Consider the following 112,115-nt stretch of genomic DNA (forward strand, 5'->3'; position numbering starts at 1 on the left):
TCCCGGAAGACGAGTCGAGTAGCGAGACGCCGGAGAGACAGCTTTCGAACGGCGACTGATACGGACCGCTGTCCTGCCGGTCGCCGACCCCGTCCTGGCGATCGGCAGTAACGAGTTACAGCAGTCCGTATCAGTCGTCCCAGGTCTCGATCCGGCCCGCGCGGACGTCCTCCGCACATCCCTCACAGTCGGGATGTCCCGCCTCGTAACAGGCCGGGCGATACTGGTCGTCGAGTTTCGCCGCCCGCTGTTCGGCGTGGCGACGGCAGACGATCTTCGCCCGACCGGCCTCGTCCGAGGGGAGGCTCCGGGCATTTTTCGCGATCGTGTAGGCCTCGCGGGCTTCCTCGAGTTGGTCGCTGGTCGACCCACGAACCTGTTCGTACTGCTCACCGGCCTCCTGGAGCTTCGAGCGCAGGAATCGCTCGATCCGACGACGGTCCGTCATACCCGTTCCGTTGGGTCGCAGACCACATAGTCCCGTCGCTGTGACAGATTCTCGAGGCCAGTCGACGGTCCCGGAACTAATACAGTGTCTGTGGATTCTCTCGAGTCAGCCGACAGAAGACGCCGGCTTCGACGTGGCTGCGTCCTATCGGCCGCCGGTAGTTGCGGAAAGACGTCGTAGAGCGGCGTCGTCCCCGGTGAAACCATTTCCGTGTCCGAACAGTCATAAAGACCAATGGGAGAGGGTTGCAAGAAGAGCAGCGACCGTTGAAAAAGGAGTACAAGGAGAACCCGGATACAGCGCAAGTGACGTTGACACGTAGCGAGCGGAAGCCCATCCCCTTCAGGGGTGGGTGCAAGCGATAGGCACAGAGAATAAGTCCACAGGCGACACTCTAGCCGTGATTCCCACGTTACGATTCTTCGGTCGGCCACCAGACGACAGCGCGACTGCCAACTTTCCATCGCTCACCCAATTTCCTGCAAAGCGTGGTAGATGGCGATGTTGATTTCACTGGAGAAAGGCCGATGGCACGGCCTGTGGACTCGGGTCAGAACGGGCCTGAGAGGGGACACCGCAAGGTGCCTCGCCTTGAGTGGAACGACCACTGCTGGCGACAGCGTGGTCACGCGACCAAAGAGGAGTCCACAAACCGGAGTACCTGTGAGGGGAATCTTGCCTCAGAGTCAGGCACGGCCTGAATCACCCACCGAGGAATCCCACGTCCTTCAGCCGTGGGAGGATGTCAATGCAACCGGAACGGAGCAAAACGACGTCCGATCGTGTTACCGACTCCCGCGTCGGACCCGTAGTTCACTTTCGCTCCGGTGCCGGCAGTTTAAATACTATCGGGCGCGAAACGCGGTATGCCTCCCAGTGAAACGAAAGAGGAGGCGTGACACCATGAGCGACGTACGACAGCACGCGGACGATATACACGACCAGTTCTCGGAGCACATCGACGTCTCCGTCGACGACGTCGAGGAGCGCCTGACCACGCTCGTCGACGAGTACAAGGTGCCGATCGACGAAGCACGCCGAAGCGTTACCAACCACTACTTGGAAGAAGCCGGCCTCGAGCGAGAGGACATCTCGCAGGGCGGCAGCGAAGAGGCAAACGTCGAGGACGTCGACGAGCCCGAACAGTGGATCGACCTCACCGCGAAGGTCATCGAACTCTGGGACCCCCGAAGTGACTCCGTCGCCCAGGTCGGCCTGCTGGGCGACCCCACGGGGACGATCAAGTTCACCAAGTGGGCGAAATCCGACCTGCCTGCCCTCGAGGAGGGCGAGGTCTACCGCCTTCGAAACGTCGTCACCGACGAGTACCAGGGCCGGTACTCGGTCAAACTCAACTCGACGACGGTCATCGAGAAGCTCGACGAAGACTTAGAGGTCGGCGACGACACCAGCCAGATCGAAGGTGCGCTCGTCGACATGCAAAGCGGCAGCGGACTGATCAAGCGCTGTCCGAAGGAGGGCTGTACCCGCGTCCTCCAGAACGGCCGCTGTAACGAACACGGCGAGGTCGAAGGCGAGTTCGACCTCCGGATCAAGGCCGTCGTCGACGACGGAATCGACGCCCACGAGGTCATCTTCGACAAGGAAGCCACCGAGGAACTCACTGGGATGAGTCTCGAGGAGGCAAAGGAGATGGCGATGGACGCCCTGGACACGACCATCGTCGCCGACGAAATCGCGGCCGATATCGTCGGTACCTACTACCGCATCGAGGGGCCGACGTTCGGCCGCTACATCTTAGCCGACGACGTCGAAGAACTCGACGGGCCAGCGGATCCAGAGGAACTGCTGATCAAAGCGAGGTCGATGTAACATGAGTCAGGCAGAACTCACCCGCGAAGTCGCTCGACGCGCCTTCGCCTCCGAATTCAACGATTCGACGTACACCTTCAAAGAGAGCGACGACGAGCGCGCACCGAACTACGCGTTGCTCCCGACCGGCGATCGGGCCAACCGCGTGTTCATCGTCGGGACGCTGACCGAAACGGAAGACGTCGGTGAGGACAGCGAGTACTGGCGTGGCCGCGTCGTCGATCCGACGGGGACCTTCTTCGTCTACGCTGGCCAGTACCAGCCCGAGGCCGCCTCGGTGCTCCGGGACACCGAACCGCCGGCCTACGTCTCTATCGTCGGCAAACCGCGGACGTACGAGACCGACGACGGCACCGTCAACGTCTCCGTCCGACCAGAGTCGATCTCGGTCGTCGACGACGCTACCCGCGACCGCTGGGTCGTCGAAACCGCCGAGCGAACGCTCGAGCGAATCGAGGCCTTCGAGGAGTGGGAAGCCGAACAGGAGGCCCCCGAAAGCGCCTCGACGGCACCGACAAACGAGTACGCCCAGATGGCCCGCGAGCGCTACGACTCGCCGGTCGTCAACTACCGCAACGACGTTATCGCCGCCCTCGAGAGCCTCGAGGACGTCGAAAGCGAGGACGCCGAAGCAACCGTCTAACCGACTCGCCCGGTCCGTTCTTTTTCACAGCCACGGCGGCGAGTGCCAAACACCGAGCGACGCATCGAATACGAGGTGGGTCCCACTGGTGTTGCCAGCACAGCCGTTACCGTGTCGGGTGTCGAACCGAACGGGTGCGATGACCGAGACAGACGACGACCGAGCGCGCCTCGTCGGCACGAACCACGTCGCCCTCGAGGTCGGCGACATCGACACAGCCCTCGAGTTCTACGAGTCACTGTTCGAGTTCGGCCTGCGAAACCGCAGCGACACGAAAGCGTTCGTCGATATGGGCGATCAGTTCGTCGCGCTCGCGGCGACCGACGACGCAGGCGAGACGATCGACGACGCTCGCCACTTCGGACTCGTCGTCGACGACGCCGATCGCGTCGAACGGCGGCTCGCAGACCTCGAGGTCGACCGCCTCGACGTTCCGGGACTCGAATTTCGCGATCCCTGGGGCAACCGCGTCCAGATCGTCGACTACGAGGAGATCCAGTTTACGAAAGCCGATCACGTGCTCGACGGGATGGGACTTGCGGACCTCGAGAAACGCGACGCGGCGGTCGCGGAACTCGAAGAGAAGGGACTGACACCGGATACCGAGTGATGGTGATCGATCCGACAGTCCGCCAGTTACGGACTGCTGTACCGATCGCCCGCCAATCGCCAGGGGGTCGGCGATCGGTGGGCAGTGACGACAGGAGACCGTAACTGTCCCCGACGGTTTCGTTGCAAAACCGCGCGCCACGACACCTCGTCTGACGAACCGTTAAGTGTCATGGTCGACGAATAGACGCTGATGGGCAACAAGAACAAGACGATCTCGTTTCGGGTAAACGAGGACGCGTTCGAGGCGCTCCAGGACATCGCCGAAGAACGTGACATCTCGTTGTCCGCCGTTTTCCGGGACTACGTCGACCAACTCGTCGAACACGACGGACAGGTCGAGGTCGTTCCCGAGGCCGAACTGGCGGCGATGGGGGGCGACAACGAGGGCGAAGACGGCGAGCGGACGTTTCCGCCGACCGTCGAAGTACCCAAGAGCTTCATCCGCGAACACGAACGCCTCGAACTCGAGGCCGACCACCTCCGGGAGCAACTCGACGAGTACAAGGCCTACGTCAACGAGCTACAGGATCGCCTCGAGGACGAAGAAGACGAGGTGCTCTTGCTCGACGATTTAGACGACGGGGACGAATCGTACCAGCTTCGGTAGCGGCGGGTGATACTGCGATAGCGGGCCGTTCTCTCCGTGGTGGTGCGGGCTCGATGCATTCGAGTGCCGCGAGAATACGGGTGTCGACAGCCGATTTCGAGCGTGTCGCAGCGACTAGTGGCGGTCCACGCCTGCACTGCTGGGGCGAATCCTGCGGTGTCGTCCGATTCGACCCAGCAGTCGACGGGTGGAACGGGACTAGCGAGCCAGGTTCTGCTTTTCGCGTCGGATCTCGTCGTACTTCTCGTCGGCACCCTCGACACGTGCAAGTCCTTCAGCAGCCTCGAGCGTCCGGACCGCGTCGTCGAGAAACGAGAGGATATCGCCAGGGTAGGCATAGACCATGTAGTCGTCGGTCATCACGTCGACGATCGCGTCCGGGCCGAGACCCTGTGCCCGGAGCTCGAGCAGATACTGGATGAACTTCCGCTCGGGACAGCCACAGTAGGGGTTGTTATCACAGTCACAGTCGAGAAAGTCCTCCGTGAAATCGAGGACGCGATCGCGGGTGGCGTCGTCGAGCTTCTCCAAGCCCTCTCCCTGGAAGAGCATATCGAGCGTCGCCCCTTTGAACGCGCCCTTCGGGATGTTCGTCTCGAGCTGAGAGCTCAACTGTCGGTGGTTCTTGACGTAGATTTTGTCGGTGATGGCCACGCGTTGGCGGTACTACCGGCGCTGTGCCGAAAAACGTCTCGGTCGTGGATCGAAGGCAGCCACCGACGGACCGAGATGGTACGCCGGTAAATCCCGCGGTACTGTCTCGCATAGACGCGTACTCGAGTCGTAACGTATTTCAGTCCGACCGCCCCTACCAAATGGTGTAAGCGCGTGTCCGGGTTGGGGTAGTGGTTATCCTTCAGCCTTGTGGAGGCTGAGACGCGGGTTCGATTCTCGCACCCGGACTTTCTAACGACGACTTCACGGAGGAGTCGAAAGTCCGACCGAGATCGAACGAGACGAGACACGCGCAGCGAAGCGAGCACGTCTCGGCGTTGTTCGATTCTCGCACCCGGACTTTTTCACGACGAACAAATCCGTGAGCCGAAGGAGTCGTCGGCGAATCGAACATCAGTCTGACCAACGAGTCGCGCTACTCGAGGCGATCGATGATCGTATCGGTCGTCGTGACGTCTGAGAAGATCGTGTCGTGGACGGCAGCGATGGTGTCGGTGATTTCGGCAGGATCGTTGTCACCGATGGGGAACGTACTCGTCGCGTCCGTAACGTAGTGGGAGTTGTAGCCGCGGGCGTCGGCCTCGCGAGCGGTAGTGTCGACACAGATTGCCGACAGGAGGCCGATGCTGACCACGTTTTCGATGCCGTTTCGGACGAGGATGTCGGCGAGACGAGTGTCCTGGAAACAGCTCGGTTTCGTCTTCGTCACGAGGTACTCGTCGTCTCGAACGTCGACGTCGTCGACGATTTCGGTGTATTCCGAACCCAACGCGAACACGGGAGCGTCTCGGTTGGGCTGGACGTGACGGGCGTGAACGACGGTCGCACCGCTTTGACGGGCAGTGTCGAGGAGTCGCTGGCAGTTCTCGAGGACGCGCTCGCCGTCGGGAACGTACCACGGCCGATCTTCGGTGAAATACTCTTTCTGGAGATCGATAACGACGACGGCGGTATTTTCTGCGATCATATATCAGTAATGCATCTAGTCCGTGTTGAATGTTGGCTCCCGTCTGGATAGCGGGAAACACGCCGACGACCGGGCCGAACTGACGCCGCTTACGACCATAGACGACTGAACCGATCGCACAACCGCCGTGCCATCGGGTGGGCATCGGCTCTCAGTGGCTACTATAGTAACAACTGCAACGGTTTACACACTGATCGCCGATCCGTCTGGCGATCAGGTGTGCAATGACTTGCAGTGGCTACTATAGAGACTGAATACCGACGACACCCTCACTCGAATCGATGACAGCGCGTGACGATACAATGACGTGTGCGACCTGCGGAACCGACGTCGACCTCGAGGACGCCCGGCGGACGAAGACGATGGGCGGACTGGATCCGACCAAGTGGCAGACGCTTTGCTGTCCCCACTGTGGCTCGCGGCTGAAGACGGTCTACGTCGGCGAGTGATACGGTTGCTGTACCGATCTCCCGCCGATCACAGACTCCGTTGGCGATCGGCGGAACGTGACGACAACAGACCGTGTGACACATCGTTACCGGGCCGTGTCGGTCAGCCGCTGGATCTCGTCGTCGGACAGCGACAGCCGCGAGGCCGCAACGTTCGCCTCGAGATGTGCGGGATCGGACGTCCCCGGGATCGGACAGGTGACGGGCGAGCGCTCGAGGAGCCACGCCAATGCGACCTGTCGCCGCGTCACGTCGTAGTTGGCCGCAATCGTGTCGATGAGGCCACCGTGGGCCGCGAGGTCGTCGGCGTCGATGGGTGCCCACGGGATGAAGCCGATCCCGTGGTCCTCGCAGGCCTCGAGAACGGCCGCGTTCGATCGGTCACCGACGTTGTACCGGTTCTGGACAGTGGCGACGTCGACGTGTTCGCGGGCCGTCTCGAGTTGATCGACGGAGACGTTACTGAGACCGATCGCGTCGACGAGGCCGTCGTCCTGGAGTTCGGCGAACGTCGCCACGGAGTCCTCGAAGGGGACGTCGGGATCGGGTCGGTGAATCTGATAGAGGTCGATCGTCTCGGTTCGAAGCCGGTCGAGGGAGACGAGTACCTGATTGCGGATGTACTCGGGTTTGCCGTGGGCGATCCAGTCACCCTCGCGGTTGCGCAGGAGGCCGGCCTTGGTCGCGACGAGAACGTCGTCGCGGTCGCCGATCGTCTCGCCGATGAGCCGTTCGCTGACACCGGGGCCATAGGAGTCGGCCGTGTCGACGAAATCGATACCCAGTTCGACCGCTCGCTCGAGTACCTTGCGGGCGTGTTCCTCGTCGTCGGGTGGACCGATGATGGCCCCACCACAGAGGCGCATCGCACCGAACCCCAGTCGGTGGACGGACGTCCCGCCGATCTCGAACGTATCGCTCTCGTTTGTCAGTGTGTCGTCGCTCATAGGCGACGTACTCGAACCGAGCGGATAATCGTTCGCCGTTCAGTGTCTTGTCAGTATAGTAGCCCCCGACGTCGAAAGCGGTTCGGTCGGACGCAGGCTACTAGTTATACTGTTGAACAGTACGATTCGACGATCGGTCGCACGACTGCGGCCGTCCCGACGGTGACGGCCGCGAGTTCGCGACCGACGTCTCACTGACTGCTTTCCGACAGTATTAGGCCGGCTGTTCCGTGGCCCAGTCGACCTGCCAGTGACCGATCATCCGCACCAGCATCGAGGAGGCCGCACCGAGGATCCCGATGGTGATGATGCCGACGATGATCGTCGGATACGAACCGCTCGTGTACGCCGACCACGTCAGGAATCCGAGCCCGGTCCCACCGGCGACCATCTCGGCGGCGATGAGGTTAACCCACGCAAGCCCCATACCGACGATCATTCCGGCGTGGATCGCCGGCAACGCGCTCGGGTAGATGACGTGACGGAACGTCTGGTAGGAGTCGGCACCGAGGGATTGTGCGGCCCGCGAGTACTCGACCTCCACGCCGCGTGCACCCTGAATCGTGTTGAGTAGGATCGGGAAGAAGGCGCCGAGGAAGGTGATGAACATGATCGAGAGCTCTGCGGCGGGCAACACGAGGATCGTAAACGGGATCCACGCGATTGGCGGAATCGGCCGGAGCATCTCGAGTGCGGGAAAGGTCAGGTCAGCAAAGACCGTATACCGGCCGATCAACAGCCCCAGCGGGATCGCGATCACTGCTGCGATGACGAACGAGGCGAGCACGCGAATCGTACTCCGTATCGTCGAGATCCAGAAGTCATCGCGGTAGAGTTCGGCGACGTACGTGTCGACCACTTCGACGGGTGCCGGTAGACCGGCGAGGAGACCGAACCGGCTGGCGACGAACCAGAGGATCGGCACCGAGAGGATCGATCCCACACGGACGAGTCGGCGTCGCGAGTCCATCAGGCACCGTCCTCCTGCTCGAGTGCGCGCTCGGCTTCCTCGCGAATAACCGAGAGCGCGCGTTCCCGCAACTCGGTGAACCGGTCGGTCGTGACGACCTCGGGGTCACGCGGCCGTTCGATATCGACGTCGATGACGTCTTTGACCTGGCCGGGACGGGCGGTCATGACGACTACCCGGTCGGCCAGCAGGATCGCCTCCTCGACGTCGTGGGTGATGAACAACACCGTCCGGTTGTCCCGTTCCCACACCTCGAGGAGCTTCTTCTGCATGATCTCCTTGGTGAGTGCGTCGAGCGCGCTGAAGGGCTCGTCCATCAACATGATGTCGGGATCGTTTGCAAGCAGTCGGGCGAGTTCCGCACGCTGTTGCATCCCGCCGGAGAGTCCCGACGGATAGGCCTCCTCGAAGCCGTCGAGTCCCATCTCGTCGAGGATCGACTCCGCACGACCTTCCTCGATGCTGTCGTGCATGCGCGGACCGAACTCGACGTTCTCTTTGATCGTCTTCCAGGGGAACAAGCGGTTCTCCTGGAAGACCACGCCGCGTTTCGGATCGGGTTTGGAGACCCGGTTGCCATCGACCAAGACTTCACCGTCGGTCGGATCCAGATAGCCGGCGATACACTCGAGGACGGTACTCTTCCCACACCCCGAGGGACCGAGCAACGCGACGAACTCCTCGGCGCCGACGGAAAGGTCCATATCCTGGACCGCGACGACGTGTTCGCCTTCGGGGTCGTAGATCTTGGTCAGGTCGTTGATGTCTATCGCGCCGGTCTTGCCGGTCGTTTCGGGAGTCGGTCCTGCGGTCGTCGAATCGTCAGTCGTCGAGTCGTGTTTGCTCATGGTCGTATAGTAGCTCGGTGGCTGTCGGTGCTATTCGGTCTCCTCCCAGCGAGTGAGGTAGTGGCCGGTTCGGTGGACTGCCGCGGCCGAGGCGTAGCCGAGGACGCCAATCGCGATCATGCCAACCGCGACGACCTCAGTCTGGAGCAGTCGGTAGGCCTGGAAGATGATGTAGCCGATACCGACGCCGCCGGCGATCATCTCGGCAGCGACAACCGTAATCCACGCCAGTCCGACGCCAAGCGAGACGCCGGTAATGATCGACGGCAGTGTCGCGGGGATAATCACGTGGCGAAAGATATCGCGCGATTCGGCACCGAGGCTCGCGGCCGCCTGGACGTACTCCTCTTCGACCGTCTTGACGCCCTCGATGGTGTTGACGAGGATCGGGAAGAACGCCCCGATGAACACCACGAATATCACGCCGCTTCGGAACGTCGGCATCAACAGGAGGGCGATCGGCACCCAGGCGACCGGTGGCACGGGACGAAACACCTCGAGTGCCGGGAACAGTGCGTCCTCCCAGCGACGGCTCGTTCCGATCGTCAGTCCAAGCGGGATGGCGATTCCCATCGCGATCAACACCGCGACGACGACCCGGTACGCGGAGAAGGCAGCGTGTTCGTAGAGCGTCTCCCCGCCCTCAGTCATCGGCGCGCCTGCGAGTGACTCCACCAGCGCAACGAGCGTCGTCTCCGGGCCGACGAACTTATCGAAACCGAGGATTCCGAACCGAACTAACGCCGCCCAGAGAACGAAGAACAACACGATCGACAGCACCTGTCGGACACGCTTTCCCGGCAGCGGGACGGTGTCGCCCTCGAAACGTCGCTGAATCTGGTCGATCGTACTGGCACTCATCGTTCGGCCTCCCGAAGCGGCTCCCAGTCGGCTTCGTTCTCGAGTTCGTCGATCGCTTCCTGCAACGGTTCGGTCCGATACCGTTCCTCGGGCGGAACGTGGGAGATGACCCCCTGGTTCTCGTAGAGGAACTCCGGCGCTTCCGCTTTCATCAGTCGCTCTGCTTCCTCGATCGCCTCGTAGTCGGTGTAAAACAGCATCCGCTCGACGTCGTCGGGGCTTGCGTCAGGACTCTCGTACAGCGTCGCACGCAGCGTTTCGCGTTCGTAATCCCGGAGTTGCCCCTCCTCCTGAATCAGATCGAGCGTCCGCTCGGGCTCGTTGGCCATGATGTGTTTGGCCTCGAGTTCGGCCTTCATCCATCCCTTCGCGGCCTCGGGATGGTTCTCGACCAGCGAGTCGAGCATCAACAGCCCGGCAGCGTCGTACATTCCGTAGTCGGCGCCCGTAAAGAGGAACTCTGCCGCATCCGCCTGGACGACCGACCGCGACACTGTCGGCTCGAAGCCGGCACCGGCGGCGAGGTTCCCTTCGCGGATGTTCGTCGCGATCGTCTCCATGCCCATGTCGGAGATCTCGATCTCGATTCCCTCCTCCTGGACCGCCTCGAGGAGAAATCGGTGCGTACAGGTACCGGTCGTGACACCGACCTCGCGCCCGTCTAGATCTTGTGCATCCTCGATGTCGCTGTCGTTGGCGACGAAGCCGAGATTACACTGCTGGCCCGCCGAGAAGCCGGCGATACCGACCATGTCGATCGGAGTCTCCTCGTTGGCGATCGCAGTGATCGTCGGCATATCGCCGGTGTAGCCGATGTCGTTCTGTTCGGAGATCATCTTGTTCCCGATCACCGCACCCTGCAGGGCGACCTCCCAGCTCGCTACCGAGTACTCATCGGGGAGGTGTTTCTCCGCGAGGTCAGCGTGTCGGATCACGAGTGCCGACCACGACTCGGTGTAAAACGGCTGATAGCCGACAATAAACGCCTGATCGTCGAATCCGGCGAGCGCACCCCCAAGGATTTCACTTTCGGTACAGCCGGCGAGTGCGCTCGCACCGAGCGCACTCGAGGCCTGAAGCAATCGTCGCCTGCTCACCCCCGTTCGATCGTTCGATACCGTCCGTTGTCGTTCGTTCCGTATGTTCGAATCCATGGATCACTCCGTCTCGAGAGCCGGTCGAGGTGTGATTCCAGTCGGTAGGTATCGTCACCTAGTCGAATGGTAACAGTAGGCAACAAATTGTTCTCCACAGATGGGCAGAAAAAGTTGCCTTGCAGACGCAGCCTCTTGATACGCTCGACGCGCGCCGTAGCCGTTTCACGGAGCGGGAAGACGCCGACGTCGAACTCGACACAGGCCGGGAGACGACGAAGAGCCCAGCCAGACTGTCCGAATCGGCCCTCGTGGAGGTTGAGGGGAAGTACGTTCGCCTGCATCCGTCCGTTTCGGGGTGACACGGACAAAACGGCGACGCCGCAGGGGTCGACCTCGAGGCGAGTTATACTGTCGGACAGCACGATACACCGGTCGGCCACACGACTACGGCCGTTGCCGACGGTGACGGCCGCGAATTCGCGACCGACGGCACACTGCCTGCTGTCCGGCAGTATTACCGTCCCAAAATACAGGTACCGACTGGACGAAACACTCCTGTAGTGACAGTGATCGACCAGTACGAGACCTACCGAAAGATCGGGACGCAACTGAACAGCGACATCCTCGAGGCGTACTCCGATCGTGATCTCATCGTCGAGACCGCGAGGGAACTGGGGATCGAGTTCGACGGACTGAATCTGGCCTACGAGTTCGAGTCCCAGATGGCGATCCACTTCGAGTACGCGCTGTATGAGTACCGCCGTGACGAGACCACCGCCGCGGAGCGATACCTCGAGGAGGGACGCTGTGAGAACGACGCCGAACGGGAAATTCTCGAGGCCACCGTCGACGCCGAGCCCTCGCTGTTCGAGATTGAATCCGTCGGCGAGTCGGGGCCGCAACTGACGGTGATCGACCTGCTCTCCGACCGCGACGAACACACGCTGTTGGACGTCAACCTCAGCAAAACCGCGGAGTCGGGAGTCGTACTGTTTTGCAGACCCGTCCGCTACGGCGAGTTGACGACGACCTCCGGGGTCTCGCTGCCGTTCCCCGGCGAGGAGAAAGACCACCTGCTCGCGGAGCACGACCGTCGGATCTCATCGGACGAGCAACGGGCGCTGTCTCGACAGCGATTCGTCGCGTTTCACGACCTGTATCGCGACCACGGCATCCACATCCAGTACCGGTGAGCCACATAACAGATCCGACAGACCGATTCGTACTCGAGATCGGACACGGAACAGTCGCACACGTCATCGATACGGCGGCCGATGCCGACCAGACGGAGTCGAACGCCCGCCTGTCGCTCGGATCGACTGCGCCGGGTAAAAAGATGTGTACGCGGGGAAATCGCAGTTTCCGAGCCCAGCAGGTCTCTTTTTCGACGTTCGTCGACCAGCACGACCTCGAGAAAACGGGATTCGAAGGCGACGCACCGGACGAGATCTGCTCGTATTGCTGGTCGAACACCCGAGACGCGCTCGAGCGTGACTCGGCCGACGAAGAGACGGCCGACCGAATCGGCACCGTCGGCTATCGCCTCCGGTGGAAGCAGAAGGGGCGTGCACGCGAGGAGTGGTACGACGTCGTCGTCAGGCCGGAGACGACGATGGCAGAACTGGATCGTCTCGTCTGTCAGTTCACGACGCTCGATGACCTCCACCTCCGGCTGTACGGTCTCGAGGACGAGTACCTGGATTCCAGCCTGAACGTCCTCCCCGACCACCAGTACGCACAAGCGGGTCACCGGTCGTACACGAAAGCGAGCGAGGTAACGATTGCAGACGTCGCCGAACGGGCCGGCCTCCGGAGGGGAGACAGACTTAGCTTGGTCTACGACTTTGGCACGCCGTCTCGCTACTACTGCATCGTCAAAGAGATCTATGATCCGGATGAGATCGACGAGTTACTCGCCGACAGCGACGTGATCGTGTCGACCGACACGGCGGCGATCGTCAGGGTGAAGCGACCATGACTCGAGAATCAGACGAAAAGCGAGACGAACGGATTCGTAGCGAGATTCTCCCCGATGCAGATACCGCGGACGAGCAGGCGATTAGCTGGTGTTACTATCTCGAACGCAAGATGACCGTTCCGTTTCGGGCGCGGTGTCTCGAGGAGCGAACGATCTCACCGCTACGGGCGGACGAGGAGGTCCGTGTCGTTGGAATGACCGACGAAGTCGTCAGTAGCAGGGAGATGTTCGTCGTAGTCGAGTGGAGAGACAGGGAGTTCGGCGTGCCACTATCGCAACTCGAGGTACTCGACGGAGACGACGAGACTTGCGAAGCGGTCGACGACTGGCACTACTGGAACGGTGACGGCGGTCGACTGGGCTGATACCGTCGGACAGCAGTGGCGTCGTTGCAGTACCCACTCATACGGATTGCTGTAACGATGTACCGTCGCAACCGCCGCCCGGGTCGCGGTTGCGCCGGCAATGACGTACAGTAAACCGTATCAAACAATCAATTGGTATCCCTTCGGCAGTGTACGTGGTACGGTCGTCTAATTCGGTACCGGTGACAGCGTAGACGATACAGCGATCGCCAGTAACACGTTACGACGCTCCGTCTATGAGGGTAGTCCCATGCCAGACCCACACAGGTCAGCAGAGACGACGCCAGTCGTGACACTTGACTCGTTGCCTGACGGCGGTTTCAGCACGTCACAAATCGATTCTCTCAACGATTCGGAGCCGATAGAACTCGCAGCGCCACTCGTCATCGATCTGACCATGTCCCGTATCAGCCACGTCGACCTCGTGTTCGACGATACGCACCACTTCCTGGGGTGGAGCACCACGAAACAACAGTGGGAACGACTGCTCGTCGTGAAGGATACGGACGACGAACTCGTCGTCGAGTCTGCAGTGGCGGTCTCCGACGACGAATCCGGCGAGGCCGTGGTCGAACTCGAGCCGCACGGAGATATCCAGACCGAAAACCTCGTCGACTTCGTCTGGGAGTACGTCGACTGCACATACTCAAACACCGATCACCTGTACAACGCGATGGACGATGCGCTCGAAGAATTGTCCAGGGACGATCAGTGATTCGCCATGACGGTATCGGCTCTCTTGGCTTCGACTCATCGGGTGAGCCGTACCAACTCGGTCGAGTCGGATGCGGTCTGTTGGCTGGGAGCCAACCCCGACGTCACACGTAGCAGGCCGCGACGGAGGGCAGCGCGATCAGTGTGCCAGAACGTGTTCACGCGACTCGAGCGAACTCTCGCAGAAACGTCCAGTTGCTCGTGTCTCGAACGACCGGGACGACGCCCTCGATAACCGATGGCACACACCTGCGAGCACTGCGGCGAGACGTTGGGACCCTGTTTCCACGCCTAACGGACAGTGTATCCGCAACGAACGTTTATCTGTGATCCCGGACCCAACTGCTTCGATGGCAGGGACAAACGAGCCGACCGCAGTTCCAACGACGATCCTGCGAGACACGCGCGAACAACGTCCGTGGACCTTCGAGGAGTATCCGGTCGAGACACGCGACGTAACGCTTTCGACCGGAGACTACGCCGTGCCAGCACACTGTACTCACGATCCGGAAACGGACACGTATTACCCACAGTTCGCCATCGAGCGCAAGTCCGGACCTGACTTTCTCACGGCACTCACCTGGGAACGAGAGCGATTCAAACGTGAACTACAGCGGGCGGCGAAGTGGACGCGGCCCCTCCCGGTCGTTGTGGAGATGTCGTGGGAGACGTTGCTTCGGAATCGCGGATGTATGGCGCGACGAGACGTTCATCCAAATCAAATCGTCGGGACCGTCACGACGTGGGCCGACCACTACAACGTGGCGTTCCATTTTACCGACACTCGTCGACGAGCACAACTGTGTGCGTTTCTCCTCCAGGTTCGTCACAGTCTGCTCCAACGGCTTGACGAGCTCACTCAACGATAGTATCCGCCCCGCTCGGCGGATTGTCTCGGAAAACGTATGCCGCCTCCCGGATTGTGAACTACGCCCGGGAACCTGCTCGCATCGCTCCCAGAACCTCGGTCTAGTTCAAATCCGCACGGATAGATTTCGCTCGCTCACGGATTGTTCGCGAGAGAAATGCCGCCTCCCGGATTTGAACCGGGGACAGCTCATAGAAATAAATGGGCTGAGCCACTCACTCCGTCGCTCATGGGCGCTTCGGAGAACGCCAATGACGAAGAACGAACTCGAACCCATCTCGCCTATTGAGGCGAAGGAGATGTACCTCGACGCGAGGAAGCAAGAAGTATCGCAAAGCACTCTCGACGGCTATCACTATCGGCTCAAGCACTTCATCCGCTGGTGCAAGGAAGTCGAGGGAATCGAGAACATGAATACCCTCTCCGGTCGGGACCTGCAGAGATACAAGACGTGGCGGAGGGACGACGGCGATCTGAAGCCAATCAGCCTTGAGGGACAACTCGACGCCCTACGGATCTTCATCCGCTGGTGCGGGTCCATCGACGCAGTCGAGCAGGACCTTCACGAGAAGTTCGAGGCGCTAATGCCGAAACTCAGCAAGAACGACGAGCAGAGCGAAGCGATCCTCGACGGCGAAGAGGCGGAAACTCTACTCGAATATCAACGTCGCTTCGAGTACGCCTGTCGCGCTCACGTCATCACGGAGATTCTATGGCATACTGGCGTCCGACTCGGGGCACTGCACTCGCTGGACGTTGAGGACTTCGACGAGGAGCATGAACGACTCGAATTTACTCACCGACCTGACGAGGAGACTCCCCTCAAGAACGGACAAGAGGGAGAGCGTATGATCGCCCTCAGCGCCGAGGTTTGCCGAGTCATCGAGGACTGGCGGGACCATCATCGCCATGACGTAGAGGACGAGTATGGCCGTGAGCCACTTCTCACGAGTCGGAACGGGCGCATGAATCGGGCGAGCATTCGAGACGCGATCTATCGGGTCACTCGTCCCTGCTACTACGCCGATGAATGCCCGAAGGGACGCGATCCTGACGAGTGCGAAGCTGGACGATACCCGCACTACTCGAAGTGCCCGGAGAACGTCTCGCCTCACGCCATCCGTCGAGGGTCGATCACTCACTTCCTGACCGAAGACGTGCCTGAGAAGGTCGTCTCGGATCGCATGAACGTTGGTCAGGACGTACTCGATAAGCACTACGACAAGAGAGACGAATCGGTGAAGGTTGAGCAAAGGCGCGACTACATCAACGGAATCTAATCCAACTTCTCGGCATTTCTACTTTCACTTCGGCGGCGTGACCCTTTTAATGGCATAAGGTCAACACACCGTCATGGAGAATATCATTTATCTCGATGAAGACGCCGTCAACGAGGAACTCATCACACGTCACGGCGGCCAGCTCGAAGAGACAATCGAGCGAGTCAACCGAGATGTGAGCCTTGGCGGTGAAGCCGAGGGGCAGGCAGGCGAACCGACCGGACTATTTGCTCGTCTCAAGGGTGCAATCTCTGCAAATTATGAGAGAGGGAAGGAAGAGGAGTTTGTCTATGACCTGACTGACGAAGTAGCGAAGTTTGCGCTTCTGCTGGAGGTCCTCGACGCATCTGGTGCGACAACGATCGACAATCAGTTTACCACAGAAGATCGAAGCGGGCTTGCGTCCGATTCACCGATCATGATTACTGCCCCACTGACTCGCATTCCTATTGGCGAAATTAAAGATAGAGTTGATATTGGTGATGAGGTAGAACTCATGAGTGATGCTCTTGATGATTTCGCGAAGGCTGGTATCGGTGATACAACTGAAATAGAGGAGGCGAAAGACAGTATCGAAGATCTGAGTTATGCTACCAGTGGAATGCGAAAAATGTTCAAATCACTCTCTGATGATGACGACATCTATCGGACCAATACAACTTCGGAAATAGACTTTGTTATGGGATTGACTGATGGGAATTTCAGAAACCCTCCGAGAGATTTCCCGAGCAGAACCAAGCAGTACGCTCTCATAGGCAAAATAATGACAAAGGTTGAACAAGGCGATGATGTTCCATTGATCAACTTCGCAGAACTCGCAGAAATGAACGCAGATAATCCAAGAAATCAGAAGACTGCGGAGATGAAGATGAAAGGGAAAGTAGCGGACATGGCAAACGATATTCTCAAAAGGGACGTTAACATCTCTGAATTTGAATTATCATATCCTGATGTCCAGATACGCCCTCTGGCCATCTATTGATCGCTATTTCTTCTTTTTCTCACGGCTCTCTACCTTGCTCTCAGCGAGCTCACCGATTAGCAAGCGATTCCTATTGATCGACTCACAGACTGGCATGAGCGGCATTCTACTGAGTCTCACTGCGAAAGAGACGATTCGAGCAGACTCAGTGCTCTAACTCGACGCCCTCAGCCGATTCTACACCCCTTAGTCGTCTCCGGTCAGGTGGCCGTCGAAGAGACTTACCGCCGAAACTCGACTGAAAACCACAAGACGGGACCGCTCCCTGTTCATGTCCCATTGACGTGAGGCGGTCGCTATTGGCCGCCTTCGATGAACCCACGCCATTGTTCGAGCGCGTCGGCCTTCTGCGACTCAGGATCGTCGAGGACGCCGAGCCGCTGGAGGTCCTGCATGATGGACTTGTCGTACTGACGTATTTCGCTCAGGAGAGCCGCCTTCTCCTCATAGGACGAGTGTTCGGTCGAGATCGTCTGGACCAGCCCGGAGACGTTCTCGACGTAGGAAGACGCCTTCGAGACGATATGCAGTTTGATGGCGACTCGACGGGCCATCACTCGATCCATGTAGTCGACCTTGCCGGACCTCGCTCGAATCCGGTCTTCAATCGTCGCCGAGACATCCTGAACGAACTCCTTCCCTCCCTCATCGAGTGACTGATGATAGTGGTACGGGTCGGCGTTCAGGGCGTGCTTCTGTGCGTTCTGGTTATGCTCGGGAGCGCCAGCGCCCTCAATCGACCCACCGTGAAGCCGACAGCGGCCCTCCCCGACGTGGTCGGTTCCCCAACCTGCTCGGAGCGAGCAGTAGCCGCTGAACACGGACTCGCCGTCCTCGTTTCTCTCGGTGGATCTCGAGTTGCAGTACTGGTCGGGGTCGATCTTCGGGACCTCTTCGAGCGTTTCTCCGATGAGCTGTTCCTCTTCGACTGGACGGTTCTCGTTACGACTCATGGGTATTGATTTCTATATCGACGGTGGGGCGCACAGACTGGCAGGTTCGCCGGGGAAACTGCGACTGATTGACTGGGCATATTCGACTCTCTCATGGACTAACGAACGACCATCTTCACGAACCCGTAGAGTATCGCTCCTGCTCCTGCGATCATTAGCCCGATACCGAGGGGGATGGTGACGAGCAGAAACGAAAGGACCGTAGCGAGGAACAGACCAACGCCGAACAGGACTGCACCAAGCACCGGGGCGCTCATCCCTTTCAGGAACGGCTCCGACTTGCCTTCCTCGACGATGGCGTCCAAGTCCTCGACTCGTTTCCACTGATGGGGGTGCATCGAGACTCCGACCGCTCGCTCATCACCCTCGACGCACTCGAAGGGCTGAGTGAGAAGGCCGTTCGTCTGCTCCCATCGAGCACCACACTTCTCGCAGTCGATCTCGATACTCGTCAGGACTGGCTTCACTCGCCAGAAGTTATCGACGCTCAGACTCTCCTCCTCGCAAATCGGGCAACCGCCGAACTGCTGATTGGCGTCGTACATGTCAAGGACTCTAAGGTCAGGAACTTGTACCTTGTGCGTTGTTACCACCAAACGCGAGTATCGCCGACGGACTTCCCATTGACGAACTGCGAGGCGTTGAGGCGTTCGACTACTTCCTTCTCGTCGAGGTCGAACTCCTCTGCGACTTCAGCAGTCGAGACGACGGGATTCCCCCAGTTTCCCGTCTCGCGGGTGACGAACTCCTCGACTTCATCGCCGTACTCTTTCGCTCGCAGGTACGCGAGACGGCGGTTGTTTTCGATCATCCGTCAGTCCTCGCGGTTCCGGCGTCCAGCGACGGGAATCTCGGACTCGTCTACGCCGCCGTCATCCGTGTTCATGTACTCGTAGTTCGGGATAGCGCCACTCATCTGGTTCTCTCGACGCTGATTCGCCCGTTCCTGCCGACGACGACTGTCCTCACTCCGCATCTGATTGATTTTCTCGTTGAACGCCATCTGGTCCTCGACTGACGGGCCGTGGTTTGCTCGCTCGACGGTGATTGTATCAGGGTTTTCGACATCACCGCCTTCGACGGGGACTTCCTCGGTGTACGTATCGGGCTTCTTGCGGCGAATCTCAACTGTCTCGTCCCCGTTGGTTCGAGAACGGCCAGCGGAAGGGATCTCGACGTTGACCGTCTCTTCGCCCTCCTCGCCATCGGACTCGACTGAACCACCGTGCGCCTCGACGTATGCCTCGGCCAGCTCGATGATCTGCTGGTCGAGTTCCTTCATCTTCGCTCTCATCTCGGCCCGCAACTCGGCGACCTCTTGATTGCTTGCTCCCATGTCAACAAGGAAGAGGGTCAGGTCTATCAGGTTACCGGGAAAATGGCCCAATTCGGGACCAACAGACTCTCTTGCGTTGGTTCAGGGCATTATCTCGGTACTCATCTCTAATATCGAACTCGTAACCTCGCTCTTCGGAAGCCTACGGCCATGCTTCTGCGAGTAGTGCTTCCTCATCCCGCTTGATTCGAGGAATACTCTGCCGCACTCTGGACACTCGAAGACGGCTGGCCGCCCTTTCGACGCCGAACTCATGCCTTCTCGCTTCGACCTCTCGACCCATAAGGAGCGGCGTGATCGACTGAGCGGCCATAGACGCGGCTCTCAGCGAGTTCTTGCCTTCTCCGATGATTCCTATTGCTCGACTTGTCAGTCTTCTCTCACTCGCGTCTCGCAGACCTCACTGGCAAAGAGGGGAGATAGGGAATCGAGAGCGATCAAATCGAGTGTTATAGCGTCTCACACTCAAAAAATGTCCAAACAAACCCTATGTAGTCGGAATGCTAAATCATAGCATGGGGAATCTCAAGTCCCGGTACACCACCATCAACGTGTACCCCGAAGACCGAGACATCGCTCAGGAAGCAAAGGCCGACGGAGAATCGTGGTCTGATTTCATCCGCCGCGCTGGAGAAGAACTCGAACCCGAGACTGACGACTAACGAATGAATCATCGAACAAAGAACGGGGGCCGGTCCCAACCTGAACCCCCGAACGACCAAGCAATCATGGATTCTACGGTCCAGACGCTCGAAGGATTACCCCTCGAACATGGGCTTCGATCAAGGCCTGAGGATCGTGCCTCAGACGCAGATGGGAACCCGGAGGATTCCAAGTTCCATGAGTAAATTAGCAAGTCAACCCAATAACGCTACCGGGATTTCAGGCAGTCTCGACGCTGTTTACGAGCGAACAGAGGATTGTCTGGAGCGGGCGATAAAGTCATTCGACTCGAAGATCGTTGAAGGCCCACCTGGTGGCGGAAAGACAACCACTGCGTTCAAAATCGCCAGCAGATCGAGTGAGGCGTTCGTATATCTCACTAAACGGGAGGACCTGTATGAACAGGGCGAGAGATTGAGTGACGAGTTCGATCTCTCGCACGAGATCATCCCGAGTCCGCATCGAGACTGCCCTTCCTTCGATGAGGATAGTCCACAGTTCGACCCTGAGGCAAAGTCTCTCTACGATTTTGGGGTCAACGCCGCTCGTATCCATGCTGAACTCGACCTCGACTGCTCTCCGAACTGCGAGTATATGCAGAAGTGGGAGACGTTCGACGACGATCCCGCCGATATCATCATCGGTCACTACAAACATGCATACCTCTCGTCGCTGATTGAGGACCGAATCGTCATTATCGATGAGTTCCCCGGCGGAGCCTTCGAGCGAGAGTTCAATAACGCGGATGCAATGATCTCACGCTTCCTGCGAAGCGTAGACCGAATCCCTTTCGATGATTTTCTGGATCTGATCGAGAACCGTGATGACCTTGATCGAGTCAAGGCGGTCTATGCGTGGTTCCGTCGCAACGGAGTTGGGACCGACGACAGGACGATCATTGAAGCCAACGAGAACGACCGATACCATACACTCGCACCCTTCCTAACGTACACCGTCTTGAATACGATCAAGAACGGCAACGGATTCGAGGTTCCTTGGTTCAACCTGACCGGAATCGAAGCAGGGTTCGAGGAGTCATCGCCGTTTTCTGGGCTCGAAACAGAACGGCTGGCGGCTGTGGATCGGGAACAGCAATCAATTCACGTTTTGACCCCGCCAGATCTGAGCGGTGCTCGCGGTGTTGTCGGACTCGATGGAACGCCTACTCCGATGATGTGGGAGTTGGCTACCGGCGAGGACTTCGACCACTTGAGTGTGCTGGACCGAGAGAAAGAGATGAGCGCCTACGTTCGTGATTTTCTCGGCGTTACAGTCAAGCAGACGAACGAACACCTGAAACCATATCACGGCGGGCATATCACCGAGAACCGCGATGAGGCGATTCTGTACGGTGTCGAAGTCAAGGAAGGACAGAAACCTGCGCTAATTGCACCTGAGAAGGCCCTCGAAGCATACAGAGAGGCGGGTATTCTCGATCGAACGGGATTGTCGATGAACTACGCTCAAGTCCTCAGTTCAAATGACTTCAAAGGAGAACCAGTAGGGGTTATACACGGTGCTCCTCATCCCGGCAACCAGCCCGTCAAGAAATGGGCTGCCTACTTTGGCATACCTGTCGATGGGGAAGGAGAGGGGATGAACAAGACCTACGGAGAGTTCGGGGATGAGATCTACCGTCACTTCGTTCATAATCAGGTGCTTCAGGCGATTCTTCGATTCGGCCGAGGAGAGTCCGATGCTACGGTCTACGTGAATACGGCGGCGATCCCTGACGATTCCATCGAAGTCGATTCGATGGCAAATCCAGAACTGTTTAACAGCCCGAATAAGCGCAAAATCGCGGACCACCTTCGAGACGCTGGTGCTGACGGCGCGACCAAGAAGGATCTCAAGAAGACTGCTGAAATCGAGTCGATGACGACAGTGGAGAACATCCTCTACGACTTCCGTGACAAGGGACTTGTTGAGGATGAAGTTGTCCCCGGACCATATCCGACGGTCTACAGGTGGTCACGATGAGAGAAAAGGGACCCAGAATCCCCATTAAGACCTATATGGGGAAATTGGGTGGCTTTCGTGAGGGGTCCTGTCATGGAGGGGCGACATCATGAGTTCGACCGAGAGCCGCGACAAACTCGAACGGATTAGGAGTGCGAAGAGCGGTGAAGAGGATACAGGTGACGGCCCTGAGATATTCACCTGTCCAGTCGAGGAATGCAGTCGAGTCGTAATCGACAATCCGGGGAATCTTCGGAACCATGTGAGGCAGGAAGTCGATGACGCTCATCGCGGGCTCAAACTCACTTCCTCCCTCGAACTCGTTGAGCGGTACAAGATCGAGAGTGATCTTCGGGAGCAGTACGTCGAGAAAGAGAAGAGTCAGCAGGAGATCGCCGACGAGTGGGGGTGTAGTCGGAGTACGATTCAGCGATGGATGAATCGACACGAGATTTCCCGTCGGAGCGGCATGGGAGGCGGCGCTAATCGGGTCGAGTATGCGTCCTTCTACACGGAAACGCACGAGAACGGCGGATATGAGAAGGTCGGAGCCTACGATCCCGAGAAGGACGGCATGGTCTTCACGACGGTTCACCAGTTAGTTGCCATCGCTCAGGGGGAAGATCCCGAGAAGGTCTTCTCAGACGGGGAGTATCAGTCCCATCACCGTACTGGGATACCGTGGGATAACCGTCCGGAGAATGTGGAACTGCTGACGCGCGAGGAACATCAGCGTGCGCACCGGCTCAACGAGTGGACCGAGGAGGATGGTTTCCCGGTGCTGGTGACTCAGCGGGTACAGTCCGACGCCGAGTATCATGCTCAGTGGGGTCCGGGGATTCGAGAACCTGATTCAGATGAGCGCGAATCTGTCTATGAACTGGGCGATAGTTGGGGGCCAGGTGCGCCGATCAGTGAAGTCTCGTGATTGCATCGCAGCACTCGATATTTGGCACCTGACTTAGCGAGGTAGTATGAACTTCTCTTGAGTTTGTTTTCGCTATCGGCCGTTAGCGGAAACAGGTTCTTAATGCTGGTATGCCACGTGTCCTGTTATGCATGGCAACCCATTGCAACTGGTGCGGCAAGGAAACCGAAGAGATCACACTCGAACTTTCAAACCTTGATGACCGTTGGGTTCGGATGGACCCTAAGGCATCAAGTGAAGGATGGCAAACTAACATCTGTTCGAATTGCAATAAGCGACTCTCTGGCAAGATGGCAGAGGTTCGACGCGCATTCGGTCTGAGTGAGCAGGGGACTGAGGAGGAACTCACACGACAGATGATCACCTTGATTGACATAGTAAACTCAGAGCCACCGGAACGCAACTGGGAAGAAACCTTCCCACGAAACCTCCCTCTTCATAGAACGGGCTGAGAGGCTCATTGAGGCGATTGGTTGGAAAGCAGACCTATCCCGCTACTCGCGAGACAGAAATTGCTCTCACGGCATTCTCGCGCGCCTCACGAGATTCTGACCTTTGATCGAGGACGAAATCTCACTCGAACAGCGAATATGGCCGACTCAGGGTATCGAGTACGTCGAGAACGGGAGACGAGTAGTTACATATGGTCAGGGGGTCAAATGTGAGCGAAGCGCCTGAAGGCGTCGGGGCGCGAGTGGAACCATGGTCAAATCTAATCGGGAGATCAGCGGGAAAATCGCCGTAAGGCGTTGCCTGCGTGCGAATGAGAACCGAGTAGAATCGGGATGCCGCCTCCCGGATTTGAACCGGGGACAGCTCGATCTTCAGTCGAGTGCTCTCCCAGTCTGAGCTAAGGCGGCGCATCTCTTACTCTGTCGATGGGATAAAAAAGGATTTCGAATTGAAACCAGTATGATGATCGACGATGATCAACACCTGTTTGTCGCACCATTACGGCGTTAGGAACACACATCTAGTAGTAAAGCGGCATGTACGATCGACTTTATCGTTCATTGACGGACGTCTGTTGGATATTCAGATATTCAAGACACCCTTTTCCGGGCTGGCGAGTAACATCGTGTTATGGATGGACTTACCTCGAGTCAGGAGAATCAACAACTCTCTGCGGACACCATCCTCGAGTTGCTCGCGAACCGGCGTCGACGGTACCTCCTCTATGCACTCCGGGGCCACGAGGATCCGATCGAACTCTCGACGCTGGCCGAACAGGTTGCCGGCTGGGAACACGACGTCCCACCCGACGAGGTCGCTAAAAACGAGTACAAGAGCGTCTACGTCTCCTCGGTCCAGTGTCACGTCCCGAAACTGGCCGACGCAGGCGTCGTCGACCACGACGAGGACAATCACACCGTCGTCCTTGGGGACAACTTCGACCAGCTCGAGCCCTATCTCCAGGTCGTCGTCAAGGACGAACCGGAGAACTCGATGCTCCATGCCGCCCTCGAAGAAGAATCCGGCGAGGGTCTGCTGGGCCGTGTCCGCGAAAACGTCGCTCGACTCAAACACTGACGGGACGAGCCGTCACCGACGCCGCCAGCAGAAACGCTCGACTCGAGGTCGACGATCGGCGGGACACGACGACAGGAGGCCGTCTGCCGGCCGAGACGACGATCGATCCCAGAATCGCGAGAGCGATTCCAGCACACCGAAACCAGTAGCTATCGACGTAGCCTCGCCTTACCCGCCCGATAGGGACCACCTGAGGGAAGTAACGGGCATCTTTTGACCTCGAACGCCGGCATTCGGATCGAATGGGGTGAGGTGTGGTCGCGGCATACTCTACACTCGAATCGCGTCGAGAGGACAGTCCGATTCCCGTTCGGCCGTCCATAACTATCCAGGGGATTCTCGACGGGCTAGGTGAACGATGCTCGAGTCTCGAGACGAGGTCGTGTTTCGGCCACAACCCGTCCGGGAAGAGTGGGATTCCCAGTCGATGGCAGGGGTTGTCGGCGTCCGGATCGCAGCCGCCGCGGACGACGAACCAACGTCGGAGTGGATCTGGTCCTCGCAGTGGCTGGATCTCGTCGCCAAGCGGTAGTCCCGCCGCCGATGGAGTTGATCGAGCGGCGTACGATTCGTACGTCGCGGTCGGACACGCAAGCGGCCGGCGTGGACGATCAGTCGGCGGTCGTGGCAAGGTCTCTGAGATCCGGATGGCCGGTGACCGTCTCTGTTCGAGCACAGCGCTCGCGGTGAGTCATCCACGACCGATGTCGGACGAGGACGCCGACTGGAATCGACTCGAGGCCGAGCAGTTTTGCGATCGCCAGTCGATGACGGCCGTTGACGAACAGCAGTTCACCGTCGCGGCCGATGTCGACGAGCACTTCATCGGTGACGCCGAGCAGCGAATCGTAACCGAGTTCTCGCTGCGTCAGATAGCCGTCTCGTTTGATTCGTTCGTAGAGGGAATCGATCTTCGCACACCGGTCCAGAATGGCGTCACGAGTCGTCAGACTCCGCCAGGACGGGACACCGTCGTCGGCCAACTCCAGACAGCGCTCGACGAACGGCGTCTCGGTCCAGTCGACGCCGTCGGCGAAGTGCGCTCGCATCGATTCGAAAAAGACGCTTTCGGAGAACCGTTCCGCTCGGTAGAGATCGTATCGCTCCCGATAGTCGTCGGCGGCGATCTCTACGTCGTCGGTTCGGTCCCAGTCGCCGCCGCGAACGGAACCGAGTTGCGCCGCCTTCTCGTGATAGGGGGGATAGGGTCGGCCAGTAAACGACTGAACGGCGCTCGGATCGACCGTCAGCGTCGCGAACGGATCCGGCGGATGATCGAACGGGCCGAAGTCGTCGCTGATCGTTCGTCGGATGTACGCGTTTTTTATCGGCGAGGGCACGTCCACGGGAAGATCGACGTAGAGCCGCTCGAGAGTCCGAAACGGCAGTGACGACCGATCGGCTAGTGCCATACTTCGAGACAATCTGAACCGACACAAAAGGTGACAGAATCGTTCACGATCACTAGCCGAGAACTACCATCAGAACCGAACACTCTCGATTCGGATAGCGTTCCCATAACAATACCGTCTGGGATACTCACACGACACGAATTCATGTCTACCGAAGACCTTACGCGTCGCGAGAAACTCCGGGGATTGTACCTGGTTGCGACCTATCGGCCAATATTGACGGTCTTCCTCGTCCTCTTCAGCGGTCTCGTCGCGGTGCTCGAGGGGATCGGGGTGAGTTTCATCATTCCGATCATCGAGATGGCACAGGGATCGGGCGAGGCTGCAGCGGACGACGAACTCGTCGGTATCTTCCTGACCGCGTTCGAGACTGCGGGCGTTCCGTTCACGCTCGGATACGTCGTGTTAGCCGTCAGCGCAGTGATCACGGTCCGGTACATCTCGTCGTTTCTCGTCAGCTGGATGCGCGTCTGGCTCCGGACGAACTACGTCCGTGATCTTCAGTCACGCGCGTTCGAGAGCGCACTCGACGCCCGAATCGCGTACTTCGACAAGGAAGGATCCGACGACGTGCTCAACGCCATCGTCACCCAGGCAGAGTACGCCGGCAAGGTGATCAGAGACTTCGTTCGCTTTTTCGAGCAGATACTGCTGATCGGCATGTATCTCGCGATCGCGTTCTACATCTCTCCGCTCATGACGGTCGTCGCCGGAGTGGCGATCGCCGTGCTGACGTTCGTTATTCGTCACGTCCTCGAGGGCGGCTACGACGTCGGTGACCAGGTAGCCGACGCGAACGAAGGCATCCAGCAAAACGTCCAGACGGGAACCCAGGGGATTCGAGACGTGAAACTCACGGGGATGAGCGACGACTTGTACGATAAGTTCTCGACGCATATCGATCGATTCACCGACTCCTCGGTCAAACTCGGACGCAACGAAGCCGCGATCGGGAGTGCCTACAACCTCTCGATCGCGATCCTGGTCTTCGGTCTGATCTACGTCTCGATCTCCTTTGCAGACATGTCCCTCGGTGCGCTGGCCGCGTTCCTGTTTATCATGTTCCAGCTCGGGCCGCGTGTTAGCAGCGCAAACGAGTACTTCTACAAAGTCGAAGGCCGCCTCCCACACTTGGTCCGGACACAGCAGTTCATCGAAGAACTCGAGGCGAACCAGGACTTCCAGGGTGGCGATCGGCCGATCCCCGAACCGCCGACGCCGATCGCGTTCGAAGACGTCTCCTTCTCCTACCAAGAAGGCGATCAGGTGCTCGAGGATATCTCGTTTCGCGTCGAAGACGGCGAGTTCGTCGCGTTCGTTGGCCAGTCTGGCGAAGGGAAATCGACGATTGCAGCACTGCTCGCCCGCCTGTACGAGCCCGACGACGGCGAGATCACCGCTGACGGCATCCCGATCGACGAGTTCGACACCGAGGAGTGGCGGTCGCGGATCGCGTTCGTCCGACAGGACCCGTACATCTTCAACAAGACGCTCTTCGAGAACGTCACCGCCGGCAACGGCGACGCCACCCGTGACGAGGTCGAAGAAGCCTGTGAGATCGCCCAGGTCACCGAGTTCCTCGACGAGCTGCCCGACGGCTACGACACGAAACTCGGCGACAACGGCGTTCGCCTTTCCGGCGGCCAACGCCAGCGCGTCGCCCTTGCTCGCGCCCTCCTCGAGGATGCGGACGTGCTGGTACTCGACGAAGCGACGAGTGACCTCGATGCGACTATCGAACGGCGCGTCCAGGACGGCATCGAGTCGATGTCCCAGGAGTACACGATCGTCGCGATCGCTCACCGCCTCTCGACTGTCCGTGACGCCGACCGCATCTATACGCTCGAGGACGGGACCATCGCCGAACGCGGCGAACACGGCCAGTTGCTCGAGTTGGACGGCGCGTACGCGGACCTGTACACGGCACAGTGAACATTGCTGTAACCCACTTTCGTTCGTTCCAGAAATGGGCTCGGGCGGGTTCGAACCGAAATCAGACGTGCTCGCTTTCGCTGCGCGCGACTGATAGGGTTCGAACCGCCCTCGATACATTTCTCTGGCTCACGGATTGTTCGCCAGAGAAATGGGCTCGGGCGGGTTCGAACCACCGACCTCGGCCTTGTAAAGGCCGCGTCATGACCAGCTAGACCACGAGCCCGCATCCGGACCAAAGCCCCCCGTCGGAATAACCTTTACTTTCTCGAGTCACAGTCACCAGTATGGTTCGTGACCGTCTCTGGACGTTCCTGTTGGCTCTCGTCGGCGTCGGCGTGATCGTGCTGTTGGCACTCCAGATCGGTCTCATTACGCCACCGTGGGCCGAGGACAGCGCCGATGTTCGCGTCGTCGACGGCGACACCGGCGACGAGCTCGCGGTCGTCGACGTCGAAGTCGCGGACACGCCAAGCGAGCGGTACACCGGACTGAGTGACCACGAGGACCTCCCCGAAGGAGACGGAATGCTGTTCGTCCACTCCAACGAGGACGAGCGAACGTACGTCATGCGCGAGATGGACTTCGACATCGATATCATCTTCATCGACAGCGATCGCGAGATCACGACGATCGAACACGCCCGCGCGCCAGAACCCGGCGAAGACGGCGAGGACCTCGAGTACACCGGCCAGGCTCAGTACGTCCTCGAGGTGCCGCGGGGCTACGCCAACGAGACTGGGATGGACGTCGGCGACGAGGTCGAAATCGAGTACGAGTAGCCGGCACGGGCGTCAGCGTCGCAAACGCTTATCACCGACGACCCCGGAGCCAGGACAATGGCGGACGTCGACTGGGAAGACGACGATCCCTTCGAAGACCAGCGCGAACACGTCGAGAGTCCGATGCGCCGACTGCTCTTCGAGTACGGTCGGCCGTACTGGTTGCAGGTGTCCGTCGGCCTCGTCTCGAGCGTGTTCGCACGGGCACTCGACCTGTTGCCCGCGCTGTTGCTCGCGGTCGCAATCGACGCCATCTTCGGGGACGCGGCCTTCGCGGAACAGGTGCCGTTAGTGGTCCTGCCGGAGGCCTGGCTGCCGACGACGACCGAGGGACAGTTCTGGTTCATTTCCGTCGCCATCGCTGGGTCGTTCGTCCTCGGAGCGCTGTTCCACTGGCTGCGAAACTGGGGGTTCAACGCCTTCTCCCAGGAGATCCAACACGACGTCCGTACCGCGACCTACGACAAGATGCAGCGCCTGGATATGGAATTTTTCGCGTCGAAACAGACCGGCGAGATGATGTCGGTCCTCTCGAACGACGTCAACCAGCTCGAGCGCTTTCTCAACGAGGGGATGAACTCCGCGACGCGGTTGATCGTGATGGTCGTTGGCATCTCGTTTCTGCTGTTCTGGCTCAACCCACAACTGGCGCTGGTCTCGCTGGCGCCAGTGCCACTGATCGCGGCCTTTACCTACGTCTTCGTCAAGAAGATCCAGCCGAAGTACGCCGCTGTCCGCTCGTCGGTCGGCAACGTGAACTCGCGACTCGAGAACAACCTCGGCGGGATCGGCGTCATCAAGTCCTCGAACACCGAGGAGTACGAGTCCGAACGCGTCGAGGACGTCTCCCGGAACTACTACGACACGAACTGGGAGGCCATCTGGCTTCGGATCCGGTTTTTCCCCAGCCTCCAGCTCATCTCGGGGATCGGCTTCGTGCTGACGTTCGCCGTCGGCGGCTACTGGGTGTTCACCGGGAGCGGACCAGGGCCGTTTACGGGGACGCTTCAGACCGGGACCTTCGTCGCCTTTATCCTCTATACCCAACAGCTGGTCTGGCCGATGGCCCAGTTCGGACAGGTCATCAACATGTACCAGCGCGCGGCCGCCTCGAGCGAGCGGATCTTCGGTCTGATGGACGAGGAAGGACGGATCGAACGCGACGAAGACGCCACCGAACTCGAGGTCACGGAGGGGCGCGTCGAGTACGAGAACGTGAGTTTCGGGTACGAACAGCACGAGACGTCACGCGAGGACGGACACGATTCGCGAGAAGACGACCGGATCATCGACGACGTCTCCTTCGCGGTCGAGGGCGGTGAGACGGTCGCGCTCGTCGGACCGACGGGTGCCGGCAAGTCGACCGTTCTCAAACTCTTGCTCCGGCTGTACGACGTCGACGACGGCGCGATCCGAATCGACGACCAGGACGTCCGCGAGGTGTCGCTGCCGAGCCTCCGCCGCTCGATGGGATACGTCGGCCAGGAGTCGTTTCTCTTCTATGGCACCGTCCAAGAGAACATCGCCTACGGTTCCTTCGACGCCGACCGCGAGGAGATCGTCGCGGCCGCCAAGGCCGCGGAGGCCCACGAGTTCATCGAGAACCTGCCCGACGGGTACGACACGATGGTCGGCGAACGTGGCGTCAAGCTCTCGGGCGGCCAACGACAGCGCGTCGCGATCGCCCGCGCGGTGCTCAAAGATCCCGATATCCTCGTGTTAGACGAGGCGACCAGCGACGTCGACACCGAGACGGAGATGCTCATCCAGCGGTCGATCGACGATCTGACCGAGGATCGAACGACCTTCGCCATCGCACACCGCCTTTCGACGATCAAAGACGCTGATCAGATCCTGGTCCTCGAGGACGGAACGATCGCCGAGCGAGGAACACACGACGAACTACTCGAGACCGACGGTCTCTACGCTCACCTCTGGGGAGTCCAGGCCGGGGAGATCGACGAACTCCCCCAGGAGTTTATCGAACGCGCCCAGCGACGACAGGCGCGGACGGAAGTCGGTGACGACGACGATTGAGACGGTCTCCTGTCGTCACTGGCCGCCGATCGCCGCTCCCGTGTGGCGATCGACGGGGACTCGGGACAGCAGTCCGTACGAGTCGGCCTGTCGAATCGACTCGAGTTGTCAGAACGATTCCTGTCCCTGCTGGTCGTCCTGATCGGGCGCGCCCTCTTCTTGGCGCTGTTCGCCCGCCGCAGGCGGCGTCCGGTCGCTGTAGTTTTTTCGACCGATCGCTTCGTCACTGACCATGTTCATGATCGCCGCTTCGATCTCGCCGTAGTCTCTGTACTCCTCCTCGTTCAGCGGACCGATGAGTTCCTCGAGGGTCGACTCGTCGCCGCTGACTTCGATCGTCACGTCGCCGTAGCGCTCGAACAGTTCGTCCTCGCTCAGCGGATACTCTGCGGACTCGAGTTCGTCGCCCAGTTCGCCGAGTTCGACGCCGAGTTCGCGACTGTCGTCGGTCATAGTCGCGTTTCGCCGAGATGTCGGAAACCGGTTGGCCCTGCGTTCGCCACTCCGGTTGCAGTCACGGCGAGCGGTTCGAAACGACCGCAGGCACGACGGCGAGTCCACCGAGGACGGCAGCCGACGCGACCGAGAGCAAGCCGCCATCGAGAACGACGAGCACGACGAGCAAACCGAGTATCGCTGTCGCCGATTCGGCGTGGTACGTCGCCCCCGGCGACGATGAACGCAGTTCCGGACGGCCGATCGTCCAGACGGCGAGTCCGCCGGCTGCAAGCGCAGCGTACGTAACAGAACGACCACCGGCGCCGCTGACGGCGATCGCGACGACGGCGAGTCCAAGCGCCAGACCGAAGGCGGTCGTCGTTCGATCGATCGGCGACCGCTCGAGGAGCCACTGGACTGCCACGAGATAGCCGACGCCGATGGCGATCCCAGCGACGATATCACCAGGGTAGTGGACGGAAAGGACGACCCGCGAGAGGCTCACCGAGAGAGCAACGACGCCGGCGACCGCGAGTCGTATCCGGCGGGTTCCGACGGGAAGTGTAAGCGCCAGAATCCCGTAGGCGACAGTCGCCCCGAGGGCGTGACCACTCGGAAAACCGTACCCACCGAGCGTGACCGACGAGACGTAGGCCGATTCGAGGACCGACGGCAGAACCGCCGGGGTCGCGGCGACCTGGTCCGGTCGCGGCAACGTAAAGAGATACTTCAGCGCTGTCATCGCGGCGAGACCGCCGACGACGATGCCGACAGGCCAGACGGGATTCCGTTCTGCAGCCCCTCTGGAAGGGGCTGCGACACCACCGCCTCCACCGCGGTCGGTTCGGTGCCACGTAAGGAGCCACGACGCCGCGATCGTGGCACCGATCACGACCCAGACGTCGCCGAGTCGTGTCACGAGTGCGGCCAGCAAAAGCAGCCACTCTGGGATCGAACCGTGGAGAGCCTCGAGGAGGTCGCCGCCGCGATACATGCTCGCTGGTTCCACGCTCTTTCCGATAGCGACCGAACTGGCAGGTGAAAGGCGTTGATACGGCCTAGTCGAGCTCGCTCACCGAATGTTCGTGCTCGTGCCGTGAGATCGTCAGCGAGCCGTATGAGATCTGCGACGCGGCCGAGGACCGACGTGCTCGGGGAGTGAGTTCGATCCGTGAGATCGATGTTTCCCGATCGGTGATCTCCGTTACTGGTCGTCGGCCTCGAGTCGGTCGTGGCGGTCGTCGATCTCATCGAGAATGTCGAGGTTCTTCCGAATCGAGGCGCGGATCGCGTCACTTCGGTTGACGAACTTGCCGTCGTCGCCCACGTGATCGTCTAAATCGTCGAGCAGTTCCTGGGGGATTTCGACGCTGATCTTTGGCATCAGTCTACGTGGTCGTTTGCAGGCGCCTCCCTTATACTACCGGACAGCAGTCAGTGACCCGTCGGGGAATCGCCGTCGTCTACTCGGCGGCAGCCTCTGGTTCGGGATCCGTCCGACCACCACCGCCGCCGCCGAACAGCCGACCGCCGCCGGTGAGCACGTAGAGGACGGCCAGTCCGAGTACGTAGGTTAGCGCGATCGGCGTCGCCAGTAGCAACATCGTCAGGATACCCTTCGGGCTGGCGAAGGCAGCGACGGTGAAGATTCCGACGACGACCGGCCGCCAGCGCTCGAGCATCGACCGGTAGCTGACGATGCCGCCGAGGTGGAACAGCGCCATCGTCACGACGATGTTAAAGAGGAATCCGACGCCTAAGGTCGTGTAGATCACGAGCCACGAGAAGCTGTTGATCCGGTAGGTGACCGCCATCCCGTTCTGGACGGCGTCGGTGATGAGATACGAGATGACCGCGGGCGCGATCCAGTAGAACCCGAGGAACAGGCCGAGTCCGAAGCCGACGAACAACGCGCCACCCCAGACGAGGAACACGCGCGGGTCGCCCCGAACCAGTCCCCGCTCGCGGGCTGCCGGCCACGCCCAGTAACCGATCAGTGGCAGGACGGCGATGAACGCGAGGATCGTACTCACCTTCACCATGAAGATCAGTACCTCGACGGGGTGTAAGGCGATGACGAGCCCGAGTTCGCCGATCAGTTCCGTCGTCACCTCCTCGGTCTGGGCACCCTCTTCGGTGACCTCGTCTAGGACCTCCGGCGGGACGCGGTCGACGAACTGTGCGAGGATGACGCCGAACCCACCCTGGTACAGCGCCAGGAACGAGCCACCGAGGACGGCCATGAAGACGCCGACGATGTAGATCGTCTTCGAGGTGAGGCTGTCGACGATAAAGGCGAGGTCGTAGGCGTAGCCACCGATGTCGTCCTCGGTCGTCTCGTCTTCGGTGAACGGATCGAGCATGCCGGCGGCGGTGCTCGTAAAGACGCTCTCGTCTTCGTCGTCGGCAGCCGCCGCGGTGCCCGAGCCGCCAGTACTGGCCGACCCGCCGTCGCCGTCCTCCTCGGCTTGCTCCTGGAGCGTGTCGAATCGGTCGAGGATCGCTTCGGCCTTCTCCCGATCGTCGTCGTACATCGCCTGCCGGGAGTACTCGAGGGCGTCGTCTTCCTCCATCGCGAGGAAGACCTGGGCGGGCACCTCGGAGATATCCTCGGCCGCCAGCGTGTCGAAATCGACGTCGTCGGGGTCCTCGGCGCTCCGGATATCGCCCTCACGCGGGTAGACCGGCGCCTGAAGCACTCTGATCGTGTAGACGACGAGGACGAGGAAGCCGACGGTGAGACCGACGATGACGCCGACAGCGGCGTCACCCAGCAGGCCGTATTCGGCCGCGATCGACTCGAGGCCGAAGGTCCCGTCGGGTCGGTAGCCGCTGGGAAGCAGCGGATAGACCGCCTCGTCTAAGGTATCGAAGCCGTCCTGGCTGACGAAGGCGGCCGTCAGGAGGGCGACGGCAGCCAGTCCGCCGGTAAACTGGAGAAGCCGTCGTTTCATGAGCCCGGTCCCCGTGTCGAGTTCGGCCGCGCCGCGCCGACGGATGTTGGCGACGACCTTCGCGAGACCGAGACTGAACACGTAGAGAGCCACGAGCGGCAGCGCCCACATGATCAAGGTAAACGGGTCCGGTGGCGAGAACATCGCTCCGAACACCGTGATCGCGACGATCGCGTGGCGCCACTTGTCCCGGAACGTCTCGTAGGAGACGATCTCGGTGTAGGAGAGGACGCTCATGAAAAGCGGCAGTTGTGCGGCGAGACCGAACGAGATCGTCAGTAAGGCGATGAACTCGGTGAACTCGGTGATACCCCAACTCGGGTTGACACCGGCGTCGTGTGCGACGGCCCCGAGGAAGTCGAAGGCGTAGGGGAAGAAGATCCCGTAGGCGTAGAAGACGCCGATCCAAAACAGCGTGATCGAGACGGCCACGAATCCGGCCAGATACCTCCTCGAGACTGGAACCGCCGACTGGACGCCGCGTCGGCGCAACGCGTCCCGCGAGAAGTACAACAACGCCGGAATCGCGACGATGATCCCGACGAACATCCCGATCTTCGCCTGCAAGAGGATGACCTCGAACGGCGTCCGGGTAATGATATCGGTCGCCTGGGCGACCTCCTGGCTCATCTCGGCTTTCGCCGTCGCCTCGAGGAAGTCCCAGATCCAGACTCGAAGGGCGTAAAACGACCCGATGAAGCCGATAACGAAGACGATAAACACCTTCTGAAGATGCGTCTGCACACTCGAGAGCATCGCCCCGATCGTCTCACGACCGGTATTGATGGCTTTGGCCGTATCCTCGTCGACGGCAGAACTCATTTACTGTCTGTGGCTAACTGACATCCAGTTATCAACCTTTCGAGTGCTGCAACGGAAACGGCCCCTTTCCCGACCTTGTCCCTTTCGAACAGTGCGCGTAAGAAAAAGGCCTATAACCGGGGGCCTTTCTATAACTCCATAGATGTCGGACGAGCCGGTGGACCGTGGGGACGCCGAGGATTCCATCGAGAACGTTGGCAACCCACAGGAGCCAGCCGAGGGACGATCGTCGCCCGACGACGGCAGGAGTGACATCGACGCCGAATCGCCGGTCGCGACCGACGGCGGGCGTGACGACGAGGAGCCGCCGGTCGAGACCGACGGCGAAGGCGTCGTCGGGGACCACACCGACCACGGCGGTGACCCCGCCTATCCCGATCCGGACGACGATGTCGGCGGGATCTCGACGCCGCCGGACGACGAGGAGATGCCGCTTGCCGATCACATCGAGGAGATGGTCCTCCGGTTCGCGATCGTCCTTCTCTTTGGCGCGACCGGGACGGCGATCGGCTTGCTGTGGGCCTCGCAGGCGATCGATCTCATCTGGCACGATGTCTTCCCCTACACGGTCGACGAGGTCCCGCCGCCACACGTCTATCACCCACTCGAGCTGTGGCTGACCCGGATCAAGCTCTCGGCGCTGCTGGGGATCATGGTCGCCTTGCCGATGTTCGTCTACCAGTGTTACCGGTTCATGAAACCCGGGCTCTACCCCCACGAGCGCAAGTACTACCTCGCGGCGGTGCCGACGAGCGTCGTCCTCGCCGCGCTCGGGATGTTGTTCTCCTACGCGCTCGTGTTGCCGGTGTTGTTCCAGTACTTCACGTTCTACGCGGAGGGGAGTGCAGACATCGCGTACGCCCTCGGTGAGACGTTCGACCTGATCATCACGCTGACCGGCTTCCTCGCGATCGTCTTCCAGATTCCGCTGTTTATCATGCTCGCGATCATGATGGGTGTGACGACCCGCCGCTGGCTGGCCCAGAAACGGCTGTACTTCTGGGCGGCCTTCGCGGGGCTCTCCTTTATGTTCACGATGGACCCGACCATGATGGCGCCCATCCTCGTCGCGATCACGATGATCCTGCTGTTCGAGGGGACACTGGCCGTCCTGAAGTGGGTCGGACGGGAGTGAGACGCTGATCATCCCGGATCCGATTTCAGCCCCGCGAACCCTATCGCTGGTGAGTCAGTAATACTACCGGACAGCAGTCAGTTTTCGATCGACTCGGGGAGTTCGTCCCGAACAGGTTCGGTCGATAACCACAGCCGTTTTCCGTCTCCTGATATAAATTGGCCGTTGTTGTTATTAAACGGCACACTCGACCGATCCGGTCGTGTTAGTTGACCAACTTCCCAAGACGAGTTACGACAGTATACGTGATTCGTGTAACCGACGACAACAACGATAGCGACGGCACTGTTCGACGATCGACCGACTCCGACGGGACGCAGCGGAGCCCGACGCGGCGAGCATACCTTGGCTCGATTGGCACACTCACAGCCACTGGAACGAGTGCTGGCTGCATCGCGCTGACGACTGGCGACGAAAGCGGCGACACCACCGAGTTCACCGCTGGAACGTTCGCCAACGTCGGCGGCCATTGTCTCGACTGCGTCTCGCCCTCGCCCGGCTGGGCGATCAGCGAGGAACTCGAGGCACGATCCGGCGGCGAGATTCAGATGCAACTGCTCGGCGAGGATCAGATCTGTAACAGTACCACCTGCGGCGGGAAAGCCGGGCGGCAAATAATCGAGGCCGGATACGGCTCGATCGGCAACGGAACGAACTTCTGGCCGGAGAACAACATCTGGCTGCTTCCCTACACGTTCCCGAGCCGAGCGTCCCTGGCGTATACCCTGTTCGACGAGCGAATCTGGGACCAGTACTGGGTCCCGTTTGCACGGCAGTACGGAATCGTCCCGTTTTACGCGTGGACGCCGGAACTCCGAAACCTTCTGCTCTCGTCGGATGCGACCGAGATCGCCGGCGGTCGCGTTCGCACGCCCGACGACCTCGAGGAGATCCGGATCCGCCGCACCGCCTCGCGACCACCGAAAGTCGCCCTCGAGGAGTGGGGGGCGACGCCGCCCGAACTCTCCTGGGGGGACACCGTCCAGGGAATGGACACGGGCGTCGTCCACGGCCTCGAGACGTGGTCCGGCGTCGGTATCGCCGGCGGCATGGACGCCGTGATGGATCAGGTCACGCTCGTCGAGTTCATGTCCGGACAGGGAGTGATGTGGGCCAACACCGACTGGCTGCGGAGCCTCCCTGATGGCCACCGCGAACTGATCGCCGACGTCACCCGCGAACTGACCGAGGAGGCGATCCAACAGGCCGACGAGGTGATCGACGACCGAATCGGACACACGGATCCGCCGGAAGGCACCGCCTACGCGGCGGCCGACATCACCGTCAACGTCCTCGACGACGACGAACTCGAGGCCTGGCGCGAACGCGTCGATCCGATGGAGAACCCCGACCTCTACGAGACCGAACGCAGCCGCGTCGAGGCGATGGACCTGCCGGTCGACGACTTCTACGAGTACGTTCACGGAATCGCCCGTGAACCAGCCGTTCCGGATTCGGCTGCGGACGTGACCGTCGACGCCTGGTGGGGTGAGTACCTTGACCGAATCTAACGCATCCGTCGTCGAGCGGTTCCTGACACGAGCCCGCGAGGACGACCTGGGGACCAGTCTCGAGCGCTACTTCGAGGGCTACATCGCGCTCGTCTTGCTCGCGATCGTTACCGTTCTCGTCTTCGTCGACGTTCTAAACCGGACTCTCCGGGGAACCCAGTTCGTCTGGGGACTCGAAGTCATCGAGGGGCTGTTCATCTGGATCACCTGGCTGAGCGCGGCCTTTGCGGTCCGTCACTCTTCGCACCTGCGATTTACGCTGCTTCGGGAGCGATGGTCGGCCCGGCGTAACTACGTCATGTACTGGGTCGAGTGGCTGCTGTGGTTCGTCGTCGTCGGAACGATCTTCCGGTACTCGCTGCCCGAACTCGAACGCTCCGCCGAGGCCGGTCGCATCGTCGTCGGGACGTCGATCCCCGACACGCTGTTCTATCTCGCCGTCCCCGTCGGAACGGCGCTGATCCTCCTGCGCGTGCTCCAGGAGATCGTTCACGTGACCCGTCGGTACCGCGGCGGCGAGTCGATCTCGCCGGATGCTTCGATCGACCTCGAGGAACGGTCGTTTACCGCTGACACTGACGGCTCCGATGCCGCCGCCGACGCTACCAGCGCGCCCGCCGCCGATACGGGAGGTGAGAGCCGATGATCGCGGTGAGCATGGAACTGGCGCTGATCGCGTTGACGGTCCTTTGTCTCCTGTTGTTTCTCGGCGGCGTGCAGATCTTTCTGGTCTTCGGCCTGTGGGCGATCGGTTTCCACACGATCGTCCCGGGGTTCCCGGCGAGCAACGTCAGCGTCCTCGCGTTCAGCGAACTCGAGAGTTTCACGTACGTCGCGATTCCGCTGTTCGTGCTCGTCGGCGACCTGATCAATCGGGCACGAATTTCAGAGGAGATCATCGAGTTCTCGCGGGCCTGTATCGGCTGGCTCCCGGGCAGCACCGGGAACACTTCGATCGGCTGCTCGGCGGTCTTCTCGGCGATTACGGGCTCGAACGCGGCGACGACCGCCTCGGTCGGAAAGGCGCTTCATCCCATCATGGACGAGGAGGGATACGACGACGACTACGCCGCAGCGACGATCGCTTCCGGTGGTATCGTCGGAACGGTGCTCCCGCCGAGTGTCCTGTTGATCGTCTACGGCGTGATGTACGGTCTCTCGGTCCCCGACCTGTTCATCGCCGGGATCGTTCCGGGCATCGCGATCCTCATCGGCCTGGTCGTCGTCAACACCGCACTCTCTCGGCGCCACGAGTACGGGATGGATAGCTCGAACTTCCAGTTTCAGCCCCGGCGCGTCCTCGAGACGGCCTGGCAGGCGAAGGTCGGTCTCGGAACGATCGTCATCCTGTTGGGCGGGATCTACATCGGTCTCTTCACTCCCTCGGAAGCCGCGGCCGTCGCCGTCTTCTACATCTTGGTGCTCTCGGTCGCGCTTGGGAAGATTACTCGCCTCGAGCAGGTCGTTAGCGCCTGTTTCACGTCGCTGTTGCTGATCGGCGTCATCCTCCCGATCATCGTCGTCGCGGTCGCGATTCAACAGAACCTCTCGTTTCTCGGGATTCAGGAGGCCGTCAGCGAGGCCATCCTCTCGCTTGGATCGCCGTGGCTCGTCGTCCTCGCGATGATGCTCATCATGCTGGCGACCGGATCAGTGCTAGCGTCGGTTCCGAACATCGCACTGACAGTCCCGTTGCTGACGCCAGCAGCGATGGAACTCGGCCTCGATCCGATCACGTGGGCTATCATCTTCATCATCAGCGACGCCATCGGCTTCATCACGCCACCGTACGGACTCAACCTCTACATCATCAGTGGTATCACCGACATCGACTACATGGAGGTAACCTACGAGGCGTTGCCGTATCTCGCGATGCTGATTGGGGTCTGGACGCTGTTTTTCGTCTTCCCTGAACTGAACGTCCTGGCTTGAGGGATGCTCTCCCTGCTTTCATACGGTCTCCTGTAGTCAATTACCGCCGATCGCCAGCACGGGTCGGCAATCGGCGGGGCAGCGGGACAGCAGTCCGTACAAAGCGTCGACGGGGCCGGTCTTACAGATCTTCGACCGAACCGATTATTCCCAACAATTGAATATTCACGTTACGAGTTCATGTATAACGAACCGATGAGTACGTATGCACGGCTCTGAGACTCCCCACCGGCTGGAAGCGACGGAACGGGACGTCTCGCTCCTCGAGGGGGCTGACGAAACGGAACGTCTCGATACACACCGCGCCCTGGCCGCAAACGCCCGGCTGACGGACCGCCAGAGGGCCGAGTAACCAGCCGTGTCCGGCACCGAGTATTCCTCGATACCCGTGACGTGGCTTCGAACGTATTTGTCGTCGACGCGTCGGGTAGCCGGGGTGTTAGCCAGCATCGGACTCCTGCTGGCGACCGTCCACGGCGTCCATATCGTCGTTCACGACAAGCCACTGCTCGCGACCGTCGTGGGTGCCGTCGTGCCCCTGGTGCTCTCGTTGCTGATCGTCTACGCGGGCTACTGGACGGTCCAGCGTGACGTTTCGACAGAGTATGCGCCCCGTCTGGTACAGTGGGCGCTCCTCGGTGGTGTCGGTATGGGCGTCCTCATCGGCACGATCGGCGTCCACCAGTATCTCGCCGGCCACCTCCCGGACGACGCCCTCTTTCAGCTGGCCACGGCTATGACCGGCGGCGTCCTCGGTGGCATTCTCGTCGGCCTGTACGACGTCCGGATCCAGCGACGAACCGATCGCATCGAATCGCTACAGCGAGCGACGGCCGAGTTCGTCGACGCCACGGACAGAGACGACGTCTGTGAGCTGACCGTTCGACTCGCCGCGTCCGAACTCGACATGCCGTTTGCCGGTGCCTGGCTGTACGACGACACCGAAGACGTCCTCGAGCCGATTGCAGTCAGCGATGCCGGAAAGGGGCTGTTCGAGGAGCCACCGACCTACGAACCGGGACAGAGCCTCTCCTGGAAAGTGTTTACCGAGGGCGAACCACGGATCTACGCCGATCTGCACGATCATCCCGACCGATACAACCCGAAGACGATCGTTCGGAGCGAGCTGATCCTTCCGCTTGGCTCACACGGCGTCCTCAACATCGGTTCGACCGAGCCCAACGCGTTCGACGAAACCGACGTCTCGGCTGCCCGGTTGCTCGCGACTGCCTCGAGTGCGGTGCTCGACCGAGCCGAACGCGAACAGCAGCTGCGAGCCAAGCGACAGGAGCTCGAGGCCCAGAACGAACGCCTCGACGAGTTCGCGAGTATCGTCTCTCACGATCTTCGGAATCCACTGACGATCGCACAGGGCTATCTCGAGCAGGCGAGAGCCGACAGCGAGGGCGACGACCGATCGCTCGCTGAAATCGAGGACGCGCTCGAGCGAATGGAGACGTTGATCACCGATATTCTGGCACTCGCCAGGGCCGGCCAGACGATCGAGGAGACCGAGCAGGTGACTCTTCGGGCCGTCGTCACCGACGCGTGGCGGATGATCGACGGCGAATCGGCGACGATCGACATCGACGTCGACGACGTCACCCTCTCGGCCGACCGGAGCCGGCTTCGGCAACTTCTCGAGAACCTCTTCCGTAATGCGGTCGAACACGCCTCGACGGATCGTATCGAGTCCGATGGGACGAACGCGATCGCCGATGGCGATGCCACCGTCTCGATCCGGGTCGGCGCCCTCGAGGATGCTGACGGGTTCTACGTCGAAGACGACGGGCCTGGAATTCCGCCCGCGGATCGCGACCGCGTGCTCTCGGTCGGATACACGACGACCGAAGACGGGACCGGCCTCGGGCTCGCGACGGTACAGCGAATCGCGGCCGGTCACGGCTGGTCGGTCTCCGTCACCGAAAGCAGACGTGGCGGGGCGCGGTTCGAAATCCGCACGGATCCGTGACCACGTCGCGGCAGCTATCGGAACTCCCGGGTCCGCTGGTGGGCGTAGTCGAGTGCGTCCTCGAGCGAGCCGGGGCCGTCGTAGCTGGCCGAAAAGAGGTCCATGAACTGGCGGGCGATGCGATCACAGCGTTCGAACGTGAGTACGGTCCTGACCTGGACCGTCTCCGAGAGCTCGAGGCCGGGATAGGTCGTCGCGGTCAGCGCGTAACCGGGATGGTCCTCGCCGTCGAGCGACGCCGGAGCGACTTTCAGCCGTAGGTCGCCCGACTCGTGGCGGTACGTCCGATACTGCATCTCCCGATCGGTGTGTGCTGGTGTGTAGGTCCGACTCTCTGCTGTGTTCCACGCTGACGGCACGTCGGCGTCCATTATCCACCCATACCGAGGCTATTGCTACGTGCGTATCGAATTGTGCAATATTACCGGACACTAGTCGAAAAATCCTCCATCAGTGAATTCGATCTCCGCGAGAAGGAGCTGATTTGTATGAGCGTTGGAATAACTGAGAAATAACAACCCTATGTCAACCTGGCAGCGGACTGACCGTCGAAATCGGCCACGAATACGCTCGAGCTGTTGTTCGATCCCGAACGTGATCTCGCATGGACCGCTGTCCGTCTCAGCCGTCGATCGACTCTCCAGTGAAGACGTCCTCGACGAGCGGTTCACCGGCTGTGTCGGCTTCGTCACTCTCGGGACTGACGCTGCCGGTTCGGTAGCCATGGAGGTCGAGCGTGACGTGGTCGAATCCCAGCTGAGAGAACGCTTCGCGAACGGTCTCGGCGAACTCGAGTTCGAGTGCACGCTCGAGTTCGTGACTGGCGACCTCGATGCGCGCGAGGCCGTCGTGGTCGCGGACGCGAAACTGATCGAACCCCCACTGGCGGAGCAACGCTTCGGCTCGCTCGATGCGTGTCAAGCGTTCGTCGGTGACCTCGAGGCCGGTCGGAATGCGCGAGGAGAGACAGGCCATCGAGGGCTTGTCCGCGACCGAGAGATCGTAGCGGTCGGCGATCTCACGAACCTCGGCTTTCGTAATGTCGTGGGCCAGAAGTGGTGAATGGATCTCGAGTTCCTCGACGGCCTGCAATCCGGGGCGGTGGCCCGCGCCAGGATCGTCGGCGTTGGTGCCGTCACAGACCGTCTCGATCCCGAACTCGCGGGCCGTCTCGAGCATCTCGCCGAGTCGCATCGTCCGGCAATGGTAGCAACGGTCGTCGTCGTTCTCGACGAAGTCGTCGCTCTCGAGTTCGGAAAACGAGACGATCTCGTGGCGGATACCGATCTCGTCGGCGACCCGTCTGGCGTCCTCGAGTTCGGCCGCGGGGAGGGTCTCGCTCTTTGCGGTACAGGCAACCGCGTCCTCGCCGACGGCGTCGGAGGCGAGTGCGGCGACGACGCTCGAGTCGACTCCGCCGGAGAAGGCGACGAGTACGCCGTCGCGGTTCGCGAGGTCCTCGCGGGCCGCCTCGAGTTTCGCCTCGACCGTTGTCATGGCCCGTCGTTCGCGTCCGACGGGCAAAAACGCGTTGTCGGCGGGACTCGAATGCTGGCCTCTCGCCTCCCGCGTGTGGCTTCGCGACCCGTCCACTGCACGCCGGGCCGTTAAGTTTCCGTTCGTGGTAGCTATCACGAAACCGATGTCTGTCTCCGACCGACTCCAACAGCTGCGTTCGACGAGCGACGCCCGGGAAGGTCCCGAATCGATGGCCGAACAGTCACGAGGGGAACACGCGTTTTACGCCGCCGTCCGCGGCCTGCAGGCAGGGTTCGTCGCGACAATTATTATGACGGCGTTCCGGCTCCCGATCTTGCGGTCGCTGCCGCCGTCGGCGAACTTCTACTCGCAGTACGTCTCCGGCGGCGACCCCGAGGACCATCCGATCGCCGGGCTCGTTTTGCACTTCGTCTACGGGATTCAGGCCGGAGCGATCTTCGGTGCCCTCTTTGCGTTACAAGACGCCGAGCGGTCGATCGAACCCGAGCAACGCGGGCTCGTCTGGGGGTCGGTCTACGGAATGGCGCTCTCGGCGTTTGGCTCCCAGATCATGCTGAAGGAACTGCTCGATATCCGCCTCGAGGCCGACGAACTCGCGCTGTTCCACGCCGGACACCTCGTTTACGGCCTCTCGCTCGGCGCGTGGGTCGGCTCTCGAACCGAGGGTGTCGAGGACCCCGAAACGGAGTACGAGTACGACGACGGAAACTGAGGACGCGGTCGAGTTAGTATTTTTCTCGAAGGGGTTATCAATCGTTAGCAGCCGTATTACAGTTACCCGAGTCCGGTCATAACAACCTGTATACCCCGCGAGAGCCTGATATTCTGATATGGAACTCGGCGTCGTTCTCGGCGTCGTTGCGATCGGATTTATCCACGGCGTCCTCCCAGATCACGGCTGGCCGATCGCGGCGACGTACGCGCTCAACAAGCAGCGGCGGTGGCTCTACGGTTTCCTCGCAGCGCTAATCCTCGGCGTCGGCCACCTCGTCAGCAGCGTCGCACTCGTGCTGGCGTACTTCTGGTTCAGCGCGTTCGCCGACTTCGCCGAGGGGCCGTGGCTCGGCTACGTCGCCGGAACGCTGTTGATCCTGCTGGGGATCCACGAGTACCGCAACGGCGGCCACGGACACGGGTTAGAGGACCACGACCACGGACACGAACAGACGTCCGACTCCGAACGCGGACAGGACGGGTCACACGCCCACCACACTGACGGTGGTTCGAACACGGACCACGATCACAGCCATAGCCACGGCCACGATCACGATCATGATCATGGCCACAGTCACGATCACGATCATGGCCACGACCACGACCACGATCACGACGGTGGTGTCCTCGGACGCATCCGCCGCGCGCTTCCCTTCGGGGGCGGCCATCAGCACCTACGCGAAGAACACGCCGAGCGCGGACTGGCCGCACTCGGGACGACGGCCCTGCTGCTTGGGTTCGCCCACGAGGAACCCGTACAGATCCTGGCGATCTGTACCGGTGCCGGGACGGGGCTCTGTCTCGAGTTGATGTTGATATACTCGCTTGCGGTCATCGTCGCGATCGTTCTCCCGACGCTGCTGTTGATCGCGGGTTACGAACACCACCGCGAACGGATCGAACGGTTCACGCCCTACCTGCCGGCGATCACGGGCGTCGTACTGATCGGGATGGGAGTTGCCTTCATCGTCGGCTTCGTCTGACGTCCGTATCAGTCGCTCAGTTCGTCGACGTCCTCCTCGAGACGGCTCGCATACTCGAGTCGGAGGTCCCGCGCGTCGGCTTTCGTCACGTACTGGCGACCGTCGATTCGCGTCGCGATGGGGTGGTAGTCCTCGACGGAAAAGCCCATCCGGTCGAGATATCGGACGAGGTCGCCGTCCTCGAGGCCGTCGTGCATCGCTGTCTCGGCGAACTCACAGGCCGTCTCGAACGCCGGGAGTCTGACGCCGTCGCCCGTTACGTGGCCAGCGTCGCTGGGATCGCTGTCGCGTTCGATCTCGACGTTGGTGTGGTGGACGCCTTCCATCACCGTCTCGAGTTCGGCCGTCAGCCGGAGCAGTTGGCTCGGCAGGGCCGCGTCGGGCGACCGCCACTCGACGGTCGGCATCGCCTCGCGCAGTCGAATCGGCGTCCAGACGACGTCGTCGGGCGAGAACTGCGCTTCGACCGCGTCCTCGTCGATCCCTGCCTCGAGGGCGGCCGTCTTGAACTCGTCGTAACGGTTCTCGAGACGGCGACGCCACTCGCCGACGGTGTCGACGTAGCGCCAGAGCTGTCCGTGTTTCGGGAACTCTTCGTAGCCCTTCTTCCGATAACAGTACGCTCGGGCGCTGTTGGCGAGTCGCTCGCCGTCGAGGTACGGCGAAGAGTTGACCAGTGCAAGCGCCGAGTCGAGGGCAATCAGCGTGTTGAGTTGGTCGACGACGTTTCGCTTCTCGATGTGGATGTGGGTGCCGGCACAGTACTTCGTGTAGTCGAAGTTCTCGCCGACGACCGCCTTCTGGATACGGCCGCGCTCGCCGGGCCGACGATCGATCGACTCGCAGTTGATCGGTGTCCCGAGCGGAACGAGTCGCCTGTCCGTGTCGGCTGCCGTCGAGAGGACGTCCGCCAGCTGTTCGACGAACGTCGTTCGGAGTTCGTCGATCGTCTCACACGGCGGCGTTTTCAACTCGAACAGCGGTTCGACGAACTCGCGTTCGGTTCGGTCGGAGACGTCCGCCAACGGACCCGGCTCCGTCAACTCGCCGTCGGTATCGATCACCCAGTACTCGACTTCGATGCTCGTTTTCATACTCGAGAGAGAGCGCTGCGCGCTGTGCTATCGATGAGATGATTCGACGACGACGCGTCCGTCGACCGAGCGGAATCGCTCGCCTCGGACGTCGCCGTCGCGGCCCGATACGTATCGTTAGACGGGTTTCGTTGAAGTGACAGTGCCTGCAGCCGCTTGCCGCGGTTCGACCGGTGTTCGGTCCGATTCGGAGTCAGGCGGCACAGACCGGGTCGCGCTCGTATCGGCGGCGCTGCCGATCACCGCTCGTCGACTGCGATTGTCTCGAGGACCGACAGTTCCGTCTCGAGCGCTTCGAGATCGTCGAGCGTGTCCCGTTCCTCGGCGAGTGTCGTCTCGAGCGGTTCGACGACGTCGTCGGCGTAGGCGAGACGACCGGCAAGAGTCAACAACGATTCGTAGGTCCTGATCTCGAGTCGCTCCGCCATGAGCGCGATCTCGAGGGCGCCGGGGACGGCCGGCTCGTCCGTCGCCTGGGTGTGTTGGCGCCACGACTCGATCAGTCCGTCGACCGCTCGGCTCCGGCTCGCTCGCGGACGCCGCTCGAGCGCCTCGAAGACGTCCTCGAGACGGTCGATCTGCTGGTCGGTCTCCTCGCGGTGGGCAGCGAGTCGGTCCCGAAGCTCGGCGGTCGGCGCGTCCGATGCCATCTCCGAGAGGAGTTTGCCGTGGGTGCGTTCGGCGTAGTAGGCATGCTGGAGTCGATCGCCGAACAGGTCTTCGAGAGTTTCGACGTTCATGGCTCGAGATCCTCACGCCAGGCCCGATCGAGCGACTCCCGCGAGGCGTCGTCGACCGGACTCGAGGCCAGCAGCGTCTCGATGGCGTCGCTTTCGGTCAACTCCTCGAGATCCGTCCGGACCTGTCGCTCGTCGTCGTAGTTGTCCCTGAGCGCATCGAGGACCGTTTTTCCGGTGTCGGAAGCGACGGCTGTAGTGTCGTCGTCTGCGAGCCGTTCCGCGATGGCAATCGTCCGCTCGTAGACGGTACACTCGATCGCCTCGAGTTGCAGGACAGTCTCCATGTAGTACAACGGGCGGAGCGCGTCGTCCAGAACGACGTTGTTGAATCGCTCCTTGTCGTCGATCAGTCCGTCGAGGACGGGGACGCGGCGACCGTCGGGAGCCTCGCCGAGAGCGTCGAACGCGCGCTCGATCCGCTCGAGGTGGGTCTCGGTCTCCTCACGGTGAGTATCGATCGTGTACTGGAGCTGTTCGCGACACTCCAGCGTGCGGACGTCGTCTAACGTTTCGATCTCGACGTCGGTCGAGAGGGTCTCGAGTGCCGACTGGAGCGTTCGCTCGATGTAGTACAATCGCTCTAACTGGGCCACGAGCGCGTCGCGTACGGTGGTCGTTGTGGTGCTCATATACGACTGCCACTTAGAACGATTGTTGCATCCGCGTGTGCTCGTCGGTTTCGTGGGGGCTGTCCCCGCGGTCGCTGTACCGCGGTCGTCCGACGGCGTCTCGGCGGACACCGTTCAAGATCGCCAGCTCGAGTTCGTCCTGGGTCTCGTAGGTCTCGTGGCCGGACGTCTCGAGAACCGCCCGTAACGGCTCCGATCGACGCGGATAGCTGATCTCGACGTCGGCGAACTCCGAGAGCACCTCCGCGGTCGTCATCGGGAACGTCGTCTCGTCGAACAGTTGGCTGACGGCCCCGACCTCGAGTGATCTGACCTCGTCGGCGGTGTCGTCGATGTGACTCATCGCGGGTCTCTACCGCCAGCGGGTGAAAAGAGCTACAGCCTGCACTCGACGACCCGTCGGTTCGGATACGCGTTCCAGTTCGTGCGATCGGACATCGCACACCTGCTCGTGGTCACGGCGTTCCGACCGCCTTGTGTCTGCGGGCGAGATAGTAGCCCGCGACGATCGGCTGCAGCGGCGGTATCGAGAGGCTCAAGAACGCGATCCCGAGGTAGACGCCGGGATTCGGTCGCCACGAATTACCGTACGTACAGACGTAGGCCGCGTCCTGGTGGATCGCGATCGGAAACGCACCGAATGCGATCGCGCCGGCGAGACCGACGCCGGCCACGAGCAGCCCTGGAATCGTCAAGACGAGCCCGATCACCGCGATTGCGCCACCGAACAGCGTCGTCGCAAGTGAGACCGCGATCACGAGCCACCAGTCCGACCAGCCCGGCGGCGTCCCGAAGCGTCTGTGTCGTCGCGCGAGGTAGACGACACCGGCAAGCGGGGCGGACACGAGCGTGACAGCCGCATTGAGCCAGGGGTTGGGGTCCCAGTTTCCGCTCGCTTTCGGACGCCGGCGGACCCGTCGCGCGTCGAAGAAGATCGCCACGAGCAACCCCAGTGTCAGGGCCGTGTACCCGAAGGCACCGATGAGAAAGAGGCCGAGTCCCAACCCGGGGATTCCCGGCTCGGTGTCCTGTAACACGCCGACGAATCCGACGCCGACCACCGGCGGAACCAGATACAGCAGCCGCTCGACGAGCCGCGCCCAGTCGATCTCGTCGCCCTGTGTCGTCATCTCGAGAGCGGGTCACTACCGCGGGCGGTCGCCGTCGCAACGACGGTCACAGCGCGTGTTTGTACGCTTCGAGGGTCTCTTCGACGTCGTCTTCGGTGTGGCCGTAGCTGACGAACTGACACTCGAACTGGTTCTGTGAAAGGAACACGCCTTGCTCTTTCATCTGGCCCCAGAAGATCCGCCGCCAGCGGTCAGTCTCGGCGTTTTTCACGTCGGCGCTGTTTCTCGGTGCCTCGCCGTCGCGGGTGAAGATCACCTTGAACATGCTGTCGGTGCCGGCGACGGTGTACTGCGGGGCCTGGTCGGCGACGATATCGGAGAGGCCGTCCCGGAGCTGCTCGCCCAGTCCGTTGACGTGGTCGTAGACGTCGTTTTCCGCGGCGAATTTCAGGGTCTCGAGGCCGGCGGCCATCGTGACGGGGTGGCCGGAGAAGGTGCCGGCCTGGAAGACGGGACCGGAGGGGGCGAACCCCTCGATGATTTCGGCACGACCGCCGATGGCGCCGACGGGGAAGCCGCCGCCGATGATCTTGCCGAACGTCGTCAGATCGGGTGTGACGCCGAACTCGCTTTGGGCACAGCCCAGTCCGCCGACGCGGAAGCCGGTGATCACTTCGTCGAAGATCAGCAGTGAGCCGTGTTCCTCGGTGATCTCCCGCAGGAACTCGTGGTAGCCGTCGTCGGGATGGACGATGCCGTAGTTACCCAGGATGGGTTCGGTGAGGACGGCCGCGATGTCGTCACCGTGTTCCTCGAACACCTCGCGAACGGCATCCTCGTCGTTGAACGGGACCGGAAGCGTATGTTCGGAAAACGACTGTGGAATACCCGCCGAGGAAGGTGCGGGATTCTCGGCGTCGCCCTCGACCAGCGTCGACTCCTGGGCGCCGTGGTAGCCGCCCTGCATCACGACGACCTTGTTCCGGCCGGTGTAGCCGCGAGCCAGTCGAACCGCCGAGGTCGTGGCTTCGGTCCCAGAGTTGACGAAGCGGATCTTCTCGACGCTCGGGACGTGACGGACGACGAACTCCGCGAGGTCGACCTCGATCTCGGTCGGGGTGCCGTACATCGGCCCCTCGCTTGCGTTTTGCTGGATGCCGGCCTGGACGCGTTCGGGAAGATCGTGACCCAACAGGAGGGGGCCAAGTCCCATCACCCAGTCGATGTAGCGGTTGCCGTCGGCGTCGACGACGTGTCCGGCGTCGCCGTTCTGGACGAAGAAGGGATAGGGTTCGATCGCCGCACGCACCGCCGAGTTGACCCCGCCGGGCATCACCGAGAGTGCACGGTCGTACAGATCGCGTGAGTTGTCGTGGTTCATACCCAGCGATTGGGAACGGGACGGGAAAGTAGTACCGAGGTTCGGTCGGATGGAAACGACGTCAACGTGGTCGTCCAGCTCGGCACCACCTCGCCCGCGGTCGAGACGGTCGGTCGCGCTACTGTGGACGTTCCCGCAGGTGAGGGCCGCGACGTCGCGACCGACGGCTCACTGCCTGCTGTCCGACAGTATATCAGCCGTCCCCACTCGGAACACCACAGCGACTGCAGCGAAAGCGACGAGCGCACTGACAGCTGTGAAGCCGGGCATCCCGTCGTCACTGTCGTCCGTTCGGTCCGTACTCGAGTCAGCACTCGTCTTCCGGTCGCTGGCTCCGTCGGACGAATCGGTGGCGTTTTCCAGTTCGTCGGCTCCGTCGGACGGATCGGTGGCGTTTTCCAGTTCACCGGCTCCGTCGGACGGATCGGTGGTGTTCCTCGACTCACTGGCACCGTCTGGCGAACCGATAGAGCTAGATCCGCCTGGCGAGTCGATGGGGCTCGCCGTCTCATCGGTAGCCGACGGGTCGCCGACAGAGAGATCGAGTTCTCTATCGACGCCGGGTTCCCAGACGATCGTTTGGTCGGCCCGGTCACCGTTGACGAGGAACGAAACCGTCTCTCCCTCGGTACTGGAATCGCCGTCGACGACGAGTTTGTCGGCGGCTATAGCTGGGCCGCCGTAGCTGCCGTTCGTCTCGGTGACGATCGTGGCGCGCTCGTCGCCGTCGACCAAGGCGACGATTTCCGTTCCGGCCGGCGCAGGCTCGGAATCGATCTCGACCTCCCCGTGGAGGGAAAGCGGGGCCGGCGGTGGCCCGTCGGCTGCCGTGACGGCGACCCCACTGCTGCCGAGAGCCACCACTGTAGCGGCAATCGTGAGCGCGACGACTGCGCGTCGGATGTGGCTCGAGTTCATCAGTGATATCGATCCAGTCATCGTTCTATCCGGTCGCGTGAGTGTTCGGCGTGGATGAACTGCTGTTGTCCGTCATCGTCTCCTCGCGGTTATCGTAGTGGGCGACGTTCCAGCCGAACTCGACGCTGATGACCGTCTCTACCGCTGTTTCGGCTGCCTTCGAAACCTCATCGCGATGCTCGTCGGGAGCGTTGGCAGCCAGGTCATCCGCCGATGTTTGGACTGCTGTGAGTTGCTCGACGGGCGTCACGCTTTCGTCGGTGCTATCCAGTTCATCGTGAAGTTCGCTGGTAATGACCTCGACCAGCGCGGCACGCGTTTGTTCGTCGTCCAGATCCGACTCGAGGACGTCTTCGACAGTCGTCGCCTCGGTCTCGGCATCGGCATCGGCATCGGCATCGAACCAGTCCGGCGCTTCGAGACCGAGCGTCTCGTAGAGCGCTTTCGCGTCCGGGTCGGACGCCAGGCGAGTCGGTTGCGTGCCGTCCGCTTCGACGAAGACGAAGTAGCTCTCGAACGGACTGAGACGTGGGCTGTCGTCCTGGTCGAAGGTGGCTAGCCCGTCGACGGTCTCCGAATCGTCGAGTTGGCCGTCGGGACTGGCAAACGGCGACTGGAGCAGCGTGGGTTCGAACGTTCCGTCCTCGAAAGCCGACGTCGCCTCGCCGTACTTCGGCGGCGTAACGAGGTTCCACCCCTCTTCGAGTTCGGCCTGACCGGGACTTGCCGGGGTGTCAGGGCTCCGGAACTCGATGCTGAGGTGGACGTCACTCTCGGCGACGACAACGAGTCCGTCGAGTGGGTCGACGGCGTCGTCCGGGCCGCGTTGTTCCCACGTCTGGGTCTCGGTGTCAAAGCCGTAGATAACACCCTCGGCTTCGTCGTCGACGATCTCCGAGACGGTCTGGTCGGTCGGTCCGGGTATTCCGACGGCGTAGGTCTCGCCGGCCTCGAGGGAGAGATCGAGACCGATCTGGGGCGTCTCCCAGCCGCTTACGTTCGCTGGCGTGTCAGTCAGGTACGGCTCGTAGGCGACGCCGTCGGTGACGATGGACTCGTTGGTTGTTTGCTCACCGACGTAGTTCAACTGCGCATCGATCTGTTGGGACGAATCGATGACCTGGTCGGATCCCGAAAAGTCGTTGAGATGGTATCCGGGTGGTCCCGCCCATCCCGAGTCGTAGACACCGGTTCGGGCCTCAATGTCGTTGCCCGTTACTGTCGGAGGCATGTTCACCGACGCATCACGAATTCCGGTCTCCGCGTTCCTGACCACGTTGTCGTCGAGCGACGCGACGCTACCCGACGTGGAGAGCCAGAGACCCCTGCTGACGTTTTCGGCGACGTTACCGTCGGTGTGTCCACCACCGCCGTCTATCAGGTAGCCAGTCGTGGCGTTTCGCACCTCGTTGTCGAGCACGTCGACATCGGAGATCACGTGATCCGTTTCGATCCCTGTCTCGACGGCCGAGATGTCGTTGCCTTCGATGTGATTGTGATCCGACGACCAGTGGGCGAAGACCCCGCTATCGCTGTCGGTAATCGTGTTGTTTTCGATCGTAGTGTGTTCCGCGACGAACTCCGACCAGATCGCCGTCGAGGCGTTCGTCACGTGCAGGTCGGAAAACGTCGTGTTGGCTGCCTGTGTGGCGATAACGCCGGCTTCATCGCCGGCATCAATTTCGAAGCCGGAGATCGTCACGTCGTCAGTGCGACGGACGTAGACGACCGGCTCTTGATCGTCGACCTGGATGTTGTAAATCCACTGTTCGACGGTCTCGTCGGGCAAGACGAGCGTCGGTGAGGCGTTCGCCGCCGCACGAACCGTGAGGCCGTCCATTCCGCCATCACGAACCGTGAGCTGCTCTTCATAGACGCCGTCGTCGACGACGACCTCGTCGTCACCCACTGCGAGGTCGATTCCTCCCTGAATCGTCTCGACGTCGTGGGGGACTTCAAGCGGCGGCTCGTAGATCGCGGTTGGGCCGGTGTTCCCCGACTGGCGCTCGCCGTCGGCGGCGACGAGATCGTGCTCGAGTGCGATCGTGCCGTGGACCGGTTCGTCGGGCACAACTTCGACGGTGACAGTTCCCGTCTCTGGTTCGCTGTAGCCACGGTACGTGCCGAACGCGTTGACCGTGTCGTCGATGTACAGCGTCAGGTTCTCGGCGTCGACCGTCGTATGCTCTTCGTTGACGTCGACGGCGATTTTATCGAGGTCGGCCACGTCGAATTCGACGGAGATCGATTCTCCCGGTGAGACGCGATCAGGCTGTCCCTGTGCGATCGACATCGGTGCGTCCCCGGAAACGTGCTTGATGCTGTTTGCCAGGATTCGGTCGGAGTCATCGCTGTAACCGTATATGTCGCCGAACATCAGGGTTCGACCCATCGAGGCGGCATAAACGTCGTTTCGGAGGTCGTCGACGGCAAGCCCCTGACCGTGGGGCTCGTGGCCTTCCCAGCCGACGTCTGCGAGCACTTCCCCGTTGAACTCCTCGAACCAGGCGTGCTCACCCGTCCCGACAGCGCTGTACAGTTCGACGGTATCTCCCTCCTCGGCGACGCCATCGAAGATCGGATGATCGTTACGGACGTGATAGACGCCCATACTAGAGTCCCATTCGTCCGTAGCGAGGCTCCACCGCTCGTCGACTCGAGTGGGCGTCCCGGTCGCCTGAGACAGTTCGTGGAGGCTATCGGCCCACTCGGCTCCCTCGTCGAGTTGGTCGAGATAGACGACGCCGGTGCTCGGATCGGCAGTTGCCTCGAAAAACTCGGCAGCGAGTTCGTAGTCGTGACCCTCGCCGAACTTCTGGACGACGAACGTATCGTAGTCGTCGATGCTGTCCATCACCTCGTCGGTCGGGACAAACGAGACGTCGTATCTGATCGGCAGGAGGTCGTCGAGTTCCGCTGCGAGCGCGTACCCGTACTCGTTGTCGGGTGTGTCTACGACCCCGACGTTGTACGTGTCTTCGAATATTTCGAGATCGGACACCTCGTATGTGGCCGTCTCACCGAGACCGTCGGCTTCGAACTCGAGCGAGAAGCTACCGGCTTCGTCGGCAGCAATCCACAGGTCTACGACGACGTTCCCGTCGGGATCGTCCATCTCGTAGGGTTCACCGACGTCGATCTCGTCGCCATCGACGTACAGATCGACCGCACTATCGTCGAGATCGCCCTCGACGTCGGCGGTAAGCGTCTCTGCGTGGGCAGTCTCGATCTCGAACGTCGTATTGCCGCCCACGATCGCACCGTGTGGGGCCTCGATCGGCCTCACGTCGACGTGTTCGTCGAGCGTAACGTTGTGGGTAACGTACTCGCCAGTGACGTTTACCGACGCCGACTCGCTCGAGTAGCCAAAGCGGTCAACAGTAATGGCCATCACGTCTTCGGTGCCAGCAACCACGTACTCGCCACGTTCGTCGGTTGTCGTCTCAAAGCCACTCTCGAGCGAAACGGTCGCACCCTCGATCGGATCACCAGTGGCGTCGGTCACGGTTCCGGTGACGCCCTGTTGTGCTGCAACGCGATCGGTTGCAGCTTTCGCGTCGACGACCCCGTGACCGTACCGGATATCCGGTTCATCGGGTTCGTCTGCCGGCTTCCAGGCCGTCGACTCGAGTGCGGAACGGACGTCTTCGGGCGGCGGCGTCTCGTCGGCGGCGGCGGTCATCAGCGCGGTCGTGCCGGCGACGTGTGGTGCTGCCATCGAAGTGCCAGATTTTACCTCGTACTCGCCGTCCGGTGTGGCACTTTTGACGTCGACACCGGGTGCGACGAGGGTCGGAACGACGTACGTCTCCGGCCACTCTTCGGGAGTGTCCGCGCCCCACACGAGCGACGTCTCGATCTCCTCACCTCCCGAAAAGCTCGCGATCGCTGCGTCCTCGTTCGTAGCTCCGACAGTTATCTCGTCGTAACTGTTCCCGGGCGAACTCGACGTTCCGACACCGTCGTTGCCGGTCGAGGCGACGACGGTCGTTCCCGCCGCGTTCGCGTTCTGGCCGGCCTCGATGAAGTCGGCGGCATACTCCTCGAGTCCGAGGCTCATCGTCACGACGTCGGCGTCCTCCTCGACTGCCCACTCGATACCGGCGATCACCTGTGCCATACTCCCAGTACCGCCCGGGATCACGGCACCGTGCAGTAGCGTCGCGTTCGGTGCGACGCCGATGTACTCGCCCGAAGCATTGCCGCCAGTGACCGTCCCACTGACGTGTGTCCCGTGAGAGTGGTCGTCGTGTGGCTCGGAGTCAACGATGCTGCCGTCGTCGTCGAACTCCGCCCAGTTGTCGTCGCTGATCTCGATATCTGGATGCGTGGGGTCGACGCCCGAATCGAGAACCGCGACCGTCGAACCGTCACCCATCGTCCCGTACGTCTCCCAGACGTCCGGTGCGCCGATCTGCTTCGGTCCGTAGATGGCCTCGGTACTGTCGCTCTCGACCGGTTTCGGTGTCTGAACCGCGTAGTTCTTTTCGATCCGTTCGACACCGTCCTGGGACGCGACCGCCTCGAGATCGACCGTCTCGAGATCGACCTCGAGTAGAACGGTATTCGTGATCCAGAACTGGTTTTGGACCTCGAGTCCGTCGGTTTCCTCGGCGTATTCGACGAGCGGCTCTTGACTCGTTTCGGCGTGTGTCTTGAGACTGTCGGCGACGTCCGTCGATTCACTCTGCAAAAGCGGGACGTCGACCGCTTCGACAGAGACGAGTACGTCTACGGTTCCCTGGGTTGTGGGTACATTCTCGTCGATCGTTACATCGGACGACGGTGCTGGGTCGGTCGTCGATGGGTCGTACTCGGCAGTGGCGAGAGTGGATTCATCCGTGTCGTACGGTGTCGGCTCACCGCCGGTCGCGTCGCTTGCAACGACTGGAGCACCCAACGACGTGACCAGTAACACTGCGAACAGTACTGCCAATCCCGTTGTCCAACTGTCTCGTCTCATGGTGAGACGAGTCGATGCGATTTTGCTGTCTTACTGTGATCTGAATAGACCATTCAGACAGAATTTCAGATATGATAATAAATTCTCTTCTGGTAGAGTATTCGAACATATTAGCCATTCGTACCAAATCCTTCTTTATTTTCTTCTAAGTACTATGAAGTTTGTAAATAGCAACAGTCTCGTAATCGATCATGAATCGGACCAGTCACCACTCGTCGTAGCGAAGAGCCGGATTGCTGCTTTTTCGGATCGGGTGCAGCCGAAATACGGGCAGAAAAACCGATCAGAACTGACCGACAGCAGCCCGCGGTTGACACGACTGGGCATCGTCGTCAGCCTGTGAGAGGTCTGCTGTCGTCACTGCCCGCCGATCGCCGACCCCCTCCTGGCGATCGGCGCGACAGCAGTCCGTATCAGTACTCGCCAGCCTTGCGCTCCGACTGACGCTGACGAATCGTCTCGGTCACGTGCTCGTAGTTCGGAACGCTCGAGAGTCGAAGCCCCGCCGTTCGGCTGAACCCACGCGGAATCACGCCGTGGGAGACCGTGATCGTACCGTACCCACGCCCGCGGCTGAAGGCGGTCGTGCTCGTCTGTAGCCCGCGGACGTCTTCCATCCACGTCTCGGTGGTCTTCCTGGCCGAGAACCCCGTCAGGACGACGATCCGCCGATCGGTAACGAAGTACCGAATTCGGTTCCGTCGATACCAGACGTATCCCGCGATCACGAGGCCGCCAACGAGTCCGAGGATCGCGGCCTCGCTACCGATCACGAGGCCAACCAGCACGACCAGCCCAGACCGATGGCGTGTGCGCTCCAGTTCCACCACGTCGGCCGTACGTCGACGAGCACGTCCTCGTCCTCGAGCAGCGGCAGCTCCCGCGGCAGCGTCGACGTCGACGTCGACGAATCCGATCGACAAACGAGAGAACAGACGTGAGATGTGTGTCGGCCGCTGCGTTACTGCTGACGGCCGACGCGATGCGGTCGAGTGTGCCGATCAGACGGCGTCCTGTCCGGTCTTTCCGGTTCGGACCTGGTAGGCGTCCTCGACGGGGATCACGAAGATCTTCCCGTCACCTGGTTCGCCAGTGTTTGCCGCCTCACCGATCGCCTCGACGACCTCGTCGGCGGGGATGTCGGCGACGACGCACTCGATCTTGACTTTCTGGTGGAGGTCGACGGTGTACTCCTCACCGCGCCACTGGCCTTTCTTGGCAGGTTGGGAGCCCCGCCCGGAGACGTTGGTGACAGTCAGCGACGGTGCGCCGATTTCAGCGAGAGCCTGTTTGACTGCGCCGAGGCGGTCGGGGCGGATGATGGCGGTCACCATCTCGATGTCGGTCGCGTTCCCCCCGTCAGTGCGCAGTTTCGCTTCTGAGACCCCGCCGTCGGTCGCCACGTCGGGCTTGCCGAACTCGGGGTAGGTGTCGACGCCGTGTTCGGCGACGTCGAGGCCGTCACGCTCGTGGTCGGGCGTGACTCGAGCCTGACCGAGCGCTTTCAGCCCGCCCCAGACGGCGGCGGTCGCGAGGACGGTCCAGACCGTGATGACGGCGACGCCGGCGATCTGGGGGGCGAACGCGCCCGCCTCGATCGAGAAGATCCCGCCGGCGATCACGCTCTCACCGACTGTCGCCGCGCCGTCGGCGTTCGACCACAGCGGGTAGAGGATCAGCCCGAGCATTCCCGCGGAGCCGTGGACGGGGAAGACCGCACAGACGTCGTCGATCTGCAGGCGGTTCTCGACGAACCGGAAGACGATCGGCAGCTGAGCGCCGGCGATGAATCCGATCGCGAGTGCACCCATCGGCGTGAGCAGGTCAGTCGGACCCGTGACGCCGACGAGGCCGGCGAGCATGCCGTTGGCGACGTAGAGGGTGTCGACTTTCCCGTTTAGGTACAGCGAGACGGTCGCAGCCCCGATCGCGCCGAGTCCCATCCCGAGGGCGGTGACCATCGCGACGCTGCCGACGTAGTCGAAGTCGGCGAGTTCGAACGTACCCGTGTCGATCACCGTCGCGGCGGTGCCGACGTTGAAGCCGAACCAGCCGAAACAGAGAATCAGCGTCCCCAGCACGGCGAAGGTCATCGAGTGGCCGGGGATGACGTTTGGCGACCCGTCGTCGTTGTACTTGTCCATCCGCGCGCCGATGATCCACGCCGCGGTGAGGCCGGCGACGCCACCGACGCCGTGGACGACCATCCCGCCAGCGAAGTCGGCGAACCCTAGCTGGGCGAGGATCGGCTCGCCGCCGGGGCCCGCGTACCAGACCATCGCCGCGACGACCGGGTAGATCACGGCTGCCAGCAGGAACGTGTAGGTGACGTACGCGCGGAGTTTCGCACGGCCGGCGACCGCACCGGAGACGATCGTCGCGGCGGTCATCGCGAACACCGCGCTAAAGAGCCACATCACCCAGTCGAACGATCCCTCACCGAACATGGTCAGCGGGGTCGACTCGCCGCCTCCGAGGATCGCACCGACGTTGTTCGAGATCCCCATCCCGATGACGAAGAACACGCCGATGCCGACCGCCCAGGTCAGCATGTTCTTCGTTAGCTGGTTCGCGACGTTCTTCGAGCGGACCTGACCCGCCTCGAGCATCGCGAAGCCGGCGTGCATGAAGAAAATGAGGAAGGTGACGGTCAGCGCCCACATCAGGTTCATTCCCGTCGCCAGCGACTCTAAGTCACCGGTCGTGACCTCGAGAATCGTCGGATCGATCACGCGATCACCCCACGGAGTGTCGTCACGTTTTCGTGTGCTGATAGACGTTTGTCCATGAATTGGCCGGTTACGATCATGGTTGTCTTTTGGATCACGTCTATTCACGATGAGCTAACCCAATATAAGGATTAGCGTTGGTGTTCGTCCAGTTATTGTGGAGTAATAGGCCCAACCAAACAAGTCTAAAGGTGATTTAATCGATATAAGGTAGTACGACTGTGTGGGTTTCCCGTATCTCGGTTTCGTTTCTGTCTTTGTAATTCGAGAAAAAGAGAGCGGAAAGACGGAGCACGGCAACGGACAGCTATATACCCCTGATCGGCGGCTGATCGGCCAGCCGCGCGGTAGCTGTTAGCACACTATCGGCCGGCGTCCGGGTCGAATGGACGTTTGTCCGAATAGCGAACACTGACGACCGTCTGTCGTCCCGCTTAGTGGCGGTCCACGCCCGATACGGACTGCTGTAACGATGTACACACCGATCGCACTCGAGACGCGATCGGGTGTGTATTGATACTGCCGGACAGCACTATTCGACGATCGGTCGCGCGACTGCGGCCGTCCCAACGGGTGACGGCCGCGAGTTCGCGACCGACGTGTTACTGACTGCTGTCCGGCAGTATGACTGGTGTCCGGTAGTATTACGCTCGAGTCGGGAGTCGCTCCGCGACGTCCTCCGCGAAGTAGGTCAAGATCAGATCGGCCCCCGCCCGCTTGATCGACAGCAGCGACTCGAGTGCGACGGCCTCGAGGTCGAGCCACCCCTTCTCGGCGGCGGCGTGCAACATGGCGTACTCCCCGGAGACGTTGTAGGCGGCGACGGGGTGGTCGAACTCACGTCGAATGTCACGCACGATGTCGAGATACGGCAACGCTGGCTTGACCATCAACACGTCCGCGCCCTGCTCGACGTCGAGGCGGACTTCGCGCAGCGCTTCGCGTGCGTTCGCGGGATCCATCTGGTAGTGGCGGCGGTTCCCGAAGGCGGGGGCGCCGTCGGCGGCATCCCGGAACGGACCGTAGAAGGCACTCTCGTATTTGGCGGCGTAGCTCATGATCGGGACGTGGTCGAACCCCTCCCGGTCGAGTCCCTCGCGGATGGCGCCGACCATTCCGTCCATCATCCCGCTGGGTGCGACCATATCCGCCCCCGCCTCGGCGTGGGAGACGGCGATCCGATCGAGTGTCTCGAGGGTCGTGTCGTTGTCGACGGTCAGCGTCGGCTCGCAAGCGGGGTCGTCGCTGTCGGTGTCGGCGTCGCCGCGCAGTTCCTCCTCGAGTGACCCACAGTGGCCGTGGTCGGTGTACTCACAGAGACAGACGTCGGTGATGACGTAGGCGTCCGTCTCGTCGCTGATCCGTCGCGTCGCCTCCTGGACGACGCCGTCGTCGGCCCAGGCCCGGGTCCCCTCGGGGTCTTTCGACTCGGGAATTCCAAACAGCATCACGGCTTCGACGCCCGTCTCGAGGACTTCCTCGACGCGGGCGACGGCGTCGTCGATCGGGACCCGTTCGTGGCCGGGCATCGACTCGATCGGACGGCGAACGTCGGTCGTCGCGTCGACGAAGACTGGGGCAATGAGATCCGTCGGCTCAAGGCTGGTCTCGCTGACGAGGTCACGGACCCGATCCTGCCGGAGTCGCCGGGGACGGTGGGTGAGATCCATAGTCCACCCTACAGACGGACGGCTCAAAAACGGCGCGCTCTCTCGAGTTCCGACGCCATCTCATACGGCCACTGTACCGATCGTCGCCCCCGTGTGGCGATCGGTGAATCGTGCTGTCCGGCAGTATCTCAATCGTCGTCGGCGACGTCGGTAAACTCGCCGGCGTTCAGTCGATCCATATCCTGACTGGCGTGTTCGCGGACGTCGTCGTTGTCGAACGTCTCGCCGTCGTAGAGGACGCTAACGAGCCAGATCGTGACGATGGCCGCGATCGTCGCGGGAACGGCGGGTTCGACCTGTCCCTCGCCGAAGAACTCGGGTGAACCCAGCCCGAACTCCCAGACGACGAAGACGAGTCCGCCGACGACGAAGCCGGGGAGTCCCGCTTCGCGGACGGTCCCATCCCAGAGCATCATCACTAGCCCCGCAAACAGCACGGACATGATGCCCATCCCGAGCGTGTTGATGACGATGATCTCGATCCCGCTGAACGCGATCAGTGCCGCACCGACGCCGAACCCGACGATCGTTAGCCGCGTCACGAAAACGAGGTGGGCGTTGGACAGTCCCTCGCGGCCGCCCCGGAACGGGATGTAAATATCGTTGATGAAACTCGTCGCGCCCGCGAGCAGGAACGAGTCGGCACCGGTGATGACCGACGAGACGGCAGCAGCTAACAGCAGACCTGCGAAGACGTCGGGGAGGGTGTTCGTGATCGTCCAGGCGAAGGCCATCTCCGATTCGATGTCGGCTCCCTGTGCGTTGGCGACCATCCCAGCCGCTGCAGTGAGGATTCCGTATCCGGTGATGATCGTCCCCGCAAGAAAGGTCCCGAACATCGCGACCTTTCGGCTCCGAGCGGACCACGTGCGCTGGAGCATCTGCTGTTGGGCGCCGGCGACGGTAATGTACATCAGATACCAGGTCCCGATCTGAATGATGCCGACGCCGACCCAGTTCATGTGACCCTGCGGGACGTCGCCGGTCACGGCTCCGACACCGCCGACGTTGGCCACCGCGAGCGGGATCGCGACGAGCATTCCGACGATGATGACGACGCCGTGAAGCGTGTCGGTGTAGGCGACCGTGCTCATCCCTCCGTAGGCGGTGAGCCCGACGAAGATGACGACGCTGATCCAGAAAGCAGTCGAGAGATCGATTCCGGTAGTAACAGCAAGCACGGACGCCATACCGATCGTCTGCCCGGCCGTGAGTGCGATCTGTCCGAGGATAGTAAACAGACCGGCGAAGTACTTCGTGTAGTCGCCGTACACTCGGCCGAGCAACTCGGGGACGCTTACGACCTCGAACGAGTAGATAAAGCCGATAAACAGCGTCATCGTCATCCAGGCCAGTCCCTGGGTCATCGCGTACCACTGCGCGCTGATCCCCTCGACGAACGCCTGCTGGGCGATCCCCATCGTGAGTCCACCGCCCGCAAACGTCGCGAAGTAGGTCATCAGGTAGACGGGCAGACTCAAATTGCGACCGGCCAGGGTGAACTCCACGTACCCCTCGCCAGCACCGCGACCGTACCAGATTCCGACCGCAATCGTCACCGCGAAGTAGCCGGCCATCGTCGCCACGATCGGGTCAGTGAGCGTTTCGATCATGGAATGTATCCCTCGAGTGCGTCGTTCGATCGTCTCACGTAGGTTACACGAACCAGACCATGCCGAATATGTTAGGGACTTGAAATTGCTGGCCGTTCAAATGAAAGGCGTACTCGAGACGGGTTCCGGTATCGATACCGTCCCTCGCCGAAATCGGACGGGAGTGTTGTGATCGAAGTACCGGCGGTCGTGTTGCGGTCGTACTCGCGGTCTGGCTGTCGAACGACCGCGAGATCATCCCGATCGGGAGCGTCGAGGGCTGTCCCTGTGGGAGCACGTCGTTCCGGCGCCTGACGCCACCGTCCGGTTCGGCGTTCCGAGAGTGAGATCCGTGGCTGCGAAAGCCTCAGGCTTTCCGGTTCACGGGTAGTGGCCCTACTGTGTCCACAGCCGAAGAAGCAGTGACGAGTCTCGAGACGCTGGGCATGACCGAGTACGAAGCCCGGTGTTTCGTCGCGCTGACACGGATCTCGGCGGGGACTGCAAAAGAGATCAGTCAGGTCGCCGACGTTCCCCGGTCGCGGGTGTACGACACCATCGAGCGTCTCGAGCGAAAAGGACTGGTAAACGTCCAGCAGTCAGAGCCACGCGAGTACATGGCGGTGTCCGTCGAGACGGCCTGCAGACGGCTCCGCGAGGACTACGACTCGCGGCTCAGCGCCGCCGAGAACGCACTCGAGCAAGTCGAGGAGCCGGAATCGGCGGTCGAAGAGGGGATGTGGGCGATCTCCCAGAGCGAGCACGTCACCGACCGCATCGTCGCCTTTCTCGAGGAGGCCACTGACACGGTCCACTATCTCGTTCCTGCCATCGACGTCTTCGAGGGACAGATCGCCGAGGCCTTGTCGTCGGCTGCCGGTCGGGGCGTCGAAGTATACATCGAAGTTCCGACCGACGACGCCCGTGACGACGTCCTCGAGATGACACCGGACGTCGAGGTCGTCGTCGCGTCGGATCTCCGGCAGACGAGTGAGGTCTACTCGGAACGGCCCGGCCAGCTCCTGATGGTCGATGGGGAGGCGATCGTCGCCGCAGGTGTCGCGGAGAGTGACCTCCCAGGTGTCGTTGACCAGATGGCCGTCTGGACGCACGGCCGTGACCACGGCTTCGCCGTCTGGATGCGCGAACTGCTGGACGATCGCCTCGAGAAAGACAGCAGAGAGTAAACGTTTCGACCGGCAAGAACGTCGTCGCTGATCGTCAGCGAGTGTATATCTTTAAGTATCGTCCACCGTTTAGGACTGTTAGCAATGGCCATTGATCCGCAGTTCGACGAGAACCGAGAGCAAGTCGACGAACACAACGGCCACGCCGTCTGGGGACCCGTCGACGAACCCGAAGAACTCGGCATTCACGGCACCCACGTCGCGGTCGACTTCGATCTCTGTATCGCCGACGGTGCCTGTCTCGAGGACTGTCCCGTCGACGTCTTCGAGTGGGTCGAAACGCCCGACCACCCCGAAAGCGAGGAGAAAGCAGACCCCGCAAACGAGGCCCAGTGTATCGATTGTATGCTCTGTGTGGACGTCTGTCCGGTCGACGCCATCGACGTCGACGCCAGCCGCTCGGCCTAACCGACGGTCGTCGCTTACTCGGCGCGATCGACGTCGACTTTCTCTTTTAGCGTCTCGAGGCCGTCGGCTTCGGCGAGTTCCTGTAACCGCTCGCGGAAGTGTTCTTCACAGAGACCGACTTTGAGCCCGTCCGATTCGGCAGCGAACGCGGCCTCGCGGTCACAGTAGTGACAGTTCATACCCGTCCCTTGGAACCACGATGCATTGAACCCTCCGCTCTCGGCCAGGCTTGTATCAGTGTTAGGAAAGGTCTAACCGTTCGTACTCGCGTCGTGAGAGTCCAGCGACGCCGAGGTCGTGCTCGTGGGCGTCACTGCCGCCGGTCACCAGAAGGTCGTGGCGGTCTACCGCCCGTTCGACGGCGCTCCGGTCGACGTCAGGACGGTCGTAGGGGTAGTGCAGTTCGACGGCCTCGAGGTCGGGGTCGGCCGTCAGTCCGAGCGCTGCGTCGGTGTCGCGATAGCGGAGCGGGTGGGCAAGCGAAACGAGTCGACACGCCGCCGAAAGCGCCGCCAGTCCGCGCTCGAAGGCTGGGACCTCCCGTGCGACGAAACAGGGGTCGCCGTAGCCGATGAGCTGGTCGAACGCGTCCTCGTAGTCGTAGTCGACGCCGGGATGGGCGTCGATCGCCCGAGCGACGTGTGGTCGGCCGAAGCCGTCGTCGACGGTGACGCCGAGATCGATCCCGAGACGCGACTCGACGCAGTCGACGATCGCCTGTCCGCGTTCGATACGATCACGCTGGATGCGTTCGACCAGTCCCTCGAGTTCCGCGGTCGGCTCGACGCCGTACCCGAGTAAGTCGACGCGCTCGCCGTTCGGTGTCTCGACGCGCAGTTCGACCCCGTTGACGATCGTCACGCCGTCGCGCTCGAGGACCGGCTCGTCGACCGGCTGTAACCGATCGTGATCGGTCAGCGCGACGACGGCCACGTCGTTTTGCTGGGCCACGTTCGGCACCTCGTCGAACTCGAGGCTTCCGTCCGAGCGCGTCGTATGGACGTGCAGGTCGGCGTAGGGCATCTACCCGATCCGATGGTCGGCGCTCCTAAAGTCGTTTCCTCGCCTCGCACCACCCGACGAGCATTCCCTACCGTCCCGCCGAACGATCACGAAAACGCACTGTCTGTCCCTCATTCATTAAAGAATATTAGGTATACCCTGTGCCTAAGAAACGTATATGGACAATGTTTATAATTATCGATCACGGAAGATCAGGCGTAATGCTGCCAAACGGCTCCGGCGACTTCGTCGACGACCACGACTACCCCGCCACTACCGAGGAATTGATCGAGGAGTACGGTAATCGAACCCTCGAACTCCCCAACGGCTCCGAAACGGTCGGCGACGTACTCGCCCGACTCGAGTCCGAGACCTTCGAAACACCGGAGGACGCGCGACTCGCTCTCTCGTGTGCCGTCAGCAACAAGGCGATCGGCCGTATCGGTTACAGCGACCGCGATCCCGCGCCGCTGGGCAGTCCGTACGCGCCCGACGCCGTTTCGTTCTAAGCCGACGGCGTCCGACGGCGCCACCGCACTTCGTCGAACCCCGTGGGAAGACGTCGCTGTCGCTCGATGAGAACCGCGCTCGAAGCGACCGCTCACGACGCGTCCAGTGCCGATAGTAGTCGGAAAATATCTCCCGTCTTTTGCGTTCAGTCCAGAACGACCGTTCTCCCGAGTTCAATCCAGAAGCGTCATCGCGTCGCCGAGTTCGAGCGGGACCGAGCCCTTCCGATACCCTTCGACGTGGCCGTTCGGTCGGGCGCGGTAGACGACGGCTGGACGGTGGGGAACGTCGGGCTGTTCGGCCCGGACGGCGTTCCAGGTATCGTCACGGAAACTCGAGCAGTCGACGAAGAGAACGGCACCGCCACCGTGTTCGGCAAGTTGACCGTTGGTCTTGGTCTCGGCGGTCTCGCGGACGGCGGCGACTGGGCCGGCCGCCGATCGGTTCTTCGGCGGCTGAGGTCGGGTCACCTCGACGAGAACGTTGGTCTCGTCGTTTTCGGCCCGAAAGTCCAGCGAGTGGCCGGTCGTGACCTCGATCTCGGGCTCGACGTCGTAGCCGGCATCGGAGAGGATCTTCGCGGCGATGAACTCACCCATCGCGGCGCTCATGCGAACGCGATCGACGTGGTCGCTGGTTCCGAGTTTCCCGGACATGACGTGTCGGTACTCGTCTAAGACACCGGTCTCGAGGAACGACTCGAAAAACCGCGTCGTCTCTCGTCGACCAGCATCGGGGAAGCCGGCGGCGTGTTGTCTGAAAAACGCCCGCGTCGACTCGCGGCCGTCTTTGGACATGAACACGGGGAGGAAAAACCACGAAATGTGGGGGTAGTCGGCCAGCCACGGGTCCTCTTCGTGAAGCGTCGCGAGCAGTTCTCGCTGGGTCCAGCGGGAGACGTGATACGGGACCTCCCGCCAGCCGTATTTGTCGGTTTTCCACAGCGAGGAAGGTGTCTCGGTGTTGCCCATCCAGTAGGCTTCCCGGCCGTTTCGCGCAAAGAGCGCGACGTCGCCGTTTTGCATCTCGAAGCGATGTGTCTCCCAGTCGGCGCCGATATCGAACCGGGGCGTCACCGCGCGGGCCCCGATGTTCGAACGCAGCGGCTGGAGGATTTCGTGTCGGACTTGCTGTTCGCTCCAGGAGGAAGGCGAGTATCGAAAGCGAAGCGGCCGTGCCACGGGCGGATTACGGGGTGTAGGGGCATACGTCTTACGCGTCAGACGGGAATGAACGACCGTTACATTGATGTGCGAGAATCGCCAACATGTGTATACTTACCATGTCGATGGGTGCCTATGACGAAGACGAACACGAGCGACGCGAGCAGCAGGCCTCGAGGGTCGACGCCGACTTCGACGACGAGCGGACGATCTACCACGGCGAGGTCGAGTACGACGCCGGCGAGTCGGCCGAGGAGTTGCTGGATCAGTTCGAGCAGATCAAGTCGGACTAGCGTCGATTGATACGGATTGCTGTAACGATGTACCGGCGCAACCCCAGCCCGGGTCGCGGTTGCGCCGGTAACGACGTACAGTAGTCCGTATGACTGGTGGCTTCACCTTTTGCCGTGTCACTGAAGGATCGTCGAGAGTGACGTGACCGCGACGACTGCGACGACGTGGCCGCCCAGCGCAAACAGCAACAGCGGGTGGTCGACCACGAACGGAACGAACAGGAGCTGTACCGTCGCGAAGGCGACGTTCATCGCGTCGGCTCGGCGGTACCGCCGTGTCGACTGTGGATCGAACTCGTAGACAAGCGCGCGCCAGAGCCCGACGAGACTCGCCCACCAGCAGGTACCGATCCGGTAGACGACGTCCCACAGCACCAGCAGCGCGAGCCAGATCGCGACCGGCGGCGGATCGGCCCCGAATAGGTCAGCCACGAGCGGCTGCTCGCTCCACCCCGGATCGGCAACGAAGAGATAGGTGACCAGCGTGACGAACGCGAGCACGCCGAGGACGACGTCGATACTCGAGCCAAACAGCAGTCGCCGGTAGCCTGCCGGCGTCGGGAGTTCCCGAACGGCACGGCTGAACCGGACCATCAGCCAGCTACCGATCGTCGCGACAACGACGGCGACCGTTCCGGGAAGGACGGCGCCCGGGAGATCGTAGACGATGGCGACAGCGAGGATCGCCGCTTCGAACCCCAGAAACTGGCCGACGACCGCCATTCGAGGCGACACGTCCACGCCAGGTATCGTCCCGACGAGGCTCTCGTACACCCAGGTCTCGCCGTACTCCGGCGACGTCATTCGACGTTCCGCCCCGGCTGTGTCGGCGCTGCGGTTCGATCACCGCGCTTTGACTCGGTATCGAGGGCCCGCCGAACGGCGGTCTCGAACGGCGTCAACTCGAGATCGACGAGCCGTGCCAATCGGTCGTCGGTGACGACGACTGGGTTGCGAACGCCGCCGATCAACGGGTAGGCGAGTTCCTTCGGGACGTCCGTGACGAGCCCGACCCAGTACGCCGAGAGCCGCGGGCTCAACACTGGAACCGGAACGATGAGCGGGCGCCGACCGTTCGCGATTTCGGCCGTTTTCGTCAGCATTTCCCGATACGTAAGCACGTCCGGACCGCCGATCTCGTAGGTTTCACCGGCCGTCTCCGGCCGCTCGAGGACGGCGAGACAGTACGCGACGACGTCGTCGATCGCGATCGGCTGACAGGGCGTGTGGATCCACTGTGGGGTCACCATCACCGGGAGCCGCGTCGCGAGCTGGTGGATCAGCCGAAAGCTCGCGCTACCGTCGCCGACGATGATCGCCGCCCTGAGCACTGTCACCGCGGCGGTTCCGTCGGCGAGTATCGCCTCGACTTCCCGTCGGGAGGCGAGATGGCTCGAGAGTTCGTCCGCGTCGCTGCCGAGGCCGCTGAGGTAGACGATTCGCTCGACGCCGGCGGCGGTCGCCGCCCGCTCGAAATTCCGTGCGGCCCGTCGATCCCGCGCGGCGAAATCCCCGCTCGCGTCCATCGCGTGGATCAGATAGAAGGCGACGTCGACGTCCTCGAGACCCGTCTCGAACCGACCCGGCTCGAGGACGTCACCCTCGACGACGGTGACGTCGCCGGGCGGTTCGTACGCGTCGGCGTCTCTGACGAGGACGGTCACGTCGTGGTCGGTCGACGCGAGTACGGCGTCGACGAGCCGCTTGCCCACGAACCCGGTTGCGCCCGTCACGAGTACGTCCATAGTCGTCTTACGGCTGGGACGGTCTTAACGCTCGCTCGAGTGATACGGACTGCCGTAACTATTTGCCAGGACGGGGTCGGCGATCGGCGGGCAGTGACGACAGGAGACCGTATGATACGGATTGCTGTAACGATTTACCGGCGCAACCGCGACCCGGGCTGCGGTTGCGCCGGTAACGACTTACAGGAGTCCGTATGGGGCTTCGATCAGCCGTCCCAGCCCGGCGTATCGGGTGCGCCGCGGTCGTCCTCGACCGCGCTCGCGACCGCCGGCGAAGGGGCCGTCTCACCCTCGTCCCCGGCGCGTCGGTACCACTCACGGATCGCGGGCCCGACCCACGACTCCGCGCGGTCGTCGCCGGAGCTGTCGGTGTCCGTCGTCTCGAGCGCCCGCGCTTTCCCCCACTCGTAGTGGTGCTCCGAGATGGCGAGCGTGCCGGGACTCGAGCCCGCCGCGATGGCGAGACACTCCGCGCGGTCGGCAGCCGTCAACTCCCCGGTCGCGGCGCGGCCGACGATTCCCTCGAGGTCGTCGGGGCGTGGATGGGCGAACAGCTTCGCGCCAAGGGCCTGTGAGCCGAGCAACAGCCCGTCGAGATCCTCGTCGATTTCGGCCTCGAGCAGTCGCGTGCCACCACCGGCCGATTCGACCCGTTCGCACTCCGTTTCGTGCTCGAGCGCGAGGTTGTGGGCCGGATAGGCGCCACACTCGTCCGGAAAGTGCTCGCCGCCGTGGATGCGACACTGCAGCGACTCGGGGTCGAGAAAGACACAGGACGGGAGCCACACGGACTCCTCGCGACCGAACGGCGCGACCGGCTTCGGCGGCTTCCGGAGGCCGACGAAAAACACCGGTCGGCCGGCGACGGCGGCGACGCTGTGACCGTCGACGGTGACGCTTTCGCGCTCGTCCCGGGCGTGCCAGAACCGCGGCGTCAGTGCCGCGGCCATCCCCGACTCGAGGAAACCACGCACTTCGTCACGGATCAACGGAACGAAGTTGGTGTCGTCGTCAAGCGGCGCTCGCGCGCTCTCACCGTCGAACGGAGTCCGGCGCTGGTGATCGGCATCGGCATCGACGTCGGCGTCGGTCGCGTCCTCGAGCAGCGATCGCCAGTCCATACAACAGCCCGCACAACCTTCGCAGTGCACCTCCATGAACGACCGTATAACGCGGTGCGTTATAACCGGACGGCCGGTATCCGCCGTCGATTGCCACAGCTGTGTCGATGGGGGTCTTCGGGGGAACGACTTTCACCGTTCGGAACCCAGTTTCGCGTATGGCAAACGACTCCTGTGACGGCTGTGGACGTCCGATCTCGGTCGCTGGAGGGATCGCCAACCTCTGGACGTTCGGCGAGGACGACGGCAGCGAGGGGACCGCGATGACCTTAGCGCTCGCAGACGGGACAGACCACATGCTGTGTTACCCCTGTATCGAAGCACTGCCCGACGAGCCGACCGCTGCGGACGTCGAGCGGTTGGAACAGGTCGACGCGGAGACCTCCCGGCTGAGCGCGTAGCCTCACAAAAAATCTCGGGCCGACGCGATCGAACGGCGGTTGCACCTGACCGTATCCGACTGCGAGCACAACCGAACGCCGATCGTCGGGTAGCGCATGAGCGGAACCACGAGCACTGCGGTATCGACAACCGCAAGCGGAAGGGGTGGGATTTGAACGCCACGTGGCCGACTGGCCGCCGCGGGGCAGATGCCACCGCGGTGCTCTACCGCTGAGCGACCCTTCCGTACCCGAGTCCGATGGTGGATTTCGTATTTGTAATCGACCGACTACCGCCGCGTACGGCTGGGTAGCCCCTCCCTACCGGGCCGATACCCGCCGGTGGACGTCTCGAGAGGGAACGTCGTGTTGCACGACGAGCGACGGTTCGTAGCCTTTAGGGAGCGGCCGCGCCGTGCATCGAACGGTGAATCCCGAGCGGATCTTCGAGGAGTTTCCCGCGCCGAGTTACCGCGGGGCCCAGGAACAGGCCCTCCGTGATATTCGCGACGCGTTCGCGGCTGGCAACGACGTCGTGTTGGTCCGGGCGCCGACGGGAAGCGGGAAGTCCCTGTTAGCACGGGCCGTCGCCGGCTGTGCCCGGCGTGTCGACGATGCCGACCCGAGCGACGCCACGGGCGCATACTACACGACGCCGCAGGTGTCGCAACTGGACGACGTCGCGGCCGACGACCTGCTGGCCGATCTGAACGTCATCCGTGGGAAGTCGAACTACTCCTGTATTCTCCCCGACGAGCGTGAGACGCCGGTCAATCAAGCTCCCTGCGTGCGCAAACGTGGCTACGACTGCTCGGTCAAACATCGATGTCCGTACTTCTCCGACCGGGCGATCGCTTCGAACCGATCGATCGCAGCGATGACGCTCGCCTACTTCATGCAAACCGCCGGCAGCGAGGTCTTTCGCAAACGCGACGTCGTCGTCGTCGACGAGGCCCACGGCCTCGCCGAGTGGGCCGAGATGTACGCGACCATTCAGCTTGGTCCGCGGACAGTGCCGTTCTGGGACGACCTCCGCGTCCCCGAGATCGACGACCTCGACCGCGCCGTCCGCTACGCCGAGAACCTCTCCCAGCAGTGTACCCGCCGAAAGGACGAACTACTCACACAGGACTCGCTGACCCCCGCCGAGGTCCGGGAACGAGATCGGCTCCAGGAACTCATCGGCGAACTCGACTGGTTCGTCTCGGACTACCGCGATCCCCAGAGCCCGACGACGTGGCTGGTCGACCAATCCGAGCCCTCCGGGACCACTCGAGAGAACGACGACGAACCGGCCGGTGGGCCGCTGACGATCAAGCCGATGAACCCCGAGAAGTACCTCCAGCACACCGTCTGGGAGCGGGGCAACAAGTTCGCGTTGCTGTCGGCGACGATCCTCAACAAGGCGGCGTTTTGCCGACAGGTCGGGCTCGATCCTGCGGACGTCGCGCTGGTCGACGTCGAACACACGTTTCCGGTCGAGAACCGACCGCTGTACGACGTCACGCAAGGCAAGATGACCTACGAACAGCGATCGGAGACGATGCCGAAGATCGCCCGGACGATCGTCCGGCTCATGCAACGCCACCCCGACGAGAAGGGACTGATTCACGCCCACTCCTATGACATCCAGGAGCGACTGGCCAACCGTCTCACCGATTTCGGCGTCGGCGACCGCGTTCGTACGCACGACCGCGACGGTCGAGACGCCGCCCTCGAGGCCTGGAAAGCGACGGACGAGCCCGACGTTTTCCTCTCGGTGAAGATGGAAGAGGCGCTCGACCTGAAAGGCGATCTCTGTCGGTGGCAGGTGTTGTGCAAGGCGCCGTTTCTCAACACGGGCGACTCGCGAGTGGCCCACCGACTCGAGGAAGGCCAGTGGGCCTGGTACTACCGGACCGCGCTCCGGACCGTCATCCAGGCCTGTGGCCGCGTCGTTCGTGCGCCCGAGGACCACGGCGCGACGTATCTGGCCGACTCGAGCCTACTGGATTGCTTCGAGCGCGCGCGCACTGACATGCCCGACTGGTTCGAAGCACAGGTCGACCGAATGCGTCGGCCCGAGCTCCCCGAGTTCGATCCACACGCAGCGCTTGGCGACGGGGCGCGTTCCCGAGGAAATCGTGGCGCCAGCAGGTCGACGGGTGGCGGGTCCAGAGCCGGCTCGAGGGCCGGACGCGATGGGAGTCGATCGCGGCGCGGTTCGGGTCGCTCGTCGGACTCGAGTCCCGTAGCGGACGTCTGGGATACCGACGGTTAGAAGAGGTGCATCGCTGGCATCGCGACCATCGAGGTCGCCATGAGGATGGCAAACGTCAGCGCGATGAATTTGTTCCGGGTGTTCATACGCGCTCTTTGTACCGGCGATAGTATGAATCTCACGACCGTCGTGTCATACGTCCGGACGGCACGATTCACCGGTCGGTCGCACGACGGCGGCCGTTGCCGACGGTGACGGCCGCGAATTCGCGACCGACGGCTCACTAACTGCTGTCCGGCAGTATCAGTATCGCGATCGCACTCACTCGATTCGAGCGTCGACGACGACGTGGGAGACGCCTGCGCTGTGACTTTTCACTCGCCGCGTCTCGAGGACCTCGAGTGTCCGCTCGGCGTCGTCGACGGCCGACTCGAGGCGCTCGAGCGGTCGCTCCCAGAGCCGTGACTCCGGGGTCGCCTCGTGGTAGTGGACGACGCCACCAGCGGCGAGCGCGTCGAGAGCGTCCGGGAGGAACTCGTGGGCGCCGTCGGCGCGTGTCCCGTGGCCGTCCGCGTCCGTGCCGTCCGCGCTGCCGTAGTAGCCCATGACGATCCGGTCGGCTTCGAGATCACTCACGAGGTCCCGACAGTCGGTCATGTAGGCGTCGACCCGATCGCCGACGTCGTTGAGCACGGCGTTCTCGAGCAGATAGCGGAAGGCGGTCGGGTTGATCTCGGCCGCCGTTACCTGCGCGCCGGCACGAGCCATCGGGAGGGTGAAGTAGCCGATACCGGCGAACATATCGAAGACCCGCTCGTCGGGATCGACGACCTCACCCATCCGTGCGCGTTCGGCCTGGTTCCCCGGTGAGAACATCACCTCGGCGGGATCGAGCCCGTAACGGGTGCCGTGTTCGGTGTGGATCGTCTCGGTGTCCGTCTCGCCGGCGATAAGCCGAGTTCGGGGCTCGCGGTGGGTCCCTGCGTCGCCGTCGTTTTCGATCCCCTCGTCGGCCAGCACGCTGTCGGCCTCGCCGTGTAACTCGAGCAAGGCCTCGCCGAGAGCCGCCTCGTCGGGACAGTCTTCGGGTACTGTCACGAGGATCACCGAGCCGACCACGGCCCACGAACCCGGCGCCGACTCGAGGTCGGCTTCGCTCCAGCCCCGTTCGGCGAGCAGATCCTCGAGGCCAGGGCTCCGGGGTTCGGGATCGACCTGCCGGACGACCCCGAGGACGTCCGTCTCGCTCGGGGGCGCCGTGACGGGGAGTGCGACTCGTCCGTCGTCGTTCTCGCGGACGCGCCGCGAGTCGTCGTAGACACCCTCGTCGCGTAGCGATTCGATGGCTGTCTCCGTGTACGGTTTCTCGACGAGAGCCGCAAGCGGCACGTCGGCGGCCGCTCGCTCGAGGACGTCCGCGGCGGTTTCGTCCGTTCCGTTAGACATCGCTTTCGCCGCGGTCCGCGTAGGGATCGTAGTGACCGCTTTCGTCGGCCTCGTCGCCCGTATCGGGGTCTGGGTCGGGAAGGATGTGTAAGCCGGCGCGACTCTTCAGGACGGGGACCGTCTCGGCGTCGGGATCGAAGTAATCGGGCCGCGCGACGGTTTCGGCCTGGTAGGTCTCGGGATCTAACACCTGCACGGCGTTCTCGTCCTCGACGGTGACGACCGTCGTCTCGACGGCGTCCTCGAGTTCGCCGAGTTTTCGTGCGTCGGGCGCGTTCCCCTCCTCGTAGCTGGCCTCGTAACGTTCGCCGGTCGTCGCGCGGATTCCCTTCAGATTGCCGTGGGCGCTGCGGACGATGACCGGTCCCTTCTCGTCGTCCTCGAGGTCGATGACGTCACCGGGGATGTACGGCGGCAGACGAACGGCGAAGGTGACTCGATAGACCTCGTTGCCGTCTTCGTCTTCGGTGACGAGGGTCTCGGCGTCGTTGACGGACCCGCCGAACTCCTCGACGGTCTTGTTTGCGATCTTCTTGCCGATCTTGTTGGTCGAGACCTTCATGTTCAGCCCCTCGTCGACCTCGCCGATCTCGGTGATGAAGGCGTTGCGGTCGCCCGTCGCTTCCATGTCGGCGACGACGGTGTTTGCGATCTCCTTTGCGCGGTCAATCTCCTCGGTCGTCGGCGTTCGGCCTTCCGCACGGATCTGGACGATGCTTGCGTAGTAGTCGCCGGCGATCCGTCCACAGCGCGAACAGGTCTGGCGGGCGATCTTGACGGGGACCATCACTTCCTCTTCGACGGGCGTCCCGCGGACGACCCCCGTGAAGTAACAGTGCATCCGGATCGTGTTCTCGTCGATCTGTTCGGGTTCGACCTGCCAGGCGACGTCCTCGACGTCGACATGAACGGCAAGCGCTTCGCTTACCTCCTCGATGGCGATGTCGGTGTAATCCTGTGCACCGACGTCGACCCACCGATTACCGCGATAGACGGCACCACACTGGGCACAGACGCGAACGTCGATCCGATCCGGCGCGTCGACGAAGTCGAAGTTCTCGAAGTAACACGAATCGCAGAGTTCGACCTCGGCACCGGGTCGGAGGGGATCCGCTGCCCCCTCCTCGCCGTTCGCGTCGCTCGCCGACCGCTCGGGCATCGGCTCCCCACAGCGGGGACAGAACGCACGCGATTCACTCATTATTCCCACTTGGAACTTAAGCGAGTTAAGCGACGTGTTCCAGCCGCCGACTGGACACGGCCGCTCCCGGTGTGATCCACCACGACGTGTGTCGATGTCCCAGGGGCGAACCGACTCGAGATGATTCATTCGCTCTTCCGTCCCTCCTCGAAAACGTCAGACATCCGTGCAACGGATCGTGTCAGACGTGCTCACGTCTTGGGGTCTCCATGCGAAACGAGGGGCTCGAGATCGGACTCGAGACGAATCGCTCGAGCGACGACAGATCGTGCGGAGCTGTAGCGAACGCTGTCCGTCGGTGCCGGCACATCCACAACCGGATCACGGGTATACCGGGAATTCAATACAGAGGACTGTACAGTCGATGGACGCGTCGGTGACACTTATCCCGCCTCGCCTCCTCATTCTATCTATGAACTGGCAGGCGGACTGGGGACTTCGATTTCGAATGTTCCTGACGATGTTTCTGCTGTTCGCGCTGTACATCGTCTTCGCGGGCGTGATCACCGCGTACATGCAGGGCGATATCTTGCTGTTTGCCGTCCTCTTCGGCGGCATGTCGCTGGTCCAGTACTACTTCAGCGACACGTTGACCCTCAAGAGCATGGGCGCGAAGACGGTTTCGGCCGACGAGTATCCGCAACTTCATGGCTCCGTCGAGCGCCTCTCCCAGCAGGCCGACCTCCCCAAACCGAAAGTCGCGGTCATCGACTCGCAGGTACCCAACGCCTTCGCGACCGGCCGAAACCAGAAAAACGCCGCCGTCGCGGTGACGACGGAGCTCATGCGAACCCTCGATCGGGAAGAACTCGACGGCGTCATCGCCCACGAACTCGCCCACGTCAAGAACAGGGACATGATGGTGATGACGATCGCCTCGTTCCTCTCGACGATCGCTTTCATGGTCGTCCGCTGGGGCGCGTTCTTCGGTGGCGGCCGAAGCCGCGGCGGCAAAGGCGGCGGTGGAATCATGGTCGCCATCCTCGTCTCGCTGGTCGTCTGGATCATCAGCTACATCCTGATCCGTGCGCTCTCACGGTATCGCGAGTACTCCGCCGACCGCGGCGCGGCCGCCATCACCGGCAACCCATCGGCGCTGGCCTCCGCACTCCTGAAGATCTCCGGTCAGATGGACAAGGTACCGAAAGAGGACATGCGCGAGGAAGCCGAGATGAACGCCTTCTTCATCATCCCAATCAAGTCCGGTGTCGTCGGTCGCCTGTTCAGCACCCACCCGCCAACGGAGAAACGCGTCGAACAACTGCGTGAACTCGAGCGGGAACTCGCCGCTTGATACGAACCGACCCATTCTAAGGGATCGGCTTCGTTGCACAGAGTATGGGACTGCTCGACGGTCTCCGCGCCGTTCTCGGCTTACGCGCCGAAACCGATGCCAGACGCGACGCCGATCCCGACGATCTCTTCGGGATGAGCACCGCCTACCTCACGATGGAGGCCGAACTCGGCTACGAGTCGGCCGACGTCGGCGCGCTCTGTTTCTCCGGCGTCGACTCGAGCAGCTTTCGTGACGCCGTCGACGAGGTCGAGGCGATCTTAGCGGCCGGCCGCGAGGAGACCGGTACCGACTTTCGGGTCACCAGCGACGACCACGGCTATCACTGGGTCGTCCTCGAGGATACCGATCCGGAGGACCTGATCACGAGCATGCACTTTGCCGCGGACACGTTCATCGAACACGGGTACGGCTCGCGGCTGCTCGCCGCGCTCTTCGCTTACGAGGACGGCGATGGCGCCTCGCGCCATCGTGGCGGAGGCGGTGGAACCGCCGAAGCAGACGGCACTCCCGTCTACTGGATCTACTCGTTCCGTCGGGGCCGGTTCTACCCCTTCGCCCCCCGCCCCGGACGGGAACGAGACTCGAGTGCGGAGTTCAAACTCGAGGCGGCCTTAGACGGCGAACTCGAGATCGAACGCGAGAAAGAGTACTGGTATCCGCTGTGGCCGAGCTCGAGCGGGACACACCCCTGGGAGTGACCACCAACGGCCGACGGTCGATGTCGACCGTTGTCGGCTCTACACCGGATCACCTCGATACCAAACTATGTTGGCATCACGTGTATGTGTAGGAGGCACATAGAGCGAAGCGTACGGCAGGAAGCCACCAAGCCACATCATCACCAACTGCGCCATACACCAGTTGCCCCCCCTTTTTCCTGCCGACACTTTCAGTCACCATCCAGCCACAAGGCTGTCCGACCGACTGCAGCCGAGGCCGAAGCCGGTGCCGCGTTCGATCTCCCGTGATGCTGTCCGTTGTCGCATCCATTATATCGATCCGTTCGGTAACCTCAGCCAGTGACTGACTGGAATCAGTTCAAAGGCGACCCACGGCACTCTGGAGTGCGTCGTGACCTCGAGGGACCGGATCGCGTCTCGGAGCGCTGGACGGCGGATCTCGTCGGCCCGGCCGGCTCTCCGGTCCTCGATCGTGACACCGTCTTCGTCGGGACGAGCCACGGCAACTGCTATGCGTTCGATCGCGAGACCGGCCGACGGCGCTGGACGTTCGAAACGACGGTTGCGACCGATGAGACGCCGGTCGTCACCCGCGACTCGCTATTTTTGGGGACCGAAGACGGCACCGTCTTCGCACTCGATCCCGCGACCGGCGACCTGCAGTGGGAACGAGCGCTTTCGGACGGTCGCGAGCCCGCCCTCGCGCTGGCCGACGGTCGGCTCTACGTCGGCCACACGGCGGGGGTCTCGACGCTCGAGCCCGCGACGGGCGAAACGATCTGGACTCACGAAACCGACGCGCCAGTCGTCGGCACGCCGGCAGCCGAGCACCCGCGGGACCGCAAGCGCCGCCACGATCGATCTCACAGTCCGGACGAGGACGAACTGGATCTCCTCTCACTCGAGGACGCGCGAATGGACGAGGAGGGAACGGACGACGGGACTCGGGTCTACGTCGGGACCGCCGACGAGACGATCCACGCCCTCGCGGCCGACACCGGGGAGGAGCGCTGGACTGCACCGGTCGGCGGGGCAGTCGTCGACGGCCCGACGATCGTCGACGGGCGCGTCTACGTCGCCGACGACGACGGAACGCTCGTCGCGTTACACGCCGACAACGGACAGTCGTGGTTCACTTACCGGAGTCAGGACGACTTTACGACGGCGCCGACCGTCCTTCCTGACGCAAGCGCGACGTTCGTCGGCGCCGCCGACGGCTACCTCCACGTCACCGACACCACCTTCGGCCGCCGCAAACTGCGGGGCTGGCTGTTCTCGAAGAAAGGCGTCGCCCTCGACGGCGAGGTCCGCTCGAGTCCGGTCGTCGTCGGCGACGTCCTCTGTGTCGGCGACTCGACGGGATCGCTGTACGGCGTCGACGTCTCCGGCGACGCCGAGGACTGCGATCTGCTCTGGCACTTCGGCCTCGAGGATGGGGTGACGGCCACGCCTGCACTCGGCGAGACCGAACTGTTCGTCGGCGGTGGTGACCGTCTCCACTGTCTCGAGTGGACGCTCGAGGAGTCGCGACTCTGATACGATTTCCTGTAAGTCATTGCCGGCGTAACCTCGACCCGGGCGGCGGTTACGCCGGTACATCGGTACAGCAATCCGTATGATACGGTTTCCTGTACTGAATTGTCGACACGCCAAAGCTGGGTCACGGTCCAGCGCTCGGCCTCGTTCGCTACTGGACTCTCGGTTTTCGGGTCGGTCGCCGAACGACTGCTGATAAACGCTCTCACCTACTGTCGGATCAACCCGACGCAGTCCTGCACTTTCACTTTCACTCCCCTGTTAACGAGGCTTTATGGGGGGTCCGGCACAAGGAGTGAATATGCCAGACGCAGACCTCGAGACCCTCCCCGGTGTCGGCCCGGCAACCGCAGACAAACTCCACGATGCAGGCTTCGACTCCTTCCAGAGTCTGGCCGTCGCTTCGCCCTCCGAACTGTCGAACACGGCCGACGTCGGCGAGTCCACCGCCGCGGACATCGTCAACGCAGCCCGTGACGCCGCCGACGTCGGCGGCTTCGAAACCGGCTCGACGGTACTAGAACGACGCAACGAGATCGGCAAACTCTCCTGGCACATCGACGAGGTCGACGACCTCCTCGGTGGCGGGATCGAGACCCAGTCGATCACCGAAGTGTACGGCGAGTTCGGGTCGGGCAAATCGCAGGTCACCCATCAGATGGCCGTCAACGTCCAGCTCCCCAAGGAGGTCGGCGGCCTCCACGGCAGCGCGATGTTCATCGACAGCGAGGATACGTTCCGTCCGGAACGGATCGACGATATGGTCCGTGGCCTGCCGGACGAAGCGATCGACGCGGCCCTCGAGGACCGCGAGATCGAGGGTAGTGCCGACGACGAGGACGCCGTCGACGAACTCGTCGAGGACGTGCTAGACAAGATCCACGTCGCGAAGGCGTTCAACTCCAACCACCAGATGTTGCTGGCCGAGAAGGCCCAGGAACTGGCCAGCGAACACGAGGACTCGGAGTACCCGGTCCGTCTGCTCGCGGTCGACTCGCTGACCGCTCACTTCCGTGCCGAGTACGTCGGCCGTGGCGAACTCGCGGACCGACAACAGAAGCTCAACAAACACCTCCACGACCTGGACAAGGTCGGTAACCTCTACAACACCGCCGTCATCGTCACGAACCAGGTCGCATCGAACCCCGACTCGTTCTTCGGCGACCCGACCCAGCCGATCGGTGGAAACATCCTCGGACACAAGTCTACGTTCCGGATCTATCTGCGAAAGTCCAAAGGCGACAAGCGGATCGTCCGTCTGGTCGACGCGCCGAACCTCGCCGACGGCGAGGCCGTCATGCGGGTTCAGGACGAAGGCCTGAAGCCGGAGTAGCGATCGCTTTTCGTTTTCGATAGGCGGGCCAGGCAGTTCACGACGTACCCGATACGAAGCGTGACAGCGTTGTGACTCGAGTCGAGTCAGAATACGGAAAAGCGACGTTCAGACGGGTCGTTGTAATCGATTACCGTCGATCGCCGGCCCCGTATCTGGCGATCGCCGGAACATAGCTACAACGATCCGTATCAGTCTTCGGTCGTCGTCTTGTCCTTCTCGAGTTCGCCCATGTAGATCTCCGCGCCGTCCTGTGCGACCTTCTCGGCGAGGACGGCACACTTGACCCGCATCGGCGAGATGTCGACGCCGAGCATGTCGATGATGTCGTCGCGGTCCATCTCGAGCAGTTCGTCGACGGTCTTGCCCTGCAGTTCTTTCGAGAGCATACTCGCAGAGGCCTGACTGATCGCACAGCCGTCACCGGAGAAGGCCACCTGCTCGATCGTCTCCTCGTCGTCGTCGAGGACGACGTCCATGCGAATCTCGTCGCCACACATCGGGTTCTCGCCGACGTGGGTAAACGTTGGATCCTCGAGTTTCCCGTAGTTGCGGGGATTCTTGTAGTGATCGAGGATCTGCTGTCTGTACATATCCGAGCCCAGTCCCATTGCTACGTACGAATAGAGAGGAGAGTTGTAAAAGGGTTCCGGGGCGCTGAACCGTCCGTTACCGAAACCGGTTACTGCGGCGAGACTCGCGCGGTTCGTGTTCGGATCCACTCGTGGTGGTCGCTAACAACCCACAGCCAGCGGAGGAAGAAACGAGCCTTCGGCGTCGGTCGTGGTCTCGAGAACGGTTGGTGGCCGGTACTGCTACGTCGACCCCTGGTCGATTGGGGGATTGAGGTAGCAGGCGTCGATGACCACGAGCACGCCGATAGCTGCCGCGACGAACATCGCCTGCACTACCGACACGCTCAGGACGTGTGCCACGACCAGTGCAACCGCGAATACGACCGGGATGATCCCCAACAGGAGATCGTACCGGCTGGCCTTGGCGAGAACACCGACCAGGGACTCGAACGGATCCCGTTCGGGACGGCCGATTGTCGTCTCCTGCATGGTTCTCACCTCGGCGGTCGCTAGTAGACGTTGCCGTATAGGAAAAACCTTTGGTGAGTTTGGTGTTGTTTAGGAGCCAACGTGCGGTCCGGTAGCGTGGCCGTCGAACGGTCGACAGCTACCGCTCGCCGGCGAGTTCGCGGTCGAACTGCGTGAGGTATTCGCGGACGACCGTCGCACGTTCGTCAGCCAAGTCGCGGCCGACGTCGGTGTACATCCGGTTAGGGAGATCGAGGATCTTCTTGTGGAGGTGGTTGTACTGTGTCGCTCCGGCCGCGGTGTCGTCGTCGGCGACGGAGGTTCCGGGATCGTACATCGGCTGTCCCAGCGCCCCGCCGTGGGCGAAGGTCCGTGCGATCCCGACCGCGCCGAGCGCGTCGAGGTTGTCCGCGTCGCTGACGAGTTCGGCCTCGAGAGTCTCGGGTTCGATCGTGTTCGAGTACCGGTGGGCACGAACGCAGTGTTGGACGTGATCGATCGTCTCGGGACTCGCACCGACGTCCTCGAGGATGCGGCCGGCTTCCCTTGCCCCCCACGCTGCGTGGTCGTCGATCTCGCCGCGGTCTTCCTTCTCGCGGCCGATGTCGTGAAGGAAGACGGCGAGGTTTACGATGCGGTCGTCGATCCCGTCGGCCGGGTGGCGATCGACCAGCGTCTCGGCGAGCGTCGCAACCCGTTGGACGTGATGCCAGTCGTGGGCCGGTGGTGCGTCCTCGAAATAGGAGCGGGCGCGGGTTCGAACGGTCTCGAGCATGGCTGCGTGTTCCGCCGAGAAGAGAATAAGCGACCCGTTCGATCGATGGTATCCTCACGATGCGACGGTATACGGTTGGCTGTCCCGACGTTTCGACACGCCGGCGACTCGTCTGTGAGTGGATCGATGCTGACGGACAGCCGTCCGTCTCGTACGGTCTCCTGTCGTCACTGGCCGCCGATCGCCGACCCTGCCCTGGCGATGGCGGGAACTCGGGACAGCAGTCCGTATCAATCACTCATCGACGTGGAATCCCCGTTGTGGCCGTTTTGGTGTCGCTCGAGCGATCGACAGCTGTGGACCAGCTGATCGGGGATATCGGCCGCGTTCGCGTACAGCGCCTCGAGGACGGCTTCGATTTCTTCGAATCGCGGCCCGCGATACGCACGGAACGGGTCTCGTTGCCACTCGACGAACTCCGATGCCTCGAGCAGCGGAAGATGTTGATGGTGGAGTTGAACGCGTAACTCCGTGGGATCGTCCGGAAGGTGGTGATTGTCTGCGGCGTTCGGTAACGAAACGTAGCCGCCGTCCTCGACGTCCATGAGCGCGTCGACCACCTGTCGTCGTGGTTCGGCAGCGAGCGCAGTGAAGATTCGATTCCATCGATACACGACCCGTTCGGGGTCGCGGTTCCGCTCTGGAGACATATACACGTATTATGGAGACTATATAATAAACATTGGTGTAAAATACTACTCGATCATAGTGACAGTGTGACACAGTATCGTGATTGGGGGTGATCGGTCGAGAATCGGTTTACGTCCCGTAGAACGTCGATATTTAACATCCCCGTGGCGGCGCGAAACGGTCGCTTCGACGTTTCCCTACCAATCGTCGAACTTTGCCTGTCGTCCCTCGCCGAGACGGGCCACACCTCATACTGTCGGAAAGCAGTCAGTAAGACGTCGGTCGCGAACGCGCGGCCGTCACCCGTTGGGACGGCCGCAGTCGCGCGACCGATCGGTGAATCGTTCTGTCCGGCAGTATCAGCTGAAGAGCTGCCGCGCGTCGTCTAAGGCCGCGACCAGTTTGTCGACTTCCTCGCGAGTGTTGTAGACGTAGAAAGACGCTCGAGTCGATGCGGGGACGCCCAGTTTGTCGTGCAGCGGCTGGGTACAGTGATCGCCCGCGCGAACGGCGATGGTGTGGTCGTTCAGAATCGAGGTGAGATCATGGGCGTGGACGCCGTCGACGTTGAAGCTGACGAGACCGCCACGATCGGAACCGCCCTCGGGACCGTAGATCTCGACGTCGCCTTCGGCCGCAAGTCGCTCGTAGGCGTAGGCGGCCAACTCCTCCTCGTGAGCCTGAATGCGATCCATCCCGATTTCCTCGAGCCAGTCGATCGCGGCCGTTAAGCCGACGGCCTCGGCGATCGGTGGCGTTCCGGGTTCGAACTTCCAGGGGAGGTCGCCCCACGTCGACTCCTCGAACGTAACCTTGCGGATCATACCGCCGCCATAGAGGTACGGCTCCATCTCCTCGAGGAGTTCCTGCTTGCCGTAGAGGACACCGATTCCGGTGGGACCGGCCATCTTGTGTCCCGAGAAAGCATAGAAGTCGGCGCCGATCTCGCCGACGTCGACGGGACGGTTGGGGACCGCCTGTGCGCCGTCGATGAACGCGAGCGCGTCGTGGTCGTGGGCGAGGTCGGTCAGTTCGGAGACGGGGTTGACCGTCCCCAGGGTGTTCGAGACGTGGACCGCCGAGACGAGTGCCGCGTCGTCGTCGATGAGTTCGCGGGCGTGGTCCATGTCGAGTCGGCCGGTGTCGTCGACCCGGATGTACTCGACGTCGGCACCAGTCTGTTTAGCGATCTGTTGCCAGGTCACGAGCGAGGCGTGGTGTTCCATCTCCGTGAGAACGACCCTGTCGCCGGGCTCGAGTTCGTTCAGCCCCCACGAGTAGGCGATCAGGTTCTCGCCTTCGGTCGTGTTCTTCGTGAAGATGACCTCCTCGCGGCCGTCCGCGCCGATAAACTCGGCGACGCGGTCGTGGGCCTCCTCGTAGGCAATCGAGGCCTCCTGACTGAGGTGGTGTATCCCGCGGTGGACGTTCGAGTTGTACCGACGGTAGTAGTCGCTCATCGCGTCGACGACCGGATCGGGGGTCTGGGTCGTCGCCGCGTTGTCGAGATAGACGACCTGCTGGCCGTCGAACTCGCGCTCGAGAATAGGGAACTCGTCGCGGATTGCCTCGACGTCGAGTGGCTCGAGGTTCTGTTGACTCATTGTCTGTCTACAGGAACCCCAGACAAAACACTCCTTCGGTCTACGAAGTCGATAACCGTCCGTTTCGGTGGTTCACGGCTTCGAAGGGGTGGGAAAGGTGGGAAGGGAGAGATCGGTTCGGTGGGTGGGTAGGTGGGTGGGTGCCTCGGCAGGGTCGGGGTGGGATCGGTCCGTATTCCCCTGCCGGTCCAGTTTTTTCTTCCGATCGGCATATCGGTGTTCCCAAACATATTTGGTACTATTATCTCCCCTCTTTCATACTCGCCGGATTAGCAGTGAGATAGGGCGCTAAGCCCGCCTCAAGGAGCCGTTAACGGCGGCGAGTAGTACTGTCGGACAGCAGTCAGTGAGCCGTCGGTCGCGAACGCGCGGCCGTCACCCGCGGGACGGCCGCGGTCGCACGACCGATCGTCGAATCGTGCTGTCCAACAGTATAAGACGGAGGTAGTTTGCATCGAAGATTGCTGTGGTCGGACAACGAGTCGAAACGAACCGTTTGCGTTCGGTATCGCCGGAGCCGGCACTTTCTCCGTCTGAAACGCTGACCCGTCAATTATGTATCTATTTCGTGTTATGCCAGTAGATGACTGCCATAGAGACGAGAGGGCTGACGAAGACGTACGGTGACCTCGTCGCCGTCGACGACCTCGAGTTGACCGTCGAGGAGGGCGAGGTGTTCGGCTTTCTGGGCCCCAACGGGGCCGGGAAGTCGACGACGATCAACATGTTGCTCGATTTCACCCGTCCGACAGCGGGTTCGGCGACGGTACTCGGCTACGACACACAGACCGAAGCCGACGCGATCAGTCCTCGTGTCGGTGTCCTCCCGGAAGGGTTCGACATCTATCCGCGCCTCTCGGGCCGCCGCCATATCGAGTTCGCGATCGAGACCAAAGACGCCGCCGACGATCCGGACGCGATCCTCGAGCGAATCGGGCTTTCGGCTGCAGACGCCGCTCGGCCGGCCGGCGGCTACTCCAAGGGAATGCGCCAGCGACTGGCGACCGGGATGGCGCTGGTCGGCGATCCCGACCTGCTGATCATGGACGAACCCTCGAGCGGTCTCGACCCCCATGGGATCCGCGAGATGCAGGATCTCGTCCGTTCGGAAGCCGAACGCGGGACGACGGTCTTCTTCTCGAGTCACATCTTGGAGCACGTCGAGGCGGTCTGTGACCGGGTCGGGGTGTTAAACGAGGGTGAACTCGTCGCCGTCGACACCATCGCAGGGCTGCGTGAATCGATCGGCGGCGGTGCGACGATGGAACTCACGATCGCCGAGGCCGCCGATGGACTGTGTCACGTCGCCGACGACGTCGACGGCGTCACCGACGTCGCCGTCTCCGGTCGCACTCTCGAGTGTACGGTCACCGATTCGGCTGCGAAGGCCGATGTCGTGATCGCACTCGACGACGCCGGCGCGACGATCGAGGACGTCCGTATCGAGGACGTCTCGCTCGAGTCGCTGTTTACGACGCTGACCGACGGGGATACAGCGACCGATTCGGGCCAGGACGGAGACGGGACGACGCCCGCGACCGCGCGATCGGAGGTGGCCGAATGACCGCACACATCGGCACCGTCGCGCGCAAGGAGTTCGAGGACGCCGGCCGCTCGAAACTGCTCTGGGCGCTGGTTGGCCTGCTCGTCGGGATCGTCGTCGTCGGCTACACGGCGATCTGGTACACTGGCGAAGACGCCTCCGCCTCCGAGGTGCTTGGCTTCCTGGGATTCCCGTTGCAGACGATCGTCCCGATCGCCGCGCTCATCGCCGGCTACATGGCCGTCGTCGGGGAGCGGCGTTCGGGCAGCATCAAGCTCCTGCTTGGCCTGCCGCCGAATCGCACCGACGTCGTGTTCGGGAAGCTGCTCGGTCGGCTGGCCGTCGTCGGCACCGCCATCGGTCTCGCCTTTCTCGCTGCCCTCGTGTTGGGTGCGGTCTACTTCGGCTCGGTACCGTTCGTCGACTGGCTCGAGTTCGCCGCGGTCACGCTTTTGTTCGGTCTCGCCTTCGCCGGCCTGGCCGTCGGCAGCTCCGCTGCCGTCTCGACGCGGGGGAAGTCGATGGCGCTCGTCGTTGGCGTGTACGTCATTTTCGTCGTCCTGTGGGAACTCGTCACGGCCGGTCCCTACTACCTCGTTCACGACGAAGGCCCGCCCGTCGAAGCCCAGACGTGGTATCTCGTCCTCGAGCAGTTCAATCCGATGTCCGCCTACACCACGATGGCAAGCAACGCGATCGAGGGAACCGTCTTCCCGTTTACGTTCCAGTACGGTCTCGAGGACTTCGAGGCGGCGGGGATGACGCCAGCCGAACGCTACGCCGGCGACGCGCCGTTTTACCTGCAGGACTGGTTCGGTGTCGTCGTCTTGCTGTTCTGGCTAGTCGTCCCCGTCGCGATCGGCTACTACCGATTCAAGAAGGCGGATCTGTAGTCAGAACTATCCCATCCGCAGCAGTTGGGCGTGCAGCGTCGTCTCGACCTCGAGCACGTTCGCCTCGTCGATGAAGCCTTCCTCGACGGCGAGTTCGACGGCTCGCGTGCCGACGATATTTGCGACGGTCGCTCTCGCGAGGCTGTCGACGACGGCGCTTTCCTCGACCGACTCGCCGCCGTAGAACTCCTCGGTGACGGTCAGCGAGATGTCGTCGGTCTCGAAGGTTTCGCCGAGGACGTCCTCGTCACAGACGGCGACCAGTAAGCCCTTCTGGGTTTGTCGTTCCTTGACGATCATCTACTCGAGTCGCCAGTCTTCCTGCTCGCGGTCGGAGGCACGGCCGGGGTCCGTGATCCCCGCGTCGGTCGGCTGGCCCTGCTGGCCACGTTGTGGGATATCCTGACCGGCAGTGCCGTGGCCTTGCATCTCTTTGCGCTCTTCCATCACGCGCTGTTCGGCGCGCTCGCGCATCTCGTTTGCTTCCTCGGCGATCTCTTCGGCCTCGTCGTACTCGCCGAGTTCCTCTAGGATCTCGGCCTTTTCCTCTAAGACCTGCGAGTTTCGCATTCCCAGCCGAATCGCGTTGTCGATACAGTGAAGCGCCTCCTCGGCCAGGCCGCGCTCGGAGAGGAAGAAAGCGCGGTTGTACCAGCCTTCGGCGAAGCGATCGTCGATCTCGACGGCGCGTTCGGCGTGTTCGAGCGCCTGGCTGGTCTCTCCGAACTCCCAGAGCGCGTAGGCGAGGTTCGTCTCCGCGGTGGCCGCGTGCTCGCTGTCCCCGTCGATGTTGATCGCCTCGCGGTGGGCGCCGATCGCCTCGTCGTACTCCTCGAGTTCGGCGTGGGCGACGCCTTTGTTCACCCACGCCTCCTGCTCGAGGCGGTCGTCGTCGGCGAACTGAGCGACCCGCTCGAAGGCCTCGGTGGCCTGTTCGTAGCGGTTGATCTGCATGTAGTTCAGGCCGACGTCGAGCAGTTCGCTGGCGTCGACGTCTTCGGTTGGGATGTTGTGTTCGTCTAACGTGTCGGTGACGACACGCGAGTCGATGGGGTCGACCTTCGACGGATCGACGTCGAGTTCCGGCGGATCAAGATCGAACTCCGCGTAGGGATCCTCGAATCCCTCTCCCTCGGAGAAACGGTGATCGTGCTCGCGATCGCCCTCTCGGTCAGTCATTGGCGGAATGTGGCGACGACGACTGTTAAGGGCTGCGACCACGCCCGGATCAGCCGCTTCGCCCACGTCGCCCGACTACCGTGCGAAGCGACTGGGTCACCGCCGCGGGATGTGGGAGCCCGAGGCGGTATCGGATCCGATCCTGGCGTTTGAACGGCTCGAACACGAGCGGCTCCTCGAGGTCCCAGATCTCGGCTCTCGCCGCTCGGTAGTCGTGACGGTCGAGGATCGCGTTCGCCACACGACGGCCGGCTTCGTTCGCCGACTCCATCGACGCGAGATCGGTGTTCGTTCGCACGTAATCTCCTGCCAAGGTGAGGTTTTCGACGCTGACGTCGGCTGGGGGACGGTTCCGCAGCGAGCCGACGGTGTTGATCAACAGCGGCGAGCGGTTCGCGACACCCTCGTCGGCCGCGACGATCGCCGGGTCGAGAACCCAGTCGACGAGCATATCGTCCGTCAAACGCACTGTACTCCCGTTTAGGTGTACTTTCAGCTGCTCCCAGATCTCGGTCGCGATCTCCTCGCGCGTACACTCCCGTGCCGGCCGCTCGTAGACGATTCCCGGTGTCTCCCAGTCGGAGGCGATCACCGAGAGGACGCCTTCGACCGCGTCTGGGCCGTGACTGTCGAGGTCGTAACCGCTCCAGAACTGCCGTTGGGAGATCGACGTCAACGCCCAGGGAGACTCGGTGTAGACCTGGTGGCCCCGCGTCAGTTCGACGTCCGTCGCGAGGTAGAACTGGATCCCGTTCATCCAGGCTGTATCGAGGTGTTCGATCCGTGCGAGTTCCGGAGCGGCCCGTCTCAACTCGGGTGTGACGAACGTCGGGGCGACGTCGACCGGGACCGAAAGGACGTACTCGTCGGCGGTGACGGTCTCCCCATCGGCGAGGACGAGCCCCGTAATACGGCGTCCGTCGAACGCGAGTTGCCGGACCGGCGCGTCCGTTCGGAGGTCGACGCCGAGGCGCTCGAGATAGCTGACCCAGGGGTCGATCCAGGCCTCGCTGGTCGGCGCGTTCAGGACGCGCTCGGTTGGCCGCGTGGGATCGAGCTGTCCGAACAGCAACTGCAGATAGATAGTGCCGATCGTCCGAGCGCTGCCGATCTGTGGTCGAAGCGCGACGAGCGCCTGGGTCGCGTACGCGAGCCGGTCGCGAAACTCCTGCGAGCGGTTCTCGGCGTCGATGAACGTCCACCACGACGTCTCCTCGAGTTCCGCCTCGCGGCGCTGTTCACACGCCGTTAGCAGATACAGCAGTCGCTCGAGCAGAAACCGGACGTCGTCAGCGGGGAGGTCGTCGGCGAACGCCGGCCGAAGCGCCTCGAGCCAGTCCCGGACCGAGTCGGGTGTTCGTGTCTCGGCGATCCGGTCGGTGCCGTCGGTCCCTGCGATCAGCGTCGCTTCGGTCTCGACGAGGTTGTCCGCGACGGTCCCGTCGCCGTCGGGGATCCGCTCCATCGTCTCGATGACGTGACGGTAGAACGCCGGAAAGAACCGAAATCCGTGTTCGCCGTGAAGCGCCTTCGGTTCGTCCGCGATCGGCACCGAGCGGGCCTTCCCACCGAAGCCGTCGGCTGCCTCGAGGACGGTCACGTCGAGTCCACGTTCAGCGAGTTCGTGGGCAACGGTGAGACCACCGATGCCACCGCCGATGACTGCGATGTCTGTCATGGGCGAGTTCGGACGGCGATCGGAATAACCGGCGTCCCTAACGGGCTCCATCTCCAGCAACCGTCACCATTGAGTATTGGGCCATCGAGGGATCGAGTATGCGACTGTTCGTCAGCGTCGACCTGTCCGACGACCTCACGGACGCGGTCGACGACCTGCAAGAGGAGTTCACCGACGCGAGTGGACTGAACTTCACCGACCCCGAACAGGCTCACGTCACCCTGAAGTTCCTCGGCGACGTCGACGAGACCCGTCTCCCCGACCTCGAGCGCGAACTCGAGGCTGCCATCGAGGACGCCGACGTCGACCCCTTCCCCGTTCGTTTCGGCGGACTGGGCGTCTTTCCGAGTCTCGACTACATCAGCGTCATCTGGTTTGGCACCGAGACCGGCGGCGAGAAACTCACCCGGCTCCACGAGGCCGTCGAGGAGCGAACGACGGCGATGGGGTTCGAGGAGGAATCCCACGAGTTCACGCCTCACGTGACGCTGGCTCGGATGGAACACGCCGGCGGCAAGGACCTCGTTCAGGAACTCGTCCAGGAGCGAGAGCCGACGATCGGCGAGATGACCGTCGAGGAAGTTCAGTTGACCGAGAGCGTCCTCACCGACGCGGGACCGCTGTACTCGACGGTCGAATCGTTCTCCCTCGAGTAGCGAGTCGGTCGAACCCTGGTGAACCCCTCCGCGAGCCGCTGTGTTCGATCTTATAAGACGGGCAGAACGTGCAGGGTCGCCACCGATGCCGGTGCCCATCGTAGCGAGTGAATACGATGGCGTCGATCGATCGGGACGGCGAGCCGCCGATCACGCGTCGGGAACTGCTTGCCGCCGTCGGCGGTGCAGGGTTCGTCTCGAGCGCCCGTCGAGACCAGTCCGACGGGCTCGCCGACGGCTCGCCTGTCCCCGACGCGCCGGTCCACGTCCGTGTCTATCCCGGCCCGGTTCCGTTTCGGGTTCGTCTCCGGAGCGGGACCGACGGCGTGACCGACCACTGGACGTCGGCCCACCAGGAGTCACTCGAGGCCGTCGAGAGCGCTTTCGAGGCGATCCGCGACTACGCCAACGAACGCAACCGACTCGGGGAGTTCGCGGTAAGCGTCGACCGCGGCGATCTCGTCCGTCTCCCGCAATCGGCGGTGTCGCGACCGTCGGACGTCGTCGTCCCCCCACTCGAGACGGTACTCGAGGGGTTTCGCGATCGGCTCCGGGAACGAGGCGCGCTCACGGGAGCGACCTGTCACCTGCTGTTGTGCTGGGCGCCGCTCAACCACCGGATCGGCTATGGGGGGACGCGCTCGCCAAATGCCCTCGTCGGGGACGATAGCGGGGGGACAACCGGCGACGCGCTGACCGTCGCCAACGTCGGCGCAACGGAACGGTGGGACTCGCGTGCAGTCACGCGGAATATGGCGATTCACGAGGTCCTACACACGTTCGTTTCGAACGCCGTCGCCGAATCGGTTGGCGGCTCGCGATGCGATCACGACCTCGGAGCCGCCGTGCGCGTCGACGACGGAACGATGCGAGTCTCGCCGCTGGCAACGGCTTACGCCGGACCGGACGAACTCGGCGGTGGCACCCGATTCCACGGCACCGGCTGTTACGATCACGACGCGTTTTCCCGCCACGACGGCCTCGAGGGCGTCGACGGGTGGACGTATACGACCGAGCCGAGCGAGACGACCCTCGAGGCCGCCACTCGCTATCTCGAGCGCCGCGTCGTGCCGTGATCGGCCGCACGATCGGACTCCGCCGCCGCGAGCCGTTCGATGCGCTCCTCCGTCGGCGGGTGCGTTCGAAACAACCGCGAGAGCGGCCGCCGGATCGACCACAGGAACGGCTCCGTCTCGGCCTCCTCCCAGTAGGTCAGCGGCTCGTCGCGGGACTCGAGTGGGAGGATCGACAGCGACGATACCGAGCGGACATCACGGAGGTCCTCCGACGGCGTCTCATAGATCCGACGATCCAGCGTCCGCAGCGCGCTCGCCAGCGGCGCACCCGAGCCGAGCACTTCGGCGGCCGCCTTGTCGGCCGCGAGTTCCCGCGTTCGAGAGCAGACGGCGACGATCGATCGGGTGACCACCGCACCGACGAGACCGACGATCGCGAGGGCAACGGCGGTCGTGAGATCACGTCGTGAGAGTTCCGGAAACCGAGCAACGAGACCGACCGCGAGCACCGTCGGCACCGAGATGACGGTCATCACCGCGGCGTCACGGTTCTTCACGTGGGCCAGCTCGTGTGCGACGACCGCCTCGAGTTCCGCGGCGTCGAGTGCCTCGAGTGTTCCCCTCGAGAGAACGAGCCGAACCGACGACGGCCGGGTCCCGACGACCATCGCTTCAGGTGCCGGACTGTCCGAGACGGCGACCGTCGGTTTCGGGACGTCGAGCATCGACGCGACGCGGTTTACCGTCGCGTGCAGTTCGGGCTCGTCTTCAGGCGACACCGGCGTCGCGTTCCCGGCGCGGTCGCTCATCGAGGTGCCGTACGACTCGAGGAACGCGACCGCCAGTACCACCCCGACGGTCGGGACGACTGCGACGGTCGTCGCGGTCGAGAGCGACATCCGAAAGAACAGGAGGAGACCGACGAAAACAGCCCAGATCGCAGCGACGAATCCAAGAAGCGCTACCGGGAGGGCCACGACTGCGATCCCCATCCGCAACGCGAGCGACCGTTCGATCGAGGTCCGCATCCGTCAGTCGTTCGTGTCTGTCATCACTTCACTGTACTGATCAGTCACGACCGGTCAAGCGACGGCGGCGGCGACGATTAGCCTTCAAGATGGACAAGATTTTAAGCCACCGCGGGCTACGTGCGGCTACTATGGGTAAGAAAACGAAGGGCAAGAAGAAGCGTCTTGCCAAACTCGAGAACCAGAACAGCCGCGTTCCGGCCTGGGTCATGATGAAGACTGACATGGAAGTCCAGCGGAACCCGAAGCGACGCAACTGGCGGCGCAACGACACTGACGAGTAACCATGAGTGCAAGTGATTTCGAAGAACGCGTTGTAACCGTTCCGCTGCGCGACGTCAAGAAGGGGGCCAACCACGAGGCCGCGGACCTGGCGATGCGACTCGTCCGTGAACACCTCGCGAAACACTTCGCGGTCGACGAGGACGCCATCCGCCTGGATCCCTCGATCAACGAGGAGATCTGGTCGAACGGCCGATCCAACCCGCCGCGAAAGCTGCGCGTCCGTGCGGCCCGCTTCGACGAAGAAGGTGAGGCCGTCGTCGAGGCCGAGGTCGCCGACTAAACTTGAAACGGCTCGCCTTCGCCGGGTCGGCCTACGTCGGCGTCTTCGCCCGCGCGACCGACTCGTGCGTGCTCGTTCGTCCGGACGTTGACGACGACGTGGTCGCCGACCTGACCGACGAACTCGAGGTGCCCGCAATCTGTACGACCGTCGGCGGCTCCTCGACGGTCGGCGCGTTAGCGACGGGTAACGAGAACGGGCTACTCGTCAGCTCCCGTATCCTCGAGTACGAACGCGAGGAACTCGAAGAACAGGTCGACGTCCCCGTCGCGGAACTGCCAGGCAACATCAACGCCGCGGGCAACGTCGTCCTCGCAAACGACTACGGCGCGTACGTCCACCCGGACCTCCCGCGAGAGACGATCCAGATCGTCAAAGACACCCTCGAGGTACCCGTCGAGCGCGGTGACCTCGCCGGTGTCCGAACGGTCGGGACGGCCGCGGTCGCGACGAACTCGGGCGTGCTCTGTCACCCCAAAGCGACCGACGAGGAACTGGATGCCCTCGAGGAGGCCTTAGACGTGCGAGCCGACGTCGGCACCGTCAACTACGGTGCGCCGCTTGTCGGGTCCGGACTGATCGCCAACGAGTCGGGATACGTCGTCGGCGAGGATACGACCGGGCCCGAACTGGGCCGGATCGAGGACGCGCTGGGCTATCTCGACTGACGCTTTCTGTTTTCTCCGGGCTCCGCGACGAGCCGTCGATGCTGTCCGAATGTCGGAACCGATCGACGGGACGGAACGCGTCGCGGCTCGAGGCTGACCGCTGGTCAGCGGTGGCAGCCTTATAGTACACCCACGATCTGCGGCCCGCCCGAAGTTAGCGCGGTTCGAACCGATGGCGGACGACCTCGCTGTCGTCGTCCCACTCGAAATCGTCGTGGGCCCGCTCGAGTAGGTCCCGATAGGCGTCGAGGTCGTCCATCCCCTCTGCCTGTGCGTCGTCGTCCGTCAGGTCGCCGAGACGTCGTTCGGTGACGTCGGTGACCTCGAACGTCGTCTCCTCGATGGTAAACGTATCTCCCTCCTCGGCGTACCGGTGGCCACGGTGGATCTGTGTGACCTCGCCCTCAAGGGCCTGCGTTCGCATTCGTTCGCTTGGCAACAGGTCGGACGGATCGCGATCGCTCATAGACGACTGTACGCAGGCCGAAGTGAAATCGGTTCGCCTTCGTACGGATCCCCGTCCTGACCTTCGGGCGCGACCGCAGTCCGAGTCACGGATGCGCTGACACTGACGGACAGCGGTTCGTCTCTCCGCTATCACCGTGTGGACTGTCATCATTCAAACTAATCACTAATGTTTATCATCGCGAACGCAGATGGGTCGGATATGGCCCTCCAATCGATATTCGCCCGGTTCAAGACCGGGTTTGCGATCGCAAAGGCATCGCTCGGCATCCTCCGGCGCGAGAAGTGGCTGCTCGCATTTCCGATGTTGTACGGACTCGCACTCGTCGCCGGAATGGGCGTCCTCATCGTCGGCGTCGCCGCTGTCGTACTCGGAACGACGTTCGGTCTGGCGGCTCTCGATCAGCTCGCCGCCGTCTCCGATGGAACCGGGGAGACGACGTTTACGGTACTCGGTCTTGCCGTGTCGTTTCTCGGACTGTTCGCTGCGACCGCCATTTCGACGTTTTTCAGCGCCGCACTCGTCTACTCCGTCGGTCAGCTGTTCGGCGGCGAGCAGACGAGTCTCCGTGACGGACTCGCGGGCGCCTGGGAGTCGAAACGAACGATCCTCGCCTGGGGTGTCGTCGGCGCCGTCGTCGGAATGATCTTTCGCGCCCTCGAGAGCCAGGACGGCTGGGGTGCCCAGATCGTTCGGATGATCGCCGGTGCTGCCTGGTTCATGATGACGTTTTTCATCGTTCCCGTCATCGTTTTCCAGGACGGCGGGGTCCGAGAGTCGCTGCGTGAGAGCGTCACCACGTTCCGTGAGACCTGGGGCGAAAGCGGTGGCGTCACGCTCGGGATCGGTCTCGTGATCGTTCCGCTGATCCTCGCGACTCTCGCCGTCGGTATCGGCGCGCCGCTGTTGCTGGCTGCAGAGCCCGGCTCGGTGCTCGTCTACACGGTCGTCCCGACACTGCTCGTCGTCGGAGCGTTGCTCGTGGTCCAAAACGCCGCCGTCGCGATCGCGAAGACGGCACTGTACAAGTACGCGACCGACGGCGACCTCCCCGAGGAGTTCGACGGGATCGACCCGAACGCGATCACGAAACCGAAAGGCTCCTCGAGCGGCATGATGGGTGGCACCTCGGGTCGACAGCCGGGGAATATCTAGCGGGACGTCGGCCGACGTTAGCTTCCCGGCGGCGATTTCTCGCCTGACCGGGGCGGCGAATGCTCACACTCGTTCTGTCCAGCAGTAAAAGGAACATTCTTCCGACTGCCTGCCGGAGTCATAGCCATGAGTCAGTTTACGGTTACCGGCCGGTTTCAGGCCCGCGACGGTTACGCGGCGTTCGAAACGACGGTCGATGCCGAAAACGAGGACGTCGCCCGTGAATACGTCCTTTCTCGACTCGGAAGTCAACACGGGCTGAAGCGTACGCAGATCGAACTAACGGAGGTTTCCCAATGAGCCAGCAACAACTACAGCAGCTATCCCAGGAGCTACAGGAGATTCAAGAACAGATCGAGACCCTCGAAGAGAGCGTCGAGGCCGTCCAGCAACAGAAAAGCGAGACCGACGAGGCCATCGAAGCCATCGAAACCCTCAACACCGACGCGACGGTGCAGGTTCCGATCGGCGGCGGTGCCTATCTCCGTGCGACCGTCGAGGACATCGACGAAGTGATCGTCGAACTCGGCGCCGACTACGCCGCCGAACTCGAGGAAGACGACGCCGTCGACGCCCTCGAGAGCAAGAAGGAGAACCTAGACGACCGCATCGACGAGATCAACGCCGAGATCGCCGAGCTCGAGACCGAGAGCAGCGAGCTCGAGCAGCAGGCCCAGCAGCTCCAGCAGCAGGCGATGCAACAGCAGATGCAGGGAATGGGTCAGGGCCAGCCGGACGCCGACGAATAACGTCGGAGACCGTTTTCTACCATGTTTGACAACCTGAAGAAGAAACTCGGGAGCTTCCGGAAAGACGCCGAAGAGGCTGCCGAAGAGAACGTCGAGGACGTCGATGACGAAGAGCTCGAGGACGTCGACGCAGAAACAGCCGACGTCGACGTCGAAACCGAAAGCGACGACGTCGACACGGCATCCGAGACGGAAGTCCCAGATACTACCGGTGAGGCGGCCGAGAGCGGCGCTTCCGAGAGCGAGGGTGAAACCGAGATGGCAGCGCCAACCGAAGCGACAGCCAGCGCCGAGTCCGGCGCGTCGTCGACGGCCGAGGCGACCGAGGCCGAAGAGCCGCCTGCCGCCGAGCCGTCGCCGGAGCCCGACCAAGACCTCGAGGACGAAGCCGACGAAACGGACGAAGACACTGAGGACGACGGGAACAGCCTCGGGTTCGGTTCCAAGGCCCGTTCGCTCGTCAAAGGGAAGTTCGTCATCGAGGAAGAGGACATCGAGGAGCCGCTTCAGGAACTCGAGATGGCGTTGCTCTCGAGCGACGTCGAGATGGGCGTCGCCGAGGAAATCATCGACAACATCCGTAACGATCTGGTCGGCGAGACGCGGACCTTTACGACCTCGCCCGTCGAGGTCGTCGAGGACGCGCTCCGGGACGCCATCCGCGACGTGATCAGCGTCGGGCAGTTCGACTTCGACGAGCGCATCGCCGTCGAAGACAAGCCGGTCACGATCGTTTTCACCGGCGTCAACGGCGTCGGGAAGACGACCTCGATCGCCAAGATGAGCCGCTACTTCGAGGAGCGTGGGTACTCGACGGTGATGGCAAACGGCGACACCTACCGTGCGGGAGCCAACGAGCAGATCGAGGAACACGCCGAGGCGCTCGATACGAAGCTGATCACGCACGAACAGGGTGGAGACCCCGCTGCAGTGCTGTACGACGGTGTCGAGTACGCCGAGGCCAACGACATCGACGTCGTGTTAGGCGACACCGCCGGTCGCCTCCACACCGACGAGGGACTGATGGACCAACTCGAGAAGATCGATCGGGTCGTCGACCCCGACATGACGCTGTTCGTCGACGAGGCAGTCGCCGGCCAGGACGCCGTCAACCGGGCTCGCGAGTTCAACGAGGCCGCCGAGATCGACGGCGCGATTCTGACGAAAGCCGACGCCGACTCTAACGGCGGCGCAGCGATCTCGATCGCCCACGTCACCGGAAAACCGATTCTCTTCCTCGGCGTCGGGCAAGGGTACGACGATCTCGAGCGGTTCGATCCCGACGAGATGGTCGATCGACTCCTCGAAGACGAGGAGTAACGGCCGTCGCCATAGCCCCGCCCTCGCACTCTGTTGCCGTTTTACTGTCGTCGATCAGTCGAATCTGCCGTCGGTGCTATCACTCGGGTTGAATACGAAACATACATATAATTCATTACTGACATTACGGTATGCGCATTTCCGGTTCCCGCCGTGCCCTTCTCGCGTCGGTGTTTCCGTCCTCCGCCGTTCTCGCGGGCTGTTTCGAGAACCGGTTCACGGGATCGGACGAAGCCCCCGACTCCGGAGCCGTGTCCACCGACGACTACGACTGCGACGACGTCGACCGCCCCGAGCCCTCCGAACAGCTTCTCGAGGAGGCCCTCGAGCCGGCCGCATATCCCGAGCCGCCGACACCGCTTTCCGAAGACGTCGGGACGTTCGTCCACGAGTTCGAGACGGCGTACCGGCGAAACGAGTTCATCGAGGAATACGGCGCACAGACGCGGTCGTTCGAGTTTCGACTCGAGGACCGCCACGCGGAAACAATCGACTCGACGTCCGAACGCGATGCCGTCCTGGCGTCGATCGTCTACACGCTTTCGACGGCAACGCGACACGACGAGTTTCCACCCGAGCGAGACACCCGTGTCACGTACTACGTCGACGAGAACGTCGTGCTCCGGGCCCGATACGGTGGCATCGCGAACGAGCCCGAGTTCGATCCCGATCCGCGTGACAGCGGGGACCCGGTCGCCTGTTTCGAGTGATCGACTCGAAGCGGGCCGCAATCCTCGACGATCAGTTGTTGAAGAGCTGCTCGAGATCGTCCTCGTCGTAGTTGACCAGCAGTCGCGGCTCCTCCTTGAACGTCCGCAACACGATGTGTGTCGCGGAGTTCTCGACGCCGTCGGTTTCGATGATCTCCTCGATTAGCGACTGTAAGTGGTCGTGGTCGCGGACGTGAGAGATCACGTAGAAGGACATCTCGCCGATCATCGAGTACACCTGCTGGACGCCGGACAGCTGTGCGAGTCGCTCGCCGACTTCCTTCGCTTCGGGTCCGTAAACGGTCTTGATCTCCGAGATCGCCGTCATACTGAGTCCGAGTTCGTGTCGGTCGAGGTGGGCGACGTGACCGGTCAGGATTCCTTGGTCCCGGTACTTCTCGAGTCGGTAGTAGACGGTCGACTGGCTGATGTCGAGTTCGTCGGCGATCTCGTCGGCGTCGATGTCGCCGTTCTCGTCTAACTCTCGAAGCAGTCGAAAGTCCGTCTCGTCGAGTGTGATTTCTGCCATAGTCTCCGTTCGTTGCTATCGGTTGAAATATCCCTCAATTGTCGCCGGCCGTTCGGTCCAGTCGGATCGAGTCGTCACGTGTCCCCTGGGGAGTCGATCGTGATTCGGGTCGTCACCGGTCGGTCGTCGCGTCGGTCACGCCGCATCGGATTTCGTTCTCGCTCCCGTTCCAGCGGCCCATCCGACAGCTGCGTGACGAGGACGCCAGGGTCGGCGTCGAGGCGGCCGGCGATCGAGCCGTCCGGTTCGTAGGCCGTGCTGTGGCCGTACAACTCCAGATCCCCGTCGGCCCCGGCGCGGTTGCAACCGAAGACGTACGCGCCGGTCTCGATGGCGCGGGCGGGCAGGAGCCGGTTCCAGTCGCCGGCCATCGGCACTGACCACGCGGAGAGATTGACGAGCGCATCGATCTCCGCCCGCGCGAATGCGGCCGCCTGCTGGGGGAAGTTCAGATCGTAACAGATCTGGACGCCGATGGTCCGTCCCTCACATTCGAGGACGAGCACGTCGTCACCGGAGCGGAAGACCGGCCGCTCGTCGCCCCAGAGATTCCGTTTGTCGTAGCGTGCCCGGACAGCCCCCGACCGATCGAGCCAGACGGCGCTGTTTCGGACGCCACACTCGTCGCGGACCGCCATTCCGAGCAAGACGTGGGCCCCGGCGTCGGCGGCCGCGTCCCCGACGGCCCGCGTCGTCGGTCCCGGAACCGGTTGTGCGTACGCGTCGACTCGATCGAAGATCGAGTAGCCGGTCGTCGCGAGCTCCGGGAAGACGATCAGGTCCGGCTCCGACTCGGCGCCGACCGTCCGGATCCGATCGCACAGCCGCTCGAGCGTGCCGTCGTCGGCCGGACCGACGGTCGGATCGAACTGGACGAGCGCGACGGTATCGAGGCTCATTCGCCCGTAAACTCCGGCTCGCGGTCCTCGGCGAACGCCTCGACTGCCTCGGTGTGGTCATCGGTCTGAGAGCAGATCCGCTGGGCGCGCGTGGCGTGTTCGAAGGCCGTCTCGAGGTCGACGTCGGCGCTTTCGTTGACCAGTGACTTGCTCAATCCGAGTGCGACCGGCGGCTGGGCGGCGATCTCGGCAGCGAACGATTCGGCCGCCTCGAGCAGTTCGTCGGCGGTGACACACTCGCGTGCGAGGTCCCACTCGACGATCTCCTCGCCCTCGAGGTGGCGGCCGGTGAAGATCAGTTCCTTCGCGCGGGCCTCGCCGATCAGCCGCGGCAGGAGGTAGGCGCCGCCGTCGCCGGGAACGAACCCGACGTCGATGAACGTCTCGCCGATGGTCGCGTTCTCACTGGCGATCCGGAAATCACAGGCCAGGGCGGTGTCACAGCCAGCCCCGAGCGCGTAGCCGTTGATGGCGGCGACGACCGGCGTCTCGATCGTCCGCAGCGTGCGAACGACGTTCTGGAACAGGCCGAGCCCCGCCTCGTAGTCCGAAAAGTCCATGTCGGGAGTCAGCGGCATGTTCTCGAGGTCGACGCCGCTGCAGAAGGCCCGCTCGCCGGCACCGGTCAGGACGATCGCTCGGACGTCGTCGTCCGCGTCGAGATCTTCGAGGCTGGAAACGAGTGTCCGCAAGAGCGGTTCGTCGTAGGCGTTCATCGCGTCCGGTCGGTCGAGGGTCACGCGGGCGACGTGCTCGCGGGGGTGTTCGACCCGGACCGGCGTCTCGTCCTCATCGGGACCCACATTGCCGTCGGTCATTCGTCGACACCTCCGTCACCGCCGTCGGCGACCGCGTCGGGTTCCTCGCGCCGTCGTCCATCGTCGCCACCTTCGGCTGCGGCCTCGAGGACGATGCTCGCATCCAGAATCTCGGCCCCGTCTTCGCCTGCGAGCACGGGGTTCAGGTCGACCTCCGAGACGTCGGAGTTGTCGGCGACGAGCCGTGAGACCGAACGCAGGACGTCGACGAGTGCGTCCCGATCGACCGGGGGATCGCCGCGAGCACCGTCGAGGATCGCCTGGGCGTCGATCTCGTCTATCATCGCTCGCGCGTCGCGTTCGGAAAGCGGCGCGGCCCTGAAGGTGACGTCTTCGAGCACCTCGACGAAGACGCCTCCGAGTCCGAACATGACGACGGGGCCGAACTGCTCGTCGCGGGTCGCGCCGACGATCACCTCGACGCCGTCGGTTCGCATCGGCGAGACCAGAACGCCGTCGATCGCGGCGTCCGGAGCGTACGCTCGCGCGTTCTCGAGAAGCGTTTCGTAGGTCGAGCCGACCGCCTCGTCGGCGACGTCTAAGGCGACGGCGTCGGCTTCGGTCTTGTGGATCAGATCAGGCGAGACGACCTTCATCGCGACGGGGCCGTCGAACTCTGCGGCCGCGCGCTCGGCCGCGTCGGCGCTCTCGACAAGGGAGTACGGCGTCACCGGTGCACCGTACTCCTTGAGGAGTTCCTTCGCGTCGTACTCCGAGAACGTCCGGCCGGACGCGTCGGCCGAGAGCGAGCGGATCCCGCCGCGTTCGTCGCCGGACGCTCGGTCCAGTTCGAACGAACTCTTCTCGTCGGCGACCTGCAGATGGGTGCCGTACTCCGACAGCGCCGACAGGCAGGCGACGGCGATGTCCAGTGACTCGTAGACCGGCACCTCGTTCTCCCGGAGGATCGCGTGGGGGTCGGGATCGGCGCTCTCGTAGGCGCTTTGGACGACCAGCGGCGTATCGGTCGCCGCCGCGGCGTCGGCGATGTCGCGGGCGGCCGTCCGCTCGATCGGCTCGAGGTCGTCGGTAAAGCGCTCACCGTAGCCGCCGAACAGTCCCGACAGCAAGACGGCGTCGACGTTCGGGTCGTCGAACAGCGCCGCGGCACAGTCGGCGAACACCGAGGGGTCGTCGTCGGTTCCGCCGGCGACGTCGACCGGGTTCCGGACGCTCGCGGCGTCGGGGAGGACGTCCTCGAGCCGTCGCTGGGTCTCGTCGGCCAGCGGCGGCACCGAGAGCCCGCGGTCGGCAAGCGCGTCGGCGGCCAGCGTGGCGTGGCCGCCGCCGTCGGCGAGGATCGCGACGTTTTCCCCGTCGATCGGCGGCTGGGAGGCGAGGGCGTCGGCGGTCGCGAGCAGTTCGTCGGAGCGGTCGACGCTGACGACGCCCGCCTGTCTGAAGACTGCGTCCGCGACGGCCGCATCGCCCGCGAGCGAACCGGTGTGTGAACTCGCCGAACGTTTGCCGACGTCCGAGCGGCCGCTCTTGCAGACGACGATCGGCGTCTCCCTGGTCGTCTCGTGGGCCTGCTCGAGGAACGCCCGGCCGTCGGAAAAGCCTTCGACGTAACAGACGACGGCGTCGGTCTCGTCGGTCCGTTCGAAGTAGGGCAGGTACTCGTCGAACTGGAGGTCGGCCTCGTTACCGACGCCGACGTAGTGACTGAAGCCGACACCCTCGCGGCCGGCGGCTTCGGTAAACAGCGCGATCGCGAGGTTCCCGCTCTGACAGAGCAAGCCGAGATCACCCTCGGGGACGCCGTCGGCGCCGACGAGGTTCGCCCCATCGGCGACGTTGATCAGGCCCGACGTGTTCGGGCCGACGAGCCGAACGTCGTTCTCGCGTGCGATCGAGACGATCTCCTCCTCGAGTGCCTCGCCCTCGTCGTCCGTCTCGCCGAAGCCGACGGCGACGACGACCGCTCCCCCCACGTCGACCTCGCCACACTCCTCGAGGACGGCCGGAACGACCGGACCCGGCACGACGATCAACGCGAGATCGACGGGCTCGGGAACGTCGGCGATAGAGGCGTAGACCTCGAGGCCGCGGATCTCGTCGGCGGAAGGGTTGACAGGGTAGATCGTCCCGTCGTATCCGCCGTTCTGGAGGGTTTCGATGGCTTGATGGCCGCGCTTCGAGGGGTCGGTCGAGGCGCCGACGACGGCGATCGACGACGGCTCGAGGACGCGATCGATCGGTTCCCGCATGGTTATCGCCCCTCGAAGATCGGCTCGCGGTCCTCGGCGAACGCGTCGACCCCTTCCTGCCAGTCGTCGGTCTCCATACAGGTCAACAGCGCGTCGACCTCCGCGGTCAGGGCGTGCTCGGGATCGTCCGGTCGCCGGTTCAACTGTTCTTTCGCGAACGCGACCGGGATCGGCGCGTTGCCGGCGATCTCGCCCGCGAGGTCGTCGACGGCGGCGTCCAGGTCGGCAGCGGGGACGGTCTCGTCGACGAGGCCGATCTCCGCGGCCTCCTCGCCGCCGACGCTGGCAGCGGTGAGAAGGAGGCGTTTCGCCGTCGCGGTACCGACCCGCTCGGGGAGCCGGTAGGTCACGCCGCCGCCCACGTAGGTGCCGATTCCGGCCTCGGGGAAGCGCATCTCGGCGTCGTCGGCCATCACGATCAGGTCCGCGCTGAGCGCCATCTCGGCGCCGGCACCGATCGCGTATCCCTGTACTTTCGCGATCACCGGCCGCTCGTGGGTCTGGATCGCCCGACAGGCGTGCTGGGCGGCCCAGGCGTACTCACGCTTTTCCGCGGCGGTCCGATCGCGCTCGTCGTGGTTTTTCAGGTCAGCGCCGACGCAGAAGGCACGTCCCGCCCCTTGAAGGACGATCACGCGAGCCTCGTCCGCGCTTGCCTGCTCGAGTGCGCCCAGCAGGCCTGCGTACAGTTCCTTCGTGACGGCGTTGAGCCGGTCCGGGCGAGTCAACGTAACGGTGGCGACGTCGCCGTCGACGCGGTACTCGACGGCGTCGGTCGCTGTCGGTTCGACAGTATCCACTCCTCGGTCAGCAGTGCAGTCCATGGCTGTTTAGTTCTCCCTCGTCCGTAGCGAGAGACGTATAGATACCAATACTTCCTAACTCACTTAGATATTTCGGAGAGATTTTGAAATAGTCACCTCAATATTGGACTGTGCGGTAGAATTATATGCACCCTTATCATACAGGATAGCAGACCCATGCATGACCGTAACATGGTAACACGGCGGACGGCGCTGGCGACGATCGGCGCGGGATCACTCGCCGGTGTCGCCGGCTGTCTCGGTGGCGGCTCGGACACCCTTCGATTCCTCGGCTTCGGTGGCAACACCCAGGAGGCACAGATGGAGATCTTCGAACGCTGGGCCGAAGATTCGGAGTACAGCGTCGAAGGAACGTCGGCCGGCGGGACGACGGAGATGATCTCGATGATCCAGACCCCGGCGAGTTCGACATCGTCGCGCTCAACGACACGGGGATGGCACAGGCGGCGGCCGAAGACGAACCCATCCTCGAGCCGATCGACGTCGACGACGTTCCAAACTACTCCGACAACATCCGTGAGGGAGCCCAGGATCTGACGTTCCTCGTCGAGGACGGCGACACGATCGGGTTGATCCGTGAAAACGGCGCGACGGGCTACGCGTACAACACCGAGCTCGTCGACCGCGAGCTCACCTCGTGGGACGATATCAAAGACGACGAGTTCGACGGCGAACTCGCCTTGCTCGATCGGGCCGTCGATCGGTTCTCGAACTGCGCGGTCGCGATCGACGCCGACATCAACGACGCGGCCGACGACGACGACCTCTTCGAGGACGTGATCGAAGAGGCCGAAGCACAGAACGAGAACTGCTTTAGCTACTGGTCCGACGGCGCGACGTCGATCCAGTATCTCCGCCAGGAGAACGCGACGGTCTGTGAAGCGTGGGGCGGGCGCGTCCTCGCGCTTCAGGAGGAGGGGTACGATCACATCGAGTACGTCATGCCCGACGAAGGGGCGATGGCCTGGACCGACACGCTCGCGATCGTCGAGGGGACGGAGAACCGAGAGACCGTCCACGAGCTGTTGGACTTTACCTACGAACGGGAGAACCTGATCGATATGTCGGATATGATGAACTACACGGTACAGATGGAGGATCCGCCCGAAGCGATGACTGACCTCCCCGACTACGCACCCGTCGACGATCTGGCGTTTCGCGACTGGTCGCAGATCCTGCCGCTGCAAGACGAGTGGTCCGAACGGTTCCAGGAAGTCAAACAGGGGTAACCAACGATGCTCGAAGTCACCGGACTCACGAAGTACTACGGAGAGTTGCTCGCCGTCGACGACGTCAGTTTCCACATCGACGAAGGCGATTTCGTCACGCTGTTGGGACCGTCGGGCTGTGGGAAGACGACTCTGTTACACATGATCGCCGGCCTCCGAGAGCCGACCGAGGGACAGGTAAAGCTCCGCGGCGAGGACGTCACGGATCTGGCACCTGAGGACCGAAACATCGGGATGGCGTTCCAGAGTACGGCACTGTTCCCACACATGACCGTTCGGGAAAACATCGCCTACGGCCTCCGAATGCACGGCTACGATGCAGAGGAACGCGACACGCAGGTCCAGGAGTTCCTCGAACTCGTCGACCTCCCCGACCACGGCGACCACCATCCCGACGAACTCTCCGGCGGCCAACAACAGCGGGTCTCGCTCGCTCGAGCGCTCGCGTACGAACCCGACATCCTCCTGCTCGACGAGCCACTGACCGGTCTCGACCGGGTTCTTCGCGAGGAGATGCGGGAGTGGCTGATGACGCTCCAGCGCGAACTCGGCGTTACGTCGCTGTACGTCACCCACGACCAGGAGGACGCCCTCTCGATGTCGGACAAGGTGATCGTCCTCGACGACGGGCAGAAACAGCAGGCCGCGTCACCGGAGCGGATCTACGAACAGCCGGCAAACGAGTTCGTCGCCACGTTCGTCGGCAAATCGACCCGGTTCGACGGCACTCTCCGAAGCGTCGACGACCGTCCGATCGTCGAAACCGACGAGACACGGATCGTCGTCGGGACCAACGACCGCGCCACCAACCACGACGACGGCGAGGCGGTCAGCCTGTTCGTCCGACCCGAAGACGTCGACGTCGAACCCGCCACGGCGACCGCCGATGGCGGAACGACGACCACTGCGGGTGCGGCCTCGGCAGCACCAACCGCGGCGGCGACCGTCGAAAACGCGTTCCCCGGTACCGTCGAGAAGATCGCGAACCTGGGCAACCGAACCGAGGTGACTGTCGCGCTCGAGAGCGGGGAGACGGCGCTTGCAAACACCGCTCGGTTCCCCAACATCGCGGTCGGTGACGAAGTGACCGTCACGTTCGATTCGGAGTCGGTGGTCGTGGTATGAGCGTCGTCGTCGAGCGAAGCCCCGTTCCTCGCTGGCTCACGGAGCGCATCAGCAACCGCCACCTCGTCGCGATCGGCGTCGGCTGGGTCACGTTTTTCTTCGTATTTCCGATCCTCTTTCTGGTCGTCGAGAGTCTCAACTTCGGTAGCGGCGGGCTCTTCGACGCCTATCGGCGTGCGACCGGCGGCGTCTACCTCAACGCGTTCGCCCGGTCGTTCGTCTACGGGTTCGTGACTACAGTCGTAACCCTCGCGTTCGCCTACGTGCTCGCGTACTACCTCGTGTTCGCAAGCGACCGCGTTCGACTCCTGCTTACCCTGGTCGTCGTTCCGCTGTGGATCGCATACATCATCCGCTACTTCGGCCTCCTGTTGTTCTTCTCGCCGACGGGCCCGCTCGGCCAGGTCGGTCTCGAGATCGACATCCTGTTTACCTCGACGGCGGTCGTGGTCGGACTGGCAAACGCGTACCTGCCCTTTGCCGTCTTGCCGATCTACAACTCGCTGAACGCGATCCACCACGAGACGATCGACGCGTCCCGGGCGCTTGGCGCCGGCCAACTCCGGACGATCTACGAGGTCGTCGTCCCGCTGTCGACGCCGGGAATCGTCGCCGCGGGCGTCATCGTGTTCATCCTCGCGACCGGTTCGTTCCTCGGCCCGGCCGTCCTCGGCGGTCCTGAACAGTCGATGATCGCAAACGAGATCGCACGGACGTTCCTCGAGGCGTACAACATCCAGCTGGCGTCGGCGCTGGCGGTGATCTACACCGTCTTGCTCGTCGCGTTTATCGCGGCGTTCAACGCCGTCTTCGACCTCCAGGAGGCGCTTGGTAACCTATGAGCGTGACATCGTCTATCCGCCGAGCGAGCCTGGTCCGCCAGGGGACGCTGCTGTGTATCCTGGTGTGTATCTACGCGTTCCTGCTCGTTCCGGTCGCGATCGTCATCCTTACCTCGTTTACCGGACAGAGCTTCCCGGCGGTTCCCTACGACGGAATCAGCTTCCAGTGGTACACCGAGTTGATAACCGACAGCCAGCTACTGGGCGCGCTGGTGACGAGTTTCGTCGTCGCGACCGCGTCGTCGCTGCTGGCCGTCGCCTTCGGGACGGCCGCGGCCGTCGGCTTCGTTCGTGCCGAGTTCCCGTACAAACAGCAGCTCTCGACGATCATGCTGTTGCCGATGATCATCTCGCCGGTCATCACCGGGATCGCGCTGATCCGCTATTTCGGCATGGTCGACGTCTCGAGTGGCTACCCGGCGCTGATCGTCGGCCACTCGATCCTGACGGTACCATACGTCTTCCTGCTCGTTCGGTCACAGCTGGTGACGTTCGACGAGGACTTAGAGAAGGCCTCGCGCGTGCTCGGTGCCGACTCGACAGTGACGTTTCTGAACGTCACGGCGCCGATCATCTCGCCTGCGCTGCTTGCTGCCTTCTTCGTCGCCTTCGTCGTCTCCTTCGGCGAGTTCACCGCGACGCAGTTTCTGATCTCGCCGGGCTCGAGCACCGTCCCCGTCGAGATCTACACGATGTTGCGGACCGGATTGACGCCGACGATCAACGCGCTCTCGACCGTGCTCGTCGTAGTCATGGTCGTGGCCGCGTTGCTCAGTCGCTACTTCGAGAACTAAGACGGATTGCTGGCCCGCTGTCTCGCCGATCACTGGCCCCGCTCCGATGAGCGGCGGTCAGTGACGACAGGAGATCGACTCGAGTGCCGCGATTCCGTCTCCCGCTATGTACCACCAGACCCGTCTCCTGCTATCGTGTACCTCGTGATCTCGTCGGATTCGTCGACCGTAACGTCGACGGACTGCCCCTCGGGCCGGAAGATATCCCGCACCGCCGCTTCCGGCCGCGGTGCGGTCTCGGTTGGAAAGATCAGTTCGACCGTTCCGTCGACGTCGTCCCCGCGTCGCTCGGCGGTTGCCTGTACGACCGATTTCTCCTCGAGGTGGACTGTTATCGCGACCGGCGGCCGCTCGGTCGTGGCTGGCTCCGACTCTGCCTCGAACGAGACGGCCCGAACGCCGTCGTCCCGTTCGAACGCACGAACGGTGTCGGTCGGCACCGTCTCGCCGTACTCCGCTTCGAGATACGCCTCGAGTCGAGTGACGTACTCGCTTTCGAGCGCGATGTCCGCGAGCGCGTCCGCTTTCTCGTCGTCTATCTCCGTCAGTCGGGGGTGGTCGTCCATGCCGGTCGCCAGACCGACTGACGTGAAAAGCGTTGGTCTCGGTTGCACTCGCTGTAAGCGGTGTGGCGATACCCACACTCGTCGGCGGGTAGCGGACCGACACACCCCGTACCGAGTGAAACACCGCGTTCGCGACCGACAACGACGGCGCCCTCGAGGCCGGGAGTGGAAACGACTCCGGAAAGCGACTCTCCAGTCCGAAAGCGAATGTTCAACACACCACGTACCGAGTGAAGGAGCGAACGGAAGTGAGAGGGTACCACCCACACCCCGTACCGAGTGAATCCGCCAGCGAGTGTGGAGACTCGAGGAGGTACGAGACGTCGGCTTCCTCACACCTCGTGCCGAGTGAACGGGTTGGATCCAATGGATGGCCCCACACACCTCGTACCGAGTGAATGGGATAAAAGGGACCCCTGGGGGAAGTGCTGTTTTGCGAGTGGTATATAAAAGAGTGTGAGATACGGTGAATCTCGAGCGTCAACCCTCCACCGTCCCCCGATACGTAATAGTAATATAGAAAGATACTATCTATCTAGATAGTACAACAGTATCTATTCTAGTTGTCTATCCTAGTTTCTTTTTTCTACCCTGATCCCATCCTAATTTCCCATCCTAATTTCCCATCCTAATTTCCCATCCTAATTTCCCATCCTAATTTCCACTCGAGTACCGTTCCAGTTCTGCGAGTACCGATCCAACGAACTCTGTCGTATGGACCGGTTCGCCCCAGCAGTCGACGGGTGGAACGCCAATATAGTATAGTTGTCACTGAAAGCCAACATACACCTGACCACCGGACGGCGTTGCGATTGATGAATAGTTCTGTCCGTCGGTATCAGTAGCTACTGTAGCCATCTCCCAGTCTGCAGCAGACCGTACGATCATCCCGAGACGTCTCGTCGACTGTTCTCGGTCCCGATTTCACTCGGTACGAGGTGTGTCTCTCTGTTCCAGATATATAAGCAGTCCCTGTTTCCAAGCAAGACGGTTCGAACGACCGGTTCATGTGGGATCACTCGGTACGAGGTGTGTCCCGCCACTGGAAACTAAACCCGCTTCCGAAGGCTTTTCACTCGGTACGAGGTGTGACTCTCCCCCGCATCGGATTATATAAACGACAACGAACCAACCGATAGACGCGCTCTAATCCCGATTCGTGTGGGATCACTCGGTACGAGGTGTCTGTTGCACGAGACCGTTTCTCGAGGGACCATCCGGGATCGAAGGAGTTACTCGGGATCGAAGGAGTTACCCGGGAGCGACCTGCTTCCATCGTGGGGGTACTTCCAGGTGACCGTTCACTCGGTACGAGGTGTGTCTCCCCTACCGCTCTAGTATATAAAGAAGGAGAAAAACGCCTACAGAGGGGCTGAAGCGCAGTTTTGTGACTGATCACTCGGTGCGAGGTCAGGAAGATTTATAATTCACATCGCACATCCTGTTTCTATGGCCGATCAGAGCTCGTTTGACGATTCTGAAGATATCTTTCAGGTGGGTGGGATCTTCTCTAATCGGGAACTCGTTCGCGTCGGACACGTTCCGGAGTTAGACCGTGTCGTCGGGCGCGACGAGGAGGTCCGGGAGGTGGGTGCTGCACTCGGGCCCGCTATCCAGGGCGATCCACCCGAGACGACCATCATCTACGGCAAGACCGGGACGGGAAAGTCCCTCGTATCGCGGTGTGTCACGAGAGAGGCACGCCGACGGGCCGAGACGAACGACGTCGACTTACAACACGCCTACGTCGACTGTTCCGACTACCAGACGGAGGCGAAAGCCAGCCGTGAGATGGCTCGTCAGTTGTACGACAACATCGTCGACGAGCTCGACGAAGAGGTGAAAAACGACACGAAAATCCCTCGTGTTGGCATCGGAGCCGCGGATTACCGGGACATCACGTGGGAACTCCTCGAGGAGAAAGGCGTCGACTCCTTCGTAGTGATCTTAGACGAGATCGATAAGCTCTCCGGAGACGCACTCCTACGGAGTCTCTCCCGCGCACGCGAGAGTGGCAAAATCGATACGCACATCGGCATCATCTGTATCAGCAACAAGATCGAGTATCGGAAGCGACTCAACGAACGTGTCGACTCGAGTCTGCAGGACAACGAACTCGTCTTCGATCCCTACGACGCCGAGCAACTCCGTGCGATACTGGAAAACCGGCGGGACGCCTTCGTCGAAGGCGTCCTCGACGAAAGCGTGATCCCGCGAGCCGCTGCGCTGGCCGCTCGCGAACACGGCGACGCCCGGAAGGCCGTCGATACGTTCTACGAGGCCGGACGGCTCGCCGAGAAGGAGAACTCGGACAAGGTGACGGAACGACACGTCGACAAGGCGATTCGACGGGCGGAGGTAAACCGATTCGAGAAGCTGGTAAGCGGCCAGACACCCCACGTGAAACTCCTCTTGCGGTCGATCGCGTTGCTCACACAGTCCGAAGACGGGGAGTGGTTCCGCACGGCGAAGATTTACGATCTGTACAAACGCCTCGCGGAGAAGGAAGCGAGTGATCCGCTTTCCTACGACCGCGTCTCTCGACTGCTGAAAGAACAGTCGTTTTTGGGGATCACCGAGAGCGAACACACGGGTGGTGGCAAAGGCGAGGGGAGCTACCTCGAGCATCGATTGCTCCGGGAGCCCGAGATCGTCCTGAGTGCCCTCGACGAAGCGGAGTGAGACGGACGATACGCGTGACGCGTGTATCGTTTCCCACCGCTTCTCACCGGGTTCTCGAACCGGCCGGTTTTCCCTCCCCGAACGCCCACACTCCGTTTAAGTATCTCTCGTCACAAGCTGGTGCTATGACGGGAAGTCGTTCGTTCTCACGTTCTCTAGGTCGGTAGCGACGCATCGATCGTCGCATCTCTTCGTCGTCTCTCTACGGATCACTGTCTTTCGTTCTGACGATTCCCGTATCGTCGCCATCGTCGGGCTGTTTGAATATCGAGGCGATATCGATTAGTGACTGGTTGTGGTAGATAGCCGTATGTCGAGAGGAATCGGCGAGTTCGCGCCGATACAGGACCTGATTCCCGACTGGGCCGCGGTTCTGGTCGGACTCGTCACCCAGCTCGGTGACGTCTGGTTTCTCGCTTTGCTCGTCGGCGTCGTCTACTGGTTTCATGCGCGCCGCCGTGACGACGCGGCCGTCACCGTCGGACTCTCGCTGACCGGCCTCGCGCTGATCACGATCCTGAAACACGTCTTCGAGCTGCCACGGCCGGGGCAGCCACTCGTCGCCCTCGAGGCGCTGCCCGGATTGGTACAGCCGCTGTACGAAGCGACGGCGATGGCAAGCGGCTACGGCTTCCCGAGCGGGCACGCGCTCATGACGACGATCGTCTACGTCAGTCTCGCAAAGCGACTCTCCATCGGCACCGCCCGCCAGCGATTGCTCGCTGCAGCGGCCGTCGTCGCGGTCGTGAGTCTCTCGCGGATTGCCCTCGGCGTTCACTACCTCGTCGACATCGTCGCCGGCATCGCCATCGGGCTGGCGTTCCTGTTCGTCGCGGAACGACTGCTTGCACGTACCTCGACCGATGGGGCGACGGTGGCGCTTGCGATGGCGGTCGTCGCAAGCGTGATCGCCCTCCTCGTGAGTTCCGTCGACCCGGACGCCGTGCTGTTGGTCGGCGCCTCGCTTGGGTCGTTCGCCGGCTGGCAACTCGTCTGTCTCGGACGGGCCGTGGCCGCGGCCGACCGTCCGTCGCATGCGGTTCGGCCGCTTGTGAGTCGGGGCACGCTTGCGGCCGGCGCGATCGTCCCGCTGATCGCCGTTCTCGACTCCGCTCAGCTTCTTTCCGTCCCCGCCGCCAGTGCTGCCCTCGGACTCGCGATGGCGGCGTTCGTCGCAGCGCCGGTGTTGTACGGGTCCGAACGCACCGGACGCGTTTGGACGGCACTCACGTTCTGGGCCACGATGACCGCCCTCGGACTCCGCTCTCTGCGCCGGTCGTCGACCTGGCGACGCGGCTTCGCCGTCGGTCGGCGCTGTGCCGGACACGCTCGACGTTGGCTCCGAGCGCAGTCGCTGGACTGACGTTCCGTATTCTTATCCTGCCGGACAGAACGAGTGTGAGCATTCGCTGCTCCCGTCTGGCGAATACTCTTCATTGACTTCTGTCCGGCAGTGTTACCTCCTTCTACCGGAATCCTCGCGTATGGAGAGGGAGTCCGACGTTCGGATTCGTCTCGCTCGAGCCGAAGACGCAGCCGCGATACGCGACATCTACGCGCCTTTCTGTGAATCGACGGCGGTGACCTTCGAGGAACAGCCGCCGACGGAGGCAGAACTGGCCGATCGCATCGAATCGACGCTCGAGACCTACCCGTGGCTCGTCTGTACGATCGACGGGCGTGTCGTCGGCTACACCTACGCAAGCCGACTGCGCAAACGGCGGGCCTACCAGTGGACGGTCGAGCTTTCGGTGTACGTCGCTGCCGACGCTCGTAGCTCTGGCGTCGGTCGCGGGCTCTACGAATCGCTGTTTGCCGTCCTCGAGCGTCAGGGCGTTCGCGACGCCTACGCCGTGACGACGATGCCAAACCCCGAGTCCGAGCGGTTCCACGAGCGCATGGGGTTCGAACGGCTCGCCGACTTCCCCGCGATGGGACATACGGACGGTGACTGGCACGACGTCGCGTGGTGGCGTCGGCCGATCGCGCCGAAGACGGCCGATCCGAAGCCGATCACGCCGCTACTGGACGTCATCGAGGATCCCGATTGGGACTCGCTCGTTCGAACCGGCGAGACCCACCTCGAGATCGAATAGCGATCAACAGCCGAGTCGGTCAGCCAGTTCTGCGAGTCCCTCACAGACGAGATCGGGGTCCGGACCGAACGGTTCCTGTGGGTCGTTTTTCCGGTCGAGCCAGACGCCTTGCATCCCGGCGTTGATCGCCCCCTGGACGTCGAACCACAGCGCGGAGACGTGGGCGATCTCCGAGAGCGGCGTTCCTGTCCGGCCCGCCGCGTGGCGGTACAGCTCCGGATCGGGTTTGAACGTCTCGAGTTCGTCGGCGCTGATGGTACCGACCAGGAGATCGCCGATATCGGCACCGTCGACCATCAACTCGAGCATCGCAGGGTTGCCGTTCGAAAGTACGTACGCGTCGTAGCCACCGGCCTGCAGGCGTTCGATGCTCTCCCGGACATCGTCGAACACACGGAGATCGTGGTACGCCGAGAGGATGTCCTCGCGTTCGTCGGCCGTGCTCTCGACGCCGTGGGCCGCGAGTGCATACTCGAGGGCGTCCCGATTCACGCCGTAGAACGGCTTGTAGGTCCCGATGTGGTTTCCGACGAGGGTGTACTGCATCGAGCGGCTGCGCCAGGTCTTCGAGATCGGCTCGGGATCGTCGACGTCGTGGTGGTCTGCAAGTGCGGTCTCGACGGCGTCGACGTCGACGAGCGTGCTGTAGGAATCGAACGTCACGGTCGTTACGCGGTCGGGATCGAACGTCATATATGCCCCACGGTAACACACGTCTATTAATCCCCTCATCGAGTCAGTCGGCTCGAGCTCCGCGAGCTGACCGCCGAGGCAGACGTCGATCTCATCGTCAACGATCGTGTCGACATCGCACGAGCGACCGACGCCGATGGCGTCCACATCGGCCAGTCGGACCTCTCTGTCGACGTCGTCCGCGACCTGCTCGGACCCGAGGCGA

The 112,115-nt window shown here is 62.4% G+C and carries 114 protein-coding genes, 4 tRNA genes and 2 pseudogenes (2 of these 120 cut by a window edge); 61 read left to right on the plus strand and 59 right to left on the minus strand.

The window, feature by feature from the left end; translation table 11 throughout:
• On the plus strand, positions 1-59 hold the 3' portion of the coding sequence (locus RBH26_RS09745; protein ID WP_306758046.1) for a CbaC protein. 163 nt of this gene lie to the left of the window's left edge; the window shows 59 of its 222 coding nt (coding positions 164-222); its start codon lies beyond the left edge, outside the window; it ends in the stop codon at positions 57-59.
• Positions 60-130: 71 nt separating this feature from the next.
• Here RBH26_RS09745 and RBH26_RS09750 read toward each other — a convergent pair whose 3' ends face one another.
• Positions 131-448 carry a hypothetical protein gene (locus tag RBH26_RS09750; RefSeq protein ID WP_306758047.1) on the minus strand — a complete coding sequence of 106 codons (318 nt, stop codon included), beginning with the start codon at positions 446-448 and terminating at the stop codon, positions 131-133.
• A gap of 903 nt (positions 449-1,351) precedes the next feature.
• Here RBH26_RS09750 and RBH26_RS09755 point away from each other — a divergent pair.
• The 4 genes from RBH26_RS09755 (at position 1,352) to RBH26_RS09770 (ending at position 4,143) form a co-directional block, all read left to right on the plus strand.
• The gene (locus RBH26_RS09755; protein ID WP_306758048.1) at positions 1,352-2,281 is read left to right on the plus strand and encodes a replication factor A; all 930 of its coding nucleotides are present in this window, start codon (positions 1,352-1,354) and stop codon (positions 2,279-2,281) included.
• A 1-nt stretch (position 2,282) separates the two neighbouring features.
• Positions 2,283-2,924 carry a DNA-binding protein gene (locus RBH26_RS09760; RefSeq protein WP_306758049.1) on the plus strand — a complete coding sequence of 214 codons (642 nt, stop codon included), beginning with the start codon at positions 2,283-2,285 and terminating at the stop codon, positions 2,922-2,924.
• 139 nt (positions 2,925-3,063) lie between these two features.
• The gene (locus tag RBH26_RS09765; protein WP_306758050.1) at positions 3,064-3,534 is read left to right on the plus strand and encodes a VOC family protein; all 471 of its coding nucleotides are present in this window, start codon (positions 3,064-3,066) and stop codon (positions 3,532-3,534) included.
• Positions 3,535-3,726: 192 nt separating this feature from the next.
• Entirely contained in the window at positions 3,727-4,143 is a 417-nt protein-coding gene (locus RBH26_RS09770; protein WP_306758051.1) for a ribbon-helix-helix protein, CopG family, read from the plus strand.
• 198 nt (positions 4,144-4,341) lie between these two features.
• Here RBH26_RS09770 and RBH26_RS09775 read toward each other — a convergent pair whose 3' ends face one another.
• On the minus strand, positions 4,342-4,797 hold the full coding sequence (locus RBH26_RS09775) for a DUF5814 domain-containing protein (protein ID WP_306758052.1): 456 nt from the start codon (positions 4,795-4,797) through the stop codon (positions 4,342-4,344).
• A gap of 177 nt (positions 4,798-4,974) precedes the next feature.
• Here RBH26_RS09775 and RBH26_RS09780 point away from each other — a divergent pair.
• Positions 4,975-5,046 (plus strand) — tRNA-His (locus tag RBH26_RS09780).
• Positions 5,047-5,233: 187 nt separating this feature from the next.
• On the opposite strand, the gene RBH26_RS09785 is transcribed toward RBH26_RS09780, so the two are convergent.
• Entirely contained in the window at positions 5,234-5,785 is a 552-nt protein-coding gene (locus RBH26_RS09785) for an isochorismatase family protein (RefSeq protein WP_306758054.1), read from the minus strand.
• 281 nt (positions 5,786-6,066) lie between these two features.
• Between RBH26_RS09785 and RBH26_RS09790 the strand changes: the two genes are divergently transcribed.
• On the plus strand, positions 6,067-6,234 hold the full coding sequence (locus RBH26_RS09790; RefSeq protein ID WP_306758055.1) for a hypothetical protein: 168 nt from the start codon (positions 6,067-6,069) through the stop codon (positions 6,232-6,234).
• A gap of 86 nt (positions 6,235-6,320) precedes the next feature.
• On the opposite strand, the gene RBH26_RS09795 is transcribed toward RBH26_RS09790, so the two are convergent.
• The 5 genes from RBH26_RS09795 to RBH26_RS09815 all read right to left on the minus strand — a co-directional run bounded on the left by RBH26_RS09795 (position 6,321) and on the right by RBH26_RS09815 (position 10,957).
• Positions 6,321-7,181, minus strand: coding sequence for an aldo/keto reductase (locus tag RBH26_RS09795; RefSeq protein ID WP_306758056.1), 861 nt, complete (start codon positions 7,179-7,181; stop codon positions 6,321-6,323).
• 214 nt (positions 7,182-7,395) lie between these two features.
• Positions 7,396-8,151, minus strand: coding sequence for an ABC transporter permease (locus tag RBH26_RS09800; RefSeq protein ID WP_306758057.1), 756 nt, complete (start codon positions 8,149-8,151; stop codon positions 7,396-7,398).
• Positions 8,151-8,999, minus strand: coding sequence for an ABC transporter ATP-binding protein (locus tag RBH26_RS09805; RefSeq protein WP_306758058.1), 849 nt, complete (start codon positions 8,997-8,999; stop codon positions 8,151-8,153). Before RBH26_RS09805 ends, RBH26_RS09800 begins: the two co-directional genes overlap by 1 nt.
• A gap of 30 nt (positions 9,000-9,029) precedes the next feature.
• Positions 9,030-9,860, minus strand: coding sequence for an ABC transporter permease (locus RBH26_RS09810; RefSeq protein ID WP_306758059.1), 831 nt, complete (start codon positions 9,858-9,860; stop codon positions 9,030-9,032).
• A complete protein-coding gene (locus RBH26_RS09815; protein ID WP_306758060.1) occupies positions 9,857-10,957 on the minus strand; it encodes an ABC transporter substrate-binding protein in 1,101 nt (366 codons plus the stop codon). Before RBH26_RS09815 ends, RBH26_RS09810 begins: the two co-directional genes overlap by 4 nt.
• 560 nt (positions 10,958-11,517) lie before the next feature.
• Here RBH26_RS09815 and RBH26_RS09820 point away from each other — a divergent pair.
• From RBH26_RS09820 to RBH26_RS09850, 7 genes are all read left to right on the plus strand, one after another.
• Positions 11,518-12,150, plus strand: coding sequence for a hypothetical protein (locus RBH26_RS09820; RefSeq protein WP_306758061.1), 633 nt, complete (start codon positions 11,518-11,520; stop codon positions 12,148-12,150).
• Positions 12,151-12,155: 5 nt separating this feature from the next.
• On the plus strand, positions 12,156-12,935 hold the full coding sequence (locus RBH26_RS09825) for a hypothetical protein (protein ID WP_345784082.1): 780 nt from the start codon (positions 12,156-12,158) through the stop codon (positions 12,933-12,935).
• On the plus strand, positions 12,932-13,300 hold the full coding sequence (locus tag RBH26_RS09830) for a calcium-binding protein (protein ID WP_306758063.1): 369 nt from the start codon (positions 12,932-12,934) through the stop codon (positions 13,298-13,300). Before RBH26_RS09825 ends, RBH26_RS09830 begins: the two co-directional genes overlap by 4 nt.
• 250 nt (positions 13,301-13,550) lie before the next feature.
• Positions 13,551-14,015, plus strand: a complete 465-nt coding sequence (locus tag RBH26_RS09835; protein WP_306758064.1) for a hypothetical protein — start codon at positions 13,551-13,553, stop codon at positions 14,013-14,015.
• 349 nt (positions 14,016-14,364) lie between these two features.
• On the plus strand, positions 14,365-14,883 hold the full coding sequence (locus tag RBH26_RS09840) for an ERCC4 domain-containing protein (protein ID WP_306758065.1): 519 nt from the start codon (positions 14,365-14,367) through the stop codon (positions 14,881-14,883).
• A gap of 250 nt (positions 14,884-15,133) precedes the next feature.
• Positions 15,134-16,162, plus strand: a complete 1,029-nt coding sequence (locus RBH26_RS09845) for a tyrosine-type recombinase/integrase (RefSeq protein ID WP_306758066.1) — start codon at positions 15,134-15,136, stop codon at positions 16,160-16,162.
• A gap of 73 nt (positions 16,163-16,235) precedes the next feature.
• The gene (locus RBH26_RS09850; protein WP_306758067.1) at positions 16,236-17,144 is read left to right on the plus strand and encodes a hypothetical protein; all 909 of its coding nucleotides are present in this window, start codon (positions 16,236-16,238) and stop codon (positions 17,142-17,144) included.
• Positions 17,145-17,440: 296 nt separating this feature from the next.
• Here the strand turns inward: RBH26_RS09850 and RBH26_RS09855 are convergent, their stop codons facing one another.
• The 4 genes from RBH26_RS09855 to RBH26_RS09870 form a co-directional block, all read right to left on the minus strand.
• The gene (locus RBH26_RS09855) at positions 17,441-18,097 is read right to left on the minus strand and encodes a hypothetical protein (protein WP_306758068.1); all 657 of its coding nucleotides are present in this window, start codon (positions 18,095-18,097) and stop codon (positions 17,441-17,443) included.
• A 98-nt stretch (positions 18,098-18,195) separates the two neighbouring features.
• The gene (locus RBH26_RS09860) at positions 18,196-18,642 is read right to left on the minus strand and encodes a hypothetical protein (RefSeq protein ID WP_306758070.1); all 447 of its coding nucleotides are present in this window, start codon (positions 18,640-18,642) and stop codon (positions 18,196-18,198) included.
• Positions 18,643-18,683: 41 nt separating this feature from the next.
• Complete coding sequence (locus RBH26_RS09865) at positions 18,684-18,908, minus strand: hypothetical protein (protein WP_306758071.1); 225 nt, start codon at positions 18,906-18,908, stop codon at positions 18,684-18,686.
• Positions 18,909-18,911: 3 nt separating this feature from the next.
• A complete protein-coding gene (locus RBH26_RS09870) occupies positions 18,912-19,433 on the minus strand; it encodes a hypothetical protein (RefSeq protein ID WP_306758073.1) in 522 nt (173 codons plus the stop codon).
• Between the two features lie 515 nt (positions 19,434-19,948).
• On the opposite strand from RBH26_RS09870, the gene RBH26_RS09875 reads away from it, so the two are divergent.
• The 3 genes from RBH26_RS09875 to RBH26_RS09885 all read left to right on the plus strand — a co-directional run bounded on the left by RBH26_RS09875 (position 19,949) and on the right by RBH26_RS09885 (position 22,983).
• Entirely contained in the window at positions 19,949-20,095 is a 147-nt protein-coding gene (locus RBH26_RS09875) for a hypothetical protein (RefSeq protein WP_306758074.1), read from the plus strand.
• 178 nt (positions 20,096-20,273) lie between these two features.
• Positions 20,274-22,076 carry a hypothetical protein gene (locus tag RBH26_RS09880; RefSeq protein WP_306758075.1) on the plus strand — a complete coding sequence of 601 codons (1,803 nt, stop codon included), beginning with the start codon at positions 20,274-20,276 and terminating at the stop codon, positions 22,074-22,076.
• An 88-nt stretch (positions 22,077-22,164) separates the two neighbouring features.
• Positions 22,165-22,983 (plus strand): helix-turn-helix domain-containing protein, encoded by an 819-nt coding sequence (locus RBH26_RS09885; RefSeq protein WP_306758076.1) that lies wholly within the window; start codon positions 22,165-22,167, stop codon positions 22,981-22,983.
• Between the two features lie 786 nt (positions 22,984-23,769).
• Here RBH26_RS09885 and RBH26_RS09890 read toward each other — a convergent pair.
• A tRNA-Phe gene (locus tag RBH26_RS09890) sits at positions 23,770-23,843 on the minus strand.
• A 223-nt stretch (positions 23,844-24,066) separates the two neighbouring features.
• Here RBH26_RS09890 and RBH26_RS09895 point away from each other — a divergent pair.
• Together RBH26_RS09895 and RBH26_RS09900 are read left to right on the plus strand one after the other, a co-directional pair.
• Positions 24,067-24,513: a hypothetical protein gene (locus RBH26_RS09895; RefSeq protein ID WP_306758078.1), complete on the plus strand. Its 447-nt coding sequence runs from the start codon at positions 24,067-24,069 to the stop codon at positions 24,511-24,513.
• Between the two features lie 358 nt (positions 24,514-24,871).
• Positions 24,872-25,045, plus strand: coding sequence for a hypothetical protein (locus tag RBH26_RS09900; RefSeq protein ID WP_306758080.1), 174 nt, complete (start codon positions 24,872-24,874; stop codon positions 25,043-25,045).
• Positions 25,046-25,124: 79 nt separating this feature from the next.
• On the opposite strand, the gene RBH26_RS09905 is transcribed toward RBH26_RS09900, so the two are convergent.
• The gene (locus RBH26_RS09905; RefSeq protein ID WP_306758082.1) at positions 25,125-25,925 is read right to left on the minus strand and encodes a hypothetical protein; all 801 of its coding nucleotides are present in this window, start codon (positions 25,923-25,925) and stop codon (positions 25,125-25,127) included.
• A gap of 144 nt (positions 25,926-26,069) precedes the next feature.
• Between RBH26_RS09905 and RBH26_RS09910 the strand changes: the two genes are divergently transcribed.
• A complete protein-coding gene (locus tag RBH26_RS09910) occupies positions 26,070-27,857 on the plus strand; it encodes an ABC transporter ATP-binding protein (RefSeq protein WP_306758083.1) in 1,788 nt (595 codons plus the stop codon).
• 152 nt (positions 27,858-28,009) lie between these two features.
• Here the strand turns inward: RBH26_RS09910 and RBH26_RS09915 are convergent.
• Positions 28,010-28,083, minus strand: a tRNA-Val gene (locus RBH26_RS09915).
• 61 nt (positions 28,084-28,144) lie between these two features.
• Here RBH26_RS09915 and RBH26_RS09920 point away from each other — a divergent pair.
• Together RBH26_RS09920 and RBH26_RS09925 are read left to right on the plus strand one after the other, a co-directional pair.
• Complete coding sequence (locus RBH26_RS09920) at positions 28,145-28,639, plus strand: DUF192 domain-containing protein (protein ID WP_306758084.1); 495 nt, start codon at positions 28,145-28,147, stop codon at positions 28,637-28,639.
• Positions 28,640-28,696: 57 nt separating this feature from the next.
• Entirely contained in the window at positions 28,697-30,676 is a 1,980-nt protein-coding gene (locus RBH26_RS09925; RefSeq protein ID WP_306758085.1) for an ABC transporter ATP-binding protein, read from the plus strand.
• A gap of 108 nt (positions 30,677-30,784) precedes the next feature.
• On the opposite strand, the gene RBH26_RS09930 is transcribed toward RBH26_RS09925, so the two are convergent.
• The 4 genes from RBH26_RS09930 to RBH26_RS09945 form a co-directional block, all read right to left on the minus strand.
• Entirely contained in the window at positions 30,785-31,129 is a 345-nt protein-coding gene (locus RBH26_RS09930; protein ID WP_306758086.1) for a hypothetical protein, read from the minus strand.
• Between the two features lie 61 nt (positions 31,130-31,190).
• Positions 31,191-32,108 carry a phosphatase PAP2 family protein gene (locus RBH26_RS09935; protein ID WP_306758087.1) on the minus strand — a complete coding sequence of 306 codons (918 nt, stop codon included), beginning with the start codon at positions 32,106-32,108 and terminating at the stop codon, positions 31,191-31,193.
• 210 nt (positions 32,109-32,318) lie between these two features.
• On the minus strand, positions 32,319-32,498 hold the full coding sequence (locus RBH26_RS09940) for a ribbon-helix-helix protein, CopG family (protein WP_306758088.1): 180 nt from the start codon (positions 32,496-32,498) through the stop codon (positions 32,319-32,321).
• Between the two features lie 79 nt (positions 32,499-32,577).
• Complete coding sequence (locus RBH26_RS09945) at positions 32,578-34,890, minus strand: twin-arginine translocase subunit TatC (protein ID WP_306758089.1); 2,313 nt, start codon at positions 34,888-34,890, stop codon at positions 32,578-32,580.
• Positions 34,891-35,032: 142 nt separating this feature from the next.
• Here RBH26_RS09945 and RBH26_RS09950 point away from each other — a divergent pair, with 142 nt between their 5' ends.
• The 6 genes from RBH26_RS09950 (at position 35,033) to RBH26_RS09975 (ending at position 41,440) form a co-directional block, all read left to right on the plus strand.
• Positions 35,033-36,025 carry a twin-arginine translocase subunit TatC gene (locus tag RBH26_RS09950; protein WP_306758091.1) on the plus strand — a complete coding sequence of 331 codons (993 nt, stop codon included), beginning with the start codon at positions 35,033-35,035 and terminating at the stop codon, positions 36,023-36,025.
• Positions 36,026-36,270: 245 nt separating this feature from the next.
• Positions 36,271-37,536 (plus strand): ABC transporter substrate-binding protein, encoded by a 1,266-nt coding sequence (locus RBH26_RS09955; protein WP_306758092.1) that lies wholly within the window; start codon positions 36,271-36,273, stop codon positions 37,534-37,536.
• A complete protein-coding gene (locus RBH26_RS09960; protein WP_306758093.1) occupies positions 37,523-38,182 on the plus strand; it encodes a TRAP transporter small permease in 660 nt (219 codons plus the stop codon). The genes RBH26_RS09955 and RBH26_RS09960 overlap by 14 nt, the downstream gene beginning before the upstream one ends.
• Positions 38,179-39,468, plus strand: a complete 1,290-nt coding sequence (locus RBH26_RS09965; RefSeq protein ID WP_306758094.1) for a TRAP transporter large permease — start codon at positions 38,179-38,181, stop codon at positions 39,466-39,468. The genes RBH26_RS09960 and RBH26_RS09965 overlap by 4 nt, the downstream gene beginning before the upstream one ends.
• A 205-nt stretch (positions 39,469-39,673) precedes the next feature.
• On the plus strand, positions 39,674-39,820 hold the full coding sequence (locus RBH26_RS09970) for a hypothetical protein (protein ID WP_306758095.1): 147 nt from the start codon (positions 39,674-39,676) through the stop codon (positions 39,818-39,820).
• Between the two features lie 84 nt (positions 39,821-39,904).
• Positions 39,905-41,440, plus strand: coding sequence for an ATP-binding protein (locus RBH26_RS09975; RefSeq protein WP_306758096.1), 1,536 nt, complete (start codon positions 39,905-39,907; stop codon positions 41,438-41,440).
• A gap of 14 nt (positions 41,441-41,454) precedes the next feature.
• Here the strand turns inward: RBH26_RS09975 and RBH26_RS09980 are convergent, their stop codons facing one another.
• Both RBH26_RS09980 and larE read right to left on the minus strand, forming a co-directional pair.
• Positions 41,455-41,811 carry a hypothetical protein gene (locus tag RBH26_RS09980; RefSeq protein WP_306758098.1) on the minus strand — a complete coding sequence of 119 codons (357 nt, stop codon included), beginning with the start codon at positions 41,809-41,811 and terminating at the stop codon, positions 41,455-41,457.
• A gap of 250 nt (positions 41,812-42,061) precedes the next feature.
• Positions 42,062-42,937, minus strand: coding sequence for an ATP-dependent sacrificial sulfur transferase LarE (gene larE / locus RBH26_RS09985; RefSeq protein WP_306758099.1), 876 nt, complete (start codon positions 42,935-42,937; stop codon positions 42,062-42,064).
• A gap of 145 nt (positions 42,938-43,082) precedes the next feature.
• Between larE and RBH26_RS09990 the strand changes: the two genes are divergently transcribed.
• Together RBH26_RS09990 and RBH26_RS09995 are read left to right on the plus strand one after the other, a co-directional pair.
• Positions 43,083-43,652: a DUF6789 family protein gene (locus RBH26_RS09990; RefSeq protein ID WP_306758100.1), complete on the plus strand. Its 570-nt coding sequence runs from the start codon at positions 43,083-43,085 to the stop codon at positions 43,650-43,652.
• Between the two features lie 118 nt (positions 43,653-43,770).
• On the plus strand, positions 43,771-44,637 hold the full coding sequence (locus RBH26_RS09995; RefSeq protein WP_306758101.1) for an ABC transporter permease: 867 nt from the start codon (positions 43,771-43,773) through the stop codon (positions 44,635-44,637).
• An 8-nt stretch (positions 44,638-44,645) separates the two neighbouring features.
• On the opposite strand, the gene RBH26_RS10000 is transcribed toward RBH26_RS09995, so the two are convergent.
• From RBH26_RS10000 to RBH26_RS10055, 12 genes and pseudogenes are all read right to left on the minus strand, one after another.
• A complete protein-coding gene (locus RBH26_RS10000) occupies positions 44,646-45,731 on the minus strand; it encodes a glutamate-cysteine ligase family protein (protein WP_306758102.1) in 1,086 nt (361 codons plus the stop codon).
• Between the two features lie 239 nt (positions 45,732-45,970).
• Positions 45,971-46,471: a DUF892 family protein gene (locus RBH26_RS10005; RefSeq protein WP_306758103.1), complete on the minus strand. Its 501-nt coding sequence runs from the start codon at positions 46,469-46,471 to the stop codon at positions 45,971-45,973.
• Complete coding sequence (locus RBH26_RS10010) at positions 46,468-47,100, minus strand: DUF892 family protein (RefSeq protein ID WP_306758104.1); 633 nt, start codon at positions 47,098-47,100, stop codon at positions 46,468-46,470. Before RBH26_RS10010 ends, RBH26_RS10005 begins: the two co-directional genes overlap by 4 nt.
• 13 nt (positions 47,101-47,113) lie before the next feature.
• On the minus strand, positions 47,114-47,443 hold the full coding sequence (locus RBH26_RS10015; RefSeq protein ID WP_306758105.1) for a hypothetical protein: 330 nt from the start codon (positions 47,441-47,443) through the stop codon (positions 47,114-47,116).
• Between the two features lie 112 nt (positions 47,444-47,555).
• Positions 47,556-48,230, minus strand: coding sequence for a hypothetical protein (locus tag RBH26_RS10020; RefSeq protein ID WP_306758106.1), 675 nt, complete (start codon positions 48,228-48,230; stop codon positions 47,556-47,558).
• A 46-nt stretch (positions 48,231-48,276) separates the two neighbouring features.
• A complete protein-coding gene (locus RBH26_RS10025) occupies positions 48,277-49,551 on the minus strand; it encodes a glutamate-1-semialdehyde 2,1-aminomutase (protein WP_306758107.1) in 1,275 nt (424 codons plus the stop codon).
• 168 nt (positions 49,552-49,719) lie between these two features.
• Positions 49,720-50,469 (minus strand): hypothetical protein, encoded by a 750-nt coding sequence (locus tag RBH26_RS10030; RefSeq protein WP_306758108.1) that lies wholly within the window; start codon positions 50,467-50,469, stop codon positions 49,720-49,722.
• 25 nt (positions 50,470-50,494) lie between these two features.
• Positions 50,495-55,369 (minus strand): S8 family serine peptidase, encoded by a 4,875-nt coding sequence (locus RBH26_RS10035; RefSeq protein ID WP_306758109.1) that lies wholly within the window; start codon positions 55,367-55,369, stop codon positions 50,495-50,497.
• Positions 55,370-55,845: 476 nt separating this feature from the next.
• Positions 55,846-56,321: pseudogene (locus RBH26_RS10040) on the minus strand (PH domain-containing protein).
• A gap of 112 nt (positions 56,322-56,433) precedes the next feature.
• Positions 56,434-58,164, minus strand: coding sequence for an ammonium transporter (locus tag RBH26_RS10045; protein WP_306758110.1), 1,731 nt, complete (start codon positions 58,162-58,164; stop codon positions 56,434-56,436).
• A gap of 641 nt (positions 58,165-58,805) precedes the next feature.
• On the minus strand, positions 58,806-59,831 hold the full coding sequence (gene hemB / locus RBH26_RS10050) for a porphobilinogen synthase (RefSeq protein ID WP_306758112.1): 1,026 nt from the start codon (positions 59,829-59,831) through the stop codon (positions 58,806-58,808).
• Between the two features lie 128 nt (positions 59,832-59,959).
• Entirely contained in the window at positions 59,960-61,444 is a 1,485-nt protein-coding gene (locus RBH26_RS10055; RefSeq protein ID WP_306758113.1) for a sodium:solute symporter family protein, read from the minus strand.
• Between the two features lie 380 nt (positions 61,445-61,824).
• Here RBH26_RS10055 and RBH26_RS10060 point away from each other — a divergent pair, with 380 nt between their 5' ends.
• Both RBH26_RS10060 and RBH26_RS10065 read left to right on the plus strand, forming a co-directional pair.
• Positions 61,825-62,610, plus strand: a complete 786-nt coding sequence (locus RBH26_RS10060) for a helix-turn-helix domain-containing protein (protein ID WP_306758115.1) — start codon at positions 61,825-61,827, stop codon at positions 62,608-62,610.
• A gap of 84 nt (positions 62,611-62,694) precedes the next feature.
• Entirely contained in the window at positions 62,695-63,018 is a 324-nt protein-coding gene (locus RBH26_RS10065; protein WP_306758116.1) for a ferredoxin family protein, read from the plus strand.
• A gap of 14 nt (positions 63,019-63,032) precedes the next feature.
• Here RBH26_RS10065 and RBH26_RS10070 read toward each other — a convergent pair whose 3' ends face one another.
• Together RBH26_RS10070 and RBH26_RS10075 are read right to left on the minus strand one after the other, a co-directional pair.
• Positions 63,033-63,197, minus strand: coding sequence for a DUF6757 family protein (locus RBH26_RS10070; protein ID WP_008893031.1), 165 nt, complete (start codon positions 63,195-63,197; stop codon positions 63,033-63,035).
• A 61-nt stretch (positions 63,198-63,258) separates the two neighbouring features.
• Positions 63,259-64,041, minus strand: a complete 783-nt coding sequence (locus tag RBH26_RS10075) for a PHP domain-containing protein (RefSeq protein WP_306758119.1) — start codon at positions 64,039-64,041, stop codon at positions 63,259-63,261.
• A 200-nt stretch (positions 64,042-64,241) separates the two neighbouring features.
• Here RBH26_RS10075 and RBH26_RS10080 point away from each other — a divergent pair, with 200 nt between their 5' ends.
• Positions 64,242-64,529 carry a DUF2795 domain-containing protein gene (locus tag RBH26_RS10080; RefSeq protein WP_306758120.1) on the plus strand — a complete coding sequence of 96 codons (288 nt, stop codon included), beginning with the start codon at positions 64,242-64,244 and terminating at the stop codon, positions 64,527-64,529.
• 174 nt (positions 64,530-64,703) lie between these two features.
• Here the strand turns inward: RBH26_RS10080 and RBH26_RS10085 are convergent, their stop codons facing one another.
• On the minus strand, positions 64,704-65,711 hold the full coding sequence (locus RBH26_RS10085; protein ID WP_306758121.1) for a DUF5784 family protein: 1,008 nt from the start codon (positions 65,709-65,711) through the stop codon (positions 64,704-64,706).
• A 101-nt stretch (positions 65,712-65,812) separates the two neighbouring features.
• Between RBH26_RS10085 and RBH26_RS10090 the strand changes: the two genes are divergently transcribed.
• Positions 65,813-65,986 (plus strand): DUF5786 family protein, encoded by a 174-nt coding sequence (locus RBH26_RS10090; RefSeq protein WP_306758271.1) that lies wholly within the window; start codon positions 65,813-65,815, stop codon positions 65,984-65,986.
• 117 nt (positions 65,987-66,103) lie between these two features.
• On the opposite strand, the gene RBH26_RS10095 is transcribed toward RBH26_RS10090, so the two are convergent.
• The 3 genes from RBH26_RS10095 to RBH26_RS10105 form a co-directional block, all read right to left on the minus strand.
• Positions 66,104-66,790: a hypothetical protein gene (locus RBH26_RS10095; RefSeq protein ID WP_306758122.1), complete on the minus strand. Its 687-nt coding sequence runs from the start codon at positions 66,788-66,790 to the stop codon at positions 66,104-66,106.
• Positions 66,787-67,731 carry an NAD(P)H-binding protein gene (locus tag RBH26_RS10100; protein WP_306758123.1) on the minus strand — a complete coding sequence of 315 codons (945 nt, stop codon included), beginning with the start codon at positions 67,729-67,731 and terminating at the stop codon, positions 66,787-66,789. Before RBH26_RS10100 ends, RBH26_RS10095 begins: the two co-directional genes overlap by 4 nt.
• A gap of 206 nt (positions 67,732-67,937) precedes the next feature.
• Complete coding sequence (locus RBH26_RS10105; protein ID WP_306758124.1) at positions 67,938-68,888, minus strand: YkgJ family cysteine cluster protein; 951 nt, start codon at positions 68,886-68,888, stop codon at positions 67,938-67,940.
• Positions 68,889-69,010: 122 nt separating this feature from the next.
• On the opposite strand from RBH26_RS10105, the gene RBH26_RS10110 reads away from it, so the two are divergent.
• Positions 69,011-69,253 carry a hypothetical protein gene (locus RBH26_RS10110; RefSeq protein WP_306758126.1) on the plus strand — a complete coding sequence of 81 codons (243 nt, stop codon included), beginning with the start codon at positions 69,011-69,013 and terminating at the stop codon, positions 69,251-69,253.
• Positions 69,254-69,390: 137 nt separating this feature from the next.
• On the opposite strand, the gene RBH26_RS10115 is transcribed toward RBH26_RS10110, so the two are convergent.
• Positions 69,391-69,479: transfer RNA gene (locus tag RBH26_RS10115), tRNA-Ala, on the minus strand.
• 180 nt (positions 69,480-69,659) lie between these two features.
• On the opposite strand from RBH26_RS10115, the gene RBH26_RS10120 reads away from it, so the two are divergent.
• The gene (locus RBH26_RS10120) at positions 69,660-71,492 is read left to right on the plus strand and encodes an ATP-dependent DNA helicase (RefSeq protein ID WP_306758273.1); all 1,833 of its coding nucleotides are present in this window, start codon (positions 69,660-69,662) and stop codon (positions 71,490-71,492) included.
• Between the two features lie 261 nt (positions 71,493-71,753).
• On the opposite strand, the gene RBH26_RS10125 is transcribed toward RBH26_RS10120, so the two are convergent.
• Positions 71,754-72,878 (minus strand): class I SAM-dependent methyltransferase family protein, encoded by a 1,125-nt coding sequence (locus RBH26_RS10125; protein WP_306758128.1) that lies wholly within the window; start codon positions 72,876-72,878, stop codon positions 71,754-71,756.
• Entirely contained in the window at positions 72,871-74,079 is a 1,209-nt protein-coding gene (locus tag RBH26_RS10130; RefSeq protein WP_306758130.1) for a 60S ribosomal export protein NMD3, read from the minus strand. Before RBH26_RS10130 ends, RBH26_RS10125 begins: the two co-directional genes overlap by 8 nt.
• Positions 74,080-74,491: 412 nt before the next feature.
• On the opposite strand from RBH26_RS10130, the gene htpX reads away from it, so the two are divergent.
• From htpX to radA, 4 genes are all read left to right on the plus strand, one after another.
• Positions 74,492-75,373: a zinc metalloprotease HtpX gene (gene htpX, locus RBH26_RS10135; protein ID WP_306758131.1), complete on the plus strand. Its 882-nt coding sequence runs from the start codon at positions 74,492-74,494 to the stop codon at positions 75,371-75,373.
• 44 nt (positions 75,374-75,417) lie between these two features.
• Positions 75,418-76,074: a hypothetical protein gene (locus tag RBH26_RS10140; RefSeq protein ID WP_306758132.1), complete on the plus strand. Its 657-nt coding sequence runs from the start codon at positions 75,418-75,420 to the stop codon at positions 76,072-76,074.
• Between the two features lie 321 nt (positions 76,075-76,395).
• Positions 76,396-77,592 carry a PQQ-binding-like beta-propeller repeat protein gene (locus RBH26_RS10145; protein WP_306758133.1) on the plus strand — a complete coding sequence of 399 codons (1,197 nt, stop codon included), beginning with the start codon at positions 76,396-76,398 and terminating at the stop codon, positions 77,590-77,592.
• A gap of 301 nt (positions 77,593-77,893) precedes the next feature.
• Entirely contained in the window at positions 77,894-78,925 is a 1,032-nt protein-coding gene (radA, locus tag RBH26_RS10150) for a DNA repair and recombination protein RadA (RefSeq protein WP_306758134.1), read from the plus strand.
• Positions 78,926-79,116: 191 nt separating this feature from the next.
• Here the strand turns inward: radA and sufU are convergent, their stop codons facing one another.
• From sufU to RBH26_RS10175, 5 genes are all read right to left on the minus strand, one after another.
• Positions 79,117-79,536: a Fe-S cluster assembly sulfur transfer protein SufU gene (gene sufU, locus RBH26_RS10155; protein WP_306758135.1), complete on the minus strand. Its 420-nt coding sequence runs from the start codon at positions 79,534-79,536 to the stop codon at positions 79,117-79,119.
• A gap of 204 nt (positions 79,537-79,740) precedes the next feature.
• Positions 79,741-79,989: a hypothetical protein gene (locus RBH26_RS10160; RefSeq protein WP_306758136.1), complete on the minus strand. Its 249-nt coding sequence runs from the start codon at positions 79,987-79,989 to the stop codon at positions 79,741-79,743.
• A 118-nt stretch (positions 79,990-80,107) separates the two neighbouring features.
• A complete protein-coding gene (locus RBH26_RS10165) occupies positions 80,108-80,743 on the minus strand; it encodes an HD domain-containing protein (protein WP_306758137.1) in 636 nt (211 codons plus the stop codon).
• 230 nt (positions 80,744-80,973) lie between these two features.
• On the minus strand, positions 80,974-81,393 hold the full coding sequence (locus tag RBH26_RS10170; RefSeq protein WP_306758138.1) for a hypothetical protein: 420 nt from the start codon (positions 81,391-81,393) through the stop codon (positions 80,974-80,976).
• Positions 81,394-81,732: 339 nt separating this feature from the next.
• Positions 81,733-82,977 carry a cysteine desulfurase gene (locus RBH26_RS10175; RefSeq protein WP_306758139.1) on the minus strand — a complete coding sequence of 415 codons (1,245 nt, stop codon included), beginning with the start codon at positions 82,975-82,977 and terminating at the stop codon, positions 81,733-81,735.
• 583 nt (positions 82,978-83,560) lie between these two features.
• Between RBH26_RS10175 and RBH26_RS10180 the strand changes: the two genes are divergently transcribed.
• Both RBH26_RS10180 and RBH26_RS10185 read left to right on the plus strand, forming a co-directional pair.
• Positions 83,561-84,541, plus strand: a complete 981-nt coding sequence (locus tag RBH26_RS10180; protein WP_306758141.1) for an ABC transporter ATP-binding protein — start codon at positions 83,561-83,563, stop codon at positions 84,539-84,541.
• A complete protein-coding gene (locus RBH26_RS10185) occupies positions 84,538-85,413 on the plus strand; it encodes an ABC transporter permease subunit (RefSeq protein ID WP_306758142.1) in 876 nt (291 codons plus the stop codon). Before RBH26_RS10180 ends, RBH26_RS10185 begins: the two co-directional genes overlap by 4 nt.
• Positions 85,414-85,419: 6 nt before the next feature.
• Here the strand turns inward: RBH26_RS10185 and RBH26_RS10190 are convergent, their stop codons facing one another.
• Genes RBH26_RS10190 through RBH26_RS10200 form a run of 3 tightly spaced genes read right to left on the minus strand, consistent with a single transcriptional unit; the run spans position 85,420 to position 88,270 of the window.
• Positions 85,420-85,713, minus strand: coding sequence for a DUF424 family protein (locus tag RBH26_RS10190; protein WP_306758143.1), 294 nt, complete (start codon positions 85,711-85,713; stop codon positions 85,420-85,422).
• A complete protein-coding gene (locus tag RBH26_RS10195; RefSeq protein ID WP_306758144.1) occupies positions 85,714-86,592 on the minus strand; it encodes a tetratricopeptide repeat protein in 879 nt (292 codons plus the stop codon).
• A 49-nt stretch (positions 86,593-86,641) separates the two neighbouring features.
• Positions 86,642-88,270: an FAD-dependent oxidoreductase gene (locus RBH26_RS10200; protein ID WP_306758145.1), complete on the minus strand. Its 1,629-nt coding sequence runs from the start codon at positions 88,268-88,270 to the stop codon at positions 86,642-86,644.
• A 98-nt stretch (positions 88,271-88,368) separates the two neighbouring features.
• On the opposite strand from RBH26_RS10200, the gene thpR reads away from it, so the two are divergent.
• Positions 88,369-88,926: an RNA 2',3'-cyclic phosphodiesterase gene (gene thpR / locus RBH26_RS10205; protein ID WP_306758147.1), complete on the plus strand. Its 558-nt coding sequence runs from the start codon at positions 88,369-88,371 to the stop codon at positions 88,924-88,926.
• Between the two features lie 116 nt (positions 88,927-89,042).
• The gene (locus RBH26_RS10210; protein WP_306758148.1) at positions 89,043-90,002 is read left to right on the plus strand and encodes a hypothetical protein; all 960 of its coding nucleotides are present in this window, start codon (positions 89,043-89,045) and stop codon (positions 90,000-90,002) included.
• Here RBH26_RS10210 and RBH26_RS10215 read toward each other — a convergent pair.
• Positions 89,975-90,970 carry a M48 family metalloprotease gene (locus tag RBH26_RS10215; RefSeq protein ID WP_306758149.1) on the minus strand — a complete coding sequence of 332 codons (996 nt, stop codon included), beginning with the start codon at positions 90,968-90,970 and terminating at the stop codon, positions 89,975-89,977. The two genes, RBH26_RS10210 and RBH26_RS10215, sit on opposite strands and share 28 nt — an antisense overlap.
• 131 nt (positions 90,971-91,101) lie before the next feature.
• Between RBH26_RS10215 and RBH26_RS10220 the strand changes: the two genes are divergently transcribed.
• From RBH26_RS10220 to RBH26_RS10230, 3 genes are read left to right on the plus strand one after another with little or no spacing between them, the layout of a single operon-like run.
• The gene (locus RBH26_RS10220; protein WP_006092547.1) at positions 91,102-91,254 is read left to right on the plus strand and encodes a 50S ribosomal protein L39e; all 153 of its coding nucleotides are present in this window, start codon (positions 91,102-91,104) and stop codon (positions 91,252-91,254) included.
• A gap of 2 nt (positions 91,255-91,256) precedes the next feature.
• The gene (locus RBH26_RS10225; protein ID WP_306758150.1) at positions 91,257-91,535 is read left to right on the plus strand and encodes a 50S ribosomal protein L31e; all 279 of its coding nucleotides are present in this window, start codon (positions 91,257-91,259) and stop codon (positions 91,533-91,535) included.
• A gap of 2 nt (positions 91,536-91,537) precedes the next feature.
• Positions 91,538-92,203 carry a translation initiation factor IF-6 gene (locus RBH26_RS10230; protein ID WP_306758151.1) on the plus strand — a complete coding sequence of 222 codons (666 nt, stop codon included), beginning with the start codon at positions 91,538-91,540 and terminating at the stop codon, positions 92,201-92,203.
• 154 nt (positions 92,204-92,357) lie between these two features.
• Here the strand turns inward: RBH26_RS10230 and RBH26_RS10235 are convergent, their stop codons facing one another.
• Entirely contained in the window at positions 92,358-92,669 is a 312-nt protein-coding gene (locus tag RBH26_RS10235; RefSeq protein ID WP_306758153.1) for an ASCH domain-containing protein, read from the minus strand.
• 201 nt (positions 92,670-92,870) lie between these two features.
• Between RBH26_RS10235 and RBH26_RS10240 the strand changes: the two genes are divergently transcribed.
• The 5 genes from RBH26_RS10240 (at position 92,871) to RBH26_RS10260 (ending at position 96,603) form a co-directional block, all read left to right on the plus strand.
• Positions 92,871-93,824, plus strand: a complete 954-nt coding sequence (locus RBH26_RS10240; protein ID WP_306758154.1) for a DUF6159 family protein — start codon at positions 92,871-92,873, stop codon at positions 93,822-93,824.
• A gap of 126 nt (positions 93,825-93,950) precedes the next feature.
• Positions 93,951-94,124 (plus strand): 50S ribosomal protein L18Ae, encoded by a 174-nt coding sequence (rpl18a, locus tag RBH26_RS10245; RefSeq protein ID WP_306758155.1) that lies wholly within the window; start codon positions 93,951-93,953, stop codon positions 94,122-94,124.
• Entirely contained in the window at positions 94,121-94,573 is a 453-nt protein-coding gene (gene pfdA / locus RBH26_RS10250) for a prefoldin subunit alpha (protein ID WP_306758156.1), read from the plus strand. Before rpl18a ends, pfdA begins: the two co-directional genes overlap by 4 nt.
• A gap of 21 nt (positions 94,574-94,594) precedes the next feature.
• Positions 94,595-95,893: a signal recognition particle-docking protein FtsY gene (gene ftsY, locus RBH26_RS10255; RefSeq protein ID WP_306758157.1), complete on the plus strand. Its 1,299-nt coding sequence runs from the start codon at positions 94,595-94,597 to the stop codon at positions 95,891-95,893.
• Between the two features lie 131 nt (positions 95,894-96,024).
• Positions 96,025-96,603, plus strand: a complete 579-nt coding sequence (locus tag RBH26_RS10260; RefSeq protein ID WP_306758159.1) for a hypothetical protein — start codon at positions 96,025-96,027, stop codon at positions 96,601-96,603.
• Positions 96,604-96,634: 31 nt separating this feature from the next.
• On the opposite strand, the gene RBH26_RS10265 is transcribed toward RBH26_RS10260, so the two are convergent.
• From RBH26_RS10265 to RBH26_RS10285, 5 genes are all read right to left on the minus strand, one after another.
• The gene (locus RBH26_RS10265; RefSeq protein WP_306758161.1) at positions 96,635-97,132 is read right to left on the minus strand and encodes an Lrp/AsnC family transcriptional regulator; all 498 of its coding nucleotides are present in this window, start codon (positions 97,130-97,132) and stop codon (positions 96,635-96,637) included.
• 74 nt (positions 97,133-97,206) lie between these two features.
• Positions 97,207-98,031 (minus strand): carbon-nitrogen hydrolase family protein, encoded by an 825-nt coding sequence (locus RBH26_RS10270; RefSeq protein WP_306758162.1) that lies wholly within the window; start codon positions 98,029-98,031, stop codon positions 97,207-97,209.
• The gene (locus RBH26_RS10275; protein ID WP_306758163.1) at positions 98,028-98,849 is read right to left on the minus strand and encodes an enoyl-CoA hydratase-related protein; all 822 of its coding nucleotides are present in this window, start codon (positions 98,847-98,849) and stop codon (positions 98,028-98,030) included. Before RBH26_RS10275 ends, RBH26_RS10270 begins: the two co-directional genes overlap by 4 nt.
• Positions 98,846-101,059, minus strand: a complete 2,214-nt coding sequence (locus RBH26_RS10280) for an acetate--CoA ligase (protein ID WP_306758165.1) — start codon at positions 101,057-101,059, stop codon at positions 98,846-98,848. Before RBH26_RS10280 ends, RBH26_RS10275 begins: the two co-directional genes overlap by 4 nt.
• Positions 101,060-101,061: 2 nt before the next feature.
• Positions 101,062-101,859, minus strand: a complete 798-nt coding sequence (locus tag RBH26_RS10285) for an enoyl-CoA hydratase/isomerase family protein (RefSeq protein WP_306758166.1) — start codon at positions 101,857-101,859, stop codon at positions 101,062-101,064.
• A 180-nt stretch (positions 101,860-102,039) separates the two neighbouring features.
• Here RBH26_RS10285 and RBH26_RS10290 point away from each other — a divergent pair, with 180 nt between their 5' ends.
• From RBH26_RS10290 to RBH26_RS10310, 5 genes are read left to right on the plus strand one after another with little or no spacing between them, the layout of a single operon-like run.
• Positions 102,040-102,420 (plus strand): hypothetical protein, encoded by a 381-nt coding sequence (locus tag RBH26_RS10290; protein WP_306758167.1) that lies wholly within the window; start codon positions 102,040-102,042, stop codon positions 102,418-102,420.
• Positions 102,318-103,112 (plus strand): PotD/PotF family extracellular solute-binding protein, encoded by a 795-nt coding sequence (locus RBH26_RS10295; RefSeq protein ID WP_306758168.1) that lies wholly within the window; start codon positions 102,318-102,320, stop codon positions 103,110-103,112. The genes RBH26_RS10290 and RBH26_RS10295 overlap by 103 nt, the downstream gene beginning before the upstream one ends.
• A 6-nt stretch (positions 103,113-103,118) precedes the next feature.
• On the plus strand, positions 103,119-104,237 hold the full coding sequence (locus RBH26_RS10300) for an ABC transporter ATP-binding protein (protein ID WP_306758169.1): 1,119 nt from the start codon (positions 103,119-103,121) through the stop codon (positions 104,235-104,237).
• Complete coding sequence (locus RBH26_RS10305) at positions 104,234-105,079, plus strand: ABC transporter permease (RefSeq protein ID WP_306758170.1); 846 nt, start codon at positions 104,234-104,236, stop codon at positions 105,077-105,079. Before RBH26_RS10300 ends, RBH26_RS10305 begins: the two co-directional genes overlap by 4 nt.
• The gene (locus RBH26_RS10310; RefSeq protein ID WP_306758171.1) at positions 105,076-105,873 is read left to right on the plus strand and encodes an ABC transporter permease; all 798 of its coding nucleotides are present in this window, start codon (positions 105,076-105,078) and stop codon (positions 105,871-105,873) included. The genes RBH26_RS10305 and RBH26_RS10310 overlap by 4 nt, the downstream gene beginning before the upstream one ends.
• 104 nt (positions 105,874-105,977) lie before the next feature.
• Here RBH26_RS10310 and RBH26_RS10315 read toward each other — a convergent pair whose 3' ends face one another.
• Positions 105,978-106,439, minus strand: coding sequence for a hypothetical protein (locus RBH26_RS10315; RefSeq protein WP_306758172.1), 462 nt, complete (start codon positions 106,437-106,439; stop codon positions 105,978-105,980).
• Between the two features lie 1,449 nt (positions 106,440-107,888).
• Here RBH26_RS10315 and RBH26_RS10320 point away from each other — a divergent pair.
• From RBH26_RS10320 to RBH26_RS10330, 3 genes are all read left to right on the plus strand, one after another.
• Positions 107,889-109,121 (plus strand): orc1/cdc6 family replication initiation protein, encoded by a 1,233-nt coding sequence (locus tag RBH26_RS10320; protein WP_306758173.1) that lies wholly within the window; start codon positions 107,889-107,891, stop codon positions 109,119-109,121.
• Positions 109,122-109,431: 310 nt separating this feature from the next.
• On the plus strand, positions 109,432-110,484 hold the full coding sequence (locus RBH26_RS10325) for a phosphatase PAP2 family protein (RefSeq protein WP_306758174.1): 1,053 nt from the start codon (positions 109,432-109,434) through the stop codon (positions 110,482-110,484).
• Positions 110,485-110,605: 121 nt separating this feature from the next.
• A complete protein-coding gene (locus RBH26_RS10330) occupies positions 110,606-111,217 on the plus strand; it encodes a GNAT family N-acetyltransferase (RefSeq protein ID WP_306758175.1) in 612 nt (203 codons plus the stop codon).
• Between the two features lie 3 nt (positions 111,218-111,220).
• Here RBH26_RS10330 and RBH26_RS10335 read toward each other — a convergent pair whose 3' ends face one another.
• Positions 111,221-111,910: a haloacid dehalogenase type II gene (locus tag RBH26_RS10335; protein WP_306758274.1), complete on the minus strand. Its 690-nt coding sequence runs from the start codon at positions 111,908-111,910 to the stop codon at positions 111,221-111,223.
• Positions 111,911-111,961: 51 nt separating this feature from the next.
• Here RBH26_RS10335 and thiE point away from each other — a divergent pair.
• Positions 111,962-112,115, plus strand: a pseudogene (gene thiE / locus RBH26_RS10340) (thiamine phosphate synthase); its annotated part runs 356 nt beyond the window's last position; the annotation flags it as partial.

Source organism: Natronolimnohabitans sp. A-GB9 (genome assembly GCF_030848565.1).
Lineage (GTDB): Archaea > Halobacteriota > Halobacteria > Halobacteriales > Natrialbaceae > Natronolimnohabitans.

Coding starts and splice junctions, on each gene's coding strand:
- RBH26_RS10065 (WP_306758116.1), top strand. CDS start 62,695: ATGGCCATTGATCCGCAGTTCGACGAGAACCGAGAGCAAGTCGACGAA.
- RBH26_RS10005 (WP_306758103.1), bottom strand. CDS start 46,471: ATGAACGTCGAAACTCTCGAAGACCTGTTCGGCGATCGACTCCAGCAT.
- pfdA (WP_306758156.1), top strand. CDS start 94,121: ATGAGCCAGCAACAACTACAGCAGCTATCCCAGGAGCTACAGGAGATT.
- htpX (WP_306758131.1), top strand. CDS start 74,492: ATGAACTGGCAGGCGGACTGGGGACTTCGATTTCGAATGTTCCTGACG.
- RBH26_RS10210 (WP_306758148.1), top strand. CDS start 89,043: ATGGCGTCGATCGATCGGGACGGCGAGCCGCCGATCACGCGTCGGGAA.
- RBH26_RS09835 (WP_306758064.1), top strand. CDS start 13,551: ATGCCAGACCCACACAGGTCAGCAGAGACGACGCCAGTCGTGACACTT.
- RBH26_RS10170 (WP_306758138.1), bottom strand. CDS start 81,393: ATGTCTCCAGAGCGGAACCGCGACCCCGAACGGGTCGTGTATCGATGG.
- RBH26_RS10295 (WP_306758168.1), top strand. CDS start 102,318: ATGGCACAGGCGGCGGCCGAAGACGAACCCATCCTCGAGCCGATCGAC.
- RBH26_RS09925 (WP_306758085.1), top strand. CDS start 28,697: ATGGCGGACGTCGACTGGGAAGACGACGATCCCTTCGAAGACCAGCGC.
- RBH26_RS09875 (WP_306758074.1), top strand. CDS start 19,949: ATGGGGAATCTCAAGTCCCGGTACACCACCATCAACGTGTACCCCGAA.
- RBH26_RS10225 (WP_306758150.1), top strand. CDS start 91,257: ATGAGTGCAAGTGATTTCGAAGAACGCGTTGTAACCGTTCCGCTGCGC.
- RBH26_RS09950 (WP_306758091.1), top strand. CDS start 35,033: ATGTCGGACGAGCCGGTGGACCGTGGGGACGCCGAGGATTCCATCGAG.
- RBH26_RS10265 (WP_306758161.1), bottom strand. CDS start 97,132: ATGGCAGAAATCACACTCGACGAGACGGACTTTCGACTGCTTCGAGAG.
- radA (WP_306758134.1), top strand. CDS start 77,894: ATGCCAGACGCAGACCTCGAGACCCTCCCCGGTGTCGGCCCGGCAACC.
- RBH26_RS09990 (WP_306758100.1), top strand. CDS start 43,083: ATGTCTGTCTCCGACCGACTCCAACAGCTGCGTTCGACGAGCGACGCC.
- RBH26_RS10300 (WP_306758169.1), top strand. CDS start 103,119: ATGCTCGAAGTCACCGGACTCACGAAGTACTACGGAGAGTTGCTCGCC.
- RBH26_RS10280 (WP_306758165.1), bottom strand. CDS start 101,059: ATGCGGGAACCGATCGATCGCGTCCTCGAGCCGTCGTCGATCGCCGTC.
- RBH26_RS10025 (WP_306758107.1), bottom strand. CDS start 49,551: ATGAACCACGACAACTCACGCGATCTGTACGACCGTGCACTCTCGGTG.
- RBH26_RS09770 (WP_306758051.1), top strand. CDS start 3,727: ATGGGCAACAAGAACAAGACGATCTCGTTTCGGGTAAACGAGGACGCG.
- RBH26_RS10110 (WP_306758126.1), top strand. CDS start 69,011: ATGGCAAACGACTCCTGTGACGGCTGTGGACGTCCGATCTCGGTCGCT.
- RBH26_RS09995 (WP_306758101.1), top strand. CDS start 43,771: ATGGAACTCGGCGTCGTTCTCGGCGTCGTTGCGATCGGATTTATCCAC.
- RBH26_RS10260 (WP_306758159.1), top strand. CDS start 96,025: ATGCGCATTTCCGGTTCCCGCCGTGCCCTTCTCGCGTCGGTGTTTCCG.
- RBH26_RS09790 (WP_306758055.1), top strand. CDS start 6,067: ATGACAGCGCGTGACGATACAATGACGTGTGCGACCTGCGGAACCGAC.
- RBH26_RS10190 (WP_306758143.1), bottom strand. CDS start 85,713: ATGATCGTCAAGGAACGACAAACCCAGAAGGGCTTACTGGTCGCCGTC.
- RBH26_RS10275 (WP_306758163.1), bottom strand. CDS start 98,849: ATGACCGACGGCAATGTGGGTCCCGATGAGGACGAGACGCCGGTCCGG.
- RBH26_RS09885 (WP_306758076.1), top strand. CDS start 22,165: ATGAGTTCGACCGAGAGCCGCGACAAACTCGAACGGATTAGGAGTGCG.
- RBH26_RS10105 (WP_306758124.1), bottom strand. CDS start 68,888: ATGGAGGTGCACTGCGAAGGTTGTGCGGGCTGTTGTATGGACTGGCGA.
- RBH26_RS10290 (WP_306758167.1), top strand. CDS start 102,040: ATGCATGACCGTAACATGGTAACACGGCGGACGGCGCTGGCGACGATC.
- RBH26_RS10320 (WP_306758173.1), top strand. CDS start 107,889: ATGGCCGATCAGAGCTCGTTTGACGATTCTGAAGATATCTTTCAGGTG.
- RBH26_RS09965 (WP_306758094.1), top strand. CDS start 38,179: ATGATCGCGGTGAGCATGGAACTGGCGCTGATCGCGTTGACGGTCCTT.
- RBH26_RS09920 (WP_306758084.1), top strand. CDS start 28,145: ATGGTTCGTGACCGTCTCTGGACGTTCCTGTTGGCTCTCGTCGGCGTC.
- RBH26_RS10030 (WP_306758108.1), bottom strand. CDS start 50,469: ATGAACTCGAGCCACATCCGACGCGCAGTCGTCGCGCTCACGATTGCC.
- RBH26_RS09755 (WP_306758048.1), top strand. CDS start 1,352: ATGAGCGACGTACGACAGCACGCGGACGATATACACGACCAGTTCTCG.
- RBH26_RS09880 (WP_306758075.1), top strand. CDS start 20,274: ATGAGTAAATTAGCAAGTCAACCCAATAACGCTACCGGGATTTCAGGC.
- RBH26_RS10235 (WP_306758153.1), bottom strand. CDS start 92,669: ATGAGCGATCGCGATCCGTCCGACCTGTTGCCAAGCGAACGAATGCGA.
- RBH26_RS10215 (WP_306758149.1), bottom strand. CDS start 90,970: ATGCGGACCTCGATCGAACGGTCGCTCGCGTTGCGGATGGGGATCGCA.
- RBH26_RS10175 (WP_306758139.1), bottom strand. CDS start 82,977: ATGAGTCAACAGAACCTCGAGCCACTCGACGTCGAGGCAATCCGCGAC.
- RBH26_RS10240 (WP_306758154.1), top strand. CDS start 92,871: ATGGCCCTCCAATCGATATTCGCCCGGTTCAAGACCGGGTTTGCGATC.
- RBH26_RS09900 (WP_306758080.1), top strand. CDS start 24,872: ATGCTCGAGTCTCGAGACGAGGTCGTGTTTCGGCCACAACCCGTCCGG.
- RBH26_RS09805 (WP_306758058.1), bottom strand. CDS start 8,999: ATGAGCAAACACGACTCGACGACTGACGATTCGACGACCGCAGGACCG.
- RBH26_RS10020 (WP_306758106.1), bottom strand. CDS start 48,230: ATGACGACACAGGGCGACGAGATCGACTGGGCGCGGCTCGTCGAGCGG.
- RBH26_RS10130 (WP_306758130.1), bottom strand. CDS start 74,079: ATGAGTGAATCGCGTGCGTTCTGTCCCCGCTGTGGGGAGCCGATGCCC.
- RBH26_RS09850 (WP_306758067.1), top strand. CDS start 16,236: ATGGAGAATATCATTTATCTCGATGAAGACGCCGTCAACGAGGAACTC.
- RBH26_RS09930 (WP_306758086.1), bottom strand. CDS start 31,129: ATGACCGACGACAGTCGCGAACTCGGCGTCGAACTCGGCGAACTGGGC.
- RBH26_RS09855 (WP_306758068.1), bottom strand. CDS start 18,097: ATGAGTCGTAACGAGAACCGTCCAGTCGAAGAGGAACAGCTCATCGGA.
- RBH26_RS10125 (WP_306758128.1), bottom strand. CDS start 72,878: ATGTCTAACGGAACGGACGAAACCGCCGCGGACGTCCTCGAGCGAGCG.
- RBH26_RS10310 (WP_306758171.1), top strand. CDS start 105,076: ATGAGCGTGACATCGTCTATCCGCCGAGCGAGCCTGGTCCGCCAGGGG.
- RBH26_RS10055 (WP_306758113.1), bottom strand. CDS start 61,444: ATGATCGAAACGCTCACTGACCCGATCGTGGCGACGATGGCCGGCTAC.
- sufU (WP_306758135.1), bottom strand. CDS start 79,536: ATGGGACTGGGCTCGGATATGTACAGACAGCAGATCCTCGATCACTAC.
- RBH26_RS09830 (WP_306758063.1), top strand. CDS start 12,932: ATGACTCGAGAATCAGACGAAAAGCGAGACGAACGGATTCGTAGCGAG.
- RBH26_RS10140 (WP_306758132.1), top strand. CDS start 75,418: ATGGGACTGCTCGACGGTCTCCGCGCCGTTCTCGGCTTACGCGCCGAA.
- hemB (WP_306758112.1), bottom strand. CDS start 59,831: ATGGATCTCACCCACCGTCCCCGGCGACTCCGGCAGGATCGGGTCCGT.
- RBH26_RS09860 (WP_306758070.1), bottom strand. CDS start 18,642: ATGTACGACGCCAATCAGCAGTTCGGCGGTTGCCCGATTTGCGAGGAG.
- RBH26_RS09940 (WP_306758088.1), bottom strand. CDS start 32,498: ATGCCAAAGATCAGCGTCGAAATCCCCCAGGAACTGCTCGACGATTTA.
- RBH26_RS09870 (WP_306758073.1), bottom strand. CDS start 19,433: ATGGGAGCAAGCAATCAAGAGGTCGCCGAGTTGCGGGCCGAGATGAGA.
- RBH26_RS10335 (WP_306758274.1), bottom strand. CDS start 111,910: ATGACGTTCGATCCCGACCGCGTAACGACCGTGACGTTCGATTCCTAC.
- RBH26_RS10195 (WP_306758144.1), bottom strand. CDS start 86,592: ATGACTGACCGAGAGGGCGATCGCGAGCACGATCACCGTTTCTCCGAG.
- ftsY (WP_306758157.1), top strand. CDS start 94,595: ATGTTTGACAACCTGAAGAAGAAACTCGGGAGCTTCCGGAAAGACGCC.
- RBH26_RS09795 (WP_306758056.1), bottom strand. CDS start 7,181: ATGAGCGACGACACACTGACAAACGAGAGCGATACGTTCGAGATCGGC.
- RBH26_RS10095 (WP_306758122.1), bottom strand. CDS start 66,790: ATGACGTCGCCGGAGTACGGCGAGACCTGGGTGTACGAGAGCCTCGTC.
- RBH26_RS09845 (WP_306758066.1), top strand. CDS start 15,134: ATGACGAAGAACGAACTCGAACCCATCTCGCCTATTGAGGCGAAGGAG.
- RBH26_RS09865 (WP_306758071.1), bottom strand. CDS start 18,908: ATGATCGAAAACAACCGCCGTCTCGCGTACCTGCGAGCGAAAGAGTAC.
- RBH26_RS10270 (WP_306758162.1), bottom strand. CDS start 98,031: ATGAGCCTCGATACCGTCGCGCTCGTCCAGTTCGATCCGACCGTCGGT.
- RBH26_RS10100 (WP_306758123.1), bottom strand. CDS start 67,731: ATGGACGTACTCGTGACGGGCGCAACCGGGTTCGTGGGCAAGCGGCTC.
- RBH26_RS09760 (WP_306758049.1), top strand. CDS start 2,283: ATGAGTCAGGCAGAACTCACCCGCGAAGTCGCTCGACGCGCCTTCGCC.
- RBH26_RS10070 (WP_008893031.1), bottom strand. CDS start 63,197: ATGAACTGTCACTACTGTGACCGCGAGGCCGCGTTCGCTGCCGAATCG.
- RBH26_RS10165 (WP_306758137.1), bottom strand. CDS start 80,743: ATGCTCGAGACCGTTCGAACCCGCGCCCGCTCCTATTTCGAGGACGCA.
- RBH26_RS10010 (WP_306758104.1), bottom strand. CDS start 47,100: ATGAGCACCACAACGACCACCGTACGCGACGCGCTCGTGGCCCAGTTA.
- RBH26_RS10000 (WP_306758102.1), bottom strand. CDS start 45,731: ATGAAAACGAGCATCGAAGTCGAGTACTGGGTGATCGATACCGACGGC.
- RBH26_RS09895 (WP_306758078.1), top strand. CDS start 24,067: ATGGATGGACTTACCTCGAGTCAGGAGAATCAACAACTCTCTGCGGAC.
- thpR (WP_306758147.1), top strand. CDS start 88,369: ATGCGACTGTTCGTCAGCGTCGACCTGTCCGACGACCTCACGGACGCG.
- RBH26_RS09840 (WP_306758065.1), top strand. CDS start 14,365: ATGGCAGGGACAAACGAGCCGACCGCAGTTCCAACGACGATCCTGCGA.
- RBH26_RS10080 (WP_306758120.1), top strand. CDS start 64,242: ATGCTGCCAAACGGCTCCGGCGACTTCGTCGACGACCACGACTACCCC.
- RBH26_RS09980 (WP_306758098.1), bottom strand. CDS start 41,811: ATGGACGCCGACGTGCCGTCAGCGTGGAACACAGCAGAGAGTCGGACC.
- RBH26_RS09945 (WP_306758089.1), bottom strand. CDS start 34,890: ATGAGTTCTGCCGTCGACGAGGATACGGCCAAAGCCATCAATACCGGT.
- RBH26_RS10180 (WP_306758141.1), top strand. CDS start 83,561: ATGACTGCCATAGAGACGAGAGGGCTGACGAAGACGTACGGTGACCTC.
- RBH26_RS10075 (WP_306758119.1), bottom strand. CDS start 64,041: ATGCCCTACGCCGACCTGCACGTCCATACGACGCGCTCGGACGGAAGC.
- RBH26_RS10185 (WP_306758142.1), top strand. CDS start 84,538: ATGACCGCACACATCGGCACCGTCGCGCGCAAGGAGTTCGAGGACGCC.
- RBH26_RS10015 (WP_306758105.1), bottom strand. CDS start 47,443: ATGAGTCACATCGACGACACCGCCGACGAGGTCAGATCACTCGAGGTC.
- RBH26_RS10160 (WP_306758136.1), bottom strand. CDS start 79,989: ATGCAGGAGACGACAATCGGCCGTCCCGAACGGGATCCGTTCGAGTCC.
- RBH26_RS09785 (WP_306758054.1), bottom strand. CDS start 5,785: ATGATCGCAGAAAATACCGCCGTCGTCGTTATCGATCTCCAGAAAGAG.
- RBH26_RS10220 (WP_006092547.1), top strand. CDS start 91,102: ATGGGTAAGAAAACGAAGGGCAAGAAGAAGCGTCTTGCCAAACTCGAG.
- RBH26_RS10330 (WP_306758175.1), top strand. CDS start 110,606: ATGGAGAGGGAGTCCGACGTTCGGATTCGTCTCGCTCGAGCCGAAGAC.
- RBH26_RS10305 (WP_306758170.1), top strand. CDS start 104,234: ATGAGCGTCGTCGTCGAGCGAAGCCCCGTTCCTCGCTGGCTCACGGAG.
- RBH26_RS09935 (WP_306758087.1), bottom strand. CDS start 32,108: ATGTATCGCGGCGGCGACCTCCTCGAGGCTCTCCACGGTTCGATCCCA.
- RBH26_RS09750 (WP_306758047.1), bottom strand. CDS start 448: ATGACGGACCGTCGTCGGATCGAGCGATTCCTGCGCTCGAAGCTCCAG.
- larE (WP_306758099.1), bottom strand. CDS start 42,937: ATGACAACGGTCGAGGCGAAACTCGAGGCGGCCCGCGAGGACCTCGCG.
- RBH26_RS09970 (WP_306758095.1), top strand. CDS start 39,674: ATGCACGGCTCTGAGACTCCCCACCGGCTGGAAGCGACGGAACGGGAC.
- RBH26_RS10325 (WP_306758174.1), top strand. CDS start 109,432: ATGTCGAGAGGAATCGGCGAGTTCGCGCCGATACAGGACCTGATTCCC.
- RBH26_RS09800 (WP_306758057.1), bottom strand. CDS start 8,151: ATGGACTCGCGACGCCGACTCGTCCGTGTGGGATCGATCCTCTCGGTG.
- rpl18a (WP_306758155.1), top strand. CDS start 93,951: ATGAGTCAGTTTACGGTTACCGGCCGGTTTCAGGCCCGCGACGGTTAC.
- RBH26_RS09910 (WP_306758083.1), top strand. CDS start 26,070: ATGTCTACCGAAGACCTTACGCGTCGCGAGAAACTCCGGGGATTGTAC.
- RBH26_RS09905 (WP_306758082.1), bottom strand. CDS start 25,925: ATGGCACTAGCCGATCGGTCGTCACTGCCGTTTCGGACTCTCGAGCGG.
- RBH26_RS09810 (WP_306758059.1), bottom strand. CDS start 9,860: ATGAGTGCCAGTACGATCGACCAGATTCAGCGACGTTTCGAGGGCGAC.
- RBH26_RS10090 (WP_306758271.1), top strand. CDS start 65,813: ATGTCGATGGGTGCCTATGACGAAGACGAACACGAGCGACGCGAGCAG.
- RBH26_RS10200 (WP_306758145.1), bottom strand. CDS start 88,270: ATGACAGACATCGCAGTCATCGGCGGTGGCATCGGTGGTCTCACCGTT.
- RBH26_RS10315 (WP_306758172.1), bottom strand. CDS start 106,439: ATGGACGACCACCCCCGACTGACGGAGATAGACGACGAGAAAGCGGAC.
- RBH26_RS09765 (WP_306758050.1), top strand. CDS start 3,064: ATGACCGAGACAGACGACGACCGAGCGCGCCTCGTCGGCACGAACCAC.